The sequence below is a fragment of the Nocardia sp. NPDC004582 genome, assembly GCF_053602115.1.
Genome location: NZ_JBSGCY010000002.1, coordinates 57,672 through 146,546 on the forward strand (window position 1 = coordinate 57,672; position 88,875 = coordinate 146,546).

Genomic DNA, 88,875 nt, shown 5'->3' on the forward strand with positions numbered 1-88,875 from the left:
CGGCGAGCCCGCGGATATCGGTGCCGCCGTCGCGTTTCTGGCGTCCGACGCGGCGAGCTGGGTCACGGGCGAGACCATGGTGATCGACGGCGGGCAGCGACTCGGCGACGCCTCCCGGTTCCGCGGCGGGGTGTCGGTCGATGCCTGATATGCAGGAGGTCATCGGCGTCGACCCGGTCGCGATCGCCAGGTGGTTCACGACGCTCGGCATCGACTGGGCGGCACCACTGCGCTTCGACCGCATCGGCCTGGGCCAATCGAATCTGACCTATCTGGTCCGCGACGAGGCGGGCCGCCGATGGGTGCTGCGCAGGCCGCCGGTCGGTGAACTGCTGGCGTCCGCACACGACGTGGTGCGTGAGGCACGGATCATGTCCGCGCTCGAATCCACCCCGGTGCCGACGCCACGGATCCTTGGCGTGGCCGAGGATCCGGCGATTTCAGCGGGGCCTCTCGTCCTGATGGAGTACGTCAACGGGCAAGTGATCGACACCGTGGCGATCGCCGAATCCCTTACCCCGCAACGGCGCAGGGCGATCGCACAGTCGCTGCCACGAACACTGGCGAAGATTCACGCGGTGGACATCGCCGCCGCCGGACTGACGGATCTGGCGAGCCACAAGCCTTACGCGCTCCGTCAGCTCAAGCGCTGGAGCGGCCAGTGGGAGCGGTCGAAGACCCGGGAATTGCCCGGGCTGGAAGAGCTCACCCGCCGACTGGTCGCGGCCGTGCCCGAACAACGAGAGGTGACGTTGGTCCACGGCGACTTCCACCTGCGCAATGTCATCACCGAGCACACCACCGGCACGGTGACGGCCGTCGTGGACTGGGAGCTCTCCACACTCGGCGACCCGCTGGCCGATATGGGCAGTCTGCTCGCCTACTGGGTGGAGCCGGGCGAGAACACCGGCGGCGACTTCCCCGCGTACGCCCTCGACGGGTTCCCCAACCGGGCCGAGATCGCGCAGATCTATCTCGATCAGACCGGGCGCGACCCGGTGGCGCTGCGGTATTGGCACGTCCTCGGCCTGTGGAAGGTGGCGATCATCGCGGAAGGGGTACTGCGGCGAGCGATGGACACGCCGCAGAACCGAGCCGTCGCGGGCACACCCACCATCGAGCGGATCGACGCGATGGTGCGGCTGGCGCTCGACCTCGCCGACGAAGCCGGAATCTGACCGAGAAGGCGGGTCGTTCCCGACCCTGAGCACAAGGACAGCCATGAGAGAAGCAGTCATCGTCTCGACCGCGCGCACCCCGATCGGGAAGGCGTATCGCGGCGCGTTCAACAATACGACCGGTCAAGAGCTTGCGGCACACGCGATTTCGCATGCGGTACGCCGCGCCGGCCTCGACGGCGGTGAGGTGGAGGACGTCGTCCTCGGCTGTGCGATGCAGCAGGGCTCCACCGGCACCAATGTCGCCCGGCAGGCGCTGATCCGCGCCGGACTTCCCGACACGGTATCCGGCATGACCATCGACCGGCAGTGTTCCTCGGGCCTGATGGCGATCGCCACCGCGGCGAAACAGATCGTCTCCGACGGCATGCAGATCGTCGTCGGCGGTGGCGTCGAATCGATCTCGCTGGTGCAGAACGAACACGCGAATTCCCACCGCACCGCCGACCCGTGGTTGGTGGAACACAAACCGTCCATCTATCTGCCGATGCTGCACACCGCGGAGATCGTGGCACAGCGATACCGCGTGAGCAGGGAACGCCAGGACGAGTTCGCCTTGCTATCCCAGCAGCGCACCGCGGCGGCGCAGGACGCGGGCCGCTTCGACGCGGAGATCGTGCCGCTGACCTCCGTGCGGCAGATCGCGGACAAAGCAACCGGCGAAATCGTCGAGGAGCGGATGACTCTCGTTCGCGACGAGGGCAACCGGCCGGCGACCACCCTGGACAGCCTGGCCGGTCTGCGCACGGCGCTCGCCGACGGCGTGGTCACCGCCGAGGCGACGGTCACCGCGGGCAACGCTTCCCAGCTCTCCGCCGGCGCATCGGCGTCGGTGCTGATGGAGGCTGGTGAGGCCTCCCGCCGCGGACTCGATCCGCTCGGGGCGTACCGGGGCATGGCTGTCGCGGGATGCGGTCCGGAGGAGATGGGCATCGGTCCGGTATTCGCGATCCCGAAACTGCTCGCGGCCAACGGCCTCACCATCGACGACATCGGATTGTGGGAACTCAACGAGGCGTTCGCTTCGCAGGCCGTGTACTGCCGCGACCAGCTCGGCATCGACCCGGACCGGCTCAATGTCGACGGCGGCGGCATCTCGATCGGCCACCCCTACGGCATGACCGGAGCGCGGCTGGTCGGCCATGCCCTGATCGAGGGCCGGCGCCGCGGTGTCCGATACGTGGTGATCACCATGTGCATCGGCGGCGGCATGGGTGCTGCCGGACTGTTCGAAGTCGCCTGATCCCCCGTATTCGCAAGACAGACTGCGCCGAGCGGTTGCCGAAAGGTGTACGGGCGCAAGGAATCAGCGCGGGGTCGGTCGGCATGGAAGGCCATTCGTCAGCGCCGCCACAGTGGTCGCTCAGAGTCCGGAACGGCCGGCCGACTCCCCGCTCGGCCAACCGGTGTCGTGACGTAGGTCGGAGTCGAACCGACGTGGTTCCTGAGTGAGAATCAGGCTGCCCATCCCGACAGAGCAACTACGCCATGCGTCCGGCCGGATGGAGGCGCTTCGGCGGACCTCGCGGAAGACGGAGAACTCGAATCCCAAGCCCTGAGGCTCAACACCGCTAGCAACGGGTTCCGGCGACCCTGACCGATGATCGGCAACGAGCCGTTCCAGCAACCCCCGCCTCGAGCATCTGCTTCCTGGTGATCGTGATGACCGTGTGCGCCGGATCGCGAGATCGCAGCGGCGTAGCGGGAAACCGAGCGCGGTGGCGGGTGTGGCGGTAGGGTCGCGACGTCGGATGAGGAGGTCGCATGAGAGCGATTGCCGTAGTTGCGCTGTCCCTTGCTGTGCCGCTGCTGGCGGCTTGCAACCCCGACGGCGAGACGAAGTCGAGTCCGGCGGCGCCGACGTCGGCCTCGGCGGATGCGGTGCACTGTGACGCGAAAGCGTGGCCGATCCCGATGCCGGATCTTCGGGGGCAGCGCCTCGACGCGGCGCGTGCCGGTGACGCGGCGTGTTTCCTGATCGCCTCGGCTACCGCGCCCGACGGCCGCAATGTCATCGACGCTCAGGACAACTCGGCATGGGTCGTGAAGGAGCAGTCGCCCGACCCTGGCGCGCTGGTCGCCGAGAAGCAGCCGATCACTGTGACGGTCAAGTCGGCCGGCGCGAAATAGGGCCTCACCCACCTGACTCTCCGGACACCGATCCCCCACTAGGCGAACGCTGCCCGGTTTGCCAGATAAGCCAGGGTTGTGGGGACGGATTGTGCCAAAGCGTTGCTGAAAGGTGTACAGGCGCAGGGAATCAGCGCAGGGTCGGTCGGCATGAAAGGCCATGTTCTGCGATTGCTATGTCGTAGCGTTTCCGTTTTTGCCGCTGCCACCATCGGGGCGGTCGTGATGTCCGGCTGCGGACCGGCGTCGTCGCCGGGCGGTACCACCACCGGGCCGGTGACCACCGTGTTGGCGAGCACGACCCGGGCGGTGCCCAGTAGCACCACACCGGCGGCGTCGACCACGACCACCGCCGCGGAGATTCCGCCGCCCAGCGCCTCGGCGGAACCCGCGCCGCCCGCGCCTGTTCCGTTCGTGGCCCCTGCGCCGCAACCCACTGTGGCTCCACCGCCTGCCGCCGCTCCCGCACCCGCACCCGCACCTCAGACGACCAATGCTCCGTCGGTGTACTACGGCAGTTGCGCTGAGGCCAAGCGGGCGGGAGCCGCGCCGCTTCACCGGGGTGATCCCGGCTATCGTTCTGCGCTCGATCGTGATGGTGACGGGATCGCCTGCGAGAGATAGGTTTCGGGATCGGGCGGTCGTCTCGGCCGCCGGGGATCTGAGCCGGTGCCTCACAAGGAGCGGCGGACGTATTCCTTGAGCGAATCCCTCACGAACGCCGCGCAGTTCGGGTTGCCGTAGGCGGCGGCGTAGCGTTCGTCGTCGGCGTACATGTCGGCCATGGCGGTGACCATGGCGATGGAGCGGTCTCGGTCGCCGGCGGCCACGGGGGTGCCGGGGATGTCGCGGAACCAGCCGATGTGGCGGGCGGCTTGGGATTGGGCGGGATCGGAGTCGGGGGTGTGGCCGGATTTCCAGATGTCGATCCAGGTGGCGATCATGTCGTCGAGGTCGCGTTTCCATTCGCGTTGTTGTCGCAGGGATTTGGCGTGCCACCACTGGTTGCCGGCTTCGAACGCCGCTTCGCCCCAGCGGGCGATGACTTCGTCGCGGTAGGGGTCGTTGAAGCCTTCGAGCATCATGTGCAGCGAGCCTTCGGCGCCGGCTCGGGTGTCGAGGGTGTGGCGGAGGGCCCGGATTCGGTCGTCGATCCGGGCCCGTTCGGCTTCCAGAAAGCGGAGGTGGGCCTGTAGCGCCGCGCTCTCGGTGTCGGCGGGGTCCTGGTCGGAGACACGGTCGAGGATTTCGGCGATGGTGGGCAGGCTCAGGCCGAGTTCGCGCAGCAGCAGGATGCGCTGGAGGCGCGCCACCGAGTGGGTGTCGTAGTGGCGGTAGCCGTTGTGGCCGACTCGGGCGGGTGGGAGCAGGCCGATCTCGTCGTAGTGGCGCAGGGTGCGGCTGGTGATGCCGGCGCTGTCGGCCAGTTGCTGGATCGTCCACTCCATGAAGGTCTCCCGTCAGTGTTTGCCGGCCCAGTCGCCCTCGAAGGTGGTCGCCCATTCCTTGGCCTGGTCGAGTTCGGCCAGGCGGGGTGCGGTGAGGATGACGCGGTTGCCGTCGGGGTCGGTGATGGTGACATCGCTGGTGTACCACGCGGTGTCGGCGGGGCCGGTGATCGTCGCGCCGGGGAAGGCGTGCTCGCGCAGGGTGGTGGCGAGGGTGGCGAGGTCTTCGTCGCCGGCGGAGAAGCTGACGGTGGTGCTGCCGGGGGCGGGCTCGCCGGGGACGAGCAGCAGGTCCTGGTATTTCATCCGCCGCAGGTGCACCACCGCCGGGCCGTTCTCGCCGGGAATGGTTGCCAGCGCGATGAATCCGGCGGCCTGGTAGAACGCTGTCGTGGCGGCGATGTCGCGCACCTGGAAGGTGGCGAACATGGGCATGGGGTAGATGGTGCGGTCGATGTGCTCGCTCATGGATTCGACGGTAGGAGTTGACGTAGCGGCAAGGTCAATTCGGCGGCGCGGTGTGGCGGGAGTACACCGCCAGCATGTCCTCGACCAGGCGCAGGATGGCGACGTCGAGGTCGGGGCGCTGATAGACCCCGCGCACCACGGCCTCACCGGAGAACAGGTGCAGCAGCATGAAGTAGATGGATTCGCGGAGTTCGGCGGGGAAGTCGGCGAGGACGCCGCTGGCGTCGAGGGCGGCCACGATCTCGCGGTAGTAGTTCTCGGCGATGGGGGCGATGCGGTCGCGCAGTTCGGTGTCGGAGCGGGCGGCCAGGAAGATCTCGCGCAGCGCGTGGGTGAGGGTGGACTGCTGGGACTGGCGCAGGAACCGCAGCGCGATGTCGAGCGGGTTGTCCTGGGCGCCAAGCTTTTCCATGGCCGCGCGGTAGCCGACGAGCTGGCGGGCGAAGATCTCCTCGGTGGTGCGCACGATCAGGTCCAGGCGGGTGTCGAACTGGCGGAACATGGCCCCGGCCGAGAGCCCGGCGCGCCCGCAGATCTCCTGCACGGTGGTGCGCTGGTAGCCGACCTCACCGATGGCCGCGGTGGTGGCGTCCACCAGCTTGGCCACGGTGGCTGCCCGGCGCTCCTGCTGGGTGCGCCGCGGGCGGGAAGCTTCGCTCACGACACCCCATCCTGCCCCGTGAACACCGGCGGCAAACATCCGGCCCGGGGTGACCGTTGACACAGTCGCCGCGGGCGGCACGAACACGATCGGGCCGACCCCCGCGTCGGCGCCCGGGATGCCGGTGGGGCGGCCGTACGATCGGGCTCATGCCAGCAACCCGGGTTTCGATCCTGCTCGCACTGACCGCCCTGGCCGCCGCCGGATGCTCCTCGGGTGGCGGTGGAAACCAGACCCCGCCGGCCTCGCTGACGGGTCGCACGTTCGTCTCGACGGCGGTGTCGGGGACCCCGATTCCGGGCGGCGGGCCGTTGACCCTCACCTTCACCGAGGGCCGGGTCTCGGCGTCGGCGGGCTGCAATACCGCCAATGGTTCGGTCGACCTGCAGGGCAATACGTTGCAGGTCGGCGAGTTGGCGTCGACATTGATGGCGTGCCCCGGCGATCTGACCGGTGCCGACGAATGGCAGAGCGGTCTGCTGCGGTCCCAGCCCACCTGGACCCTGTCCGGCGACACCCTCACGCTGAAGGGCAACGGTTCCACGGTGACCATGCTCGACCGCAAGGCCGCCCACCCCGACAAGCCGCTGACCGGCACCACGTGGATCGTGACCGCCGTGCTGCGCACCCAGGCCGAGGTGCGGTCGGTGACTCTCGACGAGGTACGCCCCGCCCTCACCATCACCCCGGACGGCAAGGTGTCCGGCAGTGCGGGCTGCAATACGATGACCGGGACGGCCGCCATCGACGGCGATGACGTCACCTTCGCGATCGCCACTACCCGCATGATGTGCGCCCCCGAGGTGATGGAGGTCGAACAGCAGGTCTTGGAGGCGCTGGACGGGAAAACCAAGGCCACCATCGATTCCGACGTCCTGACTCTGCGCAATGCGGGCAACGGCGCCGGACTGAAATTCCGTGCCGAGTGAGACCCGGCGGTCCAGTACGCGCTGATCGCCTCGAAAATCATTGTCGCCGGGCGGTATCGGCGCGCTTGCGTCCCGTCGTATGAACTGCGCACCGAACTCCACGCCGATTCGCGACCGTGGGCCGGTTGGGGCGATTACGACCGCAAACAGTTCACCGCCTGGAATATCGCGGCCTTGATCGCGGAGCTGATGAGTAAGGATTCGTGGCCGGGCTGACGCTTTGTGCCATTGCCCGAAAATCCTGCACCACATGGCTTTTTGTGCATTGCGGACTGACAACGGAATGTTGTGAACTAACGGCATTTCAATGTTTCAGCTCCGCGGCCCGACGACCTTAATGTTCCATTCCACGCCGAGGACCAGCTCCGGGCGTAGACCATCGAACATCTAGGAAATCCATGGCACACAGAGTTATCGCGCGCGGCGTGGCCGCCTGCGCGGCGACCACCACGGCGGCGGGCGCGCTGGCGCTGTTCGGCGCGGGCGCGGCCCAGGCGGACCCGGGAACGATCACCTGGAGCGACGGCTCCTCGCAATTCACCCGGACCGTCAGCAACACCACTCCCGCCGAGGGCGACACCGTCACGGTCAGCACCAAGTTCGAACGCACCAGCTGGACCGACGAATACATCTACAACATCAAGGACCGCCACGCGGCCTGCCTGACCTACGTCGCGGGCTCGGCCAAGATGACCGGCAACGACGGCGACTACCCCTACGCCGATCCCGAGGTCAAGGCCGATGAGGGCAATGGGACCGGGTACGTGCGGGTCTCGTTCGGCATCACCGACTGGGTGGTCCAGAACCGGCCCGGATTCCACCGCTCCCCCATCTTCACCGTCCAGTACAAGGTCGGGCGTGACTGCGCGCGCGGCACCGCCCTGGCCAGCGGCATGGACTACGGCGGGTCGCTCGGGTCGGGCAACTACGGCACCAAGGGCCCGTCGATCACGGTCGGCAAGAACGCCACGACCACCACGCTGGCCGCGGTGCAGAACGCCCGAGTCGGGGTGGCGGCCACGCTGACCGCGACCGTCACCGGCGGCGCGACCGGCGACCCGGTCGACTTCTTCGACGGCACAACGAAGATCGGCACGGGCACGCTGGACGCCGCGGGCACCGCGACCTTCCAGTGGACGCCCGCGGTGAAGGGCGATCACACCCTGTCGGCGAAGTACGCGGGCACCACGGCCGCCAACGGGTCGACCTCGGCGACGGTCACCGCGCAGGTGTCCGAGCAGAACCAGACCTCGACGGTGAGCCTGGCCGCCGCCTCGGGCGCGCAGGTCGGCAAGGCGACCACGCTGACCGCCACCGTGAGCCCGGCCGCGGCGGGCGGCACCGTCGAGATCCGCGACGGGGACACCTCCCTCGCGGTCGTCCCGGTGGGCACCGACGGCACCGCCGCTTATCAGTGGACCCCGGCCACCGCGGGCGCGCACACCCTGACCGCGACCTTCTCCGGCCGCGACGGCGTCACCGGTTCCACCACGACCACGCAGGTCACCGTGGCCGACGCGCCGGTCCAGAACACCGACTCCACCACCACCCTGTCCCCGGTCTCGGGCGCGCAGGTCGGCAAGGCGGTGGCGGTGACCGCGACGGTGAAGCCCGGAAACGCCGGTGGCAGCGTCACGTTCAAGGACGGCACCACCGTGGTCGGCACCGCGCAGGTCTCCGGTGACGGCACCGCCACCATCCAGTGGACCCCGGCCACCGCGGGCCAGCGCACGCTGACCGCCGAATACTCGGGCCAGGGCACCGTGAACGCGTCCTCGGACCGGGCCTCGGTCGTGGTGGCCGCCGCCGCGGGCGGGGTCGATACCGGCAGCGGCACCGGCAGCCTCGGCTCCCTGCTGGGCGGCACCGGCTCGAGCAAGTAGCGCGACGGAGATGTCGCCGGACGGTCCCCTCTCCCGTCCGGCGACATCGCCGGAAACGTTCCCCGGGCGCGCCGATCGGGGCAAGCTGGACGGACTGGCCGAGGGATCGGATGTTGCCGCGGGCAGCGCCGATTCACCTCTACGCTGAGTTCCCGGCGTGCGCGACCTATGGGGCATATGGGAGGACGTCATCAACGACCGCGAAGCGGATCTGGATCAGTGGTTTCGCGCGGAGGTCGCCGCGGCGACACCGGGACCGGCTCGCGCGCAGGGGGAAACGATCGACGTCGCCGCCGGGCTCACCGGTGAGCTGGCGCTGGCGTTGTTCGACGCGCAGGTCACCTCCCGGCACCTGGATCTGGCCGCGCGGCGGCTGGGCCGCGAGGGGCACGGCTACTACAGCATCGGATCGGCCGGGCACGAGGGCAATGCCGCGGTCGCGGCGGCGCTGCGGGTCACCGATCCGGCGCTGCTGCACTATCGCTCGGGCGCGTTCTTCGTGCACCGGACCCGTCGGGTGCCGGGCCTGGATCCGATCCGCGACGTCCTGCTGGGGGTGACCGCGGCGGCCGCGGACCCGATTTCCGGTGGGCGGCACAAGGTTTTCGGCAGCAAGCCCGCCCACATCATTCCGCAGACCTCCACCATCGCCTCGCATCTGCCGCGCGCGGTGGGCCTGGCCTTCGCGCTGGGGCGGGCCGCGCAGCTGGGGCTGGGCACCGAATGGCCCGCGGACGCGGTGGTGGTGTGCAGTTTCGGCGATGCCTCGGCCAATCACTCGACCGCGGCCGGGGCGATCAATACCGCCATCCACACCGCCCATCAGGGCGTGCCGATGCCGATCCTGTTCGTGTGTGAGGACAATGGCCTGGGCATCAGCGTGCCCACCCCGCGCACCTGGATCGAGCAGGCCTACGGTGCGCGCCCCGGGCTGGCGTATTTCGACGCCGACGGCGCGGACCTGCCAGCGGCGCTGGCGGCGGCGAGCGCGGCCGCCGATCATGTTCGCGCCCATCGCACACCGGCCTTCCTCCGCCTGCGCACGGTGCGGCTGCTCGGCCACGCGGGTTCCGATGTCGAATCGGCCTACCGGCGTCCGGCCGACATCGCCGCCGATCTGCGCCGCGACCCGGTGGCCGCGACCGCCCGGCTGCTGATCACCGCCGGCGTGGCGACCCCGGCGGCGGTGCTGCGCCGCTACGACGAGATCGCCGAACAGGTGGCCAAGGCCGCCGACAGTGCGTGGCACGAGCCGAAATTGGGCTCGGCCGCCGAGGTCGTGGCCCCGCTGGCCCCGGCCCGGCCGACGCTCGTCCGCGCCGACGTCCTGCGCGGCGAGGACCCCGACTCCGTGTCGGGCGATCCGCTCACCCTGGCCCAGGCGGTGAATCAGACGCTGGCGCAGCTGCTTGCCCGCGACCCCGACGTGCTGGTGTTCGGTGAGGACGTGGGCCGCAAGGGCGGGGTGTACGGCGTCACCAAGGGGTTGCGGCAAAGTTTCGGCGCGCGACGGGTTTTCGACACCCTGCTCGACGAGCAGAGCGTGCTGGGCACCGCGCTCGGCGCGGGTCTGGCCGGATTCGTGCCGATTCCGGAGATCCAGTACCTGGCCTACGTCCACAACGCCGAGGACCAGTTGCGTGGCGAGGCGGCGACGCTGTCGTTCTTCTCCGGCGGCCGCTACCGCAATCCGATGGTGGTGCGCATCGCGGGGCTGGCATATCAGAAGGGCTTCGGCGGCCACTTCCACAATGACAATTCCCTTGCCGCGCTGCGGGATATCCCCGGGCTGGTGCTGGCGGTGCCCGCGCGCGCCGACGATGCGGCGGCCATGCTGCGCACGTGTGTGGCGGCGGCGCGGGTGGACGGGCGGGTGTGCGTGTTCGTGGAGCCGATCGCGCTCTATCACACCCGTGACCTGTATCGCGAGGGTGACGGCGGCTGGCTGGCGCCGATTTCCGGTGTGCGCCATGCCGAGATCGGCCGGGCCCGGGTGCACGGTGCGGGCACGCATCTGACCATCGTGAGTTTCGGTAACGGGGTGCCGATGAGCCTGCGGGCGGCGCGGCGGCTGGCCGAGCGCGGCGTTCACGCCCGGGTGCTGGACCTGCGCTGGCTGGCTCCCCTGCCGGTGGCGGATCTGCTCGACCATGCCCGCGCGACCGGTCGGGTGCTGATCGCCGACGAGACCCGCCGCAGCGGAGGCGTTTCCGAGGCGGTGTGCGCCGCGCTGCTGGACGCCGGATTCGCGGGCAGGCTGGCGCGGGTCACCAGTGCGGACAGTTTCGTGCCGCTGGGTCCGGCGGCGACGTCGGTGCTGCTGGACGAGGACACGATCGAGGCGGGTGCGCTGAGCCTGCTGGCCGCGCCCCGGTGACCACGGAGGGAGCCGGGCCTGCTCGCTATGAAACCCGGCCCCGCCCGTGGTCGACGCCGGTTCCGGTCGGCGTCCCGGTGCCGTCGGGGACGACACCAAGCTCATCTACGTATCAACTACGTAGATACGTAATACCGTAGTCGTGGGGCCGCCCGCAAGGGGCACGTGGCGACCCGCACACGATTCGCCTACTCGTGCGCGGCAGTAAGGCTGTCCTCAGTTTTGCCCCCTACACTCGGGCGGATTCCACGGGAGGAGATCGGATGCGGGCCGCGCGATCGCGGGTGGGCCGATGAGCGTCGCCGTCTGTCTGTTGCTGTACGGGTTCGCGGTCGCGGTGCTCGCGCCCCGGGTCCTGCGGCGGATCAGCGCGTCGGGCGCCGCACCGCGCATCGCGGTCGCGGCGTGGGTGGCGGTGATGGTCTCGACCCTGCTGGCCTGGACGGCGACGGTGACCATCATCGTGGTCGACATCGGCACCCACAAGATCTCGGTGCTGCCCGCGCGCTTCCTCGACACCTGCCTGCTGCACCTGCACGACGCGGCGGTCGGCCACTACGGACGCCACCTGCAGACCGGCCTGCTGATCCTGTCCTTCTTCGCGGCGCTCGCGGGCCTGGTGGTCGCGTTCCGGCTCGCCACCACGCTGCTGCGCTCGCGCCGCAGCACACTCGAACACGCGCGCCTGGCCCGCCTGGCCGGACGCCACCACCCCGAACTGGACGCCGTCATTCTCGACGTCGACCATCCCGCCGCGTATTGCGTTGCGGGCAAACCCCATACGATCGTGGTCAGCCGCGGCGTGCTCACCGCCCTCGACGACCACCACCTCGAAGCCGTGCTGTCCCACGAACGCGCCCACCTGACCGGACGCCACCACCTGCTGCTCACCCTGACCCGCGGCCTGGCCACCGTGCTGCCGCGGGTCGAACTGTTCACCATCGGCGCGGCCGAGGTGGCACGCCTGCTGGAGATGCTGGCCGACGACGCGGCCGCGCGGATCCACGGCCGCGACACCGTCCTGCAGGCCCTGCTCACCATGGCCGCGCTGCCCGAGCAGGCCGACACCACCCAGGCGGTGCTGCGCTCCCGCGTGCGGCGACTGTCCGAACCGGACGACCGCGCGCTGTCGCACTCGCGCACCGCGGCCGTGGCCGCCACCCTGACCGCCATGCTCATCCCGGTGGCCGCGCTCATCGCGGCCACCATCGGCATCGAGGTCTGCCTGACCTGACAGCGAGCGAACTCAGCGCCGCGACGGCAACGGCCGGGTCGGATAGTCGATCACCCGGCCGGGCGGCGGCATCCGATGCGAGGGATGTCTGCGATGCCGGCCGCCCCGCGTGGGCTCGCGACCGGAACGGTCCAGCACCGCCAGCGCCAGCGCCGCCATCGCACCGATCACCATCAGTCCCAGCCAGACCGCCCACTCCGCGCCCGCCGCGTGCGCGGCGCCCAGCAGCGCGCCCGTGGCCAGATTGCCGATCAGGATGCCGATGCCCACCACGGTGTTGTAGAAGCCGTAATGCGTGGCCACCAGCCGATTCCCCGACAGCGACACCACGGTGTCCATCTCGAACGGGAACACCGCCGCGGTCCCCACCGCCAGCACCGCCGCGGCCAGCAGCAGCGCGCCCAGCGCCACCGCGTCACCGAAGATCCCGCCCGAGGGCACCATCGCCAGCGGCAGGAACGACCCCGCCAGCAGCGCCACCCCCACCACCAGACCGCGCCCGGTCCCCCACCGAGCACGGAACCAGGCCGTGATGCGCAACTGGCCCGCGACCGCCACCACACCGGAGATCACGAACAACGCCGAGGTGACCGCCTGCGCCCGATCTCCCGCCAGGTACTCCGCCTGCAACGGCAGCGCCAGATACACCTGGAACGACAGCACATACGACCCGACCATGGCCACCGCGAACGCCACGAACCGGCGATTGGCCACCACGGTGCGCCAATCCTCGAGCACCGAGGTCCGCACGGCCGGCTCGGCCGCGCGCCGCGCGGGCAGCGCGAACAACTGCGCGACGGTGAGCCCCGCGAACACTACCGCCGCCGCGGCCGCCGTCACCCGGAAATCCAAGGCCAGCAACGCCAATCCGACCAGCGGCCCCGCCAGCGTCCCGGCCTGATAGAAGACGTTGAACACCGCGAACGCCTCCACCCGCCGCTCCCCGGCCTCCGCCGCGAGATAGGCGCGCACCGCCGGGTTGAACAGCGCGCCCGCGAATCCGGTCGCCGCCGAGGCGATGATCAGGCTGGGCAGATCCGAGGCGAACGCCAGCAGCGCGAAACCCGCGGTGCGCAACAGGCATCCGGCCACGATCAGCGGCTTGTACCCGAGCCGATCCGCCAGCGTGCCACCCACCAGGAACATGCCCTGCTGCGAGAAGTTGCGCACCCCCAGCACCAGCCCGACCGCCCACGCCGCCAACCCCAGCGGGCCGGACAGGTATCCGGCCAGATAGGGCATGAGCATGTAGAAGCCGAGATTGATGCCGAACTGGTTGACCATCAGCAGCTGCGCCGCCCGGTCGAACCCGCGGAACTTCACCAGGACACTCACGACAGCGGCCCCGGGGTCGCCGCACGCGGGTGCTCGGGTACGCGGGGGTCGATGACGGTCGCGCAGCGGGTCCAGCGCTCGACCTGCCGCTCGCGGGGATGGGCGATCACATCGGGGTCCGCCGGTTGGCCCGCACCGAGCAGACCGTGTGCGGCGCAATAGGAGTCGTTGTAGACGGTGTCGAAATAGCGGTGCGGCCCGTCCGGGAAGACGGCGGCGATCCGGGTGCCATCGGGTTGGGTGCGCGCGGCCCACCCGGCCACCAGCGCGACCGCGCCGACGCTCCAGCCGCCGCTGGCCAGGTATCCCGAGGCCAGGGTGCGGCAGGCCCACACCGATTCGGCCGGTGCGACCCAATGGATCTCGGTGAAGGCCGCGTAGTCGACATTGCGCGGATGAATGCTCGAACCCAGCCCGCGCATGAGGCGGGGACCGGCCTGCTGGCCGAAGATGGTGGAGGCCACCGTGTCCACGCCGATGAGCGACAGTGCGGGATTGCCGCGGCGCAGCGCACGCGCGATGCCCGCCGAGTGCCCGCCGGTGCCGACCGCGCACACCAGGACGTCCACGCCGCCCAGCTGCTCGATCAGTTCCCGCGCGAGGGATTCGTAGGCGTCCACATTGTCGGGATTGCTGTACTGGTCCGGGCACCAGGAACCCGGTTCGGCCGCCAGCAGCTCGGCCACGCGATCGCGGCGCGCCTGCTGCCAGCCGCCCTCCGGATGCGGATCCCGCACCAGATCCACGCGCGCGCCGTAGGCCGCCAGCAGCTGCGCCACCATCGGTTCCAGACCGGGATCGGTCACCACCGTCACCGGGTGCCCGTACACCAGCCCCGCCAGGGCCAGCCCCAGACCCAGAGTGCCGCTGGAGGATTCGATGATCCGCGCGCCCGGCGCGAGCTCGCCGCGCTCACGGGCGCGGCGCACCATGTGCAACGCGGGCCGGTCCTTCATGCCGCCCGGGTTGCGGCCCTCGAGTTTCGCCCAGAAGCCGCGCCCGGCGGGCGCGAAGGGCTCACCCACCCACAGCACCGGCGTATTGCCCACCAGGGCGCGCGGTTCGCGGGCCAGTACGGGCACACCGGACGTGGGGGTGAACATGTCGAATTCGTCGAGCAGACCTCGGTCCATGACTGTCGCTTTCGGTATCGGACCGCCGCGCGGGCGGGATGACGTGCACGGCAACGGACTCCGGCCACGGGCGATGAGCCCGGGCCTGCCGCTGACCGATCAGCGTCGGGCGATACACAAGCGCGTCAGCAGTATGCGGCCGCCGACCGCACCGCCCGGCGGTCCGCGCACACCGTGGACGGCGGTGGCGATGCCCTGATTCGCGAGACCGGGATCGGGCGCCGCGCGGTCGGCCAGGAGGCCCGCGGCGTGCTCGTCGGCGGGCGATTCCGCACGGATGGCGTGCTCGACATGCGGATCACAGTGCACCGATTCGCCGCCCGGCGGCGCGCCGGAGGCCGCCGCGACACCCGCGATCGGGACCGGGCTCAGGCCGGGCGAATGGTCCGCGCCCGCGCCGGCGGCGCAGTCGGTGACAGCGGCCACCAGCACCAGCACCGCGAACAGCAGCGCCCAGAGGAACCGGCCCGAACCGCCGCCACGGCCCACGCCGCCACCTCCTGCCCGAATTCGACTGTTCCGCCGTCACTTTCACCGATCGAGCGGTCACTGTCGCCGGGCTGGGTCATCGTACCGGCACCTGGTTGACACGCTCCCGAAACAATCTACTATCTACGTACGTAGTTCGTAGGGACCCCGTGATCGGGTTCACGTCCACGCCAGGCGAATACGGAGCAAAAGGACAGGACACGCATGGGGATCACGCCATCCACCAGCCCGACACGCCGAACTCGCGCCATGCCCACGACGAGAACCGGCCCCCGCCGGCGGACCGGCACAGAGAAATCCGGGATCCGACGACCCCGGCGATCAGCGCTTGCCGCGCGTGAACTTCCGCAGCGCCGCGCGCAGGCCCTCGGACTCCTCGGCGCTCATCTGCTCGACGAAATGCGCCAGCACCAGTTCCGAACGGCCACCACTGCCCAGCGCCTCGCGCATGAGCCGGGCGCTGTACTCCTCGCGACTGAGACTGGCCCAGTAGCGGTAGGCCTTGCCGACCCGCTCGCGCTCCAGCCAGCCCTTGCGATGCAGGTTGTCCATGGTGGACATGACGGTGGTGTACGCGATGTCGCGCTCGGCGGACAACTCGTCGAACAGCTCGCGGACCGTCGTCTTCCCGGGGCGATCCCAGATCCGTTCGATGATGACGGATTCCAGCTCGCCGAAGCCTCGTGCACTCACGTCCGACGTCTCCTCACCTCGGCGCGCCATTCGTACGTTCTACGTACGTAGACAGTAATATGGGCCGCTCGCCGCCACAACACGTGGCGTTGCCCGGGCCCGCCAAGCCGCGCCGGCGGCCACCCGCGGGCGGCTCAGTCCGCCAGACGGTGCCCCGCGTCCCGCAGCGCCGCCGACGCCTCCTCCAGCCGATGCGCCGGAACCAGGATCAGATCCGCGTGAAAGGTCGAGGCGACGAACACCGGGATCGACGATTCCGCCAGCGGCCCGATCAGCGCGGCCAGCGTGCCGGGCGAGTTCAGACTCCCGGCATCGACGCCGTAGAAGCCCTTCCAGGTCTCCCCCTCGGCCCAGGCCGGCGCCTCGCGAATCACGGTGAGCCCCTCCGGCGCTCGCACCAGCGCGATCCACTCGTCGTCTTCCGGAAACGTCGAATTCGGCAGATGATCCACCGCGAACTGCGACGGGACGATCCGCAAACGCTGGGAGCCGGTCATGGCCACATCGTAGGCGGCGGGCCCGACACTTCCGGTTCTCCCACCGCACCCACCAGTATTGGTGTCTGCGACCAAAATTCGGGTGACGCCTCGGCACCCGGCCCGTACAGTCGGCGAAATGAGTACCAGCCCACGCCAAATCGCCACCGAGAACGAGCGGATCGCCGCCCTCGGCACCTACCGCGGCACCGACGGCACCCTCATCGACATCAGCGCACCGCTGGCCGAGGCCCGCGCCGGGACCGTCTGCCACGAGCCCGAGGACGAGCTCCACACGCCCGTCACCGGACCGTTCACCGGTCGCCTCGAGGTCACCGCCGAAGGCAGCGTCCAGGCCGCGCGCCGACTCCACGCCGAAGGCGGAAAGCGCCTGGCGGTCCTGAATTTCGCGTCCGCGCGCAACCCCGGCGGCGGCTACCTGCGCGGCGCTCGCGCCCAGGAAGAGGACCTGTGCCGCAGCGCGCTGCTCTACCGGTGCCTGCTCGAGACGCCCCGCTACTACGAGTCCCACCGCGCCTCCGACGATCTGGGCTACAGCCATCGCGTCATCTACTCCCCCGAGGTCCCGGTCATCCGAGACGCCACCGGCGCACTCGACTCGCACCCGTTCACGACCTCCTTCCTGACCTCGCCCGCGCCGAATGCCGGTGCGCTGGCGGACCGTTCGGGCCACCCTGTCGACGTGCATGGCCTGCTCACCGAACGCGCCGCCCGCGTACTGGCCGTAGCCGCCCACCACGGAGTGCGCGAACTGGTGCTCGGCGCCTGGGGTTGCGGCGTTTTCCGCAATGACCCGAACGACGTCGCCGAAGCCTTCGACCTCGCGCTGCGGGTCCACGGCGCCGCCTTCGAACGGGTCGTCTTCGCGGTCTGGGACCGCTCCCCCGTCTCGGCCAACCGCGCCGCGTTCGAAGCCCGGTTCGGCTCGGCTGCCTCCTCGTAGCCGCGGTTGTCCGCGGAACTCACGCCGGGTCTCGCGGCAGCCGTGACATTCAACGATCCATGTTCAGATCGCAATATCTACAGACTTGGATACCCACAATGGATTTCTCGGGGTGCAGCGGGGCTGACCGGTCGGGCCGGCCCCTCAGTCGGGCCAGACGGGCGAACGCTTCTCCAGGAAGGCGGCCATTCCCTCACTCGCGCCGGGCAATTGCGACGCGGCGGCCATGACTTCACGCGCGAGGGTGTACGCGTCCGCTTCGGGTCGGTCGAGCTGGGCGTAGAGGGTGCGCTTGCCCAGCGCCTTACTGGCCCGACTCCCCCGCGTGGCCCGGCCGAGCAGGTCCGCGACCGCGGCGTCGAGGTCGGCGGCCGGGACCGCGTCATTGATCAAACCCCAGTCGACGGCCGTGCGAGCGTCGATCACGTCGCCGGTCAGGGCCAGTTCCATCAACCGTTTCCGGCCGATGGACCGCGCGACGGGAACGGCCGGGGTGTGGCAGAACCAGCCGCCTTTGCCGCCGGGCAGCGCGAAGCCCGCCGAGTCGGCCGCGACGGCCAGGTCGCAGGAGGCCACGAGCTGACAACCGGCCGCAGTGGCCAGCCCGTGCACCCGCGCGATCACCACCTGCGGCAGCTGTTCCAGGGTGGTCATGACCTCCTGGCACAGCGTGAGCAGATCGCGAACACCGAGCAGATCCCGCGCCGCGACATCGGCGAAATCGTGGCCCGCGCTGAACACCGGTCCGGCCGCGGCCAGCACGATGCCGGAGGCGTCGGTCTCCCCCGCCGCCCGGAACGCGGCCAGCAGTTCCGACAGATGATCGGCGGACAACGCGTTACGCCGGTCGGGCCGATTCATGGTGATGGTGACGGTGTCGCCATCGGTTTTGACGAGCAGGTACTCGTACTCCGCGGTCATGCTTCCACGGTAGTGCGGGCGGCGATCGTTCGCGGTCACACGGGCGAAGGCGCGGCCAATCGCAGCCACTGCCCGACCGAGGGAACCCCGTCGGTGTCGACGACCACCACGAGGTACCAGCCGGGTGGTGCCAGCGCCGGATTCGAGGGCATTTCCACCGACACCGTCCCGGGCGCGGTCGCGGTGATCGGCAGGTCGATCAGACGCTGGTTGTTGTCGCAGGAGTGGGTGCACGAGGTGGGATGCAGGAGGCTCACCTCGCGGACGGCCGCCGTCGTGGCCAGCGTCAGAGTCGCTCCGTATTCCTCTGTGCCGGAGGACATCTCGAACTCCGGCCGGGCGCCCCGGAACAGATAGGGCGGCCAGAACACCTCGATGCGCAGTTCCTCGGTCTTGCGACGCGGATTCGATCCGGCCGTCACCACCGTGCCGTCGGGTGTCAGCAGCGCCACCGAGTGGTACAGCCGCGCCACCCGCTGCGGGGCGGTCGGGGTCCAGGTGCCGGCGACCGGGTCGTAGATCTCCCCGCGGGGCGGGACCGCGTCGGCCATCTCCTCCATCGCCGAACCACCCGTGGCCAGCACGGTGCGGTCCGGCAGCACCACGGCGCACACGTGCATGCGGGCGGAGGTCATGGGCGGCCCGGCCCGGTAGGCGGGCGCGGCGGCGCTCAGGTCCGCGATGCGCGTGTCGGACAAGGCCATTCCGGGGCCGTGGGCGTCGACGGTGCCGCCGCCGAGGATCATGACCCGCTGCGCCTGGGCGGGCGGCAACAGCACGCTGGTGGACTGGCTGCGGGATTCGGGATCGTAGAGGCCGGGCACCTCGGTGACCGAACCGAGGACGGGATCCCAGATCGAGGGCCGCATCCCATTGTTGGTGCCGTACTGCCCGCCGGTGTAGAAGACGCGGCCGTCGGCGAGCAGCACCAGATGCGCGTACATCGGGATCGGTCCGGGCACCGGCAGTGGGGACCAGGTGAGCTTCTCGGGATCGAACAGTTCCGGCGTCTGCGACAGGAACCCGTCCGCGCCGAGGCCCGAAACAGCCACCACCTCACCGGTTTTCAGTGCCGTCAAGGTGGGATACCAACGCCCGTGATCCATCTCGGGCTGAGCGGTCCAGGTCAGCGTCGCCGGATCGAAGAGCAGGGTGTCGCGCAAGCCGAAGAACGGGTCGTAGCGCCCGGTCCCGCCCGCGGCCAGCACCCGCCCGTCCGGCAGGAACGCCTGTCCGGAACAGAACAGGTCGATGGGCGTGGCGGGCGCGGCCAGTCCGGGATTCGGGTAATGCCAGACGCGGGTGCGGAATTCGTGTGCGTCGAGCCGGTCCGGGTCGTTGCCGGATCCGGCGAAGAACAAGATGTCGCCGGTGTGCAGCAGCGCGGCGTGCACCGGATTCACCTCGGTGCCGAAATCCAGTATGCGCCAGGCACCCTGGGTGGCCGCAGTGGCCAGATCGGAGTCGAGGTCGAGGACGCGCAGATAGCCGGCGTTGCCGCCCGCGGGATGATCGATGGCGCCCACCACCAGCTTCGGGAGCCCGCCCGCGCCGGGCAGCAGCGCGACGGCCGCGCCCTGGTTGGCGGTGAAACCCCAGTCGGGCACGTGCGACCAGCGGCTCCAGCCGTCGACGCAGTGCCCGGTCCCGTCCAGGCCCCAGCCGATGGTGTACAGCCCGCCATTGCCGTTCGGCGGGTGGTCGACGCTGAAGACGATGAGTTCGGGTCGGCCGTCGCCGTCCAGGTCGGCGACGGTCAGGCCCGCGCCCTGGTTCTCCCACCCCCACCAGTCCGGCACCTCGAGCCACGGCGTCCACTGCCCGACCGAGCCGTCCGAGGCCAGGCCCTTGGCCAGCCGGAATCGGCCGCTGTTCTGGCCGTCCGGATTGTCGACGGTCAGCACCACGAGGACCGGTTCGTCGTCGATGCGGGTCAGGCAGATGTCGGCGCCCTGGTTCTCCCAGCCGTACCAATCGGGGACCTGCCGCCAGGGAGTCCAGCCGCCGGTGACGGTGCCGTCGGGAGCGAGGTCGCGGCCGATGCGGTAGTAGCCCTGGTTCTGCCCGGCGGGATTGTCGACCAGGAAGACCACCAGGTCGGGACGGCCATTGCCGTTCAGATCGCCGACGGCGATGCCCGCGCCCTGGTTCTCCCACCCCCACCAGTCGGGTACCGCCAGCCACGGTCCCCACTCCCCGACCGTGCCGTCATCGGCGAGGGCGTGCCCGACGCGGTAGTTTCCGCTGTTCTGACCGGCCGGGTCGTCGACCATGAGGACCACGATGTCGAGTGCGCCCTGCCCGCTCAAATCGGCGACGGCGATCCCGCAGTCCTGGTTGTCACGCGAGAACCACTCGGGAATGGGAACGAATTGTCCTGCCACACAGCACATTATCGGTGGATCGCGCCGCAGGGGGCATCCGATGTCCAGATCTCGCCGATGGCCGTTTACGCCAGGTTACGGAAAACCCTCCCGGCGGATGGGAAACCCATTACCCTGCGAAACGCTCTCGTTTCACACACTGAGGATTTCACCATGAACAAGGCACTCTGGGCCAACGGCCTGGCGCTCACCGCCGCCGCCCTGCTCGCCGGCGCGGGCACCGCGGAGGCGTCGCTGGCCACCGTCATCGGCTCCGACTCCACCTTCAAGGTCGGCGTCGACATCCAGCCCGGCGTCTATAAGACCACGACCGCGACCCAGCTGTGCGCCTGGGCGCGCCTGTCCTCACTCGCCGGCGGCACCGGCGGCACCATCGAGGCCGGCGGCGCGGTCGGCGGCAACGCCACCGTCGAGATCAAGTCCACCGATATCGGCTTCTTCACCAGCGGCTGCGGCACCTGGACCTTGGACACCACCACCACCGTGTCCGGCTCCTCGAACTTCAGCACCGGCAGCATCGGCGGTCTCATCCCGACCGGCTCGGCCTCGGGTTCGACGCACTGAGACGCGAGCGGTGAGCCGCCCACCCGGTGAGGGCGGCTCACCACACCCGCGAGACCTCAGCAGTCGCAGCAGGTCTCCTCGCAGCAGCAACAGGACTCCTCACAACAGCAGCAGCCCTCGCCGCAGCACACACAGCCCTCGCAACACGGCAGGCAGCAACCGCTGCGGCGACGCGGCCCGCGGCCGTAGTAGCCAGGCCCCGGGCCGTATCCGCCATAGCCCGGTGGCGGGCCCCACGGATCCGGGCCGCGCCGACGCCAGCGCGACTGCGGCGCGACGACGGCATGGTTCGCGCACGCGGGCGCGGAGCCGCCGAAGGTCCGGGTCACCGAGCGGCCCAGTTCGTGTTTCAGGAGTTTGTGGATCAGCCGCGAATCAGTGAATTCCACTTCCGCCAAGGCCAATTCGATTCCGAGCAGGGCATCGACGCACAGGCGGTGCGCCTCGGCGACATCGGTGCCCGTGGCCACCAGGGGATTCCATTTGCCGCGCGCCACATCGTCCGCGAGATCCTCGACCGAATCGACGAGATGCGCTATGCGGCCGAATAATCGGCCCGCCTCGGTCAGAGCGGCCACATTGCCGGGGCGGCCGGCCAGGATCGCGGTATGACCGAAGGCGGCCGCGGTGGCGGTCTCGGTGGGTTCGGTGACGGTGAGCAACGGTGTGCCGAGCACGACCGCGGCCTCGATCTCGGTCTGCCGATCCACCGCCGTCACCAGGACGCCGGTGTCGAAACCCAGTCCCGCACCGCTGGATTCGCCCTGCCGCGCCCAGCGCTGGGCGATGCGCCGGGCGGCCGGACGGATGCCGGTCGCGCCCGCGACCCCGTCGTGGTCCTCGACGTGATCACGCATCTTGGCGCCGGCCAGCACCAGTGAGACCGTGGCCGCCAGCCGGACACAGTCGCCGGTGGCGACATCGGCGCGTCGCATGCCGCGCAGCGGGCAGGGCCCGGCCGCGCGCCGGGTGGGTGGCGCCGTGGACTGCGCTTCCACCAGGGCCGAGATGATCAGCCCGTCGTAATTGGTTGCCATGCGGGCGCTCTGACCGTGGTCGTCCCGCAAGGCCAGGCACAGGCCGCACAATTGCGCCAGCCACGCCCGCCCGAGTTCCTCGCCCAGCCGATGACGGCAGGGCCGGATGATGCCGAACACCCTATTGACGGTAACCCCTCGCGGGGCATCGGTCGTGCGGATCGCGAATCCGCACCGCGTGTTCGCCGCCCGCCACCGCCTGGACGGTGTAGATCGAATCCAGTTGGGCGGCAGCGCGACAGCTCGCGGCCGTTTTCCGGACGCGCCACCGCCGCCCGTTCTCACGCTCGACGGCGGCGAGGTGCCGGCCTGACGACGGCTACTTACCCGCGGCGTGCAGGGCGGCGAGGTAGCCGTAGACGATGGCGGGGCCGATGGTCGCGCCGGGCCCGGCGTAGGTGTGGCCCATGACCGGGGCGCTCGCGTTGCCCGCCGCGTACAGGCCCTCGATCACCGAACCGTCCGCCCGGAGGACGCGGCCGTCGGTGTCGGCGCTCAGGCCGCCCTTGGTCCCGAGGTCACCGGGGACCAGCTTGGCGGCGTAGTACGGACCGGTCTCGAGCGCGCCGAGGTTCGGGTTCGGGCGGTTGCGCGGGTCGCCGTAGTAGTTGTCGTAGGCGCTGTTGCCGCGACCGAAGTCGGGATCTGTTCCGGCGGCGGCGAATTCATTGAAGCGGGTCACCGTGGCGCGGAGGTTCTCGACCGGGAGGCCGATCTGCTCGGCGAGTTCGGGGAGCGAGTCGGCGCGGGTCAGCGCGCCCGACTTGAACCAGCGGCCCGGCAGCGGCTGCCGGGGCGGGACGCCCGCGAACTGGTAGCGGTTGCGGTAGCGCTGGTCGAAGATCAGCCAGGCGGGCAGGTTCTCACCCGGACCCGCACCCTGGCCGTACTCGCCGCCGTACATCTCGTGGGTCGCCTCCACATACGGCAGGCACTCGTTCATGAACCGCTCGCCGCGGTCGTTGACCACGATGCTGCCGGGCAGATTGCGTTCGGCCAGGCAGAACCAGGGCAGGCGGGGCAGCGGGATGGACGGTCCCCACCAGGCGTCTGCCATGAATTCGACCGCGCCACCGGCATTCTCGCCCGCGCGGATACCGTCGCCGGTGTTCGCCTTCGCACCGACGGTCCAGTCGGTGCCGATGGGTTCGCGCTGGTACCGCTTGCGCATGGCCTCGTTGTGCTCGAACCCGCCGGCCGCGATGATCACGCCGCGGCGGGCGGTGAGCACCAGCTCCTGACCGTCACGGCGCACCACCGCTCCGGTGACCCGGCCGTCCTCGGTGCGCAGGTCGAGCAACGGGGTCTCCAGCCACAGCGGGACATTCGCCTCCCGCAGGCCCGCGCGCAGCATGGCGCTCAGCGCCTGGCCGCGGGCGAGGACACGGCGGCGCAGCACGGTCGCCGCCAGCCAGCGGCCCGCGACGCGAGCGCCGGTCAGCGGGCTGCGCGGGTTGCGCAGGCCCAGGTGCAGCTGCCGGAACTCGGCCTGGGTGATCACCACATTCTTCGGGGCCCGCACGTAATCCGGTTCCAGGGTGCGCAATTCGGCGCCCAGCCCGGTGGCGTTGTAGGGCGCGGGCTCGACCGAGCGGCCGTGCGAGCGACCGCCGGGAGCCTCCGGGTAGTAATCGGAATAGCCGGGCACCCACCGCATGCGCAGCGGGGAATGCGCGGCGAGGAAGTCGAAGGCCTCCGCCCCGCGATCGAGGAAGGTGTCGATGCGTTCGGGCGGCACACCCGGGCCGATGATGTCCTTCAGATAGACCCGTGCGGCCTCGAGGTCATCGGCGGGAGCGGACCGCCGCAGCGCCGCGTTCCCCGGAATCCACACGCCGCCACCGGATCTCGCCGTCGACCCGCCCCAGTGCGCCGCCTTCTCGACGATCACCGTCGACAGTCCGTGCTTCGCGGCGGTCAGCGCCGCCGCCATTCCCGCCGCACCGGATCCCACCACGATCACATCGAAGGTCTGACCGGTCGCCTTGTCGTCCTGCATTGTTCCTCACCCTGATAGTTCTGTTCGAAGCTGTTCACTGACCCGCCAAGGCTTCTCAGCCGCGCCAGCGCTCCCCGGTCACGGCGTCGAGCGCACCCTCGACGCACACCGCCAGCGACATCTCCGGATGCGCCGAATTCCGCAGCCACTGCAGGTATCCGAACTCCGCCGCCGCCAGCATGAGATGCACCAGCAGGCCCGGGGTGCTGTCCTGGCCCGCGTCGCGCCCCATCCGCTCCGCGACCAGCTCGACCAGTCGCGTCCGATGTTCGGGAGTGATCAGCGCGACCCGTTCCAGCAGATGCGGCGCGGTCTGGAACGCCGCCCGCCACTGCTCCAGATCCTGCGCGGCCAAGGTCGTCGATCGAGTCAGAATCGCCTGCGCCAGCGCGACATCCGCCGGTTCCCCCGCAGCCCGCTCCTCCAGCAGCGCCACGATTCCGGCGCCACCTTCGCGCACGGGATCCAGCAGCAGGTCCTCCTTGCTGCGCACGTGCCGGAAATACGTACTCGCCGACACCCCCGCCGCCGCCGCGATCTGTTCGGTGGTCACCTCCCCGAATCCCTGCGTCGCGAACAGCTCGAACGCTGCCCGCTGAATCTCGGCCCGGATCTGCCGCCGTTGCCGCTCCCGTAGTGACATCCGCAGACCTCCTTCCGTCACCGACAGCATCTCCCTTTGTGACAGTCACTGTCAAGAGTGGATTCACAGTCACCTTCGACCCGGATACCGCCTCGGACAAGCGAATGGGCGTGGCCGGAAGGACTTCGGCCACGCCCATGTGAGAGTTGAAGATCCAGTGCTGCACGCAATTTCATGTCCCCAGCACCGCACGCTCGATGGTTCGGAGCGTTGTACCGCCAAGCTCACCCCGCCGCACGGCACCGCGTGCATTAGTTATGCGCGAATTGCTATGCGCGACGCAGTGCGAGCACCGGAATAGTCCGGATACCAGCCGTTTTCTCCGCGTACTCCGCGAATCCCGGATACCGCCGAGCCTGCTCGGCGTAGATCCGGTCGCGGTCCGCGCCCTTCACCTCGGTGATAACGACCGGGAAGGTCTCGGTGCCGATCTCGGCCTCGGCCGTCCCGGCGGTAACCAGGTTGTGGTACCAGTCCGGGTTGGTCGGCGCGCCCGCCTTGGAGGCGAAGACGTAGACGACCGCCGGGTCCTGCTCGTCGGCCAGGTACATGGTGGGAGTGACCAGGTCACGACCCGTCTTGCGGCCGCGGTGGTGCAGCAGGATCATCGGCGCGCCCTCGAACGGCCCGCCCACCCGGCCCTCGTTGGCCCGGAACTCGTTGATGATGTTCGTATTCCAGTCGCTCATACCGGTCATTCTGCCGAAAAGGGCCGGGCATCCGTGGGATGCCCGGCCCTGTGCAACGGAAACCGTTACGGCAGCGGACCGCCGGCGGCGATGGCCGAGAGGGTGGCGAACTCGTCACCCTTCAGCGACGCGCCGCCCACCAGGGCGCCGTCGATGTCGGTCTGGCCGACCAGCTCGCCGACGTTCTTGGCGTTGACCGAGCCGCCGTAGAGGACGCGGACGCCCGCGGCCACTTCGGGATTCGCCAGTTCGGCGAGCTCCTTGCGGATGGCGCCGCAGACTTCCTGCGCATCGGCCGGGGTGGCGACCTTGCCGGTGCCGATGGCCCAGACCGGCTCGTAGGCGATGACGATCTTGGAGATCTCCTCCGCCGTCAGGCCCTTGAGCGAGCCGCGCAGCTGCTCGAGGTTGTACTCCACGTGGGTCTTGGTCTCGCGGACGCCCAGGCCCTCACCGATGCAGACGATCGGGGTGATGCCGTACTTCAGCGCCTGCTTGGCCTTGGCCAGCACGGTGGCGTCGTCCTCGTTGTGGTACTGACGCCGCTCCGAGTGGCCCACCACGACGAAGCTGCAACCCAGCTTCGCGAGCATGGACCCGCTGATCTCGCCGGTGTAGGCGCCCTCGTCGTGGGTGGAGACGTCCTGGGCACCGTAGGTGATCAGTAGCCGGTCACCCTCGACCAGCGTCTGCACGCTGCGCAGGTCCACGAACGGCGGAACCACCGTGACGTCGACCTTGTCGAAATACTTCTCCGGCAACGCGAACGCGATCTTCTGCACCAGAGCGATGGCCTCGAGGTGGTTGAGGTTCATCTTCCAGTTGCCGGCGATCAAAGGCTTACGTGCCATGGCTCAGTCCTCCAGAACCGCGAGACCGGGGAGTTCCTTGCCCTCCAGGTATTCCAGCGACGCGCCGCCACCGGTGGAGATGTGCGAGAAACCGTCGTCGGGCAGACCCAGGGTGCGCACGGCCGCGGCCGAGTCACCGCCACCGACGACGGTGAACGCACCCTTCGAGGTGGCCGTGGCGATCGCCTCGGCGACACCGCGGGTACCGGCCGAGAACTTCTCGAACTCGAACACGCCCATCGGGCCGTTCCAGAACACCGTCTTGGCCTCGGTCAGCAGCGCGCCGAAGCGAGCGGCCGAGTCGGGGCCGATGTCCAGACCCATCCAGCCGTCCGGAATCTCGTTGGCGGGCACCGTCTTCGACTCCGCGTCCGCGGCGAACTTGTCGGCCACCACGATGTCCACCGGCAGGTGGATGACGTCGGCGTACTTGTCGAGCAGGTCCTTGCAGGTGTCGATCATCTCTTCCTGCAGCAGCGAGGTGCCCACCGAAAGGCCCTGGGCGGCAAGGAAGGTGAAGCACATGCCGCCGCCGATGACCAGCGTGTCGACCTTCGGCGCGAGCGCCTCGATGACCGCCAGCTTGTCGGAGACCTTGGAACCGCCGAGCACCACCGCGTACGGGCGGGCCGGGTCCTCGGTGAGCTTCTTCAGCACCTCGGTCTCGGCCGCGACCAGCGTGCCCGCGTAGTGCGGGAGCAGCTTGGCCACGTCGTAGACCGACGCCTGCTTGCGGTGCACCACACCGAAACCGTCGGACACGAAAGCACCGTCGTCGCCGACCAGTTCGACCAGGGCGTTGGCGAGCTTGGTGCGCTCGGCATCGTCCTTGCTGGTCTCACGCGCGTCGAAGCGGATGTTCTCGAGCAGCATGACATCACCGTCGGTGAGGCCCTCGGAACGGGCGAGCGCGTCCTGGCCCACCACGTCACCGGCCAGCTGGACATTGCGGCCCAGCTCCTCGGCCAGTCGCGCGGCGACCGGGGCGAGGGAGAACTTCGGGTCCGGCTCGCCCTTGGGGCGGCCCAGATGCGCGGTCACCACGACCTTGGCGCCGGCCTCGGCCAGCGCCTTGATGGTCGGCGCGGACGCGATGATGCGGCCCGGGTCGGTGATGACGCCATTGTCGAGCGGCACGTTCAGGTCCGAGCGCACCAGCACGCCGCGGCCCTCGACGCCCTCGTTCAGCAGATCCTGGAGAGTCTTGATCGTCATCGGCGCTTACAGGGACTTGCCGACGAGGCCGACCAGGTCGGCGAGACGGTTGGAGTAGCCCCACTCGTTGTCGTACCACGAGGCGACCTTGACCTGGTTGTCGATGACCTGGGTCAGCGGCGCGTCGTAGATGGAGGAGTGCGGGTCGGTCACGATGTCGGAGGAGACGATCGGGTCGACGTTGTACTTCAGGATGCCCTTCATCGGGCCGTCCGCGGCGGCCTTCATGGCGGCGTTGATCTCCTCGACCGAGGCGGCGCGCGCCAGGTCGACGGTCAGGTCGGTGAGCGAACCGGTCGGGACCGGCACGCGCAGCGCGTAACCGTTCAGCTTGCCGAGCAGTTCGGGCAGCACCAGGCCGATGGCCTTGGCGGCGCCGGTGCCGGTGGGCACGATGTTCAGCGCGGCGGCGCGGGCGCGACGCAGATCCGAGTGCGGGCCGTCCTGCAGGTTCTGGTCCTGGGTGTAGGCGTGCACGGTGGTCATCAGACCACGCTCGATGCCGAAGGAGTCGTTGAGCACCTTGGCGATCGGGCCCAGGCAGTTGGTGGTGCAGGACGCGTTCGAGATGATGTTCTGCGAACCGTCGTACTTGTCGTCGTTGACGCCCATCACGATGGTGATGTCCTCGCCCTTGGCGGGCGCGGAGATGATGACCTTCTTGGCGCCGGCGGCCAGGTGGCCCTTCGCCTTGGTGGCGTCGGTGAAGATACCGGTCGACTCGACGACCACGTCGACACCCAGGTCACCCCACGGCAGGGCGGCGGGGCCCTCCTTGATGGCCAGCGCGGTGATGCGCTGGTCGCCCACGACGATGGTCTCGTCGCCGTCCAGGGAAACGTCCTGCGGCAGGCGGCCCAGGATCGAGTCGTACTTCAGCAGGGTCGCCAGCGACTTGTTGTCGGTCAGGTCGTTGACCGCCACGATCTCGATGTCGGTGGTGCCGAGGGCCTTCTGCGCCTCGACGGCTCGGAAGAAGTTGCGCCCGATACGGCCGAAGCCGTTGATACCTACCCGGACAGTCACGTTTTCGCTCCTCAGCTTTGCGGATCGTTTCCGTTGCGGTGCTAACCCTAGCCCTGTAACAGAAACATCACGGACACACCCCCGCCACGGTGAACATACGAAAACGATCATTTTCGCCACAGACGACCGGAAGCGCCGCAACCATTGGGGTTGCGACGCTTCCGGACGGAATCACCGTGCGGTTCCGCTCAGTGTAAGCGGCGCCGCGGCCGTTTCAGGCCTCTTCGAGCAGCTCTGCGGTGACCGCGCTTTCGGTGTCGGGCACGCCGAGTTCCTTGGCGCGCCGGTCCGCCATCGAGAGCAGCCGCCGGATCCGGCCCGCCACAGCGTCTTTCGTCATGGGCGGATCGGCCAGCTGGCCCAGCTCCTCCAGGGAGGCCTGGCGGTGCAGCACGCGCAGCTTGCCGGCGGCCGCCAGATGGTCGGGCACATCGTCGCTCAGGATCTCGAGCGCGCGCTCCACCCGGGCCGCGGCCGCGACCGCCGCGCGGGCCGACCGACGCAGGTTCGCGTCGTCGAAGTTGGCCAGCCGGTTCGCGGTCGCCCGGACCTCGCGGCGCATGCGCCGCTCCTCCCAGGTGAGCCGGGTGTCCTGCGCACCCATGCGGGTGAGCAGGGCGCCGATGGCCTCCCCGTCGCGCACCACGACGCGATCGGTGCCGCGCACCTCGCGCGCCTTGGCGGAGATGCCCATGCGCCGGGCCGCGCCGACGAGCGCGAGCGCCGCCTCCGGCCCGGGGCAGCTCACCTCGAGCGCCGAGGACCGGCCCGGCTCGGTGAGCGAGCCGTGCGCGAGAAACGCCCCGCGCCAGGCCGCTTCGGCGTCGCCGATGCTGCCGCCCACGACCTGCGCGGGCAGGCCCCGGACCGGCCGGCCGCGCACGTCGAGCAAACCGGTCTGGCGCGCCAGCGCCTCGCCTTCCTTGGAAACTCGCACTACATACCGGGAGGTTTTCCGGAGCCCTCCGGCGCCGAGAACATGCACATCCGAGCCGTAGCCGTACAGCTCGAAGATCTCTCGACGCAGCCGACGCGCAATGGAACCCATGTCCACTTCGGCTTCGACGATCACCCGACCGCCGACGATGTGCAATCCACCGGCGAACCGCAGTAGCGCGGACAACTCCGCTTTGCGCGAGCTCACCTGAGATACAGAGAGCCGGCTCAGCTCGTCCTTCACTTCCGCTGTCATCGCCACGAGACGCGCTCCTTTCCACCCAACCCGGACCGCACACGTTGGCCCATATGCCGTCCTTCGACTCGAAGCCCTGCTGATTCCGGCCGAGGTTGCCGGATCACCTGATCCAGTGCGGCGGCAAGCTTTCCGGGGTGGTGCCGGTCCGTCCCCGCCTCGGCGACATCAGCGAAGGTTACTCGCGCACGCAGCTGTTCGGCAGCTCTTGCCAGATGTTCGCGTTCCCTACCCTCGGGTACGGAACCGGAGTCCACCAGAACATGGTCGACTGTGAAATCCGGTGCGTGCTGGGACAATACATGCAGGTGCCGTTCCGCGGAGAATCCGGCCGTTTCGCCCGGTTCGGCAGCGAGGTTGAGCACCAGCACTTTCCGCGCCCGCGTATGCAGCAACGCTTCGTGCAAATCCGGCACCAGCACGTGCGGAATGACGCTCGTGAACCAGCTTCCGGGGCCCAGCACCACCACGTCGGCGTGCTCGATCGCCGAGGTCGCCTCGGGGCAGGCGGGCGGATCGGAGGGGATCAGCCGCACCCGGCGCACCTTGCCCGGCGTGGTCGCCACCGCCACCTGACCGCGGATGCAGCGACTCACCCGCGGATCGCCTTCCAGCCCAGAGACATCCGCCTCGATGGTCAGCGCGATCGGCGACATGGGTAGCACTCTTCCGGTGACCCGCAGAATCTTTCCGGCCTCGTCCAGGGCCGCGATGGGGTCGCCCAGCTCCTCGGTCAAGCCCGCCAGAATCAGATTGCCGACCGAGTGCCCGGCCAGCGCGCCGGTGCCGCCGAAGCGGTGTTGCAAGGTTCGCGCCCAGTGCCCGTCGGCCTCTTCGGCCAAGGCCACCAACGCCATTCGCAGATCGCCCGGCGGCAGCATGCCCAGCTCGGCGCGTAGGCGCCCCGAGGAACCGCCGTCGTCGGCGACGGTGACCACCGCGGTGATCTTGCGGGTGAGCCGCCGCACGGCGGTCAGCGTCGCGTACAGCCCGTGCCCACCGCCGAGCGCCACGAAGGCGGGATTGGCGGTGCGGCCGGAAGTGCTCTCACTCATTCCCGCCCCAGATCTCGATGGACCACGCGCACGACGTCCCGAGGATGCTCAGCACCCGAATCGCTCTCCGCCGCACGGCCCGCCAACGCGTCACCCAGCGCCTCCGCTATCGCCACACTGCGGTGTTTACCGCCGGTGCAGCCCACTGCCACGGTCATGTATCGCTTCCCCTCTTGGCGGTAGCCCTCGGTCGTCAGGTCGACGAGATGGCGCGCGGTGCCCAGGTAGTCCTGTGCGCCCGGGCGCGACAACACATACTCGCTGACCGGGGCGTCCTGCCCGGTTTTCTCACGGAGTTCGGGAATCCAATGTGGATTCGGCAGGAAACGCAAATCGAACACCATGTCGGCGTCGAGCGGGACTCCGTACTTGAACCCGAACGATTGCACGGTCAACTGCAATACGGTGGCGGCGTCGCCGCCGTAGACCTCCTCGAGCTTGCGGTGCAACTGATGGATCGACAGCGCGGTGGTGTCGATGACGACGTCCGCGGCGGTCTTCACCGGGTCCAGCCGCCGGCGTTCGGCGGCGATGCCGGCGGTCAGGGTGCCGTCGGCGCTCTCGCTCTGCAATGGGTGGCGGCGGCGCGCGAAACCGAAGCGCCGGATCAGCACATCGTCGGAGGCCTCGAGGAACAGGATGCGGGTGCGCACGCCGGCGGACCGCAACTGCTCGACCACCGCGGACAGATTCCCCGTGAAGAAGCGGTTGCGCACGTCCATGACCAGCGCGAGCTTGCGGATCGGGGGTTCGGCGGCGCGGCCCAGATCGACCATGCGGCCGATCAACTCCGGCGGCAGATTGTCGGCGACGTAGTACCCGAGGTCCTCGAGCACCTTGCCGGCGGTGCCGCGGCCGGCGCCGGACAGGCCGGTCACGATGACCACCTCGACCGGAGCGGGTTCGGAACCGGGCCGCCCCTTGCGGGGGCTGGGCTGGGACTCGCCTGATTCGGTTGCCGTGCTGTTCTCGGCAGTAGCTGTGCTGTCTTCGACGCGCGTCATGTCCTACCGGTTCGTGTCTGGAGTTCCCTCGATCATCCTGCACCGACGCCCGCGAACCCGGCAGGCGAGCGGCGGGAGCGCAACACAGCTGTGATTTCCGCTCCCGACCAGCACACACGGCGTGTCGCAAATTTCCCGTTCGGCGTGTCGCACTCTACCCGGTGGGTCCCCATCCGACGCGCCGCGAAACGCCGATCCGCTACTGCTGTCGCAACGCGTCCAGGACTGCCCTGGCCGTCGCCACGCCGATGCCCGGGACCGCGGTGATCTGCTCCACCGTAGCCTCCTTGAGCTTGGCGACCGACCCGAAATGCGTCACCAGCGCGGTCTTGCGGGTCGACCCCAGCCCCGGCACCGAATCCAGCGCCGACGCCGTCATCCGCCGCGACCGCTTGGAGCGGTGGAAGGTGATGGCGAAGCGGTGCGCCTCGTCGCGCACCCGCTGCAGCAGGTAGAGCGCCTCACTGGTGCGCGGCATGATCACCGGGTCGGGCTCGTTGGGCACCCACACCTCCTCCAGGCGCTTGGCCAGGCCGATCACCGCGACATCGGTGATGCCCAGCTCGTCGAGCACCTCGGCGGCCGCGTTCACCTGCGGCGCGCCGCCGTCCACCACGTACAGGTTGGGCGGGTAGGAGAAGCGGCGCGGCTTGCCGGTCTTCGGGTCGATCCCGGGCAGCCCGGGTTCGGTTGCCTCGGAATCGGATTCGAGCTCGGCGGCCTCGGCGGCGTCGAGCTCGCGGCGCAGCTTGCCGAAGCGGCGCCGCGTCACCTCGGCGATGCTGCCCACGTCGTCGGAGCGGCCCTCCCCGGCCGCTTCCTTGATCGTGTAGTGCCGGTACTCGGACTTGCGGGCCAGCCCGTCCTCGAACACCACCAGCGAGGCCACCACATCGGTGCCTTGTACGTGCGAGATGTCCACACACTCGATGCGCAGCGGCGCGCTGTCCAGATCGAGGGCGTCCTGGAGCTCCTGCAGCGCGGCCGAACGCGCGGTCAGGTCCCCGGCCCGCTTGAGCTTGTGCTGGGCGAGGGCCTCCTGTGCATTGCGCTGCACGGTCTCGGCCAGCGCCTTCTTGTCCCCGCGCTGGGGCACCCGCAACTGCACCGCCGACCCGCGCAGCCCCGACAGCCACTGCTGCACCTGATCGTGGTCGTCGGGCAGGGCCGGGACCAGCACCTCGCGCGGGACCACCGCGCCCGGCGTCTCGTCACCGCTCTGCGCGGCGACCGCGGTCTGCTCGCCGTAGAACTGGGTCAGGAACTGCTCGACCAGCGCGGGCAGCTCGCCCCCGGCGGCCGCGGCGTCGATGGCGTCGCCGGATTTGTCGACCACCCAGCCGCGCTGACCGCGCACCCGCCCGTCGCGGACGTGGAAGATCTGGACCGCGGCCTCGAGCTCGTCCACGGCGAAGTCGATGACATCGGCGTCGGTGCCGGTGCCCAGCACCACCGCCTGCTTCTCCAGGGCGCGCTTGAGCGCCTGCACGTCGTCGCGCAGCCGGGCGGCGTTCTCGAAGTCGAGTTCGTCGGCGGCCTCGTGCATGCGGCGTTCCAGCTGCTTGACCAGCCGGTCGGTCTTGCCGGAGAGGAAGTCGCAGAAGTCGTCCACGATGTCGCGGTGCTCGGCCGCGCTCACCCGGCCGATGCACGGCGCGGAGCACTTGTCGATGTAGCCGAGCAGGCACGGGCGCCCGATCTGGCTGTGCCGCTTGAAGACTCCGGCCGAGCAGGTGCGCACCGGGAACACTCGCAGCAGCAGGTCCAGGGTCTCGCGGATGGCCCAGGCGTGGGCGTACGGCCCGAAGTAGCGGACGCCCTTCTTGCGCGCGCCGCGGTAGACGAAGACGCGCGGATACTCCTCGTCGAGGCTGACCGCCAGCACCGGGTACGACTTGTCGTCGCGGTAGCGGACATTGAAGCGCGGATCGAATTCCTTGATCCAGTTGTATTCCAGCTGCAGCGCTTCCACCTCGGTGGACACCACGGTCCACTCGACGCCGGCGGCGGTGGTCACCATCTGGCGGGTGCGCGGATGCAGCCCGGCCACATCGGCGAAGTACGAGTTCAGCCGCTGGCGCAGGCTTTTCGCCTTGCCGACATAGATGACCTGCCCGAACTTGTCCCGGAACTTGTAGACGCCCGGTTCGACGGGGATGGTGCCCGGGGCGGGCCGGTAGGTCGCGGGATCTGCCACGGCTCCAGGTTAGTCAGTGACTCCGACACCCGATCCCGGGTACAGCCTCCGACACCCCATCCACGGCGCTCTCGGCGACGAAGTATCGACAAGATCGTTCATCAGGAGAGGGAACCCCACATGATCCGTCTGCGCACTCGCCGCCGCTCGCTCGCCGTCGTGGACGCGGTCTGCCTGGCCGCGGCCGCCCTGGTGGCGGTGTCCGTGCCCGCCACGGCCGAGTCCGGCGACGCGTCGATCCTCGTGTCCGGGGTGCTCACCGGGTACCGCTCGCCCGCCCTGTTCTGTGGTGGGGCCGTGCTGAATTCCCCGGTCGACCGGCAGGCCGCCTGACGCCGCGCGCCACGCCGGAACACCGATCTCCGCGAGTTTCAGCGGTGCGGAGGGTCTCGCGGGTCAGTATGGACGAACTGTTTCGCTTGATCTGTCCGTATACGAGGGAGCTTGTTCGATGACGAACCATCACCATCTCCACCCGCGCCGCCGGTCGCTCGCGATCGGTTCCGCACTCGGCATCGGCGCGGCGGGCCTGATCGCGGTGTCGGCTCCGGCCGCCCACGCCGATTCGCCCTGCCGTATCGACCGGACGCTCGACACCGCCACCTTCACCTGCCCCGCGGACACCTGGTACGCCGCGGTGGTGCAGTGCCTGGGCGCACGGCAGGTCGGCAACGGCTACCAGTCCCCCACCTACATCGTGGGCGACTCGCCGCGCCCGCTCATTCCCATGACCATCGAATGCAAGGGTGAGGGCAAGAACGGCATCGTACTCAACGCCTGGACCGACGGCCCGTTCTGAACCATCGGTGATCCGGCGTTCCCGGAGAACTACGCGATCTCGCGCCGCAAAGCCGGTGCGAGATCGCCCTTTTCGCCCACTTCCACGGTGTCGAGTTCCAGCCAGTCGGCCATCTCCCGCAGCGCGGGGGCCAGTGCCCCGGCGATCCGGGCGTGGTCGCGTCCCGGCTCGGCGAACGCGCCCGGCACCAGCAGCCGCCCGCTCGCGCGCTCGGCGCGCAGGTCCACCCGCGCGACCAGTTCGCCGTCGAGCAGGAACGGGAAGACGTAATAGCCGTGCACGCGTTTGTGTTCCGGCGTGTAGATCTCGATGCGGTAATGGAAGTCGAACAGCCGCTCGGTGCGATCGCGGAAGAAGATCAGCGGATCGAAGGGGCACAGCAGGGCCGCGCCGGAGACGCGGCGGGGCGTGCGGGCCTCGGTGTGCAGGTACGCGGGTCTATCCCAGCCCTGCACGGTGACCTGCGTCAATTCCCCGCTGTCGAGCAGATCGGCGATGGCGGGCTCGGTCTGGCGGCGGGTCAGCCGGTAGTAGTCGCGCAGATCGGTCTCGGTGCCCACGCCGTGCGCCCGGGCCGCGCGCCGCACCAGCTCGCGGATCGCGTCCGCCTCATCCGGTTCGCGGGAAACCACCTCGGCGGGTAGGACGTTCGCGGCGAGGTCGTAGTGGCGCTGGAAGCCGACCCGGCGGGGCACGGTCAGCTCCCCCGCCGCGAACAACGCCTCGCACACCACCTTGGTGTCGCTGTAGTTCCAGCCCCAATTGTCCTTGGCCCGTGGCCGATCCAGCTCCAGGTGCCGTTCGACCTCCCCCGCGGTGCTCGCGCCGTACTCCTTGACCACGGCCAGCACATCGTCGGCCAGGCCCGGATTGCGTTCCAGCACGTGCCGCATCCCGTTCCAGCGGCCGTGCCGGTACTGCACCATGCGCCAGCGCATCAGCGGCCAGTCCCGCACGGGGATCAGCGCCGCCTCGTGCGCCCAGTATTCGATCAGCTGCCGTGGCTTGCGGGCGCTGTGGCCCCACGCGGCCTCGTCGAGCAGGGTCCGGTCGTAGGCGCCGATGCGGCTGAACACAGGCGCGTAGTGCGCCCGCACCACCGCCGACACCGAATCCAGCTGCAGCAGCCGGGTGCTGTCGAGGACCTTCATGACCGTGCGCCGGGTGGGTGGCGCGCTCGGCCGGGCGGGCCCGAACCCCTGGGCCGCGAGGGCGATGCGGCGCGCCGCCGCGAGTGACAGGGATCCGGTCGGCGAAGTCGGCACACTCGAACCATGCCACGACCCACCGACAAACCTGCCCGATACACGACTGTATCGAGCACCTGTACAGCGGCGACCTCGTTGGATACATTCGTGTATCGAACTTCGACACCAAGGAAATGGGCATGATCGAGAACCCGGATGTCATCGTGGTCGGGGCCGGTCTGGCCGGTCTCGTCGCCACACACGAACTGGTCAAGGCGGGTAAGCGGGTCCTGATTCTGGATCAGGAGAATCGCGCCAACCTGGGCGGGCAGGCGTTCTGGTCGCTGGGCGGGCTGTTCTTCGTGGACAGCCCCGAGCAGCGGCGGCTCGGCGTCAAGGACAGCCTCGAGCTGGCCCTGCAGGACTGGCTGGGCTCGGCGGGCTTCGACCGCGAGGACGAGGACCACTGGGCGCGGCAGTGGGCGCGCGCCTACGTGGAGTTCGCGGCCACCGAGAAGCGGCAGTACCTGCACGACCTCGGGCTGCGGGTGACGCCGCTGGTGGGCTGGGCCGAGCGCGGCGGCGAATCGGCCGACGGGCACGGCAATTCGGTGCCGCGGTTCCACCTCACCTGGGGCACCGGGCCCGAGGTGGTGCGGGTGTTCCTCGAACCGGTGCTCGCGGCGGAGCGGCGCGGGCAGGTCGGGTTCGCGTTCCGGCATCGCGTGGACGAGCTGATCGTGGCGGACGACGCCGTCACCGGCGTGCGCGGCAGCGTGCTGGAGGACTCCACCGAGGACCGCGGCGTCGCGTCCTCACGCACCGTGACCGGCGAGTTCGAACTGCGCGCGGCCGCGGTGATCGTGTCCTCCGGCGGTATCGGCCACAATCACGAACTGGTGCGGCGCAATTGGCCCACCGAGCGGCTCGGGCCGTGCCCGGAGCACATGATCGCGGGCGTGCCGGCCTACGTCGACGGCCGCATGCTCGGCATCACCGAGGCCGCGGGCGGGCGGATCGTGAACCGGGATCGCATGTGGCACTACACCGAGGGCATCCACAACTGGGATCCGGTGTGGCCCGATCACGCCATCCGCATCATTCCCGGGCCGTCGTCGCTGTGGTTCGACGCCAACGGAAAGCGCATGACCGCACCGGCTTTCCCGGGTTTCGACACCAATGCCACCATGAAGCAGATCCTGGCCACCGGCTACGACTACTCGTGGTTCATCCTGACCCAGTCGATCATCGAGAAGGAGTTCGCGCTGTCGGGCTCGGAGCAGAATCCCGATATCACCGGTAAGGACCTCAAGCTCACGCTCAAGAGCCGGGTGGCCAAGGGCGCGCCGGGACCGGTGGAGGCGTTCAAGCAGCACGGCGTCGACTTCGTGGTCGCCGATACCCTGCCCGAACTCATCGCGGGGATGAACAAGATCTCGCGCGGCCCGCAGCTGGACGCGGCCGACATCGAGCGCCAGATCGTGGCGCGCGATCGCGACGTCGAGCACAAGTTCAGCAAGGACGCCCAGCTCATGGCCGTCAACAACGCGCGACGGTATCTGGGCGACAAGCTGGGCCGGGTGGCCACGCCGCACAAGATCCTCGATCCGGCGCACGGCCCGCTGATCGGCGTGCGGCTCAATATCCTGACCCGCAAGACCCTGGGCGGGCTGCAGACCAATCTGGACTCGCAGGTCATCCGCGCCGACGGCACCCCGTTCCCGGGGCTGTACGCCGCGGGCGAGGTCGCCGGTTTCGGCGGCGGCGGGGTGCACGGCTACAACGCGCTGGAAGGCACCTTCCTGGGCGGGTGCATCTTCTCCGGCCGGGCCGCGGGACGAGCCCTGGGCCGTACCCTGCAGTGACGACTCCGGTTGCCGCCCACCGTATTCCGGTGGGCGGCGACTGTCGTCAGTCGACCGCGAACCAGCGGTAGCAGTCGCGGCGCAGCAGCAGCGCCAGCACGATGCCCGAGACCATGATGCCGCCGAGCACGGTGAACGGGCCCACGCCCGTGGGCATTTCGGCCGACATCAGGGTGAACACCCCCAGGAAGGCCTGCAGGCTGGCCAGACCCAGCGCGGTCACCCAGATCCAGCGCGACCGCAGGCCGAACAGCAAGGCCACAGCGCCGGTGACCCAGGCGGCGAAGAAGTGGCCGATGCTGCCCGCGACGCTGTCGAACCCGGCTGGAATGGAGAGCATGCTGTGCAGCACGGCCAGGCCGGTCGCGCCGAGCGCGGCGAATTGGGTCTCGCGGACCTGGGCGGGCACCTCGGCGTCCGCGCTCTCGCGGCGCAACCCCCGCACGCCGTCGATCGCCCGCTCGAACAATGTGGCAGGAACGCCGTTTTCCGTGACTGTCGGTGTCATTTCCACCTCGTCGGCAACAGCCGATAACGAACTCACAGCACTCCTCGTTGAGTAACCCCTGGTGGCGCGCCCCCTGCGACCCGCCGAACCAGACGCTAACCAAATGTTCAGAGTCCGGACAATCTCGTTCCCGAAGTTATGACCATGCCCACAGCCGATAGGTGTCCGCTACACACAGTGAAATCGAACACAGAACGGCCGCACGCCATTTCGCGTGCGGCCGTTGAAAAGACCTGGTCCGGAGACTATTTGTCGTCCATGGGGATCGGCGGAACGACCGGGAATTCCCCGGTGTAGCCCTCGCGCAGCTTGGCGATGGCCAGGACCCGCGGGCTGGCGATCCGCCAGCCGATGGCGAGCGCGGGGACGATGATGACCAGGCTGGCCACCGTCCACGTACCGACCGGACGGTCGAAAGCCATCAGAATCAACACCAGCCCCAGGAACACCAGCGTCGCGATACCGGTATACGGAGCACCGAACATCCGGAACGCCGGCCGCTCGGCCCGGCCCTGCTTCGCCAGGTAGAACAGCTTCAACTGGCACAGCACGATGGTCGCCCAGGACGCCAGAATGCCCAGCGAGGCGACATTCAGCACGATTTCGAACGCCTGCGACGGCACGATGTAATTCAGCCAGATACCGAACAATGCGATGGCGCTGGTGAGCAGAATTCCGCCGTACGGCACACCGGCCTTCGACATGCGCGAGGTGAATTTCGGGGCGCTGCCGTTCATGGACATCGAACGCAGAATTCGGCCGGTCGAATACAGGCCCGCGTTCAGACTCGACAAGGCGGCGGTGAGCACCACGAAATTCATGATCGAACCCATGTGCGCGACGCCGAGTTTGCCGAAGAAGGTGACGAACGGGCTCTCCCCCGCCTTGTACGCGGTGTAGGGCAGCAGCAGCGCCAGCAGAATCACCGAGCCGCAATAGAACAGCGCGATACGCATGATCACCGAGTTGATCGCGCGCGGCATGATCTTCGCCGGATTCTCGGTCTCGCCCGCCGCGATGCCGACCATTTCCACGGCGGCGTAGGCGAACACCACGCCGGAGGTGACGGTGACCAGCGGCAGCACGCCGGTCGGGAACCAGCCGCCCGCGGCGGAGATCATGCCGAAGCCGGTGGCCTGGCCGTCCACCTCGAACCGCCCCGCGAAGAAGACGGTGCCGACCACCAGGAAGGTGAGCAGGGCGACCACCTTGATCATGGCGGCCCAGAATTCCATCTCGCCGAACCACTTCACCGAGGCCAGGTTGATGCCGAGCACGATGACGAGCGCGCCCAGCGCCAGCAGCCATTGCGCGATCGGCTGGAAGGGCCCCCAGTAGTGCAGGTAGGTGGCGACCGCGGTGGTGTCGACGATGCCGGTCATGGACCAGTTCAGGAAGTACATCCACCCGGCCACGAATGCGGCCTTCTCACCGAAGAATTCGCGCGCGTAGGAGACGAACGAGCCCGAGGACGGGCGGTGCAACACCAGTTCGCCGAGGGCGCGCAGGATGAAGAAGACGAAGGCGCCACAGATCAGGTACACCAGGAACAGCGACGGCCCGGCATTGGCGAGGCGACCGCCGGCGCCCAGGAACAGGCCGGTGCCGATGGCGCCACCGATGGCGATCATCTGCAATTGCCGGGGTTTCAGGGCTTTGTGGTAGCCGCTGTCCTCGGCATTGAGGCTGGTGGCAGTTGTCCGGATCTCGGTCATACGCCGGGTTAACCCTCCGCTATCGTGAAACGAGGCCGTCCGAGAGTACCTTGCCGTTTGCTGCGAGCCGTGCCGCCGCTCCGGACGGGGTCAGCGCGGCCGTTTCCGGCTGGTCCAAGCCGATTCATCGGCGATTGCCATGGAAGTGCTGATGATTCATAGGTGAGCAGACCGGTCAAACCGCCGCCCCGGCACGCCCGCGGAGCTAGAGTCCGGTCATGAGGCGCTTGCGACGAACCGGAAGCGGCGCTGCCGCCCTGCTGCTGTCGATCGGAATGCTCACCGCCTGTTCGTCCTCGACGAACGAGAGTTCGTCGTGCACGGTGTCCCCCAACGGAACTCCGGTCACCTCCGGGGTTCCCGCCGGGCCCAGCTCGACCAATCTGGCCTTGCACCCGGAGGTCGCCACCGGCTACCGCACCGGCATGACTCCGGTGCGCACCGGCGGATTCGCGGTCTCCACCGCCAATCCGGTCGCCACCGAGGCCGCCTGCCGGGTGCTGCGCGACGGCGGCACCGCCGCGGACGCGCTGATCGTGGCCCAGACCGTGCTGAACCTGGTGGAGCCCCAGGCCACCGGCATCGGCGGCGGCGCGTTCCTCATGTACTACGACGCCGCGACCAAGAGCGTCGACGCCTACGACGGCCGCGAGACCGCGCCCCAGGCCGCCACCGAGGACTACCTGCGTTACATCGGCCCCGCCGATCACACTGTGCCGCAACCCAACGCGCGCGCCAGCGGCCGCTCCATCGGCGTGCCGGGCGTGCTGCGCATGCTGGAGCTCGCGCACACCGAGCACGGCAAGCAACCCTGGCGCGACCTGTTCACCCCCGCGGTGAACCTCGCCGACGGCGGCTTCACGATCTCCCCGCGGATGGCCACCCAGATCGCGGCGTCCCAGGCGGACCTGGCCCGCGACGACGCCGCCCGCGCGTATTTCCTGCTGCCCGACGGCAATCCGAAGCAGGCGGGCACCACGCTGGTCAATCCGGCCTTCGCCAAGACGCTCTCGGCCATCGCCGCCGACGGCGCGAACGCCTTCTACACCGGGGCCATCGCCGCCGACATCGTCGACACCACCGCCACCGCCTCCGGCGGCCGCACCCCCGGACTGCTGGCGCTCGCGGACCTGTCGTCGTACCAGGCCAAGAAGCGCACCGCGGTGTGCTCCCCGTATCGAACCCACGAGATCTGCGGCATGCCGAACCCGTCCTCGGGCGGCATCACCGTCGAGGCGGCGCTGGGCATTCTGTCGAATTTCGATCTGGCCGCGATGAAACCGACCGACGTATCCGGAGACGGGACCACCGCGCGCGACGGCGGCAAGCCCACCGCCGAGGCCGTGCACCTGATCGCCGAGGCCGAGCGGCTGGCCTACGCCGATCGCGACAAGTACATCGCCGACTCGGATTTCGTTCCGCTGCCGGGCAATTCACCGCAGACGCTGCTGAATCCGAACTACCTGAAGCAGCGGGCCGCGCTCATCAACCCGAGCAAGAGCCTGGGCACCGCCACACCGGGCGACTTCGGGCCGGTCCCGGTCGGCAACGGGCCGCAGCAGCCCGAGCACGGCACCAGCCACATCTCGATCGTCGACAAGTACGGCAACGCGGCCTCGATGACCACCACGGTCGAATCCGCGTTCGGGTCCTTCCATTTCGTGGACGGCTTCATTCTCAACAACCAGCTCACCGACTTCGCCGCCGAACCCCTCGACAAGGACGGCGCGCCGGTCGCCAACCGCATCGACGCGGGCAAGCGGCCGCGCAGCTCCATGGCCCCGACCCTGGTGTTCGACCGCGCTCCCGACGGCGGCCGGGGCGCGCTCAGCCATGTCACCGGGTCGCCGGGTGGCGCGGTGATCATCCAGTTCGTGGTGAAAACCCTGGTCGCCATGCTGGATTGGGGGCTGAATCCACAGCAGGCGGTGTCGATGATCGACTTCGGCGCGGCCAACACACCCACCACGAACGTGGGCGGTGAGCATCCGGCGGTGAACGCCACCGACAACGGCGACCACGACGTGCTGGTCCAGAAGCTGCGTGCCTCCGGCGATCAGGTGTCGGTGGCGCCGCAATCGAGCGGGCTCTCGGCGCTGGTCCGCGACGGCGACGGCTGGATCGGCGGCGCGGATCCCCGCCGCGAGGGCGCGGTGCTCGGCGGCCCGCGCTAGGCCGCGTCCGGCGCGCCCGGCCGCGGGCCCGGCGCGTCGACCCTCATGAGCGGGGCCAGTGCCGCCCGCGATAGTTCTCGATATCGGCATTGAATCGGGCCAGCAACGACGCCAGCGCCGAGACGTCCTCGTCGGACCAGTCGGCCAGGATCTCGTCGAGATGCCGAAGGCTCTGCGCGCGTTCGGCATCGAGCCGGGCGGCGCCTTCGGCAGTGACCCGGAACTTGCGGGCGATGCCGCCGTCGGGGTCGGGGATGCGTTCGGCCAGGTCCGCGCGCAGCAGCGCGGCGGTCTGCCGATTGAGGGTGGAGGCGTCCAGCCCCAGCGTGTCACTGAGCTGACCGATCGACATCGGCCCCTCCCCGCGCAGCAGGCTGAGCAGCAGGTAGGCGCTGCGGTCGAGGCCATTGTCGCCTTTGCGCGGAATCAGGCTGTACCGGCCGAACAGCATGGTCTCGAACTCGAGCAATTCGCTGGGCTTGGTCACTTCCGTCCTTTCCGCGGTCCCCTGCACCCTACGTGTGACAGGGGCCGAGCATCGATTATGCATCATGCACTTGATGTGTATAGTGCACATAGATCGATGATGAGGAGAACCCCATGACCAGACCCGAGTCCGCTGCTCGGCCCGCCGGCGCCCCGCCGGAGCCCACCCGCGCCGGCAGCACCCTCGCGGTGCTGGCCTACACCGGCGTCGTCGCCTCGCTGATGCAGACCCTGGTGGTCCCGCTGCTGGGCGACCTGCCCCGAATCCTGCACGCGTCCGCGTCGAACGCGTCCTGGGTCGTCACCATCACCCTGCTGGTGGCGGCGGTGGCGACGCCGGTCGCGGGACGGCTCGGCGATATGTACGGCAAGCGCCGCATGCTCATCGCCTCGACCATTCCGATCATGGTCGGCTCGATCGTGTGCGCGGTGTCGACCTCGCTGATCCCGATGATCGTCGGACGCGGGCTGCAGGGCCTGGGCGTGGGCACCATCCCGCTGGCCATCGCCCTGCTGCGCGATGTGATGCCGCCCGAGCGCCTCGGTGCGGCCATCGCGCTGATCAGCTCGTCGCTGGGCATCGGCGGCGCGCTCGGCCTGCCGATCGCGTCCGCGGTCACCGAGTACAGCAACTGGCGGGTGATGTTCTGGGCCGCAGCGGTTCTCGTGGCGATCGCCACCGCGCTCATCGTCGTGGTCGTGCCCGAGGGCACCTCCGAAGGACCGTCGGGCCGCTTCGACATGCCCGGCGCGCTACTGCTCGGCGCGGCCCTGGTGTCCCTGCTGCTGCCGGTGTCGAAGGGCGCGGCGTGGGGCTGGACCAGCGGCTCGACCCTCGGGCTGTTCGCCGCGGCCCTGGTGCTGCTGCTGGTGTGGGGCTGGTGGGAACTGCGGGCCCCCGAACCGCTGGTCGATCTGCGGATCACCGCCCGCCCGCAGGTCCTGGTCACCAACCTGGCCAGCATCGCGGTCGGCGTCGGCCTGTACGCGCTGCAGCTGAGCCTGCCGCAGCTCATGCAGCTGCCCGAGGCGCTCGGCTACGGCCTGGGCCAGTCCATGGTCATGATGGGCGTGTGGATGGCCACCGGCGGCATCATGATGATGGTCATCTCGCCGATCGGCGCGAAGCTGTCCGCGGCACGCGGCCCGAAGATCACGCTGGTCACCGGCACGCTGATCATGGCCGCCGGCTACGGTGTGGCACTGCCGCTGATGGGGTCCATCGGGGGCCTGGTGGTCGTCAACATCATCTGCAGCACCGGTGTCGCCTTCGCCTACGGCGCGATGCCCGCGCTCATCATGGGCGCGGTGCCGCAGTCGGAGACCGCGGCCGCCAACAGCTTCAACACCCTGATGCGCTCGATCGGCACGTCGGTGTCGGCCGCGGTGGTCGGCGCGGTGCTGGCGCAGATGAGTGTGCAGCTGGGCAGCCACAGCATCCCGACCGAACACGGCTTCCGCACGGTGTTCCTGATCGGCGCCGTCGTGTGCCTGGTCGCCGCGCTGATCGCGGTGCTGATCCCGGTGCGGCGCGCGGCGCAATCCGTGCCCGCCCAGCGGCCCGAGACCGCGAAAGTCCTCGCGGACAACTGATTCCGAACCGGATCGGGCGCGTCACAGCCATCCGTCCGCCGCGGCCACGCAGGCGCGGCGACGGATGGCTTACTCGTTCTCGCCGGTGTACTTCGCGCCGAGTTCGCGGAACCGGTCCATGGCCTCGGCCGCGCGCATCTTGTCATTGGAGCGGATGGCCATCATGGGCACGTACTCGTCGTGCACCAGTTCCAGCCGCGCCCAGGACTTCTTGTCCGGGAACGAGATCCCGCGGATGTCCTGCCACCCGAACTCGCTGTCGCCGACGATATTGCGCACCATGACCCCGCGCTTGCCGACCCGCACCCGGGGCCGGGTCAGCGTCAGCACACCCGCGGCCAGCACCAGGCCGAACGCCGCCAGGCCGATCTGATCGGAGACTCGGAAGTTGACGCCGGTGGAGCCCTGGCGCAGCACGATGCCGCCGAAGATGAAGACCGCGGCCAGCACCGCGGCCACGATCCGCACGGTGATGATGGCGTGGCGCGGGCGGACTTCGAGGTCCCACTCAGCGTCGGTGGCGGTGGCGGTGTCGGGCTTCATGGGTGGATCGGACTCCGGCTTCTGCTGCTCGGTACCGGCCTGCGCGGGATGCGCGGCAGGCCCTTCCGTCGTCGCGGGGTCGCGCGGCGGTTCCTCTTCGGAGCCGCCGCGCTTCCAGATCCGGACGACGGGCATGACTAGGCGGTGAGTTCGCGCAGGGTGAGCGCGGCGTCCAGCGCGGCCGCGGCGGCCTGCTCGCCCTTGTTCTCCGCCGAACCCGGCAGGCCCGCGCGGTCGAGCGCCTGCTCCTCGGTGTTCACCGTGAGCACGCCGTTCGCGACCGGGGTGCCCTCATCCAGCGACACCCGGGTCAGGCCCGCGGTCACCGAATCGCACACGTACTCGAAATGCGGTGTGCCGCCGCGGATCACGACGCCGAGCGCGACCACCGCGTCATGGCTGCGGGCCAGCGCCTGCGCCACCACGGGCAGCTCCATGGCGCCCGCGACCCGGACCACGGTGATGTCGGCGACGCCCGCCTCGCGCGCGGTCTTCTCCGCGTTCGCGACCAGCGCGTCGCAGATGGTGGTGTGCCAGCGCGAGGCCACGATCCCCAGCTTGAGGTCCTTGGCATCGGCGAGCTCGAACGCCGGTACGCCGGTACCGCTCATCGTTGTTCCGCCCTCTCGGTTGTCAGTTCGCGGTCTCGCCCAGGTCCAGGTCTTCCAGGCCGACCAGGTCGTGGCCCATCCGATCCCGCTTGGTGCGCAGGTACCGCAGATTGTGCTTGTTGGCGCGCACCGGCATGGCCACGCGCTCACTGATGCTCAGACCGTAGCCCTCGATCCCGGCCCGCTTGTCCGGGTTGTTGGTGAGCAGCCGCATCGAGGTGATGCCCAGATCGACCAGGATCTGCGCGCCGATGCCGTAGTCGCGGGCGTCGGCGGGCAGGCCCAGGTCCAGGTTGGCGTCGACGGTGTCCGCGCCGCCGTCCTGCAACTGGTAGGCCTGCAGCTTGTGCAGCAGCCCGATGCCGCGGCCCTCATGGCCGCGCATGTAGAGCAGCACGCCGCGGCCCTGCTCGGCGATCAGCTCCATGGCGGCGTCGAGCTGCGGGCCGCAGTCGCAGCGCAGCGAACCGAAGGCGTCACCGGTCAGGCATTCGGAGTGCACGCGCACCAGCACGTCGCGGCCGTCGCCGATATCGCCCATCACCAGGGCGACGTGCTCGGCGTCGTCGTACTCGCTCTCGTAGCCGATGGCCCGGAACTCGCCGAACTCGGTGGGTAGCTTGGCCTCGGCGACCTGCTTGACGTGCTTCTCGTTGCGGCGCCGCCAGGCGATCATGTCGGCGATGGAGATCAGCGCCAGGTCGTGCTCGTCCGCGAAGATGCGCAGCTCCTCGGTGCGCGCCATATCGCCTTCGTTCTTCTGGCTGACGATCTCGCAGATCACGCCGGCGGGGCTGAGCCCGGCCATGCGGGCCAGGTCCACGGCGGCCTCGGTGTGGCCGGGGCGGCGCAGCACGCCACCGTCCTTGGCGCGCAACGGAACCACGTGGCCCGGGCGAGTCAGGTCGTCGGACTTGGCGGCGCGGTCGGCCAGCACCCGCATGGTGGTGGCGCGGTCAGCGGCCGAGATGCCGGTGCTGATGCCCTCACGGGCGTCCACCGACACGGTGTAGGCGGTGCCGTGCTTGTCCTGGTTGACCGCGTACATGGGCGGCAGGCCCAGGCGATCGCAGTCCGCCCCGGTGAGCGGCACACAGATGTAACCGGAGGTGTAGCGGATCATGAAGGCCACCAGCTCGGGGGTCGCCTTCTCCGCCGCGAAGATGAGGTCGCCCTCGTTCTCCCGGCCCTCGTCGTCGACGACGACAACCGCCTTACCGGCGGCGATGTCGGCGACTGCGCGCTCTACGGTGTCGAACCTGGTCACGTCTGTTGTGCTCCATCTCGAATTAGGTGCCTCATTACAGTAAGGCAGAGTCCAATTTGCGCCGCCTCCGGCGTCGCGGGGTCGCGGCCCTGGAGGTCTCGTTCTTCCCTCCCTCCGCTCCTCCGCTTCGCTCCCCCGCTCCACTCAGTCCAGAACGAGACGGGCCGCGACCCTTGTGCGTCAGCCTCGCTGCACGAGCCGCTCGACGTACTTGGCGATGATGTCGACTTCGAGATTCACGACGGTGCCGACGGGCGCGGTGCCCAGGGTGGTGAGCTCGCGGGTGGTGGGGATCAGCGAGACCTCGAACCAGTCCTTGCCGCCGTCGGCGAAGGCGTCCTCGGCCAGGCCGATGCCCGAGACGGTCAGCGAGATGCCGTCGACGGTGATCGAGCCCTTCTCCACGACATAGCGGGCGATGCTGTCGGGCAACGAGATTCGCACGACCTCCCAGTTCTCGTGCGGGGCGCGCGAGACGATGGTGCCGGTGCCGTCCACGTGGCCCTGCACGATGTGGCCGCCCAGGCGGCTGTTCACCGCCGCGGCGCGCTCCAGGTTCACCCGGGAACCGGCGGCCAGGGCGCCGATGCTGGAACGGTCCAGGGTCTCGGCCATCACGTCGACGGTGAAGGTGTCGCCGACGACCTCGCGGTCCACCACGGTGAGGCAGACGCCGTTGACGGCGATCGAATCACCGTGTCCCGCATCGGAGGTCACCAGGGGGCCGCGGATGGTCAGCCGCGCCGAATCGTCCAGCCGCTCGGTGGCGACGATCTCGCCCAGCTCCTCGACGATGCCTGTGAACATGCGTACCTCTCCCTGATCGCGACTGCGTTCTCCGCTCGAGCCAACAGCGCGCCCCGCACGCGGTATTCCCGCGCGGACGGCCGTCCCCCTCAGCCTAACGACGCGCAGTCGTAGGCGACATGCGGCCTCGTTCACTGGAGCGTTGGATACCGGTGGATGGACGAAATCGGGCATTTGCCAACTTGCGATCCGCAGATTGTCCGAATTGCTTGGTATCACCTATCACCGGGTCGGAATTGACCGGGATTTTCCATAGCCTGACCAGGCCCAACGCCGAGAGGTACCCAATTCGCGACTCGCTTACACCGGAATCTTGCGCGGCAGCGAAAATGGTCGCAAGATTGTTATGCAGCTGATTCCAACAGTTCAACTCTCCGCGAGCAGTTCAGTGCAGAACGGTCAACGCGTCCACGGCCGGGCCAGGCCGGGTGACGATCTTCGCCAGCAATCGAACCGAAGGAAGGTTGGACCCCGCGCGGGTCGGATCCAGGTGACACACAACATAATCGGCACAGTCAGGGGTGCGGCGTGACAACGCTTCTCGATTCGACACTCGAAGTTCGCTGCGTGCAGTACCGGCGCGAATTTCACCTGCCGGCATCGATCGATCCGACCTCACGGCACATCCTGCTCGAGATAGGCAGCCGTTACGGCGCCGTCACCATGCCCGCCGACCTCGGCGAACACGTCCGCCGGCAGCTCACCCAGGCCGATCTGGCCGGCCCGGTGGTGCACCACCCCCGGGCCCGGCGCTGGACCTTCATCACCGGCCCCGCCCGGCCCGAGACGCTCAGCACCGCGGTCACCGCGGCCCTGTTCCGCCGCTACGCCACCGTCGCGTGCCCCGGCGCGCAGGTGGTGCTGCCCTCCGCCGAGGACGAGCGCACCGGCTACCGCACCTGGATCCGGTCGCCGGAGACCACCGACACGGTGCCGCCGCTGGAATCGGTGATCGAGGCGCTGCTCGAGCACTGAGCGCCGATCCCGGCGGCGTCCGCGAGCTACTGGGCCGACGCCGCCTCGACGGCGATCACCTTCTGCCGCAAGGCTTCCACCGTCGCGGCCGGGTCCGGGGTGCCGTACACCGCGGAACCCGCCACGAAGCAGTCGATTCCGGCCTCGGCGGCCTGCTCGATGGTGTCCATATTGATGCCGCCGTCGATCTCCACCACCAGGCGCAGCTCACCGGCGTCCACCAGGCGGCGCACCTGACGGGCCTTGTCCAGCACGTGCGGGATGAAAGACTGTCCGCCGAAACCGGGTTCGACGCTCATCACCAGCAGGGTGTCGAAATCGCGCAGGATCTCGAGGTAGGGCTCGATCGGGGTGTTCGGCTTCACCGAGAGACCGGCCTTGGCGCCCGCCGCGCGAATGTCACGAGCGACCGCGATCGGGTCGTCGGTGGCCTCGGCGTGGAAGGTGACGTTGTAGGCGCCCGCCTCCGCGTACCACGGGGCCCAGCGCTGCGGGTCCTCGATCATCAGATGGCAGTCCATCGGAATGTCGGTGACCTTCAGCAGGCTCTCCACGATCGGCGGGCCCAGCGTCAGGTTGGGTACGAAGTGGTTGTCCATCACATCGACGTGCACCCAGTCCGCGCCCTCGATCGCCCGCAGCTCGGCGGCGAGGTTCGCGAAGTCGGCGGACAGGATGGACGGGGCGATCATCGGGGCCGGACGCTGGAAAGGGGAGGAAGAGGTGCACACACGCGGCAGTCTATCGGCACCGCCGAGTGCGTCCCGCGTCACGGGAATGGCTGATTGCCGCGCACCGGAATGGGTAGCCTCTACAGGGTGATCAACATTTCGGCGGAACAAGGGTTGCGCGGCACACCGGTCGAAATCGGTGTCGCCGCCTCCGTATCCCAGTTGCCCATCGTGCGCGGACTCGCCGAAACCCTGGTGCTGCTCAGCGATTTCACCCTCGACGAGGTGGCCGACATCCGGCTCGCCGTCGACGAGGCCGCCTCCACCCTGATCGCCATCGCCGCCCCGGGGTCCACGCTGCAGTGTCTGTTCACCGTCGGCGAGTCCGACCTGATCGTGCGGGTGCGCGGCACCGCCGCCGCCGAGGGTCTACCCGATCAGCGCAGCTTCGGTTGGCACGTGCTGCGGACCCTCTCCGACGAGGTCACCGCCAGCCAGGAACCCTTCGATCCGGCGATCTCCGGATACCCGACGGCGGTGGAGTTCCGGCGGGTCCGGGGGAAGGCGTAGTGACCGGAGAAGACGTGTTCCCATCCCCCGACGACGCGGCCCGGCCCGAGGATCCAGCCGCCGACACCGAAACCACCGAACCCGAGGAACCGGCCGAGGAGACCGTCGACGCCGAGGAGGCGGAGGAGGTCGCGCGCAGCGTCTCCGGCTATGACGATGTCGCGCTGCTGTTCGAGGAACTCGGCGCCGCCGCACCGGGATCCGCGCGGCGCGCCGCCCTGCGCTCGCAGCTGATCAACCGGTGCATCCCGCTGGCCGACCACATCGCCCGCAAATTCAGCGGCCGCGGTGAGCCTTTCGACGACCTCACCCAGGTCGCGCGGGTCGGCCTGGTGCACGCGGTGGACCGCTTCGACATCTCCCGCGGCTCCAACTTCCTGTCCTTCGCGGTACCCACCATCATGGGCGAGGTCCGGCGCTACTTCCGCGACAACACCTGGGCCATGCGGGTGCCGCGGCGCGTCAAGGAAACCCACCTGCGTATCGGCTCCGCCATCGACGCGCTCTCCCAGCAGCTGGGCCGCTCCCCCACCGCCAAGGAGATCGCCGCCGCGCTCGACATCGACGCCGACGAGGTCACCCAGGCCGTCATCGCCGGAAACGCGTACCAACCCAGCAGCATCGACGCCGTCTCCGTCGGCCGCGACACCGAGGCGTCCCTGCTCGACACCCTCGGCGAGGAAGAATCCCAATTCGACCGCGTCGAGGAGTACGTCGCCATCCGCCCGCTGCTCGCCGGCCTCCCGGAACGCGAACGCCGCATCCTGACCATGCGATTCTTCGAATCCATGACCCAGACCCAGATCGCCCAGCAGATGGGCATCTCCCAGATGCACGTCTCCCGCATCCTCTCCAAAACCCTGGCCCGCCTGCGGGAACAGTCTTCCCGGGAATGATCCCGGCGTGGCCGGTCGGCGGTATCGAGGGGGCCTGGGTAGATTGCGATCGGGCCATGATCGCCTCGGGACGCAAAGGGGTCGGTGTTGTCGCAACCGCTGCCGTTCGATTCGCTCTACCGGCACGGATTCGCGCGGGTCGCGGTGGCGGTGCCGCCGGTGCGGGTCGCCGACCCGGGTTTCAACGCCGAACAGACGCTGCTTCTGGCGCGCCGCGCCGCGGCCGAGCACGGGGTGCTGACGGTGTTCCCCGAACTGGGGCTGTCCAGCTACACCGCCGACGATCTGTTCCATCAGGACGCCCTCGACGCGGCGGTCGGCGCGGCGCTCGAACGTCTCGTGGCCGAATCCGCGGGCATCGACACGGTGCTGGTGGTGGGCGCCCCGGTGCGGGCGCAGGGCCGATTGTTCAACTGCGCCATCGCGATCCACCGGGGGCGAGTACTGGGGGCCGTGCCCAAGAGCTACCTGCCCAACTATCGCGAGTTCTACGAGAAGCGTCAGTTCGCGGCCGCGCGCGAGGCGCTCGAAGACCACATCGTGATCGCCGGTCAGCGGGTGCCGTTCGGCGCCGATCTGCTGTTCACCGCGATCAACCTGCCGGAGTTCGTGTTCCACCTCGAGATCTGTGAGGACGGCTGGGTGCCGTTGCCGCCCAGCGGTTTCGCCGCCCTCGCCGGCGCGACGGTGCTGGTGAACCTGTCGGCGAGCAATATCGTCATCGGCAAGGCCGACTACCGGCGCGAGCTGTGCGCCTCGCATTCGGCACGCTACCTGGCCGCCTACCTGTATTCCGCTGCTGGACACGGCGAGTCGACCACCGATATGGCCTGGGACGGGCAAGCACTGGTGTGCGAGAACGGCAATGTGCTCGCCGAGGGCGAGCGGTTCGCGGCGAATCCGCGGCTGATCACCGCCGATGTCGATCTGCGGCGGCTGAGTGCGGACCGGTTGCGCACCACCAGTTTCGCCGACACCGTGCACGATCACCGGGAAAGGCTGGCACGGTTCCGGCGCGTCGAGGTGGAACTGCCCGTGCCCGCCGGGACGGTGCCGCTGCGGCGCGACATTCCGCGTTTCCCTTATGTCCCCGCCGATCCGGCCCGCCGCAACGAGCGTTGCGCGGAGGTGCACCGGATCCAGGTGGAGGGGTTGAGCACGCGGCTGGCGGCCACCGGGTCACAGCGGGTGGTGATCGGGGTGTCCGGCGGACTGGACTCCACGGTGGCGCTGATCGTGGCGGCCGAGACGATGGACCGGCTGGGGCTGCCACGCGCGAATGTCCTGGCCTACACCATGCCCGGATTCGCCACCAGCGATCGCACCCTCGACGACGCGCGGCAGCTGATGCGCGCGGTCGGGGCCACCGCGCACGAGATCGACATCCGGCCCTCGGCCACCCAGATGCTGCGCGACCTCGGCCATCCCGCCGCCGAGGGGGTACCGCAGTACGACGTCACCTACGAGAACGTGCAGGCCGGCGAGCGTACCTCCCACCTGTTCCGGCTGGCGAACATGCACAACGCCCTGGTCGTCGGCACCGGCGACCTGAGCGAACTGGCCCTGGGCTGGTGCACATTCGGCGTCGGCGACCACATGGCGCACTACAGTGTGAACGCCTCGGTCCCCAAAACCCTGATCAAGTACCTGGTCGCCTGGACCATCGACACCGGCGGCCTGGGCCCGGAAGCGAACGGGGTCCTGAGCTCGATCCTGGCCACCGAGATCTCCCCCGAACTGGTTCCCGGCGACGGCGACGCGCCCGCCCAAAGCTCCGAGGCCACCGTCGGCCCCTACGAACTCCAGGACTTCCACCTCTACCACCTGCTGCGCTTCGGTGACCTGCCCAGCCGGATCGCGTACCTGTCCTACCACGTCTGGTCCGATCCCGCTCGCGGCGACTGGCCCGATCTCGTTCCCGCCGACCAGCGCCACCACTACGACCTGCCCGCCATCAAGCACTGGCTGGCCGAATTCCTGCACCGCTTCATCCAGACCAGCCAGTTCAAGCGCTCGACCCTGCCCAACGCCCCCAAGGTCGGCTCCGGCGGCTCACTCTCCCCCCGCGGCGACTGGCGCGCCCCCAGCGACGCCTCGGCCGCCGCCTGGCTCGCCGACCTCGAACTCAACGTCCCCGACCGCTGACCCGAATGCCGAGGCGAGGCGGGACGCCGCCGGGCATCGGGCCGCTACTCCTCCGCGCTCCGCGACAATATGCGCCGGGCAGCCACCCCGCACGCCCGGCAGCGGCATCCGCGCACGGCACACCCCGGCTTCCCAGCGCACGACCGGCAGGCGAATCGTGCGAATTCGCTACGCCTCCACTGGCTTTCGCAACGCCGCGAGGAACATGGCGTCGGTGCCGTGGCGGTGCGGCCACAGCTGGGCGCCGGGGCCGTCGCCGAGTTCCGGGACGCCGGGGAGCAGCTCGCGGGTGTCGAGTTGTTCGGCGCCGGTGCGGCGGACCATGTCGGCCACCACCGAGACCGTTTCCGGTAGGTGGGGCGAACAGGTCGAGTAGACCACCACGCCGCCCGGACGGACGAGATCCCATGCGGCGGTCAGGAGTTCGCGCTGCAAGGTGACCAGGTCGCGGACGTCGGAGGGCTGGCGGCGCCAGCGGGCCTCCGGGCGGCGGCGCAGCGCGCCCAGTCCGGTGCACGGGGCGTCGACGAGGATGCGATCGAAGCCCGGGGTCAGGCCCGAATCGCGGCCGTCCGCGACGTGGACGTCGACCGGCATGTTGCGGGTGGCCTTGCGGACCAGGTCGGCGCGGTGCTCGGCCGGTTCGACGGCATCGACGCGGAAGCCGTCGATCTCGGCGATCGAGGCCAGCAGCGCGGTCTTACCGCCCGGGCCGGCGCACAGGTCGAGCCAGCGGCCGCCGTCCTCACCCTCGAGGGGTGCGCGGGTGACGGCGAGCGCCACCAACTGGCTGCCCTCGTCCTGCACCGCGGCCATACCCTCGCGGACCGGTTCCAGCTTCGCCGGATCGCCGCCCTCGAGATACACCGCGTACGGCGACCAGCGGCCTTCCTCGCCACCGGTGATCAGCGCGAGCTCCTCGGCGGTCATATCGCCGGGCCGCGCCACCAGGTGCACGGCCGGCCGGGCGTCGTCGGCCTCGAGGACGTCCTTCAGTTCGCCCGCTCGCGCGCCCAGCGCGTCGGCGAACGCCTGCGCGATCCACACCGGATGCGCGTACTCGAAGGCCAAGTGCCCCAAGGGATCCGACGGCGCGAGCCGCTCCACCCACTCCTCGGGCGTGCGCTCGGCCACCCGCCGCAGCACCGCGTTCACGAACCCGGCCCGGCCCTGCCCGTACTCGGCCCGCACCAGCGCCACCGAGGTGTCGACGGCCGCGTGCGCCCCGATCCGGGTGCGCAGCAACTGATAGGTCCCCAGCCGCAACGCGTCCAGCAACGGCCCATCGATCTCCTCGACCCCGCGCCCCGCGCAATCGGCGATCACCGCGTCCAGCAACCCCACCGACCGCGAAGCCCCATAAGCCAACTCGGTCGCCAGCGCCGCATCCCGCCCACTGATCTTCCGCTCCCGCAACAACCCCGGCAGCACCAGATTCGCGTAGGCGTCCCGCTCCCGCACCGCCCGCAGCACATCCCGCGCCACGATCCGCACCGGATCGGCCCCCGCCTTCTCCGCCCGCCGCGCCGCCGCGGCGCCCGGTTCACCCGCACGCGCGCCGGCACCGGCTTGCTTGGCGCCGAAGGAACCACCACCCGAGCCGGACTCGGCCCGGTCACGCTTGCCACCCGGCTGCTCCGAACCCGAATCACGGCCGCGCGCAGCGAATCCACGACGGTCGTCAGCACCGCGACGTCCGCCGCCGGAACGTTCCGCGCCACCGGAGCGCTCATACCCGCCCGAGCGGCCACGGCCCCCACCGGTATCTCCGAAGGATCGGGCGGCGGCGTCACGCCCATGCGAGCCCTCGCCTCGACCCGAACCACGTTCTCCACCGGGGTATCCGCCGCGACCGGCATCGTCGCGCCGTCCGCCGCCGGACCGATCCCAGCCGGTGTTCCGCTCACCACGACCCGAGCTGCCGCGAGAGTCCTCGCCGAAAGAGCGCCCGCGCGAATCCGAGTCGCGGCCGCGACCCATGCCCGGCCCGTCGCCGTCACGGCCACGCGGGCCGCCGAACGAACGCTTCGACCCCGAATCGCGGTCGCCCCCGCCGAATCCGCGACGGTCGTCGTCGTTGCCTCGTCCGCCACGCGACCGGTCCCAGCCACCGTTGCGGCCGCCACCGCCCGCGCTGGCGCGAGCGTCGTCGCCGAATGAGCGACCGCGGGGGCCTTCACCCGAACGCGATCCCGAAGTGCGGTCGCCGCGGCGGTCGTCGGTGCGGCCGCGATCTCCGGTGTCGCCACGGCCGCCGCCCGCACGCGAGCTGTAGCCGTCGCGGCCGCGCAGGCCGCCCGCGGAGCGGTTCGAGCCCGAATCGCGGTCTCCGGCAGGGCGTTCGCCGCGGCCGTAGCCGGCGCGGCGCTCGCCGCTGTCGGAGCCGCGGGTCGGGTTCGAGTTCGAGTCGTCGGCCGCTCCCGCCGAGGAGCGGCGGAAGGGGCGGCGGGGAGGGGTGTTGTCGGGGTTGGTCATTCGGTCACCGTGCCCGGCTCGAGGCGGGCGCCGCGGGCCCAGTCGAGGGCCGGCATCATGCGCTTGCCCGGGGGCTGGACCTGGGTGAGGCGGACCGCGGTGGTGGCGGTGCCGATGAAGACGCCGGTCTTGCGGACCTCGATGGTGCGGGCCGGGAGGGTTTCCTCCACCAGTTCGACCGGGCCGAGCTTGACGCGTTTGCCGTCGATCTCGGTGAAGGCGCCCGGGGCCGGGGTGACCGCGCGGATGCGGCGGGAGATGGCGAGAGCGGGCTGATCCCAGCGGATGCGGCCCGCTTCCGGTTCCACCTTGGGGGCGTAGGAGATGCCGTCCAACGGCTGCGGAACCGCTTGCACGGTGCCGTCTTCCACCGCGTCGAGGGTGGATTCGAGCAGCACCGAACCACTGTCGGCGAGCCGCTCCAGCAGGGTGCCCGCGGTGTCGGCGGGGGCGACCTTCTCGGTCATGGTGCCGAAGACGGGCCCGGTGTCGAGCCCCTTCTCGATGAGGAAGGTGGACGCGCCGGTGTATTCGTCACCCGCCAGCAGCGCCGACTGCACCGGCGCCGCGCCCCGCCAGGCGGGCAGCAGCGAGAAGTGCAGGTTGATCCAGCCGAACCGGGGGATCGCGAGCACCGTTTCGGGCAGCAGCGCGCCATAGGCCACCACCGGGCAGCAGTCGGGCGCGAGTTCGGTGAGCTGGGCGATGAATTCGGGCTCGGACGGCTTGCGCGGCGTGAACACCGGAATCCCGTGCTCGTCGGCCAGCTGCCCGATAGGCGAGCGGGTGATCTTGCGGCCGCGTCCGGCCACCGCGTCCGGCCGGGTCACCACCCCGACCACCTCGTGCCGCTCGGATTCGATGAGCCGCCGCAGCGACGGCACCGCCGGTTCGGGGGTTCCCGCGAAGACCAGACGCATATCAGCGGCTCCGTTCCCGGCCACCGGCCGAGGCGCGGCGGCCGCCGCCGATCTCGGACGCCGGCAGTATCGTGATTCCCTGTGTGAACCAAGACGATTCGCGAATCGTGCGCATGGCTTCCTTGCGCAGCGGCGATTCCAGCCGCTGCAGGAACAGCACACCGTCGAGGTGATCGGTCTCGTGCTGGACGCAGCGCGCCAGCAGTTCGTCGGCCCGGAACTCCACCGGCTTGCCGTCCTGGTCGACGCCGCGCGCGTGCACGGTCATCGGGCGGGTCACGTCGAACCGCACGCCCGGGATCGAGAGGCAGCCCTCGGGCCCGGTCTGGGTCTGCTCGCCCACGACCTCGAACACCGGGTTGATCAGATGCCCCTTGGCGTCGCCGGTGTCGTAGACGAAGACCCGCAGCCCGACCCCGATCTGCGGGGCCGCCATGCCGACGCCCCCGCTCTCGTACATGGTGTCGATGAGGTCGGTGACCAGCTGGCGCACCTCCCGGTCGAACGTCTCGACCTCCGCCGCGCGGGCGCGCAGGATCGGATCGCCGAACAGGCGGACAGGCTGGATGGTCACGGGCAGCTCCCGATAGCGAACGAATACGGTCGTCTCATTTTACGGACGCCCGCGACCCTCCTGATCAGGAATGCGCCGCCAACACGACATCGCTGATCCCGGTGCCGAACGGCACCGGCACGCAGACCGGTGTCACGGCGTGTCCGGGATCGAGCAGATTGACCACGAGCTGTTGCGCGAACGGGTCGTAGACCAGGTGGAAATGCCCGGTCAGGTCGGCCTCGCACTGATCCTGCAGCACAATGTTGACCGCGCCCGGACCGCGCAGCGCGATATTGGTGTTGGGCTGGATCATCTCATCCACCCGGCTGCCGATGGTCGTGTATTTCACACCCGGCACCGTGTCGCCGCCCGCGTTGAGGTCGGTGATGAACGGCGATCCCGCGGCCTGCTGGACCGCGGCGAGCGAGGAGCCGAACTCGACGAGCTTGTAGATGCCCGGCACCGCGTCGGCGATCGGCACCAGCCCGTACATGATCCCGCCGTAGCTGGGCGAGGCCATGCCGATCCACTGGCCGACCTTGGGCGCGCCACCGAGTTTGTTGATCCAGTAGCGAGTCACGCTCGCGCCCTGGGAGAAACCGACCAGATCCACCTGCGTGGCCCCGGTGGCGGCGAGCACCTGGTCGACGAAGACGCCGATCTGCGCGGAGCTGGCCCACACGTCCTCGGTGCCGAAGCTGTCCTTGCCCGGCTTGCCGCCGTAGTTCAGGGCGAACACGCAGATCCCGGCCTGCGCCAGCTGCGGGCTCAGGCCCGCCCAGTCGGAGTAGGCCGAGGAGTCGGTGCCGTGCGCGAGGATCACCGGCCGCGGGTGTTCGGCGGTCGGTCTGCAGCCGAAGTCGTTGGCGCCCTGGGGCGCGGCGTCCGGATGCTGTTTCAGATACTTGGCCGCCGCCAGATGCCCGGTCTGCGGCGGCCCCTGCTGGGCGGGCACCCCCAGGACCGGTGCGGCGGCCGGTTCGGCGTTCGCGAAGGTCCCCGCCGGGGTGGCGGCCGTGCCGATCACGGCGGCCGCCAGCGCCACTACCCCCACCGGTGCGGCGCGGCGCCAGAAGCCGCGCATCCGGTTCCGCTGTTGTCCCATGTCACAAGATCGCATGGGGCGCTGTTGTCCCATGTCACGATCTTGACCGGTTTCGAGCCGAAAGTCCCGGCGGTTTCCGGTGATTCGGAGCCGTCACTTTTCGGGTGTGTCGTCCTCGGCGAGGATCCGGTACAGCGAGCGGCGGGCCTCGGTGAGCACCTCGGCCGCCTTGGCCGCCTGATCCTTGGTGCCGACGGCGGCCACCTGGGCCACCGCGCCCATCAGCTGACCGACCAGTCCGCGCAGGTCCAGGGCCTGATCGCCGACACCGTCCTTGACGTCCTGCCAGGGGTCGCCCAGATCGGTGCGGTTGGCCTCGACGTACTCGAGTCCGGAGTCGGTGAGCTTGGCCGTCTTCCGGCCCGACACCTTCTCGATCAGCACCAGACCCTCGTCCTCGAGCTGGGCCAGCGCGGGGTAGATGGAGCCGGGGCTGGGACGCCAGACATCCTCGCTGCGTTCGCGAATCTGCTGGATCAGCTCGTAGCCGTGCATGGGCCGTTCCTGCAGCAGGAGCAGGATGGCGGCGCGGACATCGCCGCGCCGTCCGCGTCCGCCCCGGCCGCGACCGCGACCGAAGTGCGGGCCGGGGCCGAAGCCGGGACCGAAGTCCGGGCCGAAGCCACGGCCGTGGCCGTGGCGGTGCGGGCCGAATTCACCGCGCGGGCCGCGGGGCCCGCCTCGACGCATCCGCGGATGTTCGGGGCCCTGCTGCTCGTCGCCGCGTCGCCGCCAGGGGCCGCGGCCCCGTTCGATGTTGTCCATGTGTTCCATGGTCGTGCCTCCTTCAAGGCTCGTCGTTGCATTTGCTGATATCGACGATATATCGACAATCTATCCAAAGCAAGGGTGAACCGGAACACGAACCAACTGGTTTGGAGGTTAGGTGGTCAGGAGCCCGTGCGCGCGGACCGCATCCCACAGCCCGGTCGCCCGGTCTGCCGCCGGCAGCGGGTCGACCAGGGCGAACGCACAGCCCAGCGCCTTGGCGCCACCGTCGGCCGCCAGGCTGTCACCGACCATGAGGGCCCGATCGGGCGCCACCCCGAGGGCATCGAGGGCGGCTTCGAAGATGCGAGGATCCGGCTTCATGGCGCCGATCTCGTACGACAGCGCGAATTCATCGATATATCGATGCCAGCCGCGGTCGGCGAAGGCCGGGCGGATGTCGAAGGCGATATTGCTGACCACTCCCACCCGCAGACCGCTTTGGCGCAGTGCGCGCAGCACCTCGCCGGTGTCCGGATAGGGCGACCACTCCCCGGCGTCGCGCATGAGTTCGTAGAGCCGGATGGCCTGCGCGGCAGGGACACCGGACCGCTCGAGCACCCCGAGGTAGGCGCGGCGATGCAGCGCGGGATCGAGATCGCGGTTCTCCCAAGCGTATTGGTCATCGGCGTCGAACTCGACGAACTGACCGACGGGGGCGGTCATGCGGCGCATGATCTCGGCGATCTCATGGGCGTCGAGCAGGCGGCCATCGGCGTCGGTGAGGCGCGCGCCATGGAACGCCGCGTCGTCGAATCGGAAGAGCGTGCCGGAAAAGTCGAACAGCACCGCGTCGATCGCCATGCCGTCACCCTACACAGCAAACGCAGAGCTAACCGTCAAGCTGGCCTACTCCTCAACTTGTCTGAGGACTTTGCTAGGCTCGGAACATGACGGACCCGGTACTGAACGTGGACGACGTGACGGTGGTGCGGAGCGGAAACCCCATTCTGCAAGGGGTTTCGCTCACCGTTCACGCCGGTGAGCACTGGGCGCTACTGGGCCCCAACGGCGCCGGCAAGACCACGCTGCTACGCATGCTCGGCGCGTTCGAACATCCCACCCAGGGCGCTGTGGAGGTGCTCGGACAACGACTGGGACGGGTCGATATGCGGGCGCTGCGCGCCGGAATCGGACACGTCGATCCCCGCCACACGCCCAATGGCGCACTCACCGTGCGTGAGGTCGTGCTGACCGGCGCGACCAATACCGCGGCCCTGATCCCCCGCTGGCAGCCTTCCCCCGAGCAGCTGGCCGAGGCCGACCGCCTGATCGGCCTGCTCGGCCTGTCGCACCGCCGCGACGCGGACTGGCAGATCCTGTCCCAGGGCCAGCGCGGCCGCGCCCTGATCGCCCGCGCCCTCATGCCCAGTCCGCGCCTGCTCCTGCTCGACGAACCGGCCACCGGGCTGGATCTGGCCGGGCGCGAACAACTTCTGGAGCGCGTCGACCTGCTCCAGCGCACCCACCCGGAGCTGGCGTCGGTGCTGGTGACCCACCATCTGGAGGAACTCCCGCCCGGCACCACGCACGCCATGCTGCTGCGCGAGGGCCGCACGGTCGCGGCCGGTGCGGTCGACGAGGTGATCACCACCGCCCACATCAGCACCTGCTTCGACCATCCGGTCCGCATCCTGCGCGACGAGGGCCGCTGGAGCGTCAGACCCGTTCAGCCGCAACTGAACTGATCCGGTCGCCGGCGGCTCAGGTCGCCGGAACCAGCGAGTCGATCCACCGTTCCAGGCGCGCACCCTCGGCCGCCATCATCGCCGGATCGCGGAAAGTGTTCGTGAGCAGGGAAATTCCCTGATAGGCGGCCAGCAGCGCGACGGCGAGTTCCCGAGAGTCGCCGCGCCCCATCGCCGCGAATTGAGCGTCGATCCACTCCAGCAGCCCGCGCATGACGTCGGCGAGCTCGCGATCGAGGCCGTCCGCCCGTTTGTCCAGTTCGGTGGCGAGAGTACCCGAGGGACAACCGAATCGGGCGGCGACCTCCCGCTGCTCCACCCAGCCGCGCACCAGCGCCTTCAATCGCTGTGCGGGGGTGTCGATCTCGTCCAGAGCAGCGATGATGTCCCGCGCCGTGCGCTCGTGCGCGCCGATCGCCGCCTGGACCAGCTGATCCTTGGTCTTGAAGTAGTAGTACACATTCCCGACCGGCACGTCGGCGGCGCGCGCGATATCGGCGATGGTCGTCTTCTCCACGCCCTGCTCGTGGAAGACCTTGGCGGCGGCATCCGAGAGCCGCTCGCGCTTCCCGGTCGCCCGCACCACTGAGTCAGTCATACGACTAACTATAGACAACGGCCGGTCATGTGGCCTATGTTCGATTTAGTCAGCCAACTAACTCAGGAGTGAGACAGATGATCGTGGTAACCGGAGCGACCGGAAATGTCGGCAGCGCGCTCGTGCGCGAACTCGCGGAGGCCGGCGAGAAGGTGGTCGCCGTCTCGCGCGGCGAGAAGCCGATCGACCTACCCCACGGCGCCGAGCACCGCCGCGCCGACATCGGGGATCCGAGCAGCCTGGCCGAGGCCGTGACAGGCGCGGACAGCTTGTTCCTGCTCATCACCGGAGCACAGCTCGTCGAGGGGCCCGCACCCGCCGAGGTGCTGGAAACCGTTGCGGCGGCGGGTGTCCGGCGCGTGGTGTTCCTGTCCTCGCAGGGCGCGGTGACCCGGCCCGGCAGTGACGGATACGCGCGGACGCTGGCTTTCGAGCAGGCACTGGCGGCCTCGGAACTCGAGTGGACGGTGCTGCGGCCGGGTGGCTTCTTCACCAATACCTTCGCCTGGATCGAACCGGTCCGCGCGCAACGGATGATTCCCGCCCCCTTCGGGGATGTCGGTCTGCCGCAGGTGGATCCGGGCGATATCGCGGCCGTGGCCGCGGCCGCGCTGACGCGGGACGGCCATCACGGGCAGAGCTACACCGTGACCGGACCCGAACTCGTCACTCCGCGCGATCAGGCGGAGGCGCTGGCGGGAGCGCTCGGGGAGCCGTTGCGGTTCGTGGAGCTCAGCCGCGCGGAGGCCCGGGTCAACATGCTGCGCTTCATGCCGGAGTCCGTCGCGGACCACACCCTCACCATCCTCGGCGAGCCGACGCCCGAGGAGCAGCTGGTCAGCGGTGATGTCGAGCGGGTCCTCGGACGTCCCGCGACGGGGTACGCGCAGTGGGCGGCGCGCGTCGCACCGGCCTTCCGCTGATTTCGACCGTTGAATATTTCGTATGCATCAGCTTATCGTCTACATATGCATACGAAATCATTCTCCGAAGGCACCGTGCTCATGCCCTGGAATCCCGGCCCGAACGATCGGCGTCCGGGTCCGGTATTCGTCAGCGTGACCGACTTCCTCGCGGACTCCGAGGCCGAGGCACGCGACATCTATACGACGGGGCTGGAACTGGGCCGGACGTGGCCGGTCATGCAGGGCGCGGTGGGTCTGTGGTTGTGGGGCCGGCCCGCGGAGTTCCGGGGCGGCTCGATCTCGGTGTGGGAGTCCGAACGGGACATGCGCCGCTTCGTACGCTGGCCCGTCCACACCGAGATCGTGCGCGCCTGGCACGGCCGCATCGGCATCGGCCGCGATTCCTGGCAGGCCGACACCTTCGACGCCGACACCATCCTGACCCGCGCGGGCGACACGATCGAGAGGCCACACCGGCTCGCCGCATAGTCTGGTCCGCATGACAGACCGTCCGGACCTCGCAGCGATGATCGTCCCCCTGGGCCGCGCCCTCATGGCGGCCGAGCAACCGGTGCTGGCCGCGCACGGGCTGACCATGTGGGCGTATGTCGTACTGCTGCGGCTCGACGAGGGTCCGGCACGGGGTCAAGGGGTGCTGGCACAGGAGATCGGGGCGGACAAGACGCGGATCATCGCGGTGCTCGACGACCTCCAGGAACGCGGGCTCATCGAACGTCGCCCCGATCCGGCCGACCGCCGGGCCCGGCTGCTCGCACTCACCACCGAGGGCCGCCACCTGCGCGATGCCGCCCAGGCCGAGATCCAGGCGCAGGAGGATCGGCTGCTCGCCAAGTTGCCCGCCGCCGACCGCCGCGGCTTCCTCAACGCACTCACCGCGCTCGCCGCCCTCCCCCGCGACGAGATCACCGGTCCCTGACCAGGATCGAGGAGCGATCCGCGCGACGATCGGAAAAGATCTCGCACAGGAAACTCCCGCCACCGCGGTGATGCCGTGGCAGCGACAGACGCGCGTCGGGGTGGCCCGCGTCCTGCACGCGCTGAACGGCGGGTTCACTCCGGCCCGGGCCGGCGCTGCTGACTCGTTTCCCGGCTAGCCGATGTCGATCGGGTCGATCTGGACGCGCAGGGGGGCGTCGGAGCGGTGGGTGCTGCGGATGGCCTGGGCGGCGGTGAGCGCGCGGGACAGGGCGGCGCCGCCGGAGCGGTCGGCGCGCAGGATCATGCGTTCGACTTCGGCGGGAGAGTCGCCGGAGGAGAAGGGCTTTCGGGCGCCCGGAGGCAGGGGAACCGGCCCCAGTATTTCCACGTCGCCGGGAAGCTTTGCCTCGCCGAGCAATTCGGCGATGGAGTCGGAGGTGCCGTCGATGGCGGCGAAGCGGACCGCGGGCGGGAAGCGGACCTCGGTGCGCTGGTCGAGTTCGAAACCGGCGTGCCATACCGGGTCCCAGCGGACCAGGGCCTGCACGGTGGGCAGACCGGCGTCGGCCATGACGATGACGCGGCCGTCGGAGCGCACCAGGGCGGCGGCCGACATCCAGCGGCGCAGGGCATCCTCGGCGGCGCGCAGGTCGGCGCGGCCGAGCAGGGCCCAGCCATCGAGGAGCATGGCGACCGCGTAGCCGCCCGGCGCCGGGGGCTCCGCACCGATGGTGGAGACCACCACCTGCGGGCCCTCGGGTATGGAGTTCAGGATCGTGGAACCGCCCGAACCCCGCACGGGCACACCGGGAAACGCGCGACCGAGCTCCTCGGCGGTGCGGGAGGCGCCGATGACGACGGCCCGCAGCGCGCGCGACCCGCAGGAACCGCAGCGGAACGCCGCCTCGGTGATTCCGCACCAGCGGCAGGCCGGGCTCTGCGCCTCGGCGACACCTTCTCGCCCACTGCGCAAAGCGCCACGTGACGCGGGCGCGCTGTCCGGCAGCGCCAGAGGTCCGTTGCAGTGGCGGCAGCGTGCGGGGGTCCGGCATTTCGCGCAGGACAGGGCGGGGATATAGCCGCGGCGCGGGACCTGAACCAGCACGGCCCCACCGGCTTTGAGCGCCTTGCGCGCCTCCATGAACGCCACCGCCGGAATCCGGATCGCCTGCGCGATGGGATCCCGCTCCAGCGCGGCGTCGGTATCGCCGGGCGCGGTGATGCGCGGCATCGCCTGCCGCACCACGGCCCGGTCCGCGAGCAGGTCGTGCGCCCACCCGGATTCGACGATCGCCTGCACCTCGGCGGTCCGCGCGAACCCGCCCGCCACGAACGCCGCGCCCGTCTCGTGCGCCCGCAGCATCGCCACTTCCCGCGCGTGCGGATACGGCGACCGCGGCTCGGCGAACGTATCGTCGCCGTCGTCCCAGATGGCGATCAACCCGAGATCACGCACCGGCGAGAACACCGCACTGCGAGTCCCCACCACCACCTTGGCCTGCCCCCGCAACACCGACAGCCACCGCCGATACCGCGCCGACGGCCCCAACCCCGCCGCCAACCCGACCGCCGACTCCCCCACCAGCGCAACACATTCCGCCAGCACCCGATCCAGGTCCCGCTGATCCGGCACCATGATCACCGCCCCGCGCCCGCCCCGCACGGTCACCGCCGCCAACTCCGCCAGCCGCTTGGCCCAATCCTCCCCCGGCAACGCCTGCCACCCGGCCCGCGGCCCCCGCCCGGCCGCCAGCGCACCCAGGAACGAGTGCCCGTGCGCGTACCGGCCCCACTCGGGGAACTCGGACGCCCACGACCGCGGCGAAGCAGTGCTCACCGCTTGCGGCCCCGTCTCGCCCTGCGACTTGGCCTCCCTGTCCGACCCGGTCAAGCCGTCCGGGCGCGCCACGCCGTCCGCCCCGGTCTCGACTGGCGACCCGGCCAGGCCGTTCGACCCGTTCGCGCCGTTCGACGCCATCGAGGAGTCATCGGTTGCGCCGATGGGCACGGACCGATCGCGCTGTGCGGCAGGACCGTTCGCGGTGTTCGCGGTATCTGCCGTGACCTCGAGGCTCGCGGATTCGACCGCAGTAGGCGTCCGCACCTGCTCGATGCCAGTACCGCCGACCGCCTCACCCGCGGTGATGACATCGACATCGCAAGCGGGATCACCGACTGTGCCGACGACCGCGGACTCTTCGACGGCCGCGGCATCGGCGATCGGCGCGGCATCGCCGGATACGACACCGTCGGTAACCGTGCCGCTCGCCGCGGTGTCGGAATCGGCGGCCGCGGAGTCGTCGCGGCGCGGATCAGCCTGCGCGGCAATTCCGTCAGCGGTTCGGTATGCCGAGGTGGCCGACGCGGCGGCCGCATCGTCCGGTTGTTCCGCGCCGGAGGGTGCGACGGCGTCGAGGTCGACGACCCCGTCGACAGCGGTGATCGATTCGGCGGCGGCGTTCTTCTTCGAAGCGCGCTTGGGCTTTTCGGGCTTGTCCGTGCCCTCGGTTTCGACCTTCGCGTGGCGGGGCGGGATGGCCAGGCGCAGGACGTCGGCTCGGGTGCCGGCGTAGCGGGCCGCGACGGCGGTGACGAGCTTCAGGATCTCGGGGGTGAGGACGCGCTCGCCCGACACCACGCGTTCGAGGCGGACGAGTTTGCCGGTGTGGGCGGATCTTTCGAGGCGCTCGAGCAGGTAGCCGTCGATGAGGCGGCCGGAGAAGCGAACTCGGACCCGGACGCCCGGCTGGGCGATGTCGTCCAGCTCAGGAGGGACGACGTAGTCGAAATCGCGGTCCAGGTGGGCGGGTTCGAGCAGGGGCAGGACGCGGGCGATGGGGCGTGCCGTGCCAACGACGCTGGGAGCGGTGCCAACGACGGCGGGAGCGTCGGGCTCGGAGGGGGACTCCGTGCCCGACGCTCCCGTCGAGAACTGTTGGGTGCCGGTCAATTACAGCCCGGCGGCCGCGCGCAGCTTCTCCGCGCGGTCGGTGCGCTCCCACGGCAGATCGACATCCGTGCGGCCGAAGTGGCCGTAGGCGGCGGTCGGCGCGTAGATCGGGCGCAGCAGGTCCAGGTCGCGGATGATCGCGCCGGGCCGCAGGTCGAAGACCTCACCGATGGCGTCGGAGATCTTGATCGGGTCGATCCGCTCGGTGCCGAAGGTCTCGACGAACAGGCCGACCGGGGCCGCCTTGCCGATGGCGTAGGCGACCTGAACCTCGACCCGCTCGGCCAGGCCGGCGGCGACGACGTTCTTGGCGACCCAGCGCATGGCGTAGGCGGCCGAGCGGTCCACCTTCGACGGGTCCTTGCCGGAGAAGGCGCCGCCACCGTGGCGGGCCATGCCGCCGTAGGTGTCGACGATGATCTTGCGGCCGGTCAGGCCCGCGTCACCCATCGGGCCGCCGAGCACGAACTTGCCGGTCGGGTTGACCAGCAGGCGCACGTCGGAGGTGTCGAGCGGGTTGGGCAGCTGCAGCTCGGACAGGACCGCGTCGACGACCTTCTCGCGGATGTCGGGGGCCAGCAGGTTGTCCAGGTCGATGTCGGCCGCGTGCTGGGTCGAGATGACGACGGTGTCGAGGCGCTTGGGGATGGCGCCGTCGTACTCGATGGTGACCTGGGTCTTGCCGTCGGGCCGCAGGTACGGCAGCACGCCGGTCTTGCGGACCTCGGTCAGACGCCGGGACAGCTTGTGCGCCAGCGAGATCGGCAGCGGCATCAGCTCCGGGGTCTCGACGGTGGCGTAACCGAACATCAGGCCCTGGTCGCCCGCGCCCTGACGGGCGATCTCGTCGTCCTCGCCGCCCACGCGGGCCTCGTGCGAGGTGTCCACGCCCTGGGCGATATCGGGCGACTGCGCGCCGATCGCGACGTTGACGCCGCAGGACGCGCCGTCGAAACCCTTTGCGGAGGAGTCGTATCCGATCTCCAGGACCTTCTCGCGGACGATGGTCGGAATGTCGGCGTAGGCCGAGGTGGTGACCTCACCGGCCACGTGCACCTGACCGGTGGTCACCAGGGTCTCCACCGCGACCCGGCTGCGCGGATCGGCCGCGAGCAACGCGTCGAGGATGGAATCGCTGATGGCATCACAGATCTTGTCGGGATGACCTTCGGTCACCGACTCACTGGTGAATAGGCGGCTGCCAGACGTGCGCACAGTTGTTCCCTCTCCCTCAACGGGTTTCTCGTATCGGGTGGCGACAGTAGCGTCTCCGCGCCATCGCACAACCCTTTGTCTCAGGTTATTCCAATATGTTCGTCACAGGGGCGAACCACCGCCGTGACGGACGTATTGCGACTCAGACACCCGCCGCGACCTGCGCGGAAGGTGTCCGAACCCTGCGGTGCCGAGGCTTCAGCGGAGCAAGGGACCGAGTGCGTCCAGCACTCGGCTAGCCAGTAGCGCCTTGGACCCGTGGTCCAGGGCGATCTCGGTGCCGTCGGCGCCGAGCAACCAGCCGTCGTTGGTATCGACCTCGAAGGCCTTCCCTTCCCCGACGGCGTTCACGACCAGCAGGTCGCAGCCTTTGCGGGCCAGTTTGGCCCGGGCGTGGGTGAGCACGTCGGCGTGCTCGTCCCCGGTCTCGGCGGCGAAGCCGACGATCGCGGTGCCCGGTAGGTGCCCGTCGCGACGAGCCTGTACCAACCCGGCAAGGATATCGGGTGTCTTGGCGAGCTCGATCGAATTCGGTTCGCCCGCACCCTTTTTGATTTTGGACGCGGCCACGTTGACCGGCCGGAAATCGGCGACCGCGGCGGCCATGATGACGGCGTCCGCGCCGAGCGCGTGCTTGTCGACGGCCACCTTCAACTGGTCGGCGGAGGTCACGTGCACCACCTCGACGGCGGCCGGGGCCTCCAGGCCGATGGTGTTGCCCGCGATCAGCGTCACCTGCGCGCCACGCTGAGCGGCCAGGCGCGCGATGGCGTAGCCCTGCTTGCCCGAACTCCGGTTACCCAGGAAGCGGACCGGATCCAGCGCCTCACGGGTGCCGCCGGCCGAGACCACCACGCGGCGGCCCTCCAGGTCGCGCGGCAGCGCGTCGGCGCGCTCGAGCAGCAGCCGGGCCAGCCCGAAGATCTCCTCCGGCTCGGGCAGCCGGCCCGGACCGGTGTCGGTGCCGGTCAGGCGGCCCGAGGCGGGTTCCATCACGGTCGCGCCGTGCGCGCGCAGTGTCGCCACGTTCGCCCGGGTGGCCGGGTGCTCCCACATCTCGGTGTGCATGGCCGGGGCGAACAGGACCGGACAGCGCGCGGTCAGCAGCGTCGCGGTGAGCAGGTCGTCGGCGCGGCCCTGCGCGGCGCGGGCCATGAGGTCCGCGGTGGCGGGGGCGATGACGACCAGATCGGCCTCCTGGCCGAGGCGCACGTGCGGCACCTCGGGCACATCGGCGAAGACACCGGTGTGCACGGGATGGCCGGACAGCGCCTCGAAGGTGGCCTTGCCGACGAATTGCAGCGCCGACTCGGTGGGAATGACACGAACCTCGTGCCCGGTTTCGGTGAACCGGCGCACGAGGTTGCAGCTCTTGTAGGCGGCGATACCGCCGCCGACGCCGACGACGACTCGGGTCACCGCGGTTTTACTCCCCTTCGGAGTGCTCGAGCAGGTCGGCGTGGATCTCGCGCATGGCCACCGACAGCGGCTTCTCCTGCAGACCCGGCTCGACCAGCGGACCGACGTATTCGAGAATGCCGTCGCCGAGCTGGTTGTAGTAATCGTTGATCTGCCGCGCGCGCTTGGCCGCGTAGATGACCAGCGCGTACTTGGACGAAGTCCGCTCCAGCAGTTCGTCGATCGGCGGGTTGGTGAGGCCGACCGGAGTGTCGTAGGCGGGAACGGTCTTGAGGTCCGTACTCACTAGGAAGGCTCCTGCGGGGTTGTTCGGAAGGATGGCTTCCCGGCTCACTTCGAAGATGAGCCGGATGTTCGGGTTCCGCGGTTCGAGAACTAGGACCCCGAATTTGTGCTAACGAACAACGATACCAACTGCTCGCAGGCGCTGGTCACGTGGTCGTTCACGATCACGATGTCGAACTCGTCACACGCGGCCAGTTCGGTGCGCGCGGTCTGGAGCCGACGCTCGATGACCTCGGGCGATTCGGTCCCGCGCGAGGTCAGGCGGGACACCAGCTCGTCCCAGCTGGGTGGGGCCAGGAAGACCAGCAGGCCTTCCGGCATGGATTGGCGGATCGAGCGCGCGCCTTCGAGGTCGACCTCGATCAGGACGTGGTGTCCGGAGGCGAGCGCTTCCCGCACGGGTGCGGCCGGGGTGCCCGACCGCTGCAGTCCACCATGGATATCGGCCCATTCGAGCATTTCGCCGCCATCGATCATGGCGTCGAACTTCTCGCGGGTGACGAAATGGTAGTCCTGGCCGTCGACCTCCCCGGGCCGCGGAGCCCGGGTGGTGGCCGACACACTGAATACCAATTCGGGCAGTCGTTCGCGCACGCAGCGCACGACGGTGGACTTGCCGACGGCCGAGGGGCCGACCAGTACTACCAGTCGACCCTTCCGAGTGTGTTCGACCACCCTCGGATTATTCGGCGCTGAAGTCGAACCGGGCCAGCAGCGCCTTACGCTGCCGGTCGCCCAGTCCGCGCAGGCGGCGGGTGGGAGCGATCTCGAGCTCGCTCATGATCTCGGCAGCCTTGACCTTGCCAACCTTCGGCAGGGCCTCGAGCAGGGCCGAAACCTTCATCTTGCCGAGGACTTCGTCCTTCTCGGCGTCCGCAAGGACCGTCTTCAGATCGGTGCCACCACGCTTCAAGCGCTCCTTGAGCTCCGCCCGAGCGCGGCGAGCGGCAGCCGCCTTCTCCAAAGCAGCGGCGCGCTGCTCGTCAGTCAGCTGGGGAAGGGCCACGGTTCCTCCGTCTCATCGTTCATTGCTTGATCTACCTCCGGTAACCCGGTGGTCTCAGCGACCGTACCCACGACGCTTGCCGATTGCGAACCCACCCCCCAGGTCAGCGCGTGATTCGGCGCGCGACCGGGCCGGATGCACACCGCCGGGGGCGCCGCCGCACCGGGCGCGGCCGGCGGCTCGGCACGGCCGCGAATAGCCTTGCGGCCAGGGCTTTTTCGGGTTCTCGACCGGGCGTTCGAGGGCCCGGACTGGCCCCGGATGAAACCGTGACCGAGCTGTAATCACGCGACCTGGATTTTTCTTGGATTTCTCGGCGTGTCGTTCGAATCCGTAGCGCGTGTCGCGCATCACCGAGGCCCGTTCCGAGACCTTGAAAACTCGCAAATCAGACACCTTCCGATGCAGGTCGGACCCGGTGCCGCCACTTGGCTCGACGCCCGGACGGCCCGTTTCCGGCCCTCACGCGGCCGCTGACGCGCGAAACCCGGCCGATACATGCGAGGACCCGCCCATCGCCCGGGCGGGCGGGAGCGGGTCGATCCGGACAAGCGTTCGATCGGGCTTCGACCGTCACCTCACAGGGCCGGATGGTTCGCCGAGGGCGAACAAGCTCGGATCAGTCCGAGTACTGGCACAACTCCACGAGCGTGCCCTCGGGAGCGCGCACATGACCCACGCGCATGCCCCACGCGGGCTGGTCGGCGGGCTCGCCGACGACGACCGCGCCGCGCTCGCGCAGCACGGCGATCGCCTGGTCCACGTCGGCGACCCGCAAAACCACCACGGCCGTGTCGATTTCGCCGCGCGGCCGGTGCTCGGCGCCGATGGCCGCGTCCATGTAGGCGCGGGTGAACAGCGCGAGATCCTGCGTGCCGACGGCGAAGCAGGCGTAGGGCCCGTCCTCGGTCTCGGGCACATCGCCCTCGATCTCGGCCTTGAGCCGCAGTCCCAGCACATCGCGATAGAACCGGAAGCTGGACGCGAAATCGTCGACCAGGATGCGGGTTTGGGCGTACGAGAGCAGTCCCAGGGCGGCGTCGGACATGAGAAATCCCACCTTTCTACCGAGCGGTCCGGTTCAGGCCAGCCAGAAATCCCGCAGCCCGGGCGCCGTCTCCCCGCCCTGCCGCACCCCGGCCTCGTAGGCGGGCACCAGCGCGTCCGCGCTGAACAGGTTCGGGCCGAAGGCGGCGATGGCATCGGCGTCGGGGACCACGAACACCGTTGCCGCGCCGCCCAGATCGCGGTCGGAGGGGGCGTGCGGGAACAGGTGCGCCAGCGGTTCGATGACCAGCATCCGCTCGGCTCCCGCCGCCAGATCGGCATTGATGGGCGAGCGCATGCCGCCGTCGAAGTAGTGGACGCCGTCGATCGGAATCGGCGGGAAGACACCGGGAACCGCGGTGCTCGAGGCCAATGCCTCGGGCAGCGTGGCCTTCCCGTCGGGGGTCCAGACTTGGAGTTCCCCGGTGTCGACGCTGATGGCGGTGATCAGCAGATCACGCTGCGGCCAGTCGCTGTGGCCGACGAACGCGCCGATGCGGGCGATGTGCGCGGCCGGGTCGCCGAGGTTCATCTCCAGGGCCCGGACGCCCGCACGACGACGCGCCTCGGCCGGGTCCAGGCCGCGCGTGGCGAGCAGGTCGAGGATCTCGCCGAAGCTGTTCGGGTCGAACCTGATCGGCTCGAGTTCGGCGGTCCCGGTGTCGGGCCGCCGCAACAGCAGGTTCAGGTCGACGTCGGCGGCCAGGGCCGCGCCGACGACGGCTCCGGCGGAGGTGCCGACGATTCGGTCGGCCGCGGCCGGGTCGATGCCGGCCTCGCGCAGGGCGATGACGACACCCGCCATCCAGCTCAGGCCGACCGCACCACCTCCACCCAGTACGAGCGCACGGTGAATTCCCTTGGGCGGCATCGCGGCAGACATGAGCCCACTGTATCCGCGACAGGCAAGGAAACGGAGGATATCCCTCCGAAAAGACTCGTGGCACCGGATCGGACCCGGTGCCACGAGCAACTCTGTTCTGGAATCAGCGCTGCAGGAAGGCGAATTCCTCCGACAGTTCGGTGACCTTCTCCTTCAGCGCGGCCACCGACGGACCGGCCTTCAGCACCTCACGCGAGACATTGGGCAGCACCGCGCCCAGGTCGCGCGCGGGCACCAGGGCACGGATGGAGTCCGCTCCCCCGCCCTGCGCGCCCACACCCGGCATCAGGATGGGCCCGTTGAGGGCGCTCAGGTCCGGGGCCTCGGTCAGGGTCGCGCCGACGACCACACCGACGGAACCGAATTCGGCTCCGACATTGGCCGCGGCGGCGTCGTCGACCATGCGCTGGGCGATGGTGCGGCCGTCGGCGCCGGTGATGCGTTGCAGCTCCGCGCCTTCCGGATTGGAGGTGGCGGCCAGCACGAACACCCCGCGACCATTGGCCGCGGCCAGCTCCAGAGCCGGTGCGAGCGAACCGAATCCGAGGTACGGCGACACGGTGACCGCGTCGCTGCCCAGCGGCCCGTCACCGAGCCAGGCGTGCGCGTAGGCGTCCATGGTGGAGCCGATATCGCCGCGCTTGGCGTCGGCCAGCACCAGGGTGCCCGCCGCCCGCAATGCCGCGATGGTCTCCTCCAGCACCATCATTCCGGCCGAACCGTAGGTTTCGAAGAACGCCACCTGCGGCTTGACCAGGGCGACCCGGCCCGCGAACGCCCGCACGCAGGCGTCGGCGAACTTGGCCACCCCGGCGGCGTCCTCGCTCAGGCCCCAGGCCCGCAGCAACGGCGGATGCGGGTCGATGCCCACGCACAACGGTCCGTGCGCGCGCATCGCCTCCCGCAGCCGCAGCCCGAAGCTGGTCATCCGCGCGGCGCCGGAGGCGCTCATCCGCGCAGCACCGCGTGCAGTTCCTGCAGGGACCGCACGCCGATGCCGCCGCGAATGGTGGCCTCGATGCCCTGCACGGCCGCGGCCGCGCCCTGCACGGTCGTGATGCACGGGATGTTCGCGCCGACCGCGGCGGTGCGGATCTCGTAGCCGTCCACGCGCGGGCCGTTGTTGCCGTAGGGCGTGTTGAACACGATGTCGACGTCGCCGTCCTTGATCATGTCCACGATGCTGGGCTCGTCCGGCGCGTTGTCGGAGTGCTTGCGCACCCGATCGCACGGAATGCCGTTGCGGCGCAGCATCTCCGCGGTGCCCTCGGTGGCGAGGATGCGGAAGCCCAGGTCGTGCAGGCGCTTGACCGGGAACACCATGGCGCGCTTGTCACGGTTGGCGATCGAGACGAAGGCGGTGCCCTCGGTCGGCAGCGAACCGTAGGCGGCGGACTGCGACTTGGCGAAGGCGGTGCCGAAGTCGGCGTCGATGCCCATGACCTCGCCGGTGGACTTCATCTCCGGGGAGAGCAGCGAATCCACGCCGCTGCCGTCGGGGCGGCGGAAGCGGTGGAACGGCAGGACGGCTTCCTTGACCGCGACCGGAGCGTCGATCGGCGCGTAGCCGCCGTCGCCCTCGGCCGGGAGCAGGCCCTCCTTGCGCAGCTCGGCGATGGTGGCGCCCAGGGCGATGCGCGCCGCGGCCTTGGCCAGCGGCACCGCGGTGGCCTTGGAGACGAACGGCACGGTGCGGCTGGCGCGCGGGTTGGCCTCGAGGACGTAGAGCACGTCGTCCTTGAGCGCGTACTGCACGTTGAGCAGGCCCTTGACACCGATGCCCTTGGCGAGCGCGGCGGTGGAGCGGCGCACGGCCTCGATATCGCTGCGGCCCAGGGTGATCGGCGGCAGGGCGCACGCCGAGTCACCGGAGTGGATACCGGCTTCCTCGATGTGCTCCATGACGCCGCCCAGGTAGACCTCCTCGCCGTCGCACAGGGCGTCGACGTCGATCTCGATGGCGTCCTCCAGGAACCGGTCGACCAGCACCGGGTGGTCCGGGGTGATCTCGGTGGCGCGGGAGATGTAGTCCTCGAGCGAGGTCTCGTCGTAGACGATCTCCATGCCGCGGCCGCCCAGCACGTAGGACGGGCGCACCAGCACCGGGTAGCCGATCTCGTTGGCGATCTTCTTCGCCTGCGGGAACGTGGTGGCGGTGCCGTACTTGGGAGCCGGAAGACCGGCCGCGACCAGCACATCGCCGAACTCGCCACGGTCCTCGGCCAGGTCGATGGCCGCCGCCGAGGTGCCGACCACGGGCACGCCCGCGTCGGTCAGGCGCTGCGCCAGGCTCAGCGGGGTCTGCCCGCCCAGCTGGCAGATGACGCCCGCGACGGTGCCGGACTCGGTTTCGGCGTGGTACACCTCGAGCACGTCCTCGAAGGTGAGCGGCTCGAAGTAGAGGCGGTCGGCGGTGTCGTAGTCGGTCGAGACCGTCTCCGGGTTGCAGTTGACCATGATGGTCTCGTAGCCCGCGGCCGACAGGGTCTGCGCGGCGTGCACACACGAGTAGTCGAACTCGATGCCCTGGCCGATGCGGTTGGGACCCGAGCCGAGGATGATGACCTTCTCGCGTTCCTGCTGCGGCGCGACCTCGGACTCCGCGGCGGGATCGAGCTCGTAGGCCGAGTAGTGGTACGGGGTCTTGGCCTCGAACTCGGCGGCGCAGGTGTCGACGGTCTTGAACACCGGGCGGATGTGCAGGCGGTGGCGCAGCTCGCGCACTCCGCCCTCACCCGCGAGTTCCGGTCGCAGCGCGGCGATCTGGCGATCCGACAGGCCGTAGTGCTTGGCGGTGCGCAGCAACGGCTCGTCCAGCACGGGGGCGTCGATGATCTCCTGACGCAGCTCCACCAGGGCGGCGACCTCGGCGACGAACCAGGGGTCGATGCCGGAGGCGGCGGCGGTGTCCTCGATGCTCGCGCCCAGGCGCAGCGCGCGCTCCACCTGGTAGATGCGGCCCTCGGTGGGGACCTTGAGGTCGTCGAGAATGGCCTGCACGTCGGTCCATTCACCGTCGGGCAGGGTCCAGAAGCCGGTGGCCTTGGTCTCGAGCGAGCGCAGCACCTTGCCCAGCGCCTCGGAGAAGTTGCGGCCCATCGACATCGCCTCGCCGACCGACTTCATGGTCGTGGTCAGCGTGGCGTCGGCGCCCGGGAACTTCTCGAAGGCGAAGCGCGGAGCCTTGACGACCACGTAGTCGAGCGTGGGCTCGAAACAGGCCGGGGTCTCCTTGGTGATGTCGTTGACGATCTCGTCGAGGGTGTAGCCGATCGCCAGCTTGGCGGCGATCTTGGCGATCGGGAAGCCGGTGGCCTTGGACGCCAGCGCCGACGAGCGCGACACGCGCGGGTTCATCTCGATGACGATCAGGCGGCCGTCGCGCGGGTCCACCGCGAACTGGATATTGCAGCCGCCGGTGTCGACGCCGACCTCACGCAGGATGGCGATGCCCAGATCGCGCATCTTCTGGTATTCGCGGTCGGTGAGGGTCATGGCCGGGGCGACGGTGACCGAGTCACCGGTGTGCACGCCCATCGGGTCCACGTTCTCGATCGAGCAGACGATGACCACATTGTCGTTGCGGTCGCGCATGAGCTCGAGCTCGAATTCCTTCCAGCCCAGGATGGATTCCTCGATGAGCACGTTCGCGGTCGGCGAGGCGGCCAGGCCGCCGCCGGCGATGCGGTCGAGGTCGTCATGGTTGTAGGCCATGCCCGAGCCCAGGCCGCCCATGGTGAACGACGGGCGCACGACGACCGGGAAGCCGAGTTCGGCAACGGTGTCGCGGACCTCGTCCATGGTGTAGCAGACCTTGGAGCGCGCGGACTCGCCGCCGACCTTGGCGACGATGTCCTTGAACTTCTGGCGGTCCTCACCACGCTGGATGGCCTCGAAGTCGGCGCCGATCAGCTCGACGTTGTACTTCTCGAGAACGCCGTTCTCGTGCAGGGCGACAGCGCAGTTGAGCGCGGTCTGGCCGCCGAGGGTCGCGAGGATGGCGTCGGGGCGCTCCTTGGCGATGACCTTCTCGACGAATTCCCAGGTGATCGGTTCGACATAGGTCGAGTCGGCGAACTCGGGGTCGGTCATGATGGTCGCCGGGTTGGAGTTCACCAGCGACACGCGCAGGCCCTCGGACTTGAGGACCCGGCACGCCTGGGTTCCCGAGTAGTCGAACTCGCAAGCCTGGCCGATGACGATCGGGCCCGAGCCGATCACCAGGATGTGGTTGAGATCGGTGCGGCGTGGCATCAGGCTCCTTCCATCAGCGTGGCGAAACGGTCGAACAGGTAGGCGGCGTCGTGGGGTCCGGCCGCGGCCTCGGGGTGGTACTGCACGGAGAAGGCTTTGCCGTCGACCAGCTGCACACCTTCGACGACACCGTCGTTGGCGCACACGTGGCTGACCTCGGCCTTGCCGAACGGGGTGTCGAAGACCTCGCCGCGCTCGCCCTCGAGGGCGAAGCCGTGGTTCTGCGCGGTGATCGAGATCCGGCCCGAATGATGTTCGACGACCGGCACATTGATGCCGCGGTGGCCGAACTTCATCTTGTAGGTGTTGCGGCCCAGCGCCCGGCCCAGGATCTGGTTGCCGAAGCAGATGCCGAACAGCGGGATGCCCTCGCCCAGGACGCCCTGGGTGAGCGCGACCTGCGCGTCGGCGGTGGCCGGGTCGCCCGGGCCGTTGGACAGGAACACGCCGTTGGGGTTCAGTTCCTTGATCTGGTCCAGGGTCACGTTGGAGGGGACCACGTGCACCCGCATGCCGCGCTGGGCGAACATGCGCGGGGTGTTGGACTTGATGCCCAGGTCGACCGCGACCACGGTGAAGCGATGCTCGCCGATCGGGTCGATGGTGTACATCTCGTCGGTGGAGACCTCGCCGGCCAGGTCCGCGCCCAGCATGGACTGCTGGCCGTTGACCCGGGCGACCAGCTCCTCGTAGTCGGCCAGCGACTCGCCCGAGAAGATGCCCGCCTTCATGGAACCGGCGGTACGCAGGTGCCGCACCACCGCGCGGGTGTCGATGCCCGCGATGCCGACGATGTTCTGGTTCTCCAGCTCGGCCTGCAGGGTGCGGTTGGCGCGCCAGTTGGAGGCGCGGCGCGCGGGGTCGCGCACGGCGTAACCCGCCACCCAGATCTTCGAGGACTCGTCGTCCTCGTCGTTCCAGCCGGTGTTGCCGATCTGCGGCGCGGTGGCCACCACGATCTGGCGGTCGTAGCTGGGGTCGGTGAGGGTCTCCTGATAGCCCGTCATGGCGGTACAGAACACCGCCTCACCCAAGGTCTGCCCGACGGCGCCGAAGGTCGTCCCGCGGAACACGCGGCCGTCCTCGAGCACCATCACGGCAGTATTTCCGCTGCTCATGCCTCGTCTCCCGTCTTCGTAGCTGCTGCGGTCCATGCCGGGTACACCGCTTTGTCGTCACCGCGGAAACCGGTATCCACCTCGGTCCCGGTCGGCAGCGTCCAGCGAATCACCAGCACACCGTCTTCTGTCATCACTTTGCCCGCGTGCCCGCGCTCGGCGCGCACCGCGGTGATGGATTCCTGCGGAATCCAGATCGTCGCCGCGCCATCCCGCTCCAGCAGGATGCCGCGTTCGAATCGGGTCAGCTCCGCGGTGGCGCGGAAACCCAGGTCGCCCACCGTGATTCGCTGAATCCAGCTGGGGGCGAGGGTGCTGCCGAGGTAGAGCCCCGTGGTGGGCTCCAACAGCTGCGCGCCGCAGTCGGCGGGCACCGCGGGCAGGTCGCCGATCGCGCCCGCCTGCTTCTTGGCCCGGCCCGTCCACGCCCAGTACATGAGTCCCAGGCACAGCACGAACAAGGCCAGCAGAATCAGCACTTGCAGCAGTCGCATTTCGGTTCTCCGTGTCGTCTTGGGATGTGCGAGGGGGCCTGCGTGGGTACGCAAGCTGCCGCCTCCGGCCCCTGATCGCTCATCCCGTGGTTCCCCACCCGCCGCTAACCGGCGACGATCCTGCCGTCCCGGGCGGTGAGCCGGCCGCGCAGGAAGGTGGCGGTCACCTTCGCGGGCAGGGTCATCGCCTGGAAGGGCGTGTTGCGGGCGATCGAGGCGAGGTTGTCCGCCTCCACCGTCCATTCGGCGGCCGGGTCGATCAGCACCAGGTTGGCGGGTTCGCCGACCGCGAGCGGCCGGCCCTGATCGTCCAGGCCCACGATCCGCGCCGGGTTCTCGCTCATGACCCGCGCGACTCCGCGCCAGTCGAGCAGTCCGGGGTTGACCATGGTCTCCACGATGATCGACAGCGCCGTCTCCAGACCCAGCATGCCCGGACGCGCGGCCGCGAACTCGCAGCACTTGTCCTGGTCGGCGTGCGGGGCGTGGTCGGTGGCGACACAGTCGATGACGCCCTCGGCCAGGGCCTGCCGCAGCGCGGTCACGTCGGAGGATTCGCGCAGCGGCGGGTTCACCCGGTTCACCGCGTCGTAGGTCTCCAGCCGCGAGTCGTCGAGCAGCAGGTGGTGCGGGGTCACCTCGGCGGTGATCGAAATGCCCTGGGACTTGGCCCATTTCAGCAGTTCGACGGTGCCGGCGGTGGAGGCGTGGCAGATGTGCACGCGGGCTCCGGCGTCGCGGGCCAGCAGGGCGTCGCGCGCCACGATGGACTCCTCGGCGGCGCGCGGCCAGCCGGCCAGGCCCAGGCGCGAGGCGGTCGGGCCCTCGTGGGCGACGGCGCCCTTGGTCAGGCGCGGCTCCTCCGCGTGCTGGGCGATGAGGACGCCCAGGGAGTTCGCGTATTCGAGGGCGCGGCGCATGATCAGCGGGTCGTAGACGCAGTGGCCGTCGTCGGAGAACATGCGCACCGCGCCGACGCCGGCGGCCATGGTGCCCATCTCGGCGAGCTGCTTGCCCTCGAGCCCCACGGTGACCGCGCCGACCGGGTGCACGTCGACCAGGCCGACTTCCTGGCCGCGCTTCCACACGTGGTCGGTGATGACCGAGGTGTCGGCGACCGGGCTGGTGTTGGCCATCGCGAACACGGCGGTGTAGCCGCCCAGAGCGGCTGCGGCGGAACCGGATTCGATGGTCTCGGTGTCCTCGCGGCCGGGCTCGCGCAGGTGGGTGTGCAGGTCGATGAAGCCGGGCAGCAGGTACTGGCCCTGGCCGTCGACGATCTCGGCGTCCGGGGCGGTCAGGCCCGCGCCGATCTCGCGGATCTCACCGTCGGCGACCAGCACGTCGACCGCGTCGCCTTCGCCGTACAGAAGGACGTTCTGGATCAGGATGCTCATGCCACCACCTCGTCGGTTCCGACCAGCAGGCGGAACAGCACCGCCATGCGCATATGGACTCCGTTGTTGACCTGTTGCAGCACAGCCGCTTTCGGGGAATCGGCGACGGAGAAGCCGATCTCCATACCGCGCAGCATGGGGCCGGGGTGCAGCACCACCGCGTGCTCGTCGAGCAGCTTCATGCGGCGCTCGTTGAGGCCGTAGCGGATCGAGTACTCGCGCGCCGACGGGAAGAAGCCGCCGTTCATGCGCTCGGCCTGCACGCGCAGCATCATGACCGCGTCCGCGCCGGGCAGTTCGGCGTCCAGGGAGTCCGAGACCCGCACGGGCCAGGCCTCCACGCCGACCGGCAGCAGGGTGCGCGGCGAGACCAGCACCACCTCGGCGCCCAGGGTGCTGAGCAGGAAGGCGTTGGAGCGGGCGACCCGACTGTGCAGGATGTCGCCGACCAGCACGACCCGCTTGCCTTCCAGGTCGCCGAGGCGCTGACGCAGGGTCAGCGCGTCCAGCAGCGCCTGGGTGGGGTGCTCGTGGGTGCCGTCACCGGCATTGATGATGGCGGGACCGGGGCCGGCGTAACCGCTTGCCGCCTCGTCCATCTCGTTGAACCAGCGCGCGATCTGATGCGCGGCGCCCGAGGCGGGGTGGCGCACGATGAGCGCGTCGGCGCCGGCCGCGTGCAGGGTCAGGGCGGTGTCGCGCAGCGATTCGCCCTTGGAGACCGAGGAACTCGACGCGCTCACATTGATGACGTCGGCGCTCATCCACTTGCCCGCGACCTCGAAGGAGACCCGGGTGCGGGTGGAGTTCTCGAAGAACACGGTCATGACGGTGCGGCCACGCAGCGTCGGGAGCTTCTTGACCTCGCGGCCCAGCAGCGCCTGTTCGAACCGCTCGGCCTCGTCGAGCAGGCCATTGGCGGTCTCGCGGTCCAGGTCGGTGACCGAGAGCAGGTGCTTCACTGGGCGTCACCCTCCTGGCGCAGGTACACGCCGTCGCGGCCGTCGTGCTCGCGCAGCAGCACCGAGATGTCCTCGGTGCGCGCGGTCGGCACGTTCTTGCCGACGTAGTCGGCGCGGATGGGAAGTTCGCGGTGGCCGCGGTCGATGAGCACGGCGAGCTGCACCGCGCGGGGGCGGCCCAGGTCGCGCAGGCCGTCGAGCGCCGAGCGCACGGTGCGGCCGGAGAAGAGCACGTCGTCGACGAGCACGACCAGCGCGTCCTCGATGCCGCCCTCGGGCACTGATGTGCGCTCGAGCGGACGATGCGGCTTGGAGCGCAGGTCGTCGCGGTAGAGGGTGATGTCGAGGGAGCCGATCGCGGGGCGGACGCCGGAGAATTCCTCGATCCGGCCGGCCAGGCGATGGGCCAGAGTGGTTCCGCGGGTGGGGATTCCGATCAGCACCACACGGGCAACCTGTGGATCACCGGAGTCCAGGGCGGTCTTCTCGATGATCTGGTGGGCCATGCGGGCGATGGTCCGGCCGACGTCGGAATCGGAGAGCAGTTCGCGTCCGGTCTCGACCCGGTCCGGGTCGTGCCGCTGCTCGGCAGCGCTCGACTTGGCCGCCCGGTCTTCGGGCACAGCCATGCCGACCTCCTTCCCCGCCTCACGGGACGGTCCGTTAAAGGATGTCTTTCGGGCAGTGACCCTACCAGCGCGCGAATGCGCCCCCGACCCCGCACCCCCGCGCGTCGCCGACCGGCGTACCACCGCCGCACCCGTTACGACCTGCCGGAACCCGTGATCGCCGGGGTCACCGGCAAGTCCGCAGCAATACGGTCATCCGGCCACTGTGGCAGGGTTCACGCCGCCGGACCGATCCCCCGTCTTAGCTACCGGCCGGTTGTCATACACCGTATATCGACGTGTGCGATGCTCGGAGAGTGAGCAATGACGCTGAATTCACCGAACCCGCCCGGGTCAACTTCCGCGGGTACGGCGGCATCACCATCGCCGGAGACAGCTGGGGACCCCAGGACGGCCCACTGGTGGTATTCCTGCACGGCGGCGGACAGACCCGCGGTTCCTGGAAGGACTCCGGACTGGCGCTGGCCAAGGCCGGCATGCACGCGGTCCTGCTCGACGCGCGCGGCCACGGCGACAGCGACTGGGATCCGGACGGCAACTACCGCCGCGAGGCCATGGTCGAGGACCTGATGGCCGTGCTCGAACAACTGGGCGAGCCCGCCTTCATCGTCGGCGCGTCCATGGGCGGCCTCACCGGCCTGATGGCCACCACCCACCCCGAGGCCGCGCGCATCACCGGCCTGGTCCTGGTCGATGTGGTGCCCCGCCCCGAACGCAAGGGCGTCGAGCGCGTCATCAACTTCCTCTCCAGCAATCCCGAGGGCTTCGCCAGCCTCGAGGAGGCCGCCGACGCCGTCGCCGCCTACCTCCCCCACCGCCGCCGCCCGCGCAATCCCGAAGGGCTGCAACGCAATCTGCGCAAGCGCGAGGACGGCCGCTGGTACTGGCACTGGGATCCGGCCATGATGGGCGGCCCGCGCGACGGGCGCGGCGAGGAGATCGACGTGCACACCGAGGCGCTCGAGAACGCGGCAAAGCAGCTGAGCATCCCGACTCTCCTGGTGCGCGGCGCGCTGTCCGATGTGGTCAGCGAGGAGGGCGTGACGGCCTTCCGCGCCCTGACCCCGCATGCCGAGTACATCGAGATCGGCACCGCCGCCCACACCGCGGCCAGCGACGCCAATGACGAATTCACCGACGCCGTGGTCGATTTCGTCCGCGCCCATATCGGCGACGAGCGGGGCTGACCGCCCTTACGGCAGCATCCTGTCGAGCAGGCGGTCGAGCAGTTCGACCGCCCGCTCTCGGGTGGCACCACCGGCCAGCACGAACTGGGTGATGCTGCTGACGCCGCCGACGATCAGTTCGGCGTCCAATTCCGCCGCGTGCGTATCGGATTCGACCCCTCGAACGCGCAGTAGCTGCTCGGTGATCACGGTGACCAGGTAGCGCGGCGCCCCCATCATCTCCTCGGAGGTGACCGTGTTCCCGGTCAGATTGGCCGCGTGGAAGGCCGCGAACACCAGATTGTCCTGCCGCCTTCGCTCATCGAGCGGCAGCAGCCCGACCGCGAAAGCGCGGATGATCTCCCGCGGCGTCGCCGCTGGCCCGAGCGCGGTGAACTGTTCGGTGAACCCCACCCCGAAATCCGCCACGACCGCGGTGTGCGTGGCGAGCATCAAATCCCGTTTGGTCCCGAAGTAGTACTGGATCAGCCGAACCGAGATCCCCGCCTCGGCCGCCACCGCTTGAAACGTGGCGGCATCGAGTCCACCGGCGGCGACGACAGTCCGTGCGGCAGTGGTGATCTCCCGACGGCGCTGCTCGTGATCGACCAAACGAGGCATCTGACCAGCTCTCTCACTACTCCTGGGCAACGAAGATTTTGATGGTACGCCCATATCATTTTTATGGTACGTTCGTATCATCAACGATGATGGACGGGGAGGCTCACATGGCCAAGATCGGGCGATTCAAGAACGAGCAGGCGAAGCGCGATTACCTGCGGGCCTATGACGAGCTGGCGACGCAATGGCCGGTGGCGGCGACCGATATCGACGTCGAAACCTCTTTCGGGACAACGCGAGTGCGCAAGTCCGGGAGTGGCGAAGGTGCACCGATCGTGTTGCTGCCCGGGATGCCGGGGATGGGGTTGTTCTGGATGCCCTTCATCGAGGAGATGTCGCGCGAGCACGTCGTGTACACGGTGGATCCGCTGGGGTGGGCGGGGCGTAGTGAACAGACCGCGCCGTTGAAGGGGCAGGACGACATCGTTCGGTGGCTGGTCGAGGTGTTCGACGGGATCGGGGCCGAGCGGGTGCATCTGGCCGGGTATTCGGGGGGATCGTGGCTGTCACTGCTGTTCGCGTCGCAGCGGTCGGATCGGCTGGCCAGCATCAGCATGCTCGAACCCGATGCGGCGTCGTTCGTCAAGCCGAAGTGGGGACTGCTGTTCAAGTTCCTGCTCGGCGGGATCCGGCCGACGCGGGAGAAGATGGAGAAGTTCCTGGAGTGGATGATGCCGGGGGTGCAGCTCACCGAGGAGATGTGGACCCTGACTTTGGCCGCATTGAAGTTCCGCATCGCGATGCCGTGGTCGCGGCTGCTGCCCGACGAGCAGTTGGCCAGGGTCACCGCACCGATGCTGGTGCTGTTCGGGGAGACGACGATCGCCAATGACGCGCACGCGGCAGCGGCGCGGGCGCGGGAGTGCATTCCGGCAGCCGATATCGAGATCTACCCCGGCGTTGGGCACGAAATGTTGTGGGCGATACCGGAAACGGTGATTCCGCGCTTCCTCGGTTTCGTAGCGCAGCACGATCAGGTGCGGGCCTGATCAGGTCGTCGCGCAGTAGACGACCGCCGGATAGGTGGCGAGGAACGCCCACAGAAAAGTGTTGAGGCGCATGAGGATCGCGGTGCCGAGGTGCAGGAGGGCTCCGCTGATCACGAGCAGGTAGGTGAGCGGTGTGATGCCGAGCAGGACCAGCGGGAAACCGCATTCCAGCAGGATCACCGACCAGCTCATCGCCGTCGCGGTGGTGCGATGGCGTGCAAGGGTCTTGGCGGCCCGGCGATGCCCGTAGGCGCGGGTCGCCAGGATCTCCGGGAGCGCCGCGCCGCTGCGCCACAGGGGGCTGACCAGCTTCGCCACGCCGGCGGTGAAGTACGCGAGGCACACCTGGGCCGTGATGAACCAGAGGACGATCACCTCGGCGCGCTGCTGGCCAATGGCGAAGGCCAGTGCCAGGGCTACGAAGAGGATGATCGTCATCTGGTCGGCCCCGTCGCCCCCGAAGCGGGAGCGCATGCTCAGCAGAATGTAGGTCGCGGCGATCACGCCGGCCGCCACGGCGTTCAGCGCGGACGACGGGTGCACGACCAGCAGCACCGCGCACGCCAGGCAGGCGGCGATGAGACCGAGCACTCTCGGATACACCAGTAGCTGTCCGACACTGCGTTGGAACGACCTCCGAGTCAGCAGACGCGCGCTCGTCGCCGAGACCGGCCAGCCGGCGAGGGCGCCGTCGGCGAGCAGCCGCGGCGCCGCCAGCCGCTCCAGCGACCCGATGATGACGGCGACCGATCCGATCGCCGCCGACAGGTACAGCGCGTTCGAGGTGGTGAGCATCGGCGGTCTACACCTCGCTCGGCGCGGGTTCCGAGGAATGCATGGGCGACAGGAAGATCACGTGGTGGTCGGCATTGTCGTCCATTCCCTTCGACCGCATGATGAGGAACTGGGTGGCGGCGGCACGGTGGTCGCGCGGCAGACCGCAGACGAAGTTGAGCGTCGCGATATACGCCAGTGAGAGCTGGATCCGGGCGATGTCGCGGTCCAGCGCCACGCATGTCTTCGCGAGTTCGACCGAGATGTCGATCAGGGCCTTGTTCTGCCGCCTGCGCGGATTCCACACGGGCCCCAACCATTTCGGTGGCACGCCCGGGGGCACCTCGCACCACCGTGCGACGCGGCCGTCCGGCAACTTGTCGCGATACAGCAGATGCAGATCGTCGGTCGCCGGCGTCGGCGCGAAGAAATGCCAGCGCGGCACCAATCCGCAGATATCGTGCACGCGAACCCACCGCTCCACTCCGGTGGCCTCCCATGTCTGGAGCTTCCGCGGTATCTGACACAGCGCCGACACCGTGAACCACGACAAGAGAAATGTCGCCGGCACGGCGAAAATCAGGTCGTCGAGGGCCATGTCAGTGCAGGTGTCCGAGGGCTTCGCGGCGAATGTCGAGCAATTCCCGGGCGGTCGCCGACGGACCCACACGCTGGATGTGCTCGTCCGACAGGTGCTGCTGCTCCTCCTCGGACCGGACGGCGGCCGTGGCGACGACGATGACGGTGACGGCGATAGCTGTGGCGGCCCAGACGACAAAAGTGCCGTTGTGGCAGCAACTCCCGGCGATCGTCATGTTCCCTTCCAGCTGGTCCTCGGGAACCTGCGCCAAGGCGGCGCGTTCGGCCGGGGTCAGCGGCGGCGCGTACTTGAGGGCCACCGCCGCCAATCCGACCTCGGCATCGTCGCGCCGGTGCTCGACCAGAGTCAGCGTCGTCGGGTTCAGCTGTCCGCCGTTGTACGGATTGTCGAGGATGACCATCCCGAGGTCGTCGGGCGGGAAGACATTCGTCGCGAGGGTGCGGCCGCCGTAGCGGATGCTCGCGAAGACGGGCGAGCGTTGCAGCAGCCGCCAGACTTGATACGGCGAAAGGCTCGTGCGTCCCTCGAAGCGGGGCCTGATCACATTCTCGACCAAGTGGACGTCCGCGCCTTCGCTGTGGGCGGCCGCGTCTCGCACCTGTCGCAGCAGCGGATCACCCTCGGCGGTGACGAAGACACGCACCGAACCTTCGGGACAGAGCAGCACGCGATCCGGCTGCGAGGGGATGTAGTCGAGAATCTCGATCTCGCGATACCGGAGCGCCCGCGTCGCGAGCTCGTCGGCGGCGAGTTGCAGCATCGTGTCTTGATCCATAACTCGACCTCCAGCACTGGTGGTGAATCCCTTGGACCTGCGAAAAACCCTACACAGCGAACATATGTTCGATCACGTGGTAGCGTCCTACGCATGTCGACGCCACTGCAGGGATCGCTGTTCGATGGGTTCGGGGAGGTCGAGCTGGGCGGGCTGGACGGCCTGCGGCGCACCGAACTCGGCGATGGCGCCTGGGTGGACGTGCTGCCCGGATGGTTGAGCGGGGCGGACGAGCTGTTCGAGCGGCTGGCGGCGGACGTGCCGTGGCGGGCGGACCGCCGGGCCATGTACGACCGGATGGTGGATGTGCCGCGGCTGCTGTCGTTCTACGACCAAGGGCGCGAGCTACCCGACCCCATCCTCACCGAGGCGCGGAACATGTTGAGCGCGTACTACTTCCAGGAGCTCGGCGAGCCGTTCACCACTGCGGGCCTGTGCTACTACCGCGACGGGGACGACAGCGTCGCCTGGCATGGTGACACCATCGGGCGTGGGGCCACCGACGACACCATGGTGGCGATCGTGTCGGTGGGTGCGGCGCGGTCGCTGCTGCTGCGCCCGCGCGGCGGCGGGGCCAGTGTGCGGTACGCGCTCGGACACGGGGATCTCATCGTGATGGGCGGCTCGTGTCAGCGCACCTGGGAGCACGCGGTGCCCAAGACGCGGCGGCCCGTGGGACCGCGCATCAGCGTTCAGTTCCGGCCGCGCGGCGTCCGGTAGGGCGGGCGAAGTCGGGTATCGGTTCCGGGACGACGCCGCGGGCCACCAGGAAGACCGGGAGGCTGCGCAGGATCGGGATGTGGCGGAAGATCCGCAGCGGCAAGGGCGTTCGCGGGAGGTCGGCGATATTCAACCGGCCCGTCACCGCGGGCCGCACGACCTGCGCGTGGGCCAGGCGCTGCATGCCCTGGATGACGGCGGTGGGCAGCAGGCGGCGGCGTTGCACGCGGGCCAGGTCGGCGGTGGTGACGGTGTGGGACAGTAGTTTCGGGGCGAGGATGCGGGCGGCGGCCACCGCGTCCTGGACGGCCAGGTTGATGCCGACCCCGCCGATCGGTGACATGGCGTGGGCGGCGTCGCCGAGGCAGAGCAGTCCATCGGTGTACCAGTGGTCGAGCCGGTCGAGTTTGACGTCGAGGAGTTTCACCTCGTCCCAGCCGTGGACGGCGTCGGCGCGGTCGGCCAGCCAGGGCACCACCTCGGCCAGGCGGCGCATGATCTCGCCGACCGGCTTCTCCGCCCGCAGGCGCGCGTCGCTGCCTTTCGCGATGAGGGTCGCGCTCTGCCAGTAGTCGCCGCGATCGAACAGGACGGCCACGCGGTCGGCGCTGACCACCGGGATCAGTCCGGCGGGATCGGTGTCGTGGCGCGGGATCCGGAACCACCAGGCGTCGAAGGGCGTCGCCCAGTGGCGTACACCGAGCCCGGCGGCGGCGCGCAGCACCGAGCCCCGACCGTCGGCGGCCACGGTGAGATCGGCGTGGATCTCCCCGGTCGTGCCGTCCGGTGTGCGATAACGGACGCCGGTCACCGCCGGGCCGGTGCGCAGCAGGTCGACGGCCTCGGTCCGCATGCGCAACCGGAAGGTCGGTTCGTTGTCACCGGCGCGGGCGAGCAGGTCCAGCAGATCCCACTGCGGCACCATGGCGATGTACTTGTGCCGCCCCGGGATGTGGTCGAAGCTCGCCAGCGGCACCAGGCGTCCGCCGATCGGGGTCTGGATCGAGGTGAGCCGCCGCTGCGGCAGTTTCGTGAAATCCTCGCGCAGGCCGAGGGCGTCGATCAGGTCCAGGGTGGTGGGATGCACGGTGTCGCCGCGGAAGTCGCGCAGGAAGTCGCCGTGTTTCTCCAGCACCGTGACCTCGACGCCGGCGCGGGCCAGCATCAGCCCCAGGAACATGCCCGCCGGTCCCCCACCGGCGATGAGACAGGTCGTGCGTTCCATCGGGACCTCCCGAGTCGAAGACGCCGTCACCGTCGATGGTAGGGCTAGTCGCGGTAGAGGACGAAGAAGTACGGCTCGTCCAGTCCGCGCATGTCCATGACGCCGAGCAGGGTGTCCGCGTCGACGCGGCGGAAGACGTCGATGATCGGCAGGTGGTCGTAGATCATTGCGGCACTGGACTTTCCACGGAACTCCAGATTCCGCAGCCGAGCCTTCGGGGTCGTGGTCCGCAGCATCGGCCGCAGGACGCCGAGCGAGCGGCGCACCGGGGACAGCGCCGTCACCGGCACCTTGCCCGCCAGGAACAGCGGCACCCGGCGCGGGTCGACCGGGAAGATCTCGCCGTCCGGGGCCCGGAACAGCAGCGGTTGCACGCTGTCGGCGCTGTCGAACCGCTTTCCGTACCAACCGGTTTCAACCAGCATGCCGTCCCACGGATGCCCGGTCCCCACTTCCGCGCCCCGCCAGCGACCCGTGGTGAGCTCGTCCACGCCCACCACCGGCAGGCTGTCGAACAGCTCCCACGCCTGGGCCGCGGTGGCCGCGTCCGCGATCAGGGCGCGCAGGCGCGCGGCATCGTCCGTCGCCGAGTCGGCGGCAACCATCATGAGCTCCTTGGTGAGAGTTGACGACACGATTTCTCTCACCGTAGCCGCGAACCGGGCGGTGGCCGGTAGAGCATAGGTGCCATTCCGGCGACCGAATTGGCCGAATATGTCGATGCCGCACACGGCCGGCACGACCGCCCCGAGCAGGACCGGCACCATGCGCCGGTTCACGCGCGCTCCTCCGCGGTCTCGGCGACATCCTCGGCGGTCCCGGCGGCCTGAACGCCGCGCAGCAGCACCGCGATCACGACCACGGCCACCGCCACCAGTCCCGCGGCGGCCCGGCTCGCGTTCGCGGGTCCCCACACCGTCCAGGCCAGCCCGAACAACACCGACGACACCAGGCAGGACAGCGCCTGACCGGTCTGGATCAGCGCGATCCCGGTGGCGCGCAACGCTTTCGGCAGCACCGGACCGGCCAGCGCCATCAGCACGCCGTCGGTGGCGGCGTAGAACAGGCCGTAGAGCGCGAGCACCACCACCAGCAGCGCGGTGCCGCCGAACGGCCCGAACAGCAGCAGGTACACCAGCACCAGCGCGGTGTAGCCGCCGAGCACCACCCGCAGGCGGCCGATCCGGTCCGCGAGCACGCCCAGCGGGGTGGCCAGCACCAGATACGACAGGTTGGTGCCGACCGCCAGCAGCGGAAACCAGCTGACACTCAGGTGTTCTCGCTGCCGCAACAGCAGGTAGACGAAGCCGTCGCCGATGGTCACCACTCCGGCCAGGCAGGCCGCGGCCACCAGCCGCCGCACCGCCGCGAGCCGGATCGGTCTCGCCGGACTGGGAGATGGCG

Annotated in this window: 87 protein-coding genes and 1 tRNA gene (1 of these 88 cut by a window edge); 27 read left to right on the top strand and 61 right to left on the bottom strand. The window is 69.5% G+C overall.

All coding sequences use genetic code 11. The features are described from left to right. The 3 genes in view from ACWELJ_RS00990 to ACWELJ_RS01000 are tightly spaced (at most 43 nt apart) and all read left to right on the top strand, a layout consistent with a single transcriptional unit that may run on beyond the window. Positions 1 to 148, top strand: the 3' portion of a protein-coding gene (locus ACWELJ_RS00990) for an SDR family oxidoreductase (protein ID WP_452364127.1). The gene continues 635 nt to the left of window position 1, outside the view; only the last 148 of its 783 coding nucleotides appear in the window; its start codon lies beyond the left edge, outside the window; it ends in the stop codon at positions 146 to 148. 1 nt (position 149) lies between these two features. Further along, the gene (locus ACWELJ_RS00995; protein WP_452364200.1) at positions 150 to 1,178 is read left to right on the top strand and encodes a phosphotransferase family protein; all 1,029 of its coding nucleotides are present in this window, start codon (positions 150 to 152) and stop codon (positions 1,176 to 1,178) included. A gap of 43 nt (positions 1,179 to 1,221) precedes the next feature. Then, a complete protein-coding gene (locus ACWELJ_RS01000; protein ID WP_452364128.1) occupies positions 1,222 to 2,421 on the top strand; it encodes an acetyl-CoA C-acyltransferase in 1,200 nt (399 codons plus the stop codon). 169 nt (positions 2,422 to 2,590) lie between these two features. On the opposite strand, the gene ACWELJ_RS01005 is transcribed toward ACWELJ_RS01000, so the two are convergent. After that, positions 2,591 to 2,666, bottom strand: a tRNA-Glu gene (locus ACWELJ_RS01005). Between the two features lie 276 nt (positions 2,667 to 2,942). On the opposite strand from ACWELJ_RS01005, the gene ACWELJ_RS01010 reads away from it, so the two are divergent. Beyond that, the gene (locus ACWELJ_RS01010; RefSeq protein WP_452364129.1) at positions 2,943 to 3,308 is read left to right on the top strand and encodes a PASTA domain-containing protein; all 366 of its coding nucleotides are present in this window, start codon (positions 2,943 to 2,945) and stop codon (positions 3,306 to 3,308) included. A 38-nt stretch (positions 3,309 to 3,346) separates the two neighbouring features. Here ACWELJ_RS01010 and ACWELJ_RS01015 read toward each other — a convergent pair whose 3' ends face one another. Next, positions 3,347 to 3,745 (bottom strand): hypothetical protein, encoded by a 399-nt coding sequence (locus ACWELJ_RS01015; protein WP_452364130.1) that lies wholly within the window; start codon positions 3,743 to 3,745, stop codon positions 3,347 to 3,349. 67 nt (positions 3,746 to 3,812) lie between these two features. Here ACWELJ_RS01015 and ACWELJ_RS01020 point away from each other — a divergent pair, with 67 nt between their 5' ends. Next, a complete protein-coding gene (locus ACWELJ_RS01020) occupies positions 3,813 to 3,932 on the top strand; it encodes an excalibur calcium-binding domain-containing protein (protein ID WP_452364131.1) in 120 nt (39 codons plus the stop codon). Positions 3,933 to 3,982: 50 nt separating this feature from the next. On the opposite strand, the gene ACWELJ_RS01025 is transcribed toward ACWELJ_RS01020, so the two are convergent. From ACWELJ_RS01025 to ACWELJ_RS01035, 3 genes are read right to left on the bottom strand one after another with little or no spacing between them, the layout of a single operon-like run. Continuing rightward, positions 3,983 to 4,756 (bottom strand): MerR family transcriptional regulator, encoded by a 774-nt coding sequence (locus ACWELJ_RS01025; protein ID WP_452364132.1) that lies wholly within the window; start codon positions 4,754 to 4,756, stop codon positions 3,983 to 3,985. 12 nt (positions 4,757 to 4,768) lie between these two features. After that, the gene (locus tag ACWELJ_RS01030) at positions 4,769 to 5,224 is read right to left on the bottom strand and encodes a VOC family protein (protein ID WP_452364133.1); all 456 of its coding nucleotides are present in this window, start codon (positions 5,222 to 5,224) and stop codon (positions 4,769 to 4,771) included. 34 nt (positions 5,225 to 5,258) lie between these two features. Then, the gene (locus ACWELJ_RS01035; RefSeq protein WP_452364134.1) at positions 5,259 to 5,885 is read right to left on the bottom strand and encodes a TetR/AcrR family transcriptional regulator; all 627 of its coding nucleotides are present in this window, start codon (positions 5,883 to 5,885) and stop codon (positions 5,259 to 5,261) included. A gap of 149 nt (positions 5,886 to 6,034) precedes the next feature. On the opposite strand from ACWELJ_RS01035, the gene ACWELJ_RS01040 reads away from it, so the two are divergent. The 4 genes from ACWELJ_RS01040 to ACWELJ_RS01055 all read left to right on the top strand — a co-directional run bounded on the left by ACWELJ_RS01040 (position 6,035) and on the right by ACWELJ_RS01055 (position 12,308). Then, the gene (locus tag ACWELJ_RS01040) at positions 6,035 to 6,814 is read left to right on the top strand and encodes an META domain-containing protein (RefSeq protein WP_452364135.1); all 780 of its coding nucleotides are present in this window, start codon (positions 6,035 to 6,037) and stop codon (positions 6,812 to 6,814) included. A gap of 398 nt (positions 6,815 to 7,212) precedes the next feature. After that, positions 7,213 to 8,697, top strand: a complete 1,485-nt coding sequence (locus tag ACWELJ_RS01045) for an Ig-like domain-containing protein (RefSeq protein WP_452364136.1) — start codon at positions 7,213 to 7,215, stop codon at positions 8,695 to 8,697. A gap of 157 nt (positions 8,698 to 8,854) precedes the next feature. After that, on the top strand, positions 8,855 to 11,074 hold the full coding sequence (locus tag ACWELJ_RS01050; protein WP_452364137.1) for a thiamine pyrophosphate-dependent enzyme: 2,220 nt from the start codon (positions 8,855 to 8,857) through the stop codon (positions 11,072 to 11,074). Between the two features lie 292 nt (positions 11,075 to 11,366). Further along, positions 11,367 to 12,308, top strand: coding sequence for a M56 family metallopeptidase (locus ACWELJ_RS01055; RefSeq protein WP_452364138.1), 942 nt, complete (start codon positions 11,367 to 11,369; stop codon positions 12,306 to 12,308). Between the two features lie 12 nt (positions 12,309 to 12,320). Here the strand turns inward: ACWELJ_RS01055 and ACWELJ_RS01060 are convergent, their stop codons facing one another. The 5 genes from ACWELJ_RS01060 to ACWELJ_RS01080 form a co-directional block, all read right to left on the bottom strand. Beyond that, positions 12,321 to 13,643, bottom strand: a complete 1,323-nt coding sequence (locus ACWELJ_RS01060) for an MFS transporter (protein WP_452364139.1) — start codon at positions 13,641 to 13,643, stop codon at positions 12,321 to 12,323. Further along, on the bottom strand, positions 13,640 to 14,746 hold the full coding sequence (locus ACWELJ_RS01065; protein ID WP_452364201.1) for a PLP-dependent cysteine synthase family protein: 1,107 nt from the start codon (positions 14,744 to 14,746) through the stop codon (positions 13,640 to 13,642). Before ACWELJ_RS01065 ends, ACWELJ_RS01060 begins: the two co-directional genes overlap by 4 nt. A 129-nt stretch (positions 14,747 to 14,875) precedes the next feature. Beyond that, a complete protein-coding gene (lpqS, locus tag ACWELJ_RS01070; RefSeq protein ID WP_452364140.1) occupies positions 14,876 to 15,265 on the bottom strand; it encodes a putative copper homeostasis (lipo)protein LpqS in 390 nt (129 codons plus the stop codon). Positions 15,266 to 15,586: 321 nt separating this feature from the next. Continuing rightward, complete coding sequence (locus ACWELJ_RS01075; protein ID WP_452364141.1) at positions 15,587 to 15,958, bottom strand: BlaI/MecI/CopY family transcriptional regulator; 372 nt, start codon at positions 15,956 to 15,958, stop codon at positions 15,587 to 15,589. 134 nt (positions 15,959 to 16,092) lie between these two features. Next, positions 16,093 to 16,455 (bottom strand): ACT domain-containing protein, encoded by a 363-nt coding sequence (locus tag ACWELJ_RS01080; RefSeq protein ID WP_452364142.1) that lies wholly within the window; start codon positions 16,453 to 16,455, stop codon positions 16,093 to 16,095. 118 nt (positions 16,456 to 16,573) lie between these two features. Between ACWELJ_RS01080 and ACWELJ_RS01085 the strand changes: the two genes are divergently transcribed. Further along, entirely contained in the window at positions 16,574 to 17,398 is an 825-nt protein-coding gene (locus tag ACWELJ_RS01085) for a TIGR02452 family protein (protein ID WP_452364143.1), read from the top strand. A 144-nt stretch (positions 17,399 to 17,542) separates the two neighbouring features. Here ACWELJ_RS01085 and ACWELJ_RS01090 read toward each other — a convergent pair whose 3' ends face one another. Next, on the bottom strand, positions 17,543 to 18,319 hold the full coding sequence (locus ACWELJ_RS01090) for an enoyl-CoA hydratase-related protein (protein WP_452364144.1): 777 nt from the start codon (positions 18,317 to 18,319) through the stop codon (positions 17,543 to 17,545). Between the two features lie 35 nt (positions 18,320 to 18,354). Further along, the gene (locus tag ACWELJ_RS01095) at positions 18,355 to 20,703 is read right to left on the bottom strand and encodes a galactose oxidase-like domain-containing protein (RefSeq protein ID WP_452364145.1); all 2,349 of its coding nucleotides are present in this window, start codon (positions 20,701 to 20,703) and stop codon (positions 18,355 to 18,357) included. A gap of 153 nt (positions 20,704 to 20,856) precedes the next feature. On the opposite strand from ACWELJ_RS01095, the gene ACWELJ_RS01100 reads away from it, so the two are divergent. Then, positions 20,857 to 21,267, top strand: coding sequence for a hypothetical protein (locus ACWELJ_RS01100; RefSeq protein ID WP_452364146.1), 411 nt, complete (start codon positions 20,857 to 20,859; stop codon positions 21,265 to 21,267). Positions 21,268 to 21,323: 56 nt separating this feature from the next. Here ACWELJ_RS01100 and ACWELJ_RS01105 read toward each other — a convergent pair whose 3' ends face one another. The 11 genes from ACWELJ_RS01105 to uvrC form a co-directional block, all read right to left on the bottom strand. Beyond that, on the bottom strand, positions 21,324 to 22,424 hold the full coding sequence (locus tag ACWELJ_RS01105) for a DUF5685 family protein (protein ID WP_452364147.1): 1,101 nt from the start codon (positions 22,422 to 22,424) through the stop codon (positions 21,324 to 21,326). A gap of 199 nt (positions 22,425 to 22,623) precedes the next feature. Then, the gene (kstD, locus tag ACWELJ_RS01110) at positions 22,624 to 24,303 is read right to left on the bottom strand and encodes a 3-oxosteroid 1-dehydrogenase (protein ID WP_452364148.1); all 1,680 of its coding nucleotides are present in this window, start codon (positions 24,301 to 24,303) and stop codon (positions 22,624 to 22,626) included. Between the two features lie 55 nt (positions 24,304 to 24,358). Further along, entirely contained in the window at positions 24,359 to 24,946 is a 588-nt protein-coding gene (locus ACWELJ_RS01115; RefSeq protein WP_452364149.1) for a TetR/AcrR family transcriptional regulator, read from the bottom strand. A 269-nt stretch (positions 24,947 to 25,215) separates the two neighbouring features. Then, entirely contained in the window at positions 25,216 to 25,644 is a 429-nt protein-coding gene (locus ACWELJ_RS01120) for a nitroreductase/quinone reductase family protein (protein WP_452364150.1), read from the bottom strand. Positions 25,645 to 25,700: 56 nt separating this feature from the next. After that, positions 25,701 to 26,486, bottom strand: coding sequence for a triose-phosphate isomerase (tpiA, locus tag ACWELJ_RS01125; protein WP_452364151.1), 786 nt, complete (start codon positions 26,484 to 26,486; stop codon positions 25,701 to 25,703). A gap of 3 nt (positions 26,487 to 26,489) precedes the next feature. Then, entirely contained in the window at positions 26,490 to 27,701 is a 1,212-nt protein-coding gene (locus ACWELJ_RS01130; RefSeq protein WP_452364152.1) for a phosphoglycerate kinase, read from the bottom strand. 6 nt (positions 27,702 to 27,707) lie between these two features. Beyond that, positions 27,708 to 28,727 (bottom strand): type I glyceraldehyde-3-phosphate dehydrogenase, encoded by a 1,020-nt coding sequence (gene gap, locus ACWELJ_RS01135; RefSeq protein WP_357083207.1) that lies wholly within the window; start codon positions 28,725 to 28,727, stop codon positions 27,708 to 27,710. Between the two features lie 214 nt (positions 28,728 to 28,941). Beyond that, a complete protein-coding gene (gene whiA, locus ACWELJ_RS01140) occupies positions 28,942 to 29,925 on the bottom strand; it encodes a DNA-binding protein WhiA (RefSeq protein ID WP_120736392.1) in 984 nt (327 codons plus the stop codon). Beyond that, positions 29,916 to 30,974 carry a gluconeogenesis factor YvcK family protein gene (locus ACWELJ_RS01145; protein WP_452364153.1) on the bottom strand — a complete coding sequence of 353 codons (1,059 nt, stop codon included), beginning with the start codon at positions 30,972 to 30,974 and terminating at the stop codon, positions 29,916 to 29,918. The genes whiA and ACWELJ_RS01145 overlap by 10 nt, the downstream gene beginning before the upstream one ends. Further along, on the bottom strand, positions 30,971 to 31,978 hold the full coding sequence (gene rapZ / locus ACWELJ_RS01150) for an RNase adapter RapZ (RefSeq protein ID WP_452364154.1): 1,008 nt from the start codon (positions 31,976 to 31,978) through the stop codon (positions 30,971 to 30,973). Before rapZ ends, ACWELJ_RS01145 begins: the two co-directional genes overlap by 4 nt. A gap of 199 nt (positions 31,979 to 32,177) precedes the next feature. Next, positions 32,178 to 34,175, bottom strand: a complete 1,998-nt coding sequence (uvrC, locus tag ACWELJ_RS01155; protein ID WP_452364155.1) for an excinuclease ABC subunit UvrC — start codon at positions 34,173 to 34,175, stop codon at positions 32,178 to 32,180. Positions 34,176 to 34,295: 120 nt separating this feature from the next. On the opposite strand from uvrC, the gene ACWELJ_RS01160 reads away from it, so the two are divergent. Both ACWELJ_RS01160 and ACWELJ_RS01165 read left to right on the top strand, forming a co-directional pair. Then, the gene (locus tag ACWELJ_RS01160; RefSeq protein ID WP_452364156.1) at positions 34,296 to 34,508 is read left to right on the top strand and encodes a hypothetical protein; all 213 of its coding nucleotides are present in this window, start codon (positions 34,296 to 34,298) and stop codon (positions 34,506 to 34,508) included. Between the two features lie 118 nt (positions 34,509 to 34,626). Next, complete coding sequence (locus ACWELJ_RS01165) at positions 34,627 to 34,974, top strand: hypothetical protein (RefSeq protein ID WP_357083223.1); 348 nt, start codon at positions 34,627 to 34,629, stop codon at positions 34,972 to 34,974. 29 nt (positions 34,975 to 35,003) lie between these two features. Here the strand turns inward: ACWELJ_RS01165 and ACWELJ_RS01170 are convergent, their stop codons facing one another. Next, the gene (locus ACWELJ_RS01170; RefSeq protein WP_452364157.1) at positions 35,004 to 36,239 is read right to left on the bottom strand and encodes a winged helix-turn-helix domain-containing protein; all 1,236 of its coding nucleotides are present in this window, start codon (positions 36,237 to 36,239) and stop codon (positions 35,004 to 35,006) included. Between the two features lie 122 nt (positions 36,240 to 36,361). On the opposite strand from ACWELJ_RS01170, the gene ACWELJ_RS01175 reads away from it, so the two are divergent. Next, positions 36,362 to 38,026 (top strand): FAD-binding dehydrogenase, encoded by a 1,665-nt coding sequence (locus ACWELJ_RS01175; RefSeq protein ID WP_452364158.1) that lies wholly within the window; start codon positions 36,362 to 36,364, stop codon positions 38,024 to 38,026. Positions 38,027 to 38,072: 46 nt separating this feature from the next. On the opposite strand, the gene ACWELJ_RS01180 is transcribed toward ACWELJ_RS01175, so the two are convergent. Both ACWELJ_RS01180 and ACWELJ_RS01185 read right to left on the bottom strand, forming a co-directional pair. Continuing rightward, positions 38,073 to 38,534, bottom strand: coding sequence for a hypothetical protein (locus ACWELJ_RS01180; protein WP_452364159.1), 462 nt, complete (start codon positions 38,532 to 38,534; stop codon positions 38,073 to 38,075). Between the two features lie 245 nt (positions 38,535 to 38,779). Then, complete coding sequence (locus tag ACWELJ_RS01185) at positions 38,780 to 40,249, bottom strand: amino acid permease (protein ID WP_452364160.1); 1,470 nt, start codon at positions 40,247 to 40,249, stop codon at positions 38,780 to 38,782. 218 nt (positions 40,250 to 40,467) lie between these two features. Between ACWELJ_RS01185 and ACWELJ_RS01190 the strand changes: the two genes are divergently transcribed. Beyond that, entirely contained in the window at positions 40,468 to 42,423 is a 1,956-nt protein-coding gene (locus ACWELJ_RS01190; protein ID WP_452364161.1) for a gamma-glutamyltransferase family protein, read from the top strand. 43 nt (positions 42,424 to 42,466) lie between these two features. Here ACWELJ_RS01190 and ACWELJ_RS01195 read toward each other — a convergent pair whose 3' ends face one another. Continuing rightward, positions 42,467 to 42,910 (bottom strand): MarR family winged helix-turn-helix transcriptional regulator, encoded by a 444-nt coding sequence (locus ACWELJ_RS01195; RefSeq protein ID WP_452364162.1) that lies wholly within the window; start codon positions 42,908 to 42,910, stop codon positions 42,467 to 42,469. 113 nt (positions 42,911 to 43,023) lie between these two features. On the opposite strand from ACWELJ_RS01195, the gene ACWELJ_RS01200 reads away from it, so the two are divergent. After that, positions 43,024 to 44,502: an MFS transporter gene (locus ACWELJ_RS01200; RefSeq protein ID WP_452364163.1), complete on the top strand. Its 1,479-nt coding sequence runs from the start codon at positions 43,024 to 43,026 to the stop codon at positions 44,500 to 44,502. 69 nt (positions 44,503 to 44,571) lie between these two features. On the opposite strand, the gene ACWELJ_RS01205 is transcribed toward ACWELJ_RS01200, so the two are convergent. From ACWELJ_RS01205 to ACWELJ_RS01220, 4 genes are all read right to left on the bottom strand, one after another. Then, entirely contained in the window at positions 44,572 to 45,180 is a 609-nt protein-coding gene (locus ACWELJ_RS01205; protein ID WP_452364164.1) for a PH domain-containing protein, read from the bottom strand. 2 nt (positions 45,181 to 45,182) lie between these two features. Continuing rightward, complete coding sequence (gene ribH, locus ACWELJ_RS01210; protein WP_357083247.1) at positions 45,183 to 45,656, bottom strand: 6,7-dimethyl-8-ribityllumazine synthase; 474 nt, start codon at positions 45,654 to 45,656, stop codon at positions 45,183 to 45,185. Positions 45,657 to 45,678: 22 nt separating this feature from the next. Beyond that, positions 45,679 to 46,923 carry a bifunctional 3,4-dihydroxy-2-butanone-4-phosphate synthase/GTP cyclohydrolase II gene (locus tag ACWELJ_RS01215; protein WP_452364165.1) on the bottom strand — a complete coding sequence of 415 codons (1,245 nt, stop codon included), beginning with the start codon at positions 46,921 to 46,923 and terminating at the stop codon, positions 45,679 to 45,681. Positions 46,924 to 47,103: 180 nt separating this feature from the next. Continuing rightward, positions 47,104 to 47,730 carry a riboflavin synthase gene (locus ACWELJ_RS01220; RefSeq protein WP_452364166.1) on the bottom strand — a complete coding sequence of 209 codons (627 nt, stop codon included), beginning with the start codon at positions 47,728 to 47,730 and terminating at the stop codon, positions 47,104 to 47,106. A gap of 528 nt (positions 47,731 to 48,258) precedes the next feature. On the opposite strand from ACWELJ_RS01220, the gene ACWELJ_RS01225 reads away from it, so the two are divergent. Beyond that, positions 48,259 to 48,705, top strand: a complete 447-nt coding sequence (locus ACWELJ_RS01225) for a hypothetical protein (protein ID WP_452364167.1) — start codon at positions 48,259 to 48,261, stop codon at positions 48,703 to 48,705. Between the two features lie 26 nt (positions 48,706 to 48,731). On the opposite strand, the gene rpe is transcribed toward ACWELJ_RS01225, so the two are convergent. Further along, positions 48,732 to 49,397 (bottom strand): ribulose-phosphate 3-epimerase, encoded by a 666-nt coding sequence (gene rpe / locus ACWELJ_RS01230; protein WP_452364202.1) that lies wholly within the window; start codon positions 49,395 to 49,397, stop codon positions 48,732 to 48,734. 126 nt (positions 49,398 to 49,523) lie between these two features. Between rpe and ACWELJ_RS01235 the strand changes: the two genes are divergently transcribed. From ACWELJ_RS01235 to ACWELJ_RS01245, 3 genes are all read left to right on the top strand, one after another. After that, positions 49,524 to 49,946 (top strand): anti-sigma factor, encoded by a 423-nt coding sequence (locus ACWELJ_RS01235; protein ID WP_452364168.1) that lies wholly within the window; start codon positions 49,524 to 49,526, stop codon positions 49,944 to 49,946. Next, on the top strand, positions 49,946 to 50,842 hold the full coding sequence (locus ACWELJ_RS01240) for an RNA polymerase sigma factor SigF (RefSeq protein WP_452364169.1): 897 nt from the start codon (positions 49,946 to 49,948) through the stop codon (positions 50,840 to 50,842). Before ACWELJ_RS01235 ends, ACWELJ_RS01240 begins: the two co-directional genes overlap by 1 nt. 87 nt (positions 50,843 to 50,929) lie before the next feature. After that, the gene (locus ACWELJ_RS01245) at positions 50,930 to 52,987 is read left to right on the top strand and encodes an NAD(+) synthase (RefSeq protein WP_452364170.1); all 2,058 of its coding nucleotides are present in this window, start codon (positions 50,930 to 50,932) and stop codon (positions 52,985 to 52,987) included. Between the two features lie 168 nt (positions 52,988 to 53,155). On the opposite strand, the gene ACWELJ_RS01250 is transcribed toward ACWELJ_RS01245, so the two are convergent. The 6 genes from ACWELJ_RS01250 to ACWELJ_RS01275 all read right to left on the bottom strand — a co-directional run bounded on the left by ACWELJ_RS01250 (position 53,156) and on the right by ACWELJ_RS01275 (position 59,615). Next, on the bottom strand, positions 53,156 to 54,472 hold the full coding sequence (locus tag ACWELJ_RS01250) for an RsmB/NOP family class I SAM-dependent RNA methyltransferase (protein ID WP_452364203.1): 1,317 nt from the start codon (positions 54,470 to 54,472) through the stop codon (positions 53,156 to 53,158). A gap of 986 nt (positions 54,473 to 55,458) precedes the next feature. Then, on the bottom strand, positions 55,459 to 56,382 hold the full coding sequence (gene fmt / locus ACWELJ_RS01255; protein WP_452364171.1) for a methionyl-tRNA formyltransferase: 924 nt from the start codon (positions 56,380 to 56,382) through the stop codon (positions 55,459 to 55,461). Between the two features lies 1 nt (position 56,383). After that, the gene (def, locus tag ACWELJ_RS01260; RefSeq protein WP_452364172.1) at positions 56,384 to 56,956 is read right to left on the bottom strand and encodes a peptide deformylase; all 573 of its coding nucleotides are present in this window, start codon (positions 56,954 to 56,956) and stop codon (positions 56,384 to 56,386) included. A 64-nt stretch (positions 56,957 to 57,020) separates the two neighbouring features. Beyond that, a complete protein-coding gene (locus tag ACWELJ_RS01265) occupies positions 57,021 to 58,043 on the bottom strand; it encodes a lipase family alpha/beta hydrolase (RefSeq protein ID WP_452364173.1) in 1,023 nt (340 codons plus the stop codon). A 93-nt stretch (positions 58,044 to 58,136) separates the two neighbouring features. Beyond that, on the bottom strand, positions 58,137 to 58,733 hold the full coding sequence (locus ACWELJ_RS01270) for a PadR family transcriptional regulator (RefSeq protein ID WP_452364204.1): 597 nt from the start codon (positions 58,731 to 58,733) through the stop codon (positions 58,137 to 58,139). 192 nt (positions 58,734 to 58,925) lie between these two features. Continuing rightward, a complete protein-coding gene (locus ACWELJ_RS01275) occupies positions 58,926 to 59,615 on the bottom strand; it encodes an HAD family hydrolase (protein ID WP_452364174.1) in 690 nt (229 codons plus the stop codon). An 86-nt stretch (positions 59,616 to 59,701) separates the two neighbouring features. Here ACWELJ_RS01275 and ACWELJ_RS01280 point away from each other — a divergent pair, with 86 nt between their 5' ends. After that, positions 59,702 to 60,499, top strand: coding sequence for an ABC transporter ATP-binding protein (locus ACWELJ_RS01280; RefSeq protein ID WP_452364175.1), 798 nt, complete (start codon positions 59,702 to 59,704; stop codon positions 60,497 to 60,499). A gap of 16 nt (positions 60,500 to 60,515) precedes the next feature. On the opposite strand, the gene ACWELJ_RS01285 is transcribed toward ACWELJ_RS01280, so the two are convergent. Next, positions 60,516 to 61,097 carry a TetR/AcrR family transcriptional regulator gene (locus tag ACWELJ_RS01285; RefSeq protein WP_452364176.1) on the bottom strand — a complete coding sequence of 194 codons (582 nt, stop codon included), beginning with the start codon at positions 61,095 to 61,097 and terminating at the stop codon, positions 60,516 to 60,518. Between the two features lie 77 nt (positions 61,098 to 61,174). Here ACWELJ_RS01285 and ACWELJ_RS01290 point away from each other — a divergent pair, with 77 nt between their 5' ends. The 3 genes from ACWELJ_RS01290 to ACWELJ_RS01300 are packed head-to-tail and all read left to right on the top strand — an operon-like array spanning position 61,175 to position 62,939. Next, positions 61,175 to 62,020, top strand: coding sequence for an SDR family oxidoreductase (locus ACWELJ_RS01290; RefSeq protein WP_452364177.1), 846 nt, complete (start codon positions 61,175 to 61,177; stop codon positions 62,018 to 62,020). 45 nt (positions 62,021 to 62,065) lie between these two features. Beyond that, on the top strand, positions 62,066 to 62,491 hold the full coding sequence (locus tag ACWELJ_RS01295) for a hypothetical protein (RefSeq protein ID WP_452364178.1): 426 nt from the start codon (positions 62,066 to 62,068) through the stop codon (positions 62,489 to 62,491). Between the two features lie 10 nt (positions 62,492 to 62,501). After that, positions 62,502 to 62,939, top strand: coding sequence for a MarR family winged helix-turn-helix transcriptional regulator (locus ACWELJ_RS01300; RefSeq protein ID WP_452364179.1), 438 nt, complete (start codon positions 62,502 to 62,504; stop codon positions 62,937 to 62,939). A 174-nt stretch (positions 62,940 to 63,113) separates the two neighbouring features. Here the strand turns inward: ACWELJ_RS01300 and ACWELJ_RS01305 are convergent, their stop codons facing one another. The 15 genes from ACWELJ_RS01305 to pyrR form a co-directional block, all read right to left on the bottom strand. Beyond that, a complete protein-coding gene (locus ACWELJ_RS01305; RefSeq protein ID WP_452364205.1) occupies positions 63,114 to 65,777 on the bottom strand; it encodes a primosomal protein N' family DNA-binding protein in 2,664 nt (887 codons plus the stop codon). Between the two features lie 114 nt (positions 65,778 to 65,891). Then, on the bottom strand, positions 65,892 to 67,106 hold the full coding sequence (gene metK, locus ACWELJ_RS01310; RefSeq protein ID WP_452364180.1) for a methionine adenosyltransferase: 1,215 nt from the start codon (positions 67,104 to 67,106) through the stop codon (positions 65,892 to 65,894). 198 nt (positions 67,107 to 67,304) lie between these two features. After that, entirely contained in the window at positions 67,305 to 68,525 is a 1,221-nt protein-coding gene (gene coaBC / locus ACWELJ_RS01315) for a bifunctional phosphopantothenoylcysteine decarboxylase/phosphopantothenate--cysteine ligase CoaBC (protein WP_379097855.1), read from the bottom strand. A gap of 7 nt (positions 68,526 to 68,532) precedes the next feature. Then, entirely contained in the window at positions 68,533 to 68,811 is a 279-nt protein-coding gene (rpoZ, locus tag ACWELJ_RS01320) for a DNA-directed RNA polymerase subunit omega (protein WP_213556271.1), read from the bottom strand. A gap of 89 nt (positions 68,812 to 68,900) precedes the next feature. Continuing rightward, entirely contained in the window at positions 68,901 to 69,485 is a 585-nt protein-coding gene (gene gmk / locus ACWELJ_RS01325; protein WP_452364181.1) for a guanylate kinase, read from the bottom strand. A 7-nt stretch (positions 69,486 to 69,492) separates the two neighbouring features. Further along, positions 69,493 to 69,816: an integration host factor, actinobacterial type gene (gene mihF / locus ACWELJ_RS01330; protein ID WP_033086940.1), complete on the bottom strand. Its 324-nt coding sequence runs from the start codon at positions 69,814 to 69,816 to the stop codon at positions 69,493 to 69,495. 619 nt (positions 69,817 to 70,435) lie between these two features. Then, a complete protein-coding gene (locus ACWELJ_RS01335) occupies positions 70,436 to 70,864 on the bottom strand; it encodes a VOC family protein (protein WP_452364182.1) in 429 nt (142 codons plus the stop codon). Positions 70,865 to 70,897: 33 nt separating this feature from the next. Further along, positions 70,898 to 71,746 (bottom strand): patatin-like phospholipase family protein, encoded by an 849-nt coding sequence (locus ACWELJ_RS01340; protein ID WP_452364183.1) that lies wholly within the window; start codon positions 71,744 to 71,746, stop codon positions 70,898 to 70,900. Between the two features lie 103 nt (positions 71,747 to 71,849). Then, complete coding sequence (pyrF, locus tag ACWELJ_RS01345) at positions 71,850 to 72,674, bottom strand: orotidine-5'-phosphate decarboxylase (protein ID WP_452364206.1); 825 nt, start codon at positions 72,672 to 72,674, stop codon at positions 71,850 to 71,852. A 20-nt stretch (positions 72,675 to 72,694) separates the two neighbouring features. Next, positions 72,695 to 76,000 carry a carbamoyl-phosphate synthase large subunit gene (gene carB, locus ACWELJ_RS01350; RefSeq protein WP_452364184.1) on the bottom strand — a complete coding sequence of 1,102 codons (3,306 nt, stop codon included), beginning with the start codon at positions 75,998 to 76,000 and terminating at the stop codon, positions 72,695 to 72,697. Continuing rightward, complete coding sequence (gene carA, locus ACWELJ_RS01355; protein WP_452364185.1) at positions 76,000 to 77,118, bottom strand: glutamine-hydrolyzing carbamoyl-phosphate synthase small subunit; 1,119 nt, start codon at positions 77,116 to 77,118, stop codon at positions 76,000 to 76,002. Before carA ends, carB begins: the two co-directional genes overlap by 1 nt. Next, positions 77,115 to 77,612, bottom strand: coding sequence for a PH-like domain-containing protein (locus tag ACWELJ_RS01360; RefSeq protein ID WP_357286134.1), 498 nt, complete (start codon positions 77,610 to 77,612; stop codon positions 77,115 to 77,117). The genes carA and ACWELJ_RS01360 overlap by 4 nt, the downstream gene beginning before the upstream one ends. 104 nt (positions 77,613 to 77,716) lie before the next feature. Further along, the gene (locus tag ACWELJ_RS01365; protein WP_452364186.1) at positions 77,717 to 79,009 is read right to left on the bottom strand and encodes a dihydroorotase; all 1,293 of its coding nucleotides are present in this window, start codon (positions 79,007 to 79,009) and stop codon (positions 77,717 to 77,719) included. After that, on the bottom strand, positions 79,006 to 79,971 hold the full coding sequence (locus ACWELJ_RS01370) for an aspartate carbamoyltransferase catalytic subunit (RefSeq protein ID WP_452364187.1): 966 nt from the start codon (positions 79,969 to 79,971) through the stop codon (positions 79,006 to 79,008). The genes ACWELJ_RS01365 and ACWELJ_RS01370 overlap by 4 nt, the downstream gene beginning before the upstream one ends. Continuing rightward, positions 79,968 to 80,600, bottom strand: a complete 633-nt coding sequence (pyrR, locus tag ACWELJ_RS01375; protein WP_452364188.1) for a bifunctional pyr operon transcriptional regulator/uracil phosphoribosyltransferase PyrR — start codon at positions 80,598 to 80,600, stop codon at positions 79,968 to 79,970. The genes ACWELJ_RS01370 and pyrR overlap by 4 nt, the downstream gene beginning before the upstream one ends. 296 nt (positions 80,601 to 80,896) lie before the next feature. On the opposite strand from pyrR, the gene ACWELJ_RS01380 reads away from it, so the two are divergent. Continuing rightward, positions 80,897 to 81,787, top strand: a complete 891-nt coding sequence (locus ACWELJ_RS01380; RefSeq protein ID WP_452364189.1) for an alpha/beta fold hydrolase — start codon at positions 80,897 to 80,899, stop codon at positions 81,785 to 81,787. 6 nt (positions 81,788 to 81,793) lie between these two features. Here the strand turns inward: ACWELJ_RS01380 and ACWELJ_RS01385 are convergent, their stop codons facing one another. Beyond that, positions 81,794 to 82,387: a TetR/AcrR family transcriptional regulator gene (locus ACWELJ_RS01385; RefSeq protein WP_452364190.1), complete on the bottom strand. Its 594-nt coding sequence runs from the start codon at positions 82,385 to 82,387 to the stop codon at positions 81,794 to 81,796. A gap of 41 nt (positions 82,388 to 82,428) precedes the next feature. On the opposite strand from ACWELJ_RS01385, the gene ACWELJ_RS01390 reads away from it, so the two are divergent. Then, positions 82,429 to 83,376 carry an alpha/beta fold hydrolase gene (locus ACWELJ_RS01390; RefSeq protein ID WP_452364191.1) on the top strand — a complete coding sequence of 316 codons (948 nt, stop codon included), beginning with the start codon at positions 82,429 to 82,431 and terminating at the stop codon, positions 83,374 to 83,376. On the opposite strand, the gene ACWELJ_RS01395 is transcribed toward ACWELJ_RS01390, so the two are convergent. Genes ACWELJ_RS01395 through ACWELJ_RS01405 form a run of 3 tightly spaced genes read right to left on the bottom strand, consistent with a single transcriptional unit; the run spans position 83,377 to position 85,526 of the window. Then, positions 83,377 to 84,171, bottom strand: a complete 795-nt coding sequence (locus tag ACWELJ_RS01395) for an HTTM domain-containing protein (RefSeq protein WP_452364192.1) — start codon at positions 84,169 to 84,171, stop codon at positions 83,377 to 83,379. Positions 84,172 to 84,178: 7 nt separating this feature from the next. Then, a complete protein-coding gene (locus tag ACWELJ_RS01400) occupies positions 84,179 to 84,748 on the bottom strand; it encodes a hypothetical protein (protein ID WP_452364193.1) in 570 nt (189 codons plus the stop codon). A 1-nt stretch (position 84,749) separates the two neighbouring features. Further along, positions 84,750 to 85,526: a hypothetical protein gene (locus tag ACWELJ_RS01405; RefSeq protein ID WP_452364194.1), complete on the bottom strand. Its 777-nt coding sequence runs from the start codon at positions 85,524 to 85,526 to the stop codon at positions 84,750 to 84,752. A 93-nt stretch (positions 85,527 to 85,619) separates the two neighbouring features. On the opposite strand from ACWELJ_RS01405, the gene ACWELJ_RS01410 reads away from it, so the two are divergent. Next, complete coding sequence (locus tag ACWELJ_RS01410; protein ID WP_452364195.1) at positions 85,620 to 86,246, top strand: alpha-ketoglutarate-dependent dioxygenase AlkB; 627 nt, start codon at positions 85,620 to 85,622, stop codon at positions 86,244 to 86,246. Here ACWELJ_RS01410 and ACWELJ_RS01415 read toward each other — a convergent pair. From ACWELJ_RS01415 to ACWELJ_RS01425, 3 genes are all read right to left on the bottom strand, one after another. Then, on the bottom strand, positions 86,212 to 87,471 hold the full coding sequence (locus ACWELJ_RS01415) for an FAD-dependent oxidoreductase (protein WP_452364196.1): 1,260 nt from the start codon (positions 87,469 to 87,471) through the stop codon (positions 86,212 to 86,214). The two genes, ACWELJ_RS01410 and ACWELJ_RS01415, sit on opposite strands and share 35 nt — an antisense overlap. 44 nt (positions 87,472 to 87,515) lie before the next feature. Beyond that, positions 87,516 to 88,106 carry a DUF4334 domain-containing protein gene (locus tag ACWELJ_RS01420; RefSeq protein ID WP_452364197.1) on the bottom strand — a complete coding sequence of 197 codons (591 nt, stop codon included), beginning with the start codon at positions 88,104 to 88,106 and terminating at the stop codon, positions 87,516 to 87,518. A gap of 140 nt (positions 88,107 to 88,246) precedes the next feature. Beyond that, on the bottom strand, positions 88,247 to 88,875 hold a 629-nt coding region (locus ACWELJ_RS01425; RefSeq protein ID WP_452364198.1), incomplete at its 5' end, for an MFS transporter.

Excerpts from the sequence above, each read along its gene's own strand:
- ACWELJ_RS01300 (WP_452364179.1), top strand. The coding sequence starts at position 62,502 with ATGACAGACCGTCCGGACCTCGCAGCGATGATCGTCCCCCTGGGCCGC.
- ACWELJ_RS01205 (WP_452364164.1), bottom strand. The coding sequence starts at position 45,180 with ATGCCCGTCGTCCGGATCTGGAAGCGCGGCGGCTCCGAAGAGGAACCG.
- pyrF (WP_452364206.1), bottom strand. The coding sequence starts at position 72,674 with ATGACCAGCTTCGGGCTGCGGCTGCGGGAGGCGATGCGCGCGCACGGA.
- ACWELJ_RS01090 (WP_452364144.1), bottom strand. The coding sequence starts at position 18,319 with ATGACCGCGGAGTACGAGTACCTGCTCGTCAAAACCGATGGCGACACC.
- ACWELJ_RS01395 (WP_452364192.1), bottom strand. The coding sequence starts at position 84,171 with ATGCTCACCACCTCGAACGCGCTGTACCTGTCGGCGGCGATCGGATCG.
- ACWELJ_RS01185 (WP_452364160.1), bottom strand. The coding sequence starts at position 40,249 with ATGACCGAGATCCGGACAACTGCCACCAGCCTCAATGCCGAGGACAGC.
- rapZ (WP_452364154.1), bottom strand. The coding sequence starts at position 31,978 with ATGACGCGCGTCGAAGACAGCACAGCTACTGCCGAGAACAGCACGGCA.
- ribH (WP_357083247.1), bottom strand. The coding sequence starts at position 45,656 with ATGAGCGGTACCGGCGTACCGGCGTTCGAGCTCGCCGATGCCAAGGAC.
- ACWELJ_RS01220 (WP_452364166.1), bottom strand. The coding sequence starts at position 47,730 with ATGTTCACAGGCATCGTCGAGGAGCTGGGCGAGATCGTCGCCACCGAG.
- ACWELJ_RS01120 (WP_452364150.1), bottom strand. The coding sequence starts at position 25,644 with ATGACCGGTATGAGCGACTGGAATACGAACATCATCAACGAGTTCCGG.
- ACWELJ_RS01180 (WP_452364159.1), bottom strand. The coding sequence starts at position 38,534 with ATGACACCGACAGTCACGGAAAACGGCGTTCCTGCCACATTGTTCGAG.
- carA (WP_452364185.1), bottom strand. The coding sequence starts at position 77,118 with ATGAGCAGCGGAAATACTGCCGTGATGGTGCTCGAGGACGGCCGCGTG.
- ACWELJ_RS01360 (WP_357286134.1), bottom strand. The coding sequence starts at position 77,612 with ATGCGACTGCTGCAAGTGCTGATTCTGCTGGCCTTGTTCGTGCTGTGC.
- ACWELJ_RS01415 (WP_452364196.1), bottom strand. The coding sequence starts at position 87,471 with ATGGAACGCACGACCTGTCTCATCGCCGGTGGGGGACCGGCGGGCATG.
- fmt (WP_452364171.1), bottom strand. The coding sequence starts at position 56,382 with ATGCGTCTGGTCTTCGCGGGAACCCCCGAACCGGCGGTGCCGTCGCTG.
- ACWELJ_RS01340 (WP_452364183.1), bottom strand. The coding sequence starts at position 71,746 with ATGTCTGCCGCGATGCCGCCCAAGGGAATTCACCGTGCGCTCGTACTG.
- ACWELJ_RS01200 (WP_452364163.1), top strand. The coding sequence starts at position 43,024 with ATGACCAGACCCGAGTCCGCTGCTCGGCCCGCCGGCGCCCCGCCGGAG.
- ACWELJ_RS01190 (WP_452364161.1), top strand. The coding sequence starts at position 40,468 with ATGAGGCGCTTGCGACGAACCGGAAGCGGCGCTGCCGCCCTGCTGCTG.
- ACWELJ_RS01385 (WP_452364190.1), bottom strand. The coding sequence starts at position 82,387 with ATGCCTCGTTTGGTCGATCACGAGCAGCGCCGTCGGGAGATCACCACT.
- ACWELJ_RS01295 (WP_452364178.1), top strand. The coding sequence starts at position 62,066 with ATGCATACGAAATCATTCTCCGAAGGCACCGTGCTCATGCCCTGGAAT.
- carB (WP_452364184.1), bottom strand. The coding sequence starts at position 76,000 with ATGCCACGCCGCACCGATCTCAACCACATCCTGGTGATCGGCTCGGGC.
- ACWELJ_RS01030 (WP_452364133.1), bottom strand. The coding sequence starts at position 5,224 with ATGAGCGAGCACATCGACCGCACCATCTACCCCATGCCCATGTTCGCC.
- ACWELJ_RS01025 (WP_452364132.1), bottom strand. The coding sequence starts at position 4,756 with ATGGAGTGGACGATCCAGCAACTGGCCGACAGCGCCGGCATCACCAGC.
- ACWELJ_RS01275 (WP_452364174.1), bottom strand. The coding sequence starts at position 59,615 with ATGGCGATCGACGCGGTGCTGTTCGACTTTTCCGGCACGCTCTTCCGA.
- kstD (WP_452364148.1), bottom strand. The coding sequence starts at position 24,303 with ATGCAGGACGACAAGGCGACCGGTCAGACCTTCGATGTGATCGTGGTG.
- ACWELJ_RS01335 (WP_452364182.1), bottom strand. The coding sequence starts at position 70,864 with ATGTCCGACGCCGCCCTGGGACTGCTCTCGTACGCCCAAACCCGCATC.
- ACWELJ_RS01010 (WP_452364129.1), top strand. The coding sequence starts at position 2,943 with ATGAGAGCGATTGCCGTAGTTGCGCTGTCCCTTGCTGTGCCGCTGCTG.
- ACWELJ_RS01390 (WP_452364191.1), top strand. The coding sequence starts at position 82,429 with ATGGTACGCCCATATCATTTTTATGGTACGTTCGTATCATCAACGATG.
- ACWELJ_RS01265 (WP_452364173.1), bottom strand. The coding sequence starts at position 58,043 with ATGGGACAACAGCGGAACCGGATGCGCGGCTTCTGGCGCCGCGCCGCA.
- ACWELJ_RS01290 (WP_452364177.1), top strand. The coding sequence starts at position 61,175 with ATGATCGTGGTAACCGGAGCGACCGGAAATGTCGGCAGCGCGCTCGTG.
- ACWELJ_RS01270 (WP_452364204.1), bottom strand. The coding sequence starts at position 58,733 with ATGCGTCGAGGCGGGCCCCGCGGCCCGCGCGGTGAATTCGGCCCGCAC.
- ACWELJ_RS01100 (WP_452364146.1), top strand. The coding sequence starts at position 20,857 with ATGAACAAGGCACTCTGGGCCAACGGCCTGGCGCTCACCGCCGCCGCC.
- ACWELJ_RS01410 (WP_452364195.1), top strand. The coding sequence starts at position 85,620 with ATGTCGACGCCACTGCAGGGATCGCTGTTCGATGGGTTCGGGGAGGTC.
- ACWELJ_RS01400 (WP_452364193.1), bottom strand. The coding sequence starts at position 84,748 with ATGGCCCTCGACGACCTGATTTTCGCCGTGCCGGCGACATTTCTCTTG.
- ACWELJ_RS01280 (WP_452364175.1), top strand. The coding sequence starts at position 59,702 with ATGACGGACCCGGTACTGAACGTGGACGACGTGACGGTGGTGCGGAGC.
- tpiA (WP_452364151.1), bottom strand. The coding sequence starts at position 26,486 with ATGGCACGTAAGCCTTTGATCGCCGGCAACTGGAAGATGAACCTCAAC.
- ACWELJ_RS01065 (WP_452364201.1), bottom strand. The coding sequence starts at position 14,746 with ATGTTCACCCCCACGTCCGGTGTGCCCGTACTGGCCCGCGAACCGCGC.
- ACWELJ_RS01130 (WP_452364152.1), bottom strand. The coding sequence starts at position 27,701 with ATGACGATCAAGACTCTCCAGGATCTGCTGAACGAGGGCGTCGAGGGC.
- ACWELJ_RS01405 (WP_452364194.1), bottom strand. The coding sequence starts at position 85,526 with ATGGATCAAGACACGATGCTGCAACTCGCCGCCGACGAGCTCGCGACG.
- ACWELJ_RS01115 (WP_452364149.1), bottom strand. The coding sequence starts at position 24,946 with ATGTCACTACGGGAGCGGCAACGGCGGCAGATCCGGGCCGAGATTCAG.
- ACWELJ_RS01165 (WP_357083223.1), top strand. The coding sequence starts at position 34,627 with ATGACGAACCATCACCATCTCCACCCGCGCCGCCGGTCGCTCGCGATC.
- ACWELJ_RS01040 (WP_452364135.1), top strand. The coding sequence starts at position 6,035 with ATGCCAGCAACCCGGGTTTCGATCCTGCTCGCACTGACCGCCCTGGCC.
- rpe (WP_452364202.1), bottom strand. The coding sequence starts at position 49,397 with ATGATCGCCCCGTCCATCCTGTCCGCCGACTTCGCGAACCTCGCCGCC.
- ACWELJ_RS00995 (WP_452364200.1), top strand. The coding sequence starts at position 150 with ATGCAGGAGGTCATCGGCGTCGACCCGGTCGCGATCGCCAGGTGGTTC.
- ACWELJ_RS01285 (WP_452364176.1), bottom strand. The coding sequence starts at position 61,097 with ATGACTGACTCAGTGGTGCGGGCGACCGGGAAGCGCGAGCGGCTCTCG.
- ACWELJ_RS01175 (WP_452364158.1), top strand. The coding sequence starts at position 36,362 with ATGATCGAGAACCCGGATGTCATCGTGGTCGGGGCCGGTCTGGCCGGT.
- ACWELJ_RS01000 (WP_452364128.1), top strand. The coding sequence starts at position 1,222 with ATGAGAGAAGCAGTCATCGTCTCGACCGCGCGCACCCCGATCGGGAAG.
- ACWELJ_RS01045 (WP_452364136.1), top strand. The coding sequence starts at position 7,213 with ATGGCACACAGAGTTATCGCGCGCGGCGTGGCCGCCTGCGCGGCGACC.
- ACWELJ_RS01085 (WP_452364143.1), top strand. The coding sequence starts at position 16,574 with ATGAGTACCAGCCCACGCCAAATCGCCACCGAGAACGAGCGGATCGCC.
- ACWELJ_RS01145 (WP_452364153.1), bottom strand. The coding sequence starts at position 30,974 with ATGAGTGAGAGCACTTCCGGCCGCACCGCCAATCCCGCCTTCGTGGCG.
- pyrR (WP_452364188.1), bottom strand. The coding sequence starts at position 80,600 with ATGGCTGTGCCCGAAGACCGGGCGGCCAAGTCGAGCGCTGCCGAGCAG.
- ACWELJ_RS01365 (WP_452364186.1), bottom strand. The coding sequence starts at position 79,009 with ATGAGCATCCTGATCCAGAACGTCCTTCTGTACGGCGAAGGCGACGCG.
- ACWELJ_RS01055 (WP_452364138.1), top strand. The coding sequence starts at position 11,367 with ATGAGCGTCGCCGTCTGTCTGTTGCTGTACGGGTTCGCGGTCGCGGTG.
- ACWELJ_RS01160 (WP_452364156.1), top strand. The coding sequence starts at position 34,296 with ATGATCCGTCTGCGCACTCGCCGCCGCTCGCTCGCCGTCGTGGACGCG.
- ACWELJ_RS01080 (WP_452364142.1), bottom strand. The coding sequence starts at position 16,455 with ATGACCGGCTCCCAGCGTTTGCGGATCGTCCCGTCGCAGTTCGCGGTG.